Genomic DNA, 115,343 nt, shown 5'->3' on the forward strand with positions numbered 1-115,343 from the left:
CGCCCCAGGCGATCGACAGTCCCGCAAGGCCGCGGTCCCGACGCCGCTGGATCCACGCGTCCAGGAAAGCGTTCGCCGCAGCGTAGTTACCCTGCCCCGCACTCCCCAACGAACCCGCGATCGACGAGAACACCACGAACAAGTCCAGATCCAGACCCGCGGTCAACTCATCCAGCACCACCAGACCACCGGCCTTGCCCGCCAACACCCCCTCGAACCGCTCCGGCGACAAACCATCCAGCACACCGTCATCCACCACACCCGCCGTATGCACCACACCCCTCAACGGCACATCCGACGGAATCCCCCCCAACACCCCCGCGAGCGCGTCCCGATCCGCCACATCACACGCCACCACCGTCACCCGCGCACCCAACGCGGACAACTCCCCCACCAACTCCTCAACACCCGGCGTATCCCAGCCGCGACGACCCGTCAACACCAGATGCGGCACCCCACGACCCGCCAACCACCGAGCCACCTCACCACCCAACGCACCCAGACCACCCGTCACCAGCACCGTCCCCGACGGCACCCACGACGACCCACCCCCCACAACCCCCGACCCACGCACCAACCTGCGCCCGAACACCCCCGACGAACGCACCGCAACCTGATCCTCACCACCAGCGCCGGCCAAAACCCCTACCAGACGCCGCCCCACACGCTCATCCACCACCAACGGCACATCAACCAAACCACCCCACACATCGGGCAACTCCAACGCCGCAACCCGACCCAAACCCCACACCTGCGCCTGCACCGGACTCACCAAACGATCCGCACGACCCACCGACACCGCACCAACCGTCACCGACCACACCCGAGCCCGAACACCCACATCACCCAACGCCTGCAACAACACCAACGACCCAGCCACACCACCCGAAACAACCGAACCCGAGACATACGGCCCCTCGGCCAGCGCCAACAGCGACACCACACCGACGACCGGCCCCACCTCCGCCAGCCGCGCCGCCCACACCTCCCGATCAGCACCATCGAGGACACAACGCACCACGTCCCCACCCGCCGAACGGATAGCCGCCTCCACCTGACCGACCACCGCCACCGACCCGACAACCGCCGGAACCACCACCAACCACCGACCCGACAACCGGGCCTCCGGCAGACCCGACAACGGCTTCCACGTCACCCGATAACGCCACGACCCGATCACCGACTCGCGGCGCCGCAACTGTCGCCACGACGACAGCACCGGCAGGATCGACCTCAGTGCCCCGTCCTCCGTCAGGTCGAGGGCTTGCGTCAGTTCGGCGAGGTCCTCACGCTCGACGGCATCCCAGAACCGCGCCTCCACCGGATCACCACCGGCCGCCACCGACACCGGCTCCAACCAGTACCGCTCCCGCTGGAACGCATACGTCGGCAGACCAACCCGCCGGCCCCCGGCCACGACCGGGGTGAAGTCGACCTCCACACCCGCCGTCCACGCCTCCGCCAGCACCGCGAGCACCTGGTCCAGGCCACCCCGGCCACGCCGCAACGTGCCCACCACGGCAGCGTCGGCCCCGGCATCCTCGGCGGTCTCCTGCACACCCACCGTCAGCACCGGGTGGGGGCTGCACTCCACGAACACCGACCGGCCCGCACCCAGCAGGGCCCGCGTCGCCTCCTCGAACCGCACCGTCGAGCGCAGACTCTCGAACCAGTACCCCGCGTCCATCCCCGCCGTATCGATCGGCGCACCCGTCACCGTCGAATACAACGGAACATCAGAAGTCCTCGGCACAACCCCGGCGAGATCCTCAAGAATCCGCTCCCGGAGCCGATCCACCTGCGCCGAATGCGACGCGTAGTCCACCGGAATACGCCGCGCCCGAACCTCCCGCACCTCACACAACGCCACCAGCGCGTCCAGCGCCTCCGGCTCACCCGACACCACCGTCGACGACGGACCGTTCACCGCCGCCACCGACAACCGGCCCCCGAACGAACCGATCAACTCCCCGACCACGGCACTCCCCGCCGCGACCGACACCATCCCGCCCGTGCCCGCCAGCTCCACCAGAGCCCGACTGCGCAGCGCCACCACACGCGCACCGTCCTCGACCGACAGCCCGCCCGCCACCACCGCGGCGGCGATCTCACCCTGCGAGTGACCCACCACCGCCGACGGCTCCACACCATGCGCCCGCCACACCGCAGCAAGCGACACCATCACCGCCCACAACACCGGCTGAACCACATCCACCCGGTCCAGATCCCCGGCCCCACGCAGCACATCGCCCAACGACCACGACACGAACGGAGCCAGCGCCGCCTCACACTCCGCCAGTCGGTCGGCGAACACCGGCGACGACTCCGCCAGTTCACGCGCCATCCCGACCCACTGCGAACCCTGCCCCGGGAACACGAACGCCACATCACCGGGAACGACCCGGCCCCGCACCACACCCTCACCACCGAGCACACCCAAGCCGTCCAACATCACGGCCCGGTCCCCACCCAGCACCACCGCACGATGCTCCAGACCCGCCCGCGACAACAGCGACCGAGCCACATCGGTCGCCGAAAGGTCCGGCTCGGCCGCCACGTGATCGCGCAGTCGGCGGCCCTGTGCCACCAATGCCTCGGGCGTGTGGCCCGACACCAACCACGGGACGGGGCCGGCGGGAGCAGCCTGGGGCTCGGGTCGTTCGGCCGGGCTCGGAACGCTCTCGAGGATCACGTGCGCGTTGGTGCCGCTGATGCCGAAGGAGGACACACCCGCCCGGCGCGGTCGGTCCGTCTCCGGCCAGACACGCTCCTCGGCCAACAGCTCCACCGCACCCGCCGACCAGTCCACCTGCGGAGTCGGCTCGTCCACATGCAACGTCGCGGGAAGCACTCCATGACGCATCGCAAGGACCATCTTGATCACACCGGCCACACCCGCCGCGGCCTGCGTGTGCCCGATGTTCGACTTCACCGAACCCAGCCACAACGGCCGGCCCTCAGACCGATCTTGACCGTACGTGGCAAGGAGCGCCTGCGCCTCGATCGGGTCACCAAGCCTCGTACCCGTACCGTGCGCCTCCACCGCGTCCACATCAGAAGACGACAGCTCTGCACTCGCCAACGCCTGCCGGATCACCCGCTCCTGCGAAGGACCGTTCGGCGCCGTCAGACCGTTCGACGCACCGTCCTGGTTGACCGCGCTGCCCCGGACCACCGCCAGGATCTCGTGACCGTTGCGGCGCGCGTCCGACAACCGCTCCAGGACCAGCATGCCGATGCCCTCGGACCAGCCGCTGCCGTCGGCCGCGGCCGAGAACGCCTTGCACCGGCCGTCCGACGCCAGACCGCCCTGCCGGCTGAACTCGGTGAAGACGGAGGGCGTGGCGAGTACGGTGACGCCGCCCGCCAGCGCCAGATCGCAGTCGCCCGAACGCAGCGCCTGCGCCGCCCAGTGCATGGCCACGAGCGATGACGAGCACGCCGTGTCCACCGTGACCGCGGGACCCTCCAGGCCGAACGTGTACGCGACACGGCCGGAGGCGACACTGCCGGCGTTGCCCGTGCCCAGGAAGCCCTGGACCTCGTCGGGGACGACTCCGCCGCCGGTCGCGTAGTCGTGGTACATGAGGCCCGCGTAGACGCCGGTCCGGCTGCCGCGCAGCGCGGTCGGGTTCATGCCCGCGCTCTCGAAGGCCTCCCAGGACGCCTCAAGGAGCAGCCGCTGCTGCGGGTCCATGGCGAGGGCCTCGCGCGGAGAGATCCCGAACAGGGTCGCGTCGAACTCGGTGGCGTCGTGCAGGAACCCGCCCTCGAAGACGGCCGCGCTGCCCGCGTCGCCGCCGGTGTACACCGTGCTGACGTCCCAGCCGCGGTCGGCCGGGAAGGACGTGATGCCGTCCCCGCCGGAGGCGAGCAGGGCCCAGAGCTGCGCCGGATCGTTGACGCCTCCGGGGTAGCGGCAGCTCATGCCCACGATCGCGATCGGTTCGTCCAGGCCGACGGGACTCGTCGCGGCGACCGCCGGGCCGGTGGGTCGGCGGCCGACCAGTTCGTCCCGGATGAACTGGGCGAGGGCGGCCGGCGTGGGGTGGTCGAACACCAGGGTCGCGGGCAGTCGCAGCTGCGTGACCTCCTGCAGCCGGTTGCGTAGCCGGACCGCGAGCAGCGAGTCGAACCCGAGGTCCTTGAAGGCCCGTCCTGGTTCGATCGCGGCCACACCAGAATGGCCCAGGGCCGCGGCGACTTCGGTGGCGAGCAGCTCCGACACCGTCCGGACCTGTTCGGCGGCCGTGAGTCCGGCGAGCCGGTGCGCGAGTGCGTCGGGGGCGGCCTCGGCGGCCGCGTGCCGCAGGGCCGGGCGGACCAGGGCGCGCAGCAGGGGCGGCAAGTCCCCGTCCGGGCCGGCGGCCGGCCGCAGCCGGATCGGCAGCAGGTGCGAGCGCTCCGAGCCCACGGCCGCGTCGAACAGGGCGAGTGCGTCGGCGTCACTCAGCGATTGCGACGTACGGGCGACGCGGGCGACCTCGTCCGTGGACAGGTGCCCGGTCATCCCGCTGGCGCTCGACCACAGCCCCCATCCGAGCGATACGGCCGGCAGGCCGGCGGCGGTGCGCCGGGCGGCAAGCGCGTCCAGTACCGCGTTCGCCGCAGCGTAGGCGGCCTGGCCCTCGGGGCCGAACGTTCCCGCCGCGGAGGAGAACATCACGAAGGTGGTCAGGTCGCGGTCGGCTGTCAGCTCGTGCAGGTGCAGTGCGGCGTCGACCTTCGGCCGCAGGACCCCCGCCAACCGGTCGGGGTCGTAGGCGGCGACGGTGCCGTCGTCGATCACGCCGGCGGCGTGGATGACGCCGGAGATCGCGTGCTCGTCCAGGACTGCCGCCAGCGCGTCCCGGTCGGCCGCGTCGCATGCGACGACGGTCGCTTCCGCGCCCAAAGTCCGCAGATCTTCCACCAGTTCGGCGGCTCCGGGGCTGTCGGCGCCCCGGCGGCTCAGCAGCACCAGGCGGCGTACGTCGTGGCGGGAGGCCAGGTGTCGGGCGACGATGCCGCCCAGTGTTCCCGTGCCGCCGGTGATCAGAACGGATTCCGCCATGCGGGGCGGGGCCGTCGCGGGTGTACGGACCAGGCGGGGGGCCAGGATCCCGCCGTCGCGTACCGCCGTGCGTGGCTCCGCGTCGACGGCGAGGGGCCAGGTTCGGTCCGTGGACGTTTCGCGTTCGACCAGGACGAAGCGGCCCGGGTGCTCCACCTGCGCGGAGCTCACGAGGCCCCACACGGCTGCTCCTGCCAGGTCGGCGGCGCTGCCCACGGCCCCGTGGGTAAGGACCACGAGCCGGGATGCGTCGAGCCGGTCCTCGGCGAGCCATGCCCGCAGCAGGCCGAGGGCGTCGGACGAGATACGCAGAACGGCCTCGGCCTCCGTCGAGGACCCGGTGTCGGTGTCGGTGTCGGTCCGCAGCGGCAGTACCACCACAGCGGGGGCGGGTTCGCCCGCGTCGAGGGCCGCCGTCAGCGCGGCGAGGTCCTCGTACCGGAGTGCGTTCGGCAGTCCGGCGTCATCGGGGCCGAGCACCGTCCAGCCGGAGGTGTCGGGCGTGGTGCCCGTGGTCGTCACGGGCAGCCAGTCCAGGCCGAACAGGGCGTCGCGGACTCCGTGGCCCGCGTCCCCTTCGAGGGCGTCGGGTGTGATCTCGCGCGACACCAGCGCGTCGATGCTGAGCACCGGTGCGCCGGTGGGGTCGGCGGCCCGCAGCGTGATGCCGCCGGGGGCCGGGGTGAGGGCCACCCGCAGTGCCGTGGCCCCGACGGCCCGCAGGGATACGCCGGTCCACGCGAACGGCAGCCGGGTCCCGGCCTCGGCGCCGATGGTGGCGGCGTGGAGCGCGGCGTCCAGGAGGGCGGGGTGCACGCCGTAGGAGCCGGCGTCCGACTCGGTGCCTTCGGGCAGCGCGACGTCGGCGTAGACGGTGTCGCCGTCGCACCAGGCGGCCCGGAGTCCCTGGAAGGCGGGGCCGTAGCCGTATCCGGCCTCGGCGAGCCCGGTGTAGAAGTGGGCGAGGTCGATGCGCTGGGCGCCGCTCGGCGGCCACTGCGTATGGTCGAAGTCGGCGGCGGGGGCGTCGGCGCCGAGGACGCCGGTCGCGTGGCACACCCACGGCGCGTCCTCGCCGGTGCGGGAGGACACCTCGACGGTGCGGTCGCCGGAGTCATCGGCGGCGCCGACGGCGACCTGCACGGCCACGTCGTCCTGCGCGGGCAGGACCAGCGGCGACTGCAGTACCAGTTCCCGCAGCAGGCCGCAGCCGGCCTGTTCTCCGGCCCGGAGCGCCATCTCCACGAACGCGGTCCCCGGCACCAGGGTCCGGTCGAGGACGGCGTGGTCGGCCAGCCACGGTTGGCTCGCCGGCGACAGCCGTCCGGTCAGCACGACGTCGTCGTGCGTCAGCGGGATCGCCGCGCCGAGCAGCGGGTGCCCCACCGTGATCTGGCCGACGGCGGCGGCGTCGTGTGCGGCGACGGGCTTCGGCCAGTAGCGGTCGCGCTGGAAGGCGTACGTCGGCAGGGGTACGCGTCGACCGTCGGGCAGGGCGCCGGTGGCGTCGACGGGTACGCCGGCCGTCCAGAGTTCGCCCAGGACCGTCAGGAACCGGTGTGCGCCGCCGTCGTCGCGGCGGAGCGTGCCCACAACGGTGATGGCGGTGTCGGCGTCCTCGGCGGTCTCCTGGAGGGCCACCGACACGACGGGGTGCGGGCTGCATTCGATGAACACCGCCCGGCCGTCGGCCAGCAGGGCCCGGGTGGCCTCTTCGAACCGCACGCTCGAGCGCAGATTCTCGTACCAGTACGCGGCATCCATCCCCGCCGTATCGAGGGGCGCACCCGTCAGCGTCGAGTACAGCGGTACGCGTGATGTCACCGGCCTGATCGCGGCGAGATCCTCAAGGACCCGCCCACGCACCCGCTCCACCTGCGCCGAATGCGACGCGTAGTCCACCGGAATACGCCGCGCCCGAACCTCCCGCACCTCACACAACGCCACCAGCGCGTCCAGCGCCTCCGGCTCACCCGACACCACCGTCGACGACGGACCGTTCACCGCCGCCACCGACAACCGGCCCCCGAACGAACCGATCAACTCCCCGACCACGGCACTCCCCGCCGCGACCGACACCATCCCGCCCGTGCCCGCCAGCTCCACCAGAGCCCGACTGCGCAGCGCCACCACACGCGCACCGTCCGACACCGACAGCCCGCCCGCCACCACCGCGGCGGCGATCTCACCCTGCGAGTGACCCACCACCGCCGACGGCTCCACACCATGCGCCCGCCACACCGCAGCAAGCGACACCATCACCGCCCACAACACCGGCTGAACCACATCCACCCGGTCCAGATCCCCGGCCCCACGCAGCACATCGCCCAACGACCACGACACGAACGGAGCCAGCGCCGCCTCACACTCCGCCAGTCGGTCGGCGAACACCGGCGACGACTCCGCCAGTTCACGCGCCATCCCGACCCACTGCGAACCCTGCCCCGGGAACACGAACGCCACCGAGCGGCTGTCGCGGTCCTCCGCGACGCCGGTGACGACTCCGGAGCGGGCAACTCCCGCGGCGAGCGCGTCCAGGCCGTCCCGGAGTTCGGCCCGGTCCGCTCCGAGGACCACCGCGCGGTGCTCCAGTGTGGCGCGCGACAGCAATGCCCGGCCGACCTCCGTCGGGGTGGGCTCGGGCCGCTCGGCCAGGAAGTCGCGCAGCCGCTCGGCCTGCGCCGCAAGCCCGGCCCGCGTCCTGGCCGACAGGAACCACGGGACGACGCCGGGGGCGCCGGTCTCGGAGGAGGGGGCGGCGGGGGCGGCAGCGGACCCGGCGGCGGCCGGTGCGGCCTCCAGGATCACGTGGGCGTTGGTGCCGCTCATGCCGAACGAGGACACACCCGCGCGTCGCGGCCTGTCGACGGAGGGCCACGGCCGGGCGTCGCGCAGCAGCTCGACGGCGCCGGACTCCCAGTCCACGTGCGAGGTCGGGGCGTCCACGTGCAGCGTCGGCGGAAGGACGCCGTGCTGCATGGCCATGACCATCTTGATGACACCGGCGACGCCGGCGGCGGCCTGGGTGTGTCCGATGTTCGACTTGATCGACCCCAGCCACAGCGGTTCGCCGCCACGGTCCCGGCCGTACGTGGCGAGCAGCGCCTGCGCCTCGATCGGGTCGCCCAGCCTGGTGCCGGTGCCGTGCGCCTCCACCGCGTCCACGTCGGAGGTCTCCAGGCGGGCGTTGGCAAGGGCCTGTCGGATCACCCGTTCCTGGGAGGGACCGTTGGGGGCGGTCAGCCCGTTCGACGCGCCGTCCTGGTTGATCGCGCTGCCGCGGACCACGGCCTGCACCGTGTGGCCGAGACGCCGTGCGTCCGACATCCTCTCAAGGACCAGGACGCCGACGCCCTCGGCCCATCCGGTTCCGTCCGCTGCTCCGGCGAACGGCTTGCACCGGCCGTCCGCGGCGATGCCGCCCTGGCGGCTGAACTCCGCGTAGATCCCGGGGCCGGCGAGCACCGTGACACCACCGGCCAGCGCCATCGCGCACTCGCCGTTGCGCAGGGCCTGCGCGGCCAGGTGCAGTGCCACAAGGGACGACGAGCAGGCCGTGTCGACGGTGAGGGCGGGGCCTTCGAGGCCGAACGAGTACGCGACGCGTCCGGAGATCACGCTGTTCGAGGTACCGGCGAGGACGTGTCCCTCCGCGGTCGTGGAGAGGTCGGTGCCGATCCCGTAGAACGAGGTTCCCGCCCCGAGGAACACACCCACCTGGGCACCGCGCACCGACGTCGGGTCGACGCCCGCTGCTTCGAAGGCCTCCCAGGCGGCTTCCAGCGACAGCCGCTGCTGCGGGTCCATGGCGAGGGCCTCGCGCGGCGAGATGCCGAACAGGTTCGCGTCGAACTCCGTGGCGTCGGCGAGGAATCCACCGCGCAAGGCGTACGGGGCGTCCGCGATCTCGGCCTCCCAGCCGCGGTCGGCGGGGAAGTCCGTCATCCCGTCGCCGCCGTCGGCGACCAGCCTCCACAGCCGTTCCGGGCTGTCGGCGCCGCCCGGCATGCGGCAGCTCATCCCGACGATCACGATCGGGTCGTCGTCCGTGGCGACCGGGGCGGTGCGGACCGGCGCCGGGACGTCCCGGTCGCCGAGCAGTTCGCCCAGCAGGTAGGCGGCGAGTGCGGCCGGGTTGGGGTGGTCGAACGCCAGGGTCGCGGGCAGCCGCAGACCGGTGGCGGCCTGCGTGCGGTTGCGCAGTTCCACCGAGGTCAGTGAGTCGAAACCGGCTTCCTTGAACGCGCGTCCGGCCGCGACGGCGTCCGGGGACGCGTGGCCGAGCACGAGGGCCGTCTGCTCGCGGACCAGGTCGACGAGCAGCGGAAGCCGGGCGTCCGGCTGAAGTCCGGCGAGCCGCTGGGGGAGGGTGGCCGCGGTCGGCGCGTCGCTGGCCCGGCGCAGCGCCCCGCCCGCGAGTCCGCGCAGCATGGGCGGCGGCCCCGACGGATCGGTAAGCAGCGCGTTCACGTCGAGGTTGGCCGTGACGAGGTGCGCGTGCGGCACGGTCCGGGAGATGTCGAAGAGGGCCGTGCCCTGCGTAGTGGACAGCGGTGCGCCGACACGGGTCGCCCGCGCCAGGTCGGCGCCGGTCAGGTGGCCGGTGATGCCGCTGGACTCGGCCCACAGGCCCCAGGCAAGCGAGGTCGCCGCAAGGCCGCGGGCCCGCCGGTGCGCGGCCAGCGCGTCCAGGAAGCCGTTCGCCGCGGCGTAGTTGCCCTGTCCGGACGGGCCGAGTACGGCCGCCACCGACGAGAACAGCGTGAACATCGCGAGATCGCGGTCGGCCGTCAGCTCGTGGAGGTGGAGGGCTGCGTCCACCTTGGGGCGCAGGACCGTGGCGAGGTGTTCGCCGGTGAGCGCGGTGACCACGCCGTCGTCGACGACGCCGGCGGTGTGCACGACGCCGGTCAGCGGGTGCGCGGCCGGAATCGCGGCCAGTACGTCGGCCAGCGCGTCCCGGTCGGCGGCGTCGCAGGCCGTGACCGTGACCGACGCTCCCGACTCCTCCAGTTCCAGGACGAGCCGCGCGGCTTCGGGGGCCGCCGGGCCGCTGCGGCTGATCAGCAGCAGGTGCCGGACGCCGTGCTCGGCCACCAGGTGGCGGGCGATCAGGCCGCCCAGGGTGCCGGTTCCGCCGGTGATCAGGACCGTTCCGGCCGGATCGAGGGTGGCGGGCACGGTCAGGACGTTCTTGCCGACGTGCTTGGCCTGGCTGATGTGCTGGAAGGCCGCTGCCGCGTCGCGGACGTCCCAGGCGGTGATAGGCAGCAGCCGCAACGCCCCGGACTCGCAGAGCCCGAGCACCTCGGTCAGGATCTCGCCCATCCGTCGGGCACCGGCCTCGGACGGGTCGAAGGCCCGGTACCGCACGCCCGGATGGGCGTCCGCGACCTGTGCGCTGTCGCGCAGGTCGGCCTTGCCCATGTCGGCGAAGCGGCCGCCGCCGGCCAGCAGCCGCAGCGAGGCGTCGACGAACTCGCCGGCCAGCGAGTTCAGCACCACGTCGACGCCGCGTCCGCCGGTCGCCGCGCGGAACGATTCCTCGAAGGAGAGATCGCGCGAGGAGGCGATGTGCGCGTCGTCCAGGCCGAGTGAGCGCAGTACGTCCCACTTGCGGGGGCTCGCGGTGCCGAACACCTCCAGTCCCAGGTGCCGCGCCAGTTGCACGGCGGCCATGCCGACGCCGCCGGCGGCCGCGTGCACCACGACCGCTTCCCCGGGCCGGGCCGCCGCCACGTCGACGAGGCCGTAGTACGCGGTCACGAAGGCGACCGGCATCGAGGCGGCCTCGGTGAACGACCAGCCGGCGGGGATCCGCGCGAGCCTCGGCCGGTCGGCGACGGCGATCGGGCCGAACCCGCCGGGGAACAGGCCGAAGACCCGCTCACCGGGGGCGAGGTCGGTCACGTCGGCGCCGACCTCCAGGACGACGCCCGCGCCTTCGGAGCCCATCTCGGCGCGCTCCGGGTACATGCCGAGCGCGAGGAGCACGTCCCGGAAGTTCACTCCGGCCGCGCGGCCCCCCACGCGTACCTCGTCGGGGCCCAGCGGGCGGTCGGCCGTGTCGGACGGCAGCAGCCTCAGGCTCGTCAGAGTGCCGGCTTCGGTGACGTCCAGCCGCCAGGCGGCCGTGTCGTCGGGGACGGCAAGGGCGGCCGAGGGGCGCACCCGTACGAGCCGGGGCGCGTGCAGTTCGCCGCCGCGGGCCGCGAGCTGGGTCTCCCCCCGCTCCACCGCGTGCCGGACCTGGTCCCAGGAGGCCGAACCGTCGTCGTCGAGCAGGACGAACCGGTCCGGGTGCTCTGCCTGCGCCGATCGCAGCAGGCCCCACACGGCGGCGCCCGCCGGATCGGTCAGGTCGGCGCCCGGGTACGCGGCCACCGCGCCCCGGGTGACGATGACGAGCCGGGACGCCTCGTGCCGTTCGGCGGCGAGCCACCGCTGTACGACACCGAGGACGTCGGCCGTCGTCGTACGGACATGGGCGGCGAGGTCGGGACCGGGCGCGGCGATCCGGTGCACCACGAGGGGGGCGGAACTCCCGCCGTCCTCCACGGCGGACGGCTCGGCGACGACGCGGTCCCCGGCAGCGGACGCGCCGGGCAGCGCGGTCCACTCGACCGCGAACAGCGCGTCGCCGGCCTCCGCGCGGCGCGCGTCCGACCGGACGTCGCTCACCGGCCGCAGGGTCAGCGACCGGACGTCGACCACCGGCGCACCGGTGGCGTCGGCGACCTGGATCGACACCGCGTCCTTGCCTGCGGAGGCGAGCCGGACCCGTGCGACGGACGCGCCCGTCGCGTGCAGGGACACGCCGGACCAGACGAACGGCAGCGGCGTCGCCCCGGTGCCGTCGAGGAATCCGCCGATGGTGACGGCGTGCATGGCGGCGTCGAGGAGTGCGGGGTGGACGCCGAACGCGCCCGCCTCCTCGGCGGCGGTCGGCGGCAGGACGATCTCGGCGTAGACGGCGTCATCGCCCCGCCATGCGGTGCGCAGCCCGCGGAACACCGGGCCGTAGCCGTAGCCGGCCTCGGTCAGGCGGTCGTAGTAGCCGTCCAGTTCGACCGGTTCCGTGCCGGGCGGCGGCCACGCGGAGAAGTCGTACGGTTCGGTTTCGTGCTGCGTGGTCAGGGCTCCGGCGGCGTGGCGCGTCCAGCCGACGGCCCCGTCGGGCTGTGCGTGGACCGTCACCGGTCGGTCGCCCGTGCCGTCCGTGTCGCCCACCCGCACCTGGACGCGCACGCCGCCGGTCGCGGGGACGACGAGCGGCGCTTCGAGCATCAGCTCGCGCAGCGCGGTGCAGCCGACTTCGCGGCCGGCGCGCAGTGCCAGCTCCACGAAGCCGGTGCCCGGCAGGATCGCCCGTCCCCGGACGGCGTGGTCGGCCAGCCAGGGTTGCGCCGCCAGGGAGAGGCGTCCGGTCAGGAGCGCGCCGACCCCGTCCGCGAGCGGTACTGCGGCGTGCAGGAGGGGGTGTTCGGTCTCCAGCAGACCGGCGCCGGCCACGTCGGCCGTGGCCGGGCCGGGGCGGAGCCAGTACCGCTGTCGCTGGAAGGCGTACGACGGCAGGCTGATCCGGCGGCCTCCGCGGTCCGCGAGCACCGCGGACCAGTCCACGTCGGCTCCGTGCGCCCAGGCGGTCGCGACCCCGCGCAGCAGTGCCTCCGCCTCCGGCCGGTCTCCCCGGGAGGTCGGCGCCACCATGGCGGTGTCCAGGGTGAGGCGTGCCATCGCGGTGAGCACCGAGTGCGGGCCGATCTCCAGGAACCGGTCGGCTCCCTGGCGGGCCAGCGAGGTCACGCCGTCGGCGAACCGGACGGCTTCCCGGACGTGCCGGACCCAGTACTCGGGTGCGCAGATCTCCTCGGTGTCGGCGAGGGTGCCGGTCAGGTTCGACACGACCGGGATCCGCGGCGGCTGGTACGTCAGCCCTTCGGCGACGGCCCGGAACTCCGCGAGCATCGGTTCCATCAGCGCCGAGTGGAAGGCGTGCGAGACCCGCAGCCGGTTCGTCCGGTGGCCCTCGGCCCGCCAGCGTTCTTCCAGTGCGGTGACGGCGTCCTCGGGTCCGGACACGACGACGGCCCGGGGGCCGTTCACGGCGGCGATGCCGACCCGGCCGTCGAACGTGGTGAGTGCCTCGGCGACCAGGGTCTCGTCGGCCTCGACGGCCAGCATCGCGCCGCCAACCGGCAGCGCCTGCATCAGCCTGCCGCGGGCGGCGACCAGGGTGGTCGCGTCGTCGAGGGACAACACACCGGCGGCGTGCGCGGCGGCCAGTTCGCCGATCGAGTGGCCGAGCAGGAAGTCCGGGCGCACCCCCCACAACTCCAGCAGCCGGTACTGCGCCACCTCGAAGGCGAACAGGGCGGCCTGGGTGAAGGCGGTCCGGTCCAGGAGGGACGCCTCCGGGGTGCCCGCCCCGGCGAACATCACGTCGCGCAGGGGGCGGTCCAAGGTCGTGTCGAGGCGGACGCAGACGGCGTCGAGGGCGTCCGCGAACGCGGGGAACGCGGCGTAGAGCTCACGCCCCATGCCGGGTCGCTGGGAGCCCTGGCCGGAGAACAGGAACGCCGACCGGCCGTCGGTCGCGTCGCCCCGGACGACGCCGGGTGCGTCGGCGCCGGTCGTCAGGGTCGCCAGGCCGCTCAGCAGGCCGGGGCGGTCCGGGGCCAGGACCACGGCCCGGTGCGCCAGACCGGTGCGGGCGGTGGCCAGCGACACCGCGATGTCGGCGATGTCGGCGATGTCGGCGATGTGCGCGTCGGCGGTGTCCGCGCCACCGGTGCCGCTGTCCGCGAAGGCGCGCAGCTGGTCGGCCTGTGCGGCGAGCGCCGTCGGGTCGGCGGCCGACAGCAGCCACGGGACCGGGACGTCCGCCGTGGGCCCCGCGGAGTCCAGCGCCGTGTCCCGCGTCGTGTCCTGCGTCGTCGGGGCGCTTTCGAGGATGACGTGGGCGTTCGTACCGCTGACGCCGAACGAGGAGACCGCGGCGCGCAGCGGCCGGCCGTTCTCGGGCCACGGCTGTGCGGAGGTCAGCAGTTCGATCGCGCCCGCCGACCAGTCCACGTGCGGCGAGGCGGCGTCCAGGTGGAGGGTGCCGGGCAGTTCGCCGTGGCGCATCGCCATGATCATCTTGATCACACCGGCGACGCCCGCGGCGGCCTGGGTGTGCCCGATGTTCGACTTGACCGATCCCAGCCACAGCGGCTGGTCTTCGGGCCGGTCCTGACCGTACGTCGCGAGGAGCGCCTGCGCCTCGATCGGGTCGCCGAGGCGGGTGCCCGTGCCGTGCGCCTCCACGGCGTCCACCTCGGACGCCTCCAGGCGGGCGTTGGCCAGCGCCTGGCGGATCACCCGCTGCTGGGCAGGACCGTTCGGCGCGGTCAGACCGTTGGACGCACCGTCCTGGTTGACGGCGCTACCGCGCAGGACGGCCAGCACCTCGTGCCCGTTGCGGCGGGCGTCGGAAAGCCGCTCGACGAGCAGCACGCCGACGCCTTCGGACCAGCTGGTGCCGTCGGCCGCCGCCGAGAACGGCTTGCAGCGGCCGTCGGCCGCGAGCCCGCGCTGCCGGCTGAACTCGATGAAGGAATCGGGCGTCACCATCACGGTCACGCCGCCCGCGAGCGCCATCGCGCACTCCCCGGAACGGAGCGCCGCAGCCGCCATGTGCAAGGCCACGAGCGACGACGAACACGCGGTGTCCACCGTGACCGCGGGCCCTTCCAGACCGAAGGTGTACGCCAGCCGGCCGGACGCCACGCTTGTCGTGGTGCCGGTCAGGACGTGTCCTTCCACGCCCTCCGGCAGTGCCACTCCCTGCCCGTAGCCCGAGGAGGTCATGCCGATGAAGACGCCGCCCTGGCTGCCGCGTACGGCGGCAGTGTCGATGCCGGCGTCCTCGAACGCCTCCCAGGCGGCCTCCAGGAGCAGCCGCTGCTGCGGATCCATGGCGAGGGCCTCGCGCGGTGAGATCCCGAACAGCCCGGCGTCGAAGTCGCCCGCCCCGGCGAGGAAGCCGCCCGACGTGACGTACGTACGGCCGTGCCGGTCGGGATCGGGGTCGTAGAGGGACTCGATGTCCCATCCGCGGTCGGCGGGGAAGCCGGTGATGGCGTCCCCTCCGGCGGCGACCAGCCGCCAGAGGTCCTCGGGGCCCTCGATGCCGCCGGGGAAGCGGCAGCTCATGCCGATGATCGCGATCGGTTCGTCGGTGGCGGCCGTCGCCGTCGCGGCCGGGCCGGAGTCGAGCCCGCCGACGAGGTACCGCGTCATCTCGCCGATCGTCGGGTGGTCGAAGACGGCCGTGGCCGGTACGGGGGTGCCGGTGCCGGCCGCCAGGCGCTTGCCCAGCTCCACCGCGGTCAGCGAGTCGAAACCGAAGTCCTTGAACGTCCGGCCGGTCTCGAGACCGCTCGGGTCGGCGTGCCCGAGCACCGCCGCGACCTCCGCCCGGACGATGGCCAGCGTCTCCCGCTCGCGCTCGGCGGCGGACAGCGAGGCGATCCGTCCCGTCCACGCGGACCCGGTCCCGGCCTCGGCCTCGCGTGCCGCCACGGGCGTCCGCGAGCCGGGCAGGTCCGCGAGCAGCGGGCTGGGCCGGACCGAGGTGAAGGACGCCGCGAACGTCGGCCAGTCGACGTCGGCGACGACCACGGTCGCCTCGTCGTGGTCGACGGCCCTGTCCAGGGCCGCCCGGGCCAGTCGCGCGTCCATGGCCGTGAGGCCCCGGCGGCGCAGGAAGTCCGGGCCGCGGCCGTCCGGAACGACCCCCGCCCACGGTCCCCATGCGACGGAGGTCGCCGGGAGGCCCTGGGAGCGGCGGTGCTCGGCCAGGGCGTCCAGGAAGCTGTTGCCCGCCGCGTAGGCGGCCTGGCCGCCGCTGCCCCAGACCCCGGCGATCGAGGAGAACAGGACGAACGCGTCCAGCGGGGCGTCCGCCAGTGCGGCGTGTAGGTGGGCGGCTCCGCTGGTCTTCGCGGCGAGCACGTCCGCGAATTCGGCGGGACCGGTCCGGTCGAGCACGTCGGTGGGACCGACCTCGGCCGTGTGGACCACGGCCGTGACGGGGTGCTCCGCCAGCATCGCGGCCAGCGCGGAGGGGTCCGCGATGTCACACGAGACGGCTGTCGTCGGGGTGCCCGCTCCGGTGAGCTCCGCCGCGAGCTCGACGAGCTCCGGAGCCGGACCGTCGGTACCGGCAAGGACCAGGCTCGGAGCACCGCGCCCGGCCGCCCACCGCGCGGCCTCCCGGCCGAGGGCGCCGTCGGCCCCGGTGACCAGGACGGTCCCGGACAGCGGCCGCGTCCCGGCGGGCGGGGCGGTCTCGGGGGCGCGAAGGAGGCGGGCCGCGAACGTCCCGGAGGGGCGCACCGCCGTCTGGTCCTCACCGGTGACGCCGGACAGGACCGCGGCGAGGCGCCGCCCCGCGCGCTCGTCGAGGACGGGCGGCAGGTCGATGAGGCCGCCGCAGCGGTCCGGGTGTTCCAGGGCCATCGTCCGGCCGAGGCCCCAGAGCTGGGCCTGGACCGGGTGGGCGAGGCGGTCGGCCCGGCCCGTCGACACCGCGCCGCGGGTCAGCGTCCACAGCGGGGCGGTGATCTCGGCATCGCCGAGTGCCTGTACCAGGGTCAGCGAGATGGCGACGCCCGAGGGCAGCGCCGTACCGGCGAGATGTTCCTCGGCCAGGCCCACGAGGGAGACCACGCCGGTGAGGGGGCCGACCGACAGGAGCGTGCCGCGGATCGCGTCGGCCATCGCCTCGCGGCCGACGGCCGGGTCGGGGACGACCAGGGTCACGGTCTCCGCGCCGACGGTGCGCATCGCCGCGATCACCTCGTCGGCGGCCACCACGTCGGCGGCCACCACGAGCCAGGTGCCCGGCAGTGAGACCGGGCCGCGGGGGCCGTCGATCGTCTTCCAGCCGATCCGGTAGCGCCAGGAGTCCACGGTCGTACGGTCCCGGCGGCGACGCCGCCAGTCGGCAAGCGCGGGCAGCACCGAACCGAGCGGTTCCGGCGTGTCGTCCAGGTCGAGGGCTTGCGTCAGTTCGGCGAGGTCCTCACGCTCGACGGCATCCCAGAACCGCGCCTCCACCGGATCACCACCGGCCGCCACCGACACCGGCTCCAACCAGTACCGCTCCCGCTGGAACGCATACGTCGGCAGACCAACCCGCCGGCCCCCGGCCACGACCGGGGTGAAGTCGACCTCCACACCCGCCGTCCACGCCTCCGCCAGCACCGCGAGCACCTGGTCCAGGCCACCCCGGCCACGCCGCAACGTGCCCACCACGGCAGCGTCGGCCCCGGCATCCTCGGCGGTCTCCTGCACACCCACCGTCAGCACCGGGTGGGGGCTGCACTCCACGAACACCGACCGGCCCGCACCCAGCAGGGCCCGCGTCGCCTCCTCGAACCGCACCGTCGAGCGCAGATTCTCGAACCAGTACCCCGCGTCCATCCCCGCCGTATCGATCGGCGCACCCGTCACCGTCGAATACAACGGAACATCAGAAGTCCTCGGCACAACCCCGGCGAGATCCTCAAGAATCCGCTCCCGGAGCCGATCCACCTGCGCCGAATGCGAGGCGTAGTCCACCGGAATACGCCGCGCGCGGACCTCCCGCACCTCACACAACGCCACCAGCGCGTCCAGCGCCTCCGGCTCACCCGACACCACCGTCGACGACGGACCGTTCACCGCCGCCACCGACAACCGGCCCCCGAACGAACCGATCAACTCCCCGACCACGGCACTCCCCGCCGCGACCGACACCATCCCGCCCGTGCCCGCCAGCTCCACCAGAGCCCGACTGCGCAGCGCCACCACACGCGCACCGTCCTCGACCGACAGCCCGCCCGCCACCACCGCGGCGGCGATCTCACCCTGCGAGTGACCCACCACCGCCGACGGCTCCACACCATGCGCCCGCCACACCGCAGCAAGCGACACCATCACCGCCCACAACACCGGCTGAACCACATCCACCCGGTCCAGATCCCCGGCCCCACGCAGCACATCGCCCAACGACCACGACACGAACGGAGCCAGCGCCGCCTCACACTCCGCCAGTCGGTCGGCGAACACCGGCGACGACTCCGCCAGTTCACGCGCCATCCCGACCCACTGCGAACCCTGCCCCGGGAACACGAACGCCACATCACCGGGAACGACCCGGCCCCGCACCACACCCTCACCACCGAGCACACCCAAGCCGTCCAACATCACGGCCCGGTCCCCACCCAGCACCACCGCACGATGCTCCAGACCCGCCCGCGACAACAGCGACCGAGCCACATCGGTCGCCGAAAGGTCCGGCTCGGCCGCCACGTGATCGCGCAGTCGGCGGCCCTGTGCCACCAATGCCTCGGGCGTGTGGCCCGACACCAACCACGGGACGGGGCCGGCGGGAGCAGCCTGGGGCTCGGGTCGTTCGGCCGGGCTCGGAACGCTCTCGAGGATCACGTGCGCGTTGGTGCCGCTGATGCCGAAGGAGGACACACCCGCCCGGCGCGGTCGGTCCGTCTCCGGCCAGACACGCTCCTCGGCCAACAGCTCCACCGCACCCGCCGACCAGTCCACCTGCGGAGTCGGCTCGTCCACATGCAACGTCGCGGGAAGCACTCCATGACGCATCGCAAGGACCATCTTGATCACACCGGCCACACCCGCCGCGGCCTGCGTGTGCCCGATGTTCGACTTCACCGAACCCAGCCACAACGGCCGGCCCTCAGACCGATCTTGACCGTACGTGGCAAGGAGCGCCTGCGCCTCGATCGGGTCACCAAGCCTCGTACCCGTACCGTGCGCCTCCACCGCGTCCACATCAGAAGACGACAGCTCTGCACTCGCCAACGCCTGCCGGATCACCCGCTCCTGCGAAGGACCGTTCGGCGCCGTCAGACCGTTCGACGCACCGTCCTGGTTGACCGCGCTGCCCCGGACCACCGCCAGGATCTCGTGACCGTTGCGGCGCGCGTCCGACAACCGCTCCAGCATGACCAGGCCGACGCCTTCGGCCAGGCCGAACCCGTCCGCGCCGGATCCGAAGGCGCGGCAACGGCCGTCGTCGGACAGACCGCGCAGGCGGCTGAACTCGATGAACAGGCCGGGGTGGGACATGACGGCGGCGCCGCCGGCCAGGGCCAGGTCGCAGTCGCCGTTGCGCAGGGCCTGCACGGCGAGGTGGAGCGCCACAAGGGACGAGGAGCACGCCGTGTCCACCGTGACCGCGGGACCCTCCAGGCCCAGCGCGTACGCCACGCGGCCGGAGGCGACGCTTCCCGCGTTGCCGGTGACCCGGTAGCCCTCGTAGCCCTCAAGGGCGTGGTCCATCCGGGGGCCGTACTCCGGGGAGGCGACACCTGTGAACACGCCGGTCGCGCTGTGGCGCAGTGCCGTCGGGTCGATGCCGGCCCGTTCGACGACCTCCCAGGCGGTCTCCAGGAGCAGTCGCTGCTGTGGGTCGGCGGCGGCGGCCTCGCGCGGCGAGATGCCGAAGAACTCGGCGTCGAACCGGTCCGCGTCGTGCAGGAAGCCGCCTTCGCGGGTGTACGAGCGGCCCAGCTCGTCGGGGTCGGCGTGGTAGAGCCGGTCGAGGTCCCAGCCGCGGTTGGTCGGCAGCAACGAGATGACGTCGCCCCGTTCGGCCACCACCTGCCACAGTTCTTCCGGGGAGCCGATGCCGCCCGGGTAGCGGCAGCCCATCGCGACGATCGCGATCGGCTCGGCCGGGTCGGCGGCCGGCGCCGTCGGCGCCGTGCCGGCGGGGGCGCTCGCCCCGGAGGTCAGCAGGGCGAGCAGGTGGTCGGCGAGGGCGCCCGGCGTGGGGTGGTCGAAGGCCACGGTGGTGGAAAGCCGCAGGCCAGAGGCCGCGTTGAGCCGGTTGCGGAACTCCACGGCGATCAGCGAGTCGAATCCGAGGGACTTGAACGCACCGTCCACCGCGATCCCGGCCGGATCGGAGTGTCCAAGGGCGCTCGCGGCGCTCGACCGGACGAGGTCAAGGAGGGTGCGGCGGCGGTCGGCCGCGGGCATCGTCGCCAGTCGGTCGGCGAGGCCGCTCGCGGCCGTGGCGGCCGCGGCCCGGCGCAGCGGGGTGCGGATCAGGCCGCGCAGTACGGCGGGCACCGGCTCGGCGCGGGTGGCCGCTTCGGCGACGCCGATGCGTGCGGGGGCGATCAGCGGGCGGCCGTCGGCCAGGGCCGCGTCGAAGAGGGCCAGTCCCTGTTCCGCGGTCATCGGGTCGAGGCCGCCGCGGATCAGGCGGGCCCGGTCGGCGTCGCCGAGCCGCCCGCCCATGCCGTGGTCCTGCGCCCAGAGCCCGGAGAGCAGTGCCTGTGCGGGCAGCCCGTGGGCGTGCCGGTGCTGGGCCAGGGCGTCGAGGAAGGCGTTGGCGGCGCCGTAGCTGCCCTGGCCCGCGGTGCCGACGGTGCTGGCAAGCGAGGAGAAGACCACGAACGCGGTCAGGTCGATGTCACGGGTGAGCCGGTGCAGGTTCCAGGCCGCGTCGGCCTTCGGGCGCAGCACGGCGTCGAGCTGTTCCGGGCGGAGCCGCTGGACGGAGGCGTCGTCGACGACACCGGCGGCGTGCACCACGGCGGTGAGCGGGTGCGCGGCGGGGATGCCGGCAAGCAGGGCGGCGAGGGCGTCCTCGTCGGAGACGTCGCAGGCGCCGGCGGTGACTTCGGCGTCCAGGCCGGCCGTCAGTTCGGCCAGGTCGTCGTCGGTCATGCCGCGGCGGCTGACGAGCAGCAGGTGCCGTACGCCGTGCGCGGTGACCAGGTGTCTGGCCAGCAGGCGGCCGATCGCGCCGGTGCCGCCGGTCAGCAGGACCGTGCCGTCGGGGTCGAACGGTGACCGGGCGGGCTGGGATGCGGTCCTGGCCAGGCGGGGTGCCAGGAGCCGGCCGTCGCGGACGGCGAGTTGCGGCTCGTCGACCGCCGCGAGGGCCGCGCGAAGGGTGTCGTCGGTGGTCCCGTGGCCGTCGTGGTCGACGAGGAGGATCCGGCCGGGGTGCTCGATCTGGGCGCTGCGGGCCAGGCCGAGGACGGCGGCCGCGGCGAGGTCGTGCACGTCCTCGTCCGGGCCGGCGGCGACGGCCTGCCGGGTGAGGAGGACGAGCCGGGAATCGGCCCGGGTCTCGTCGGCCAGGAAGGTCTGGATCAGCCCGAGGGCGGACCGGGTCAGGGCGTGCGCGCTCTCGGCGGGTGCGTCCGTGTCTCCGGAGACGGGGACGATGACGGCGGCGGGGACCGGGACGGCGCCGTCGGCGGGCGGCATGCCCTGCTCGATGTCGTCGAGGACCGTCCAGTCGCTCGTGGCGGCCGGGGCGGGCTCGGCCGGTGTGATCCAGTCGAGGCGGTAGAGCGGTTCGGCGGCGGCGGGGGCCGCGGCCATGTGCTCCGGATCGACCGGTCGCAGGACGAGGGTGTCGATGTCGAGGACGGCCGCGCCCGCCGGGTCGGTCAGCGCGACGGAGACGGAGCCGTCGGGTCCGGAAGGCGTGATGTGCACGCGGACCGTGGTCGCTCCGGAGGCGTGCAGGGATACGCCGGTGAAGGAGAAGGCGAGCCGGGTACGCGTCGGGTCTCCGTCGATCAACAGCACGTGCAGGGCGGCGTCAAGGAGCGCCGGGTGGATGCCGAACTCCTCGGTCGGGAGGGTCTCGGGGAGGGTGGCCTCGGCGAACAGTTCGTCACCGCGCCGCCAGGCGGCCGTCAAACCCTGGAAGGCGGGGCCATACGCGTATCCCTGGTCGGCGAGTGCGGGGTAGGCGTGCTCGATCGCGAGCGGTACGGCGTCCGCGGGCGGCCAGGCGCCCTGCCGTACGGGCGCGGCGGACGGCTCGGCGCTCAGGGCGCCGGTCGCGTGCCAGGTCCACGGGCGTTCGTCGGCGTCGGGCCGCGGCCGGGAGTGGACGGTAACCGGGCGGCGTCCCGTGTCGTCCGGCGGCAGCAGCACGACCTGTACGTGGATCGAGCCGTCCGCCGCCACGATCAGTGGGCTCTGCAGGGTGAGGTCCTCCAGGTGCGGGTATCCGCATCGCAGTCCCGCGTGCAGCGCGAGGTCGACGAGGGCGGAGCCGGGAAGGACGACCTCGCCCCGGACGACGTGGTCGGCGAGCCACGGATGGTCGGCCGCGGAGAGCCGGCCGGTGAGGACGAGGGTGTCGTCGCCCGCGAGGGTGACCGTGGCTCCGACCAGGGGGTGGTCGGCGGGTTCGAGGCCGAGGCCGGTCGCGTCGGTGGCGCCCGCGCCGGGCGCCAGCCAGTACCTCTCCCGCTGGAAGGGGTAGGTGGGCAGCGGCACGTGGCGGGCGGTGGCGGGGAAGGAGACCGGCCAGTCGACCTCGACGCCGTTCACGTACGCCTCTGCCAGCGCCGCGAGGAACCGGTCGCGGCCGCCGTGGTCGCGGCGGAGGGTGCCGAGGACGACACCGTCGTCGCCCTCGGCCTCCAGGGTTTCCTGGACTCCGAGGGTGAGCACGGGGTGCGGGCTCGACTCCACGAAGGTTCGGTGGCCGGCCGACAGCAGCGCTCGTACGGTGGGTTCGAACCGGACGACGTGGCGCAGGTTGCGGAACCAGTAGTCGGCGTCCAGTTCGGTGGTGGGCAGGCGGTCGCCGGTGACCGTGGAGTAGAACGCGATACGGCCCTCGCGCGGGACGATCCCGGCGAGCGCGGCGAGCAGTTCCTCCCGCAGCGGGTCGACGTCCGGCGAGTGCGAGGCGTAGTCCACGGGGACGCGCCGGGCGCGGACGCCCTGTGACCGGCATTCCTCGATGAGTTCGTCGAGGGCTTCACCCGCGCCGGAGACGACGGTGGTGGAGGGGCCGTTGTGGGCGGCGATGCTGACTCTGCCGTCGAACCGTTCGATGCGTTCCCGCACCTGTGCGGTCGGCAGCGGTATCGATGCCATCCCGCCGGTGCCCGCGAGGGCCCGCAGGTAGCGGCTGCGCAGTGCGACGATGCGGGCCGCGTCCTCCAGGGAGAGGCCGCCGGCGACGTGCGCCGCGGCGATCTCGCCCTGGGAGTGTCCGACGACGGCCGCGGGAACGACGCCCGCGTGCTGCCAGAGCTTCGCCAGCGACACCATCACCGCGAACAGTGCGGGCTGGACCACGTCGACGCGGTCCAGGGAGGGTGCGTCGGGCGCGCCGTGCAGGACGTCGATCAGCGACCAGTCCGTGTGCGGGGCGAGTGCTTCGGCGCACGCGGTGATCTCGTCGCGGAAGACATCGGAGGCCGCGTACAGTTCGGCGGCCATGCCCTCCCACTGCGAGCCCTGGCCGGGGAAGATGAACACGGGGCCGTCGGGGGCGCCCGCCGTGCCCTGGGTCAGGTGCGGCGCGGGGGTCGCGCCGGCCAAGGCGTCCAGGCCGGTGAGGAGTTCCGCGCGGTCGGCGGCGATCACCACGGCCCGGTGGTCGAAGTCGGCGCGGACGGCCAGGGAAAGGCCGATGTCCGCCAGGTCGGCCGTGGTACGGACGGCCTCGGCGAGGCGCGTGGCGTGGGCGCGCAACGCGGCGTCGCCACGGGCGGAGAGCGGGAACGCCAGGGGGCCGGCCGGTGTGGTCGAGCCCGTGGTGGCGGATTCCGGCACGCCCTCGATGATCATGTGGGCGTTCGTGCCGCTGATCCCGAACGACGACACCGCGGCCCGTCGTGGACGTCCGTGCTCGGGCCACGGCCGGGCCTCGGTCAGCAGACGGACGGCGCCGGCGCTCCAGTCCACCCGGCTGGAGGGCGTGTCGGCGTGCAGGGTGCGCGGCAGCTGTCCGTGCCGCATCGCCTGGACCATCTTGATGACGCCGGCCACGCCCGCGGCGGCCTGGGTGTGCCCGATGTTCGACTTCACCGAACCGAGCCAGAGCGGGTAGTCCGCGGGCCGGTCCTGTCCGTAGGTGGCCAGCAGTGCCTGTGCCTCGATCGGGTCGCCGAGCGCGGTCCCGGTGCCGTGCGCCTCGACGGCGTCCACATCGGCCGGGCCGAGTCCGCCGCCGGCGAGCGCCTGCTGGATCACGCGCTCCTGGGAGGGCCCGTTCGGCGCGGAGAGGCCGTTGGAGGCGCCGTCCTGGTTGATGGCGCTGCCCCGGATCACGGCGAGCACCGGGTGGCCAAGGCGTCGCGCGTCCGAGAGCCGTTCCAGGGCGAGCAGTCCGACGCCCTCGCCCCAGCCGGTGCCGTCGGCGCCCTCTGCGAACGCCTTGCAGCGCCCGTCGGCCGCGAGGCCCTGCTGCTTGCTGAACTCGACGAACATGCCGGGCGTCACCAGTACGGTGGCCCCGCCGGCCAGCGCGAGGGTGCACTCTCCGAGCCGCAGGGACTGGGCGGCCAGGTGCAGTGCCACCAGCGAGGACGAACAGGCCGTGTCCACGGTGACCGCCGGGCCCTCAAGGCCGAGTACGTAGGCGATGCGCCCGGAGGCGACGCTCGCGGTGTTGCCGGTCAGCAGGTGGCCTTCGAGGTCGGCGGGGGCCTCGTGCAGGCGGGGGCCGTAGTCCTGTGCCGTGGCGCCGACGAACACGCCGGTCCGGCTGCCGCGCAGCGACGCCGGGTCGACGCCGAGGCGCTCGACGGCCTCCCAGGCCGTCTCGAGCAGCAGCCGCTGCTGCGGGTCCATCGCCAGCGCCTCGCGCGGGGAGATGCCGAAGAACGCCGCGTCGAAACGGGTCGCGTCGGTGAGGAACGCGCCCGCGGGGGTGAGCGTGCCGTGCGGGTTGCGGGACTCGTCGGCGTAGATGCCCGCGATGTCCCACCCGCGGTCGTCGGGGAACCCGGAGACGAGGTCGTCGCCTTCGGAGACCACGTGCCAGAGGGCTTCGGGTGTGTCGATCCGTCCCGCGTACCGGCAGCTCATGGCGACGATCGCGATCGGTTCGTCGGTGGGGGCGCCGGGCGCCGGTGCGGTGGGCGTCACCTCGGCGGGTTCGCCGTGCAGCATCCCGGCGAGGTGCTCGGCCAGCCGCAGCGGGGTCGGGTGGTCGAAGAGCAGGGACTCCGGGAGCCGCAGCCGGGTGGCCTCGGCGAGCCGGTCGCGGAGTTCGACGGCCGTGAGCGAGTCGAACCCGAGGTCGCGGAAGGTGAGGCGGGTGTCGACGTCGCCGGGGTTCTCGTAGTCGAGTACGGCGGCGACCTGGGCGCGGATCTGGTGCAGGAGGGCCCGGTCGTCGCGCCGCTCGGCCGCGATCCCGTCCGTCGTCCCGGGCGTTGCGGGCGTCTCGGCCGTGTCCGGCGTCGCGGGCGTCTCCGGCGTCTCGGCCGGGTCCGCCGTCGGCGCGGGTCCGGCCGCCGGACGTACGGTGTCCAGCCAGAAGCGGCGGCGCTGGAAGGCGTAGGTGGGCAGGTCGACGGTGCGGGGGTCGTGGCCCGCGGACACTGCGGCCCAGTCGAGCGGCACGCCGGCGGTGTACAGCCGGGTCACGGCGGTCAGCAGGGTCTCGGCGTCGTCGCGGTCCCGGCGCAGGGCGGGCACGAGCGTTCCCTCGGCACCGGCCTGCCGTGCCATCCCGCACAGCACGCCGTCGGGGCCGAGTTCCAGGAAGCGGGTCACACCCCGGTCGGCCAGGCATGCGACCCCGTCGCCGAACCGGACCGCCTCGCGGACCTGCCGCACCCAGTAGTCCGGAGTGCGCATCAGATCGGGCTCGGCGACGGTCCCGGTCAGGTTCGACACCACCGGGATCCGAGGTGCGGCGAACGTCAGCGAGGCGAGGACGGTCCTGTACTCGGCGAGCATCGGCTCCATCAGGGCCGAGTGGAACGCGTGCGACACCGTCAGCCGGCTCGTCCTGCGGCCCTCGGCGGCCCATCGCGCCGCGAACTCGTCGACGACGTCGGCGGGACCGGAGACCACCACCGCGGTGGGACTGTTGACGGCGGCGACGTCCAGTCGGCCGCCGATCGCCTCCCGCGCCTCGGCCTCGGTGGCCTGCACGGCCAGCATCGCGCCGCCGTCCGGCAGTGCCTGCATCAGCCGGCCCCTCGCCGCCACCAGCGCGCAGGCGTCCTGGACGGACAGGATGCCGGCGCAGTGCGCGGCCGCGACCTCGCCGATCGAGTGCCCAAGGAGGTGGTCCGGGGTCACGCCCCAGGACGTGAGCAGCCGGAAGAGCGCCACCTCGACGACGAACAGGCTCGCCTGCGTCCACGTCGTACGGTCGAGGTCGGTGCCCTCGAACACCACGTCGCGGATCGACCGGCCCAGTCGGGGGTCAAGTTCGGCGCACAGCTCGTCGAACGCGGCCGCGAACACCGGGTGCCTCTCGTACAGGCCGCGGCCCATCCCGACCCGCTGCGCACCCTGACCGGTGAACAGGAACGCGGTCCCGCCCTCGTCGGTCTCGCCGAGGACCACTCCGCGTACGGGTTCGCCCGCGGCCAGCGCGCCGAGGCGGCGCAGCATGTCGTCCCGGCCGCGGCCCACGACGACGGCCCGGCGGTCGAAGGCCGCCCGGGTGGTCGCCAGGGAGAATCCGATGTCCGCCAGGTCGGCGTCGGGGGTCGCTTCGAGGTGGGCGCGCAGCTTCGCGGCCTGGCCGCGCAGGGCCTCGTCCGTGCGGCCGGAGAGCGGCCAGGCGACGGGTGCGTCGGGCCGCGCGGTCCGCTCGCGGGGGGCCTCGGCCCGGCCCGGCCATTCGGCGAGTACGACGTGGCAGTTGGTGCCGCCCATGCCGAAGGAGCTCACGCCCGCGATCCGCGGGCCCTGCGGCCAGGGTCCGAGTGCGGTCTGGACCCGCAGGCCGAGCTCGTCCAGCGGGATCCGGGGGTTGCGCCGGAAGTTGAGGCTCGGCGGGAGCTGTCGGTTCGACACGGCGAGTACGGCCTTCAGCAGGCCGGCCGCGCCCGCGGCGCCTTCGAGGTGGCCGATGTTCGTCTTGACGGACCCGACCCGCAGCGCCTCGTCGGGGGTGCGGCCCGCGCCGAGGACACGGCCGAGGGCGGCCGCCTCGACGGGGTCGCCGACGGCGGTTCCGGTGCCGTGCAGCTCGACGTACCGTACGGCGTCGGGCGCGACGCCGGCGTGCCGGTAGGCGGCGGTCAGGACGTCGGCCTGGGCGTCGCGGCTCGGCGTGGTCAGGCTGGCGCCGCCGCCGTCGTTGTTGACGGCGCTGCCGCGGATGACGCAGTAGACGCGGTCTCCGTCGGCGACGGCGCGGGCCAGGGTCTTGAGGGCGACGACCACGCCGCCCTCGCCACGGACGTACCCGTTGGCGCGTTCGTCGAAGGTGTAACAGCGGCCGTCCGGGGAGAGCGCGCCGAAGCGGGCCGCGCCGACGGTGCTCTCCGGGGCGGCGTTGAGGTGCACGCCGCCGGCCAGGGCGAGGGTGGCCTCGCCGCGCCGCAGGCTGTCGGCGGCGACGTGCACGGCGACCAGGGAGGACGACTGTCCGGCGTCGACGGTCATGCTGGGGCCGCGCAGCCCCACGGCGTAGGAGACGCGGTTGGCGATGATGCCGCGCTGCAGGCCGGTCAGGGTGTGCCCGCCGATCTCCGCCGGGCCCCCGCGCTGGGCGAGGGTGGCGTAGTCGGAGGCCATCACGCCGACGAACACGCCCGTGCGGCTGCCCCGCAGGCTGTCGGGGACGATGCGGGCGTCTTCGAGCGCCTCCCAGCTGAGCTCCAGCATGAGCCGCTGCTGCGGGTCCATCGCGGTGGCCTCGCGCGGCGAGATTCCGAAGAAGCCCGGGTCGAATCCGTCGATCCGGTCGAGGTATCCGCCGCGGCGCGGCACCTCCTCGCCGGGGAGGTCACCCCGGTCGAGGGGGATGTCGCCGATCGCGTCCAGGCCTTCGCACAGCATTTTCCAGAACGCTTGGGGTGTGGCGGCGCCCGGCAGACGGCAAGAAAGTCCTACGACGGCGATGGCAGCGTCATCGGCATGGACATCAGGCATGGACACCTCAACACTTAGTGCGCCGGAAATGGCCGGACGAAAATCGCAAGGGAAATCGCAGGGGAAATCGCGACAGCGTTCACTCGGCGGATGCGAGATTAGGTAGGGAGTCCATCGGCGCCAACCCCTAGGCAGCGTCGTCGACGACCCCGATCTCGGTCGCGCGGCTTAGGGGTCGGCCCGGGGCCTATCGGGAGGACACGGCGGGTTCACCGTTCCTTGCGCTGGAACGAGCGGACCGACAAGGGCACGAACACGACCAGCAGGGCCACGGACCACAGCACGGTCGCGGCGACCGGGTGGTCGAGCGGCCATGCCTGCGACCCCGTGGCGGTACCCGGGTTGCCGAACAGCTCACGGCACGCGGCGGTGAGCGCGCTGAGCGGGTTCCACTCGGCGATGAACCGCAGCCACCCGGGCATCCCGTCCGTCGGCACGAACGCGTTCGACAGCATCGTGACCGGCAGCACAAGCAGCGAGAGCTGCTGGGCGGCCTGCTCGTTCGGCACCTTCAGTCCGAAGTAGCAGCCGACCCAGCTCAGCGCGTACCGCATGAGGGCGAGCAGACCGAATCCGCCGAGGGCTGCCGCCAGGCCGTTGTCCGCGCGCCATCCGACGAGCAGGCCGGCGGTCGCCATGATGACGATGCCGAGGAGGCCGCCGACGATGTCGGACGCGGTGTGCCCGAAGGGGACCGCGACGCGCGACATCGGCATCGACCGGAACCGGCTCATCAGGCCGCGCGAGACGTCGGTGGCGACCCGTCCGATGACCGCCACGACCGAGCTGGCGGTCACCATCGCGAACAGTCCCGGCATCAGGTACGCGCGGTAGTCGCCGCCGCCCGGCACCTGGATCGCGCTGCCGAAGACATAGCCGAACAGCAGCACCATGATGGCGGGGAAGATCAGGGCGGTGATGAGCTCGCCCGGTTCCTGTCGGAGGCGGCTGAACTCGCGCCCGACCAGGACGAACCCGTCCGACAGGGCCCAGCGCAGCCGGGTGACCGGAGACTGGAGGGGGACGGAGGGGGTCTCGACGGTCATCAGGCGTTGTCCTTGACTCGTTCGTCGTCGTCGACGGGGGCCGGTCGGTCGGTGAGGCGCAGGAACACCTCGTCGAGGGTGGGGCGGCGCAGGCTGACGTCGGCGACGGCCACCCCCGCCCGGTCCAACTCCCGCACGACGTCGGCGACCCGCACCGTGCCGCCCGCGGACGGCACGCTGAGGCTGTCGGCACCGGTCGTCGTCGGCTCGGCCGCGGCCAGCCGGTGCATGACGGCGGCGGCGTCCGGCAGGACGGCCGGGTCCTCCACGACCACGTCGAACCGGTCGCCGATCATCGACTTGAGCCGGTCGGGGGTCCCGTCGGCGATGACGCGGCCGTGGTCGACGACCGCGATGTCGTCGGCGAGTCGGTCCGCCTCGTCCAGGTACTGCGTGGTGAGCAGGACGGTCGTGCCGTCGGCGACGAGTTCGCGGATGCAGTCCCAGATCTCGCCGCGGCTGCGCGGGTCGAGTCCGGTCGTCGGCTCGTCGAGGAACAGCACCTGGGGGCGCAGGATGAGGCTGGCGATGAGGTCGAGCCTGCGCCGCATGCCGCCGGAGTATCCGCTGACCTGCCGGTCGGCCGCCTCCACCAGGCCGAAGCGCTCCAGGAGTTCGTCGGCCCGCAGGTGCACCGCGCGGCGGGGCAGGTGGTAGAGGCGCCCGAACATGCGCAGGTTGCCGCGTCCGGTCAGCTTCTCGTCGACGGCGGCGTACTGGCCGGCCAGGCCGATGAGCGAGCGCACCCGGTCGGCGTCGCGGACGACGTCGAGCCCCGCGATCCGGGCGTGGCCGGAGTCGGGGTCCATCAGCGTCGCGAGGATCCGTACGGCGGTGGTCTTGCCGGCGCCGTTGGGGCCGAGCAGGCCGCAGACCTTCCCTGCGGGCACGCTGAGTTCGAGCCCTCTGAGTGCGTGTACGTCGCCGAAGCGTTTGTGCAGTCCTTCGGCGACGACGATCGATTCTGCCATGATCCCTCCACTGGGTAGGCCGTGGGTGGGCCGTGGGTAGGCCCTGCGCGGTCATGCTCCGGTCATGGCCAACCCTTGGCGGGGAGCCGGGCACTGTCTCGGGGTCAGCTCACCGACAACGGGAACTCCCGCATCCCGCGGATGATGAAGGAGCCGCGTCTGCGCACCGGTCCCGCCTGACGCAGCCGGGGCAACCGGCTGATCAGGGCCTGGTAGGCGACCTCCGCCTCGAACTTGGCCAGCGAGGCGCCGAGGCAGTAGTGGATGCCCGCCGAGAACGAGAGCGTGTCGTTGCGGTTGGCGCGGGTGATGTCGAACCGGGCGGGTTCGGTGAAGACCTTCGGGTCCCGGTTGGCCCCGGCGGCCACGATCGCCAGCTCGCCGTCGACCGGCAGGGACACTCCGGCCAGCTCGACCGGCTCGTGCGCGATCCGCCGGTAGGTCTGTACGGGCGGGTCGTGACGCAGGGTCTCGGCGACGACGCCCTCCGCCAGTTCCGGCCGCTCGGCCACCATCCGCCATTGCTCGGGGTGGCGCAGCAGCGCCAGAACGCCGTTGCCGATCAGGTTGACGGTCGTCTCCGTGCCCGCCAGCGGCAGGAACATGCACAGGGGGAGCAGCTCCCCCATGGTCAGTCTGCCCTCGTCGACGAGCGGCAGCATCCGGCTGATCATGTCCTCGCGCGGATCGGCCCGGCGCCGCGCGACGACGCGGGCGAACAGCTCCGTCATCCCGGCGATGGCGGCGTCGACGCCGCGCGCCTTCTCATAGGTGACCACGCCGTCAAGCAGCGGGACGATCTCGCGGCTGAGCAGGTGGAACCGGTCACGGTCCTCGTCCGGGATCCCGACGAGGTCACCGATCACCGCGGTCGGCAGGTGGTGGGCGAAGGCGGTCATCAGGTCGAACCGGTCGCCGGTGGCGAGGATGTCGTCGATCAGCCGGTGGCAGATCTTCTCCGCCCTGCCCCGCCAGCGGTCGGCGACGCGCGGGTTGAACGTCGGCATGGTCATCCTGCGCAACCGGGTGTGGTCGGGCGGGTCGAGGCCGAGCATGGAGTTGTCGAAGTTCATGAACTCCGGGACCTTCTCGCCGTTCGCCTTCCGCACACCGAACCGCTTTTCCCGCAGCACCTGGTTGGCGATCTCGTGGTCCGTGGTGACCCAGGTACCGAGAGGGCTGCGATAGAGCGCGCCGCGCTCCCGGATCTCCTCGTACGCCGGGTAGGGGTTGTCCGGCGCGGTCAGCACCTTCGCATAGGGATCGCCCTGTGCGGCGAGTTTCCGCACCAGGTCATGGAAGAAGCCCATCTGTGCACGAAGTTGCCGTTCGCTCGACTCCACCGACACGCGCTCCTTCGCCTCCCGTAGGTGGGGCCGAGCGTAGGCACGGCCGATCCGGGCCGATACCCCTAACCGCCGCCCCCGCGGCCGGAATAGGGGCCCGGTGTCAACCGTTCGATCGCGGGAAGTTCCACCGTTTGTCCATCGCCAGGTCGATCCGCGGGGCACCGTGCCCACCGGACACTGGTGGAACCCCAGCGAACGGAGACGAACACCGTGCCAGCGATCGTCGTATCGAACCTGCGCATGCAGTACGGCCAGAAGGTCGTCCTGGACGACATCTCGTTCGAGGTCCAGAAGGGCGAGATCTTCGGGATCCTCGGCCCCAACGGGGCCGGGAAGACCACGACCGTCGAGTGCATCGCCGGTCTGCGCAAGCCGAGTGGAGGCGGCATCTCGGTGCTCGGTCTCGACCCCCAGCACGACGCGGTCAAGCTGCGCCACATCCTGGGCATGCAGTTGCAGAAGAGTGAGATGCCGGACAAGCTGCGGGTCGCCGAGGCGATGGAGCTGTACGCCTCCTTCTACGACGACCACGCCGACTGGCGCGAGCTGCTCGCGGAACTGGGTCTTACGGACAAGGCCGACAGCCCGTTCGGCAGCCTTTCGGGCGGTCAGAAGCAGCGGCTTTCGATCGCGCTGGCGCTGGTCGGCAACCCGAAGGTCGCCGTACTGGACGAGCTGACCACCGGCCTCGACCCGGCGGCCCGCCGGGACACCTGGGATCTGATCGAGCAGGTCCGCGACCGTGGCATCACCGTCGTCCTGGTCACGCACTTCATGGAGGAGGCCGAGCGGCTCTGCGACCGGCTGGCCCTCATCGACGGCGGCAGGATCGTCGCGCTGGACTCCCCGGCCGGTCTGGTGGCCGGCGTGGCCGCCGAGCAGAAGGTGCGTTTCCGTCCCACCTCCAGGCTCGACGACGCCCTGCTGACCTCGCTCCCGGAGGTGGTCTCCGTGGAGCGGCACGGCTCGCAGGTGGTGGTCACCGGCACCGGCAACCTGGTGCACGCGGTGACGTCCGTACTGGCGCGCAACCAGATCGTCGCCGCAGACCTGCGGGCCGAACTGGCCAGCCTGGAGGACGCGTTCCTCGCACTGACCGGACGCCGGTTCGACCACCCCGCCTAGGGCCTGTCCGGCGATCAGGGCCGGACAGGCCCTAGCCCGCCCCCTCGAAGCAGAACCCGACCCCTCAGAAGGAGACAACAGTGCGGGCCATGAAGCGACTCACGGTCGTGGAGTTCAAACTCTTCCTGCGCGACCCCGCCGCGTACTTCTGGACGCTGCTCTTCCCGGTCGCCCTCGTGGTGATCATCGGCAGCATCCCGTCGTCCCGCGAGGTCAGCGCGGAGATCGGCCAGCGCGGCATCGACTACTTCACGCCCGTCCTGGTGGTGCTGTCCTTCGCGCTGACCGGCCTGTTCATCACGCCGACCTACCTGGTGAGCTACCGGGAGAAGGGCATCCTGCGCCGGCTCTCGACGACGCCGGTGGGCCCCGCCCGGGTGCTGATCGCCCAGCTCGTGGTCCAGGCCACCGTCGCCGTCGCCACCACCGTGCTTGTGCTCGGGACCGCGGCGCTGCTCTGGGACGTCAAGCTGCCGACCCACCCGGGCGGGTTCCTGCTCGCGTTCCTGCTCTCGGTCACGGCGGTCCTGGCCATCGGGCTCTTCCTGGCCTCGGTGATCAAGACCAGCAAGGCCGCCACCGGTGCGGGCAGCGTGCTCTTCTTCCCGCTGATGTTCTTCGCGGGGCTCTACGTGCCCCGCGAGCAGATGCCCGACGCGGTCAACCGGATCGGGGACTTCACGCCGCTGGGCGCGTCCGTCATGGCGTTCGGCGACGCGGCCAAGGGCGACTGGCCCAGCATGACCGCGGTCCTGGTCCTGGCCGCCTACACGGCGGTCTTCGGTGTCGCGGCCGCTCGTCTCTTCCGCTGGGAATAGGCCAGAAGGTCGTACTCCCGTACGATCGCACACCACGAGGGGGCTGAGATCACCATGAAGAGCGACGAGCCGATCGACCTCCGCCGTTTTCTGACCCCCCTGCCCCTGGCGCTGCTGGGTGTGTCCACCGTGCTCAGCCTCGTACAGCCCGAGGAGGGCACGGCGGACGCACGCGCCGTGGTGCTCCCCCTGGTCGCGGTGACCGCCGTCTGGACCCTCGCCATGTATACGCTGCGCTCCCGGGAGTGGACCGGCCGCACCGGACCGATGCTGACCTATGTGGCGGTCCAGCAGGTCCTGGCCGCGCTGCTGATGGCGCAGCATCCGATCTTCTTCGTGTTCGCCGTGATCGGGTTCGTCCAGGCGTACGACCTGCTCCCGCCGCAGTGGGCTTTCGTCAGCATCGGCGTCACCTCGCTGATGATCAACCTGATCCCCGGCGGAGTGCCGGACACCTCGGGCCGGATCGCGATCGCGGCCGTGTCCGTGTGCCTGCAGACCTTCCTGATCGGCTGGTTCGGCAACCTCTCGCACCGCTTCAACGAACGCAGCGAGCAACGCCGGGAGCTGGTCTCCCAGTTGAAGGCCGTGATCGCGGAGAACAACGGCCTGCACGCCCAGTTGCTCACCCAGGCCCGGGAGGCGGGCATCCAGGACGAGCGGCAGCGCCTGGCCCGGGAGATCCACGACACCATCGCCCAGGAGCTGGCCGGGATCGTGACCCAGCTCCAGGCCGCGGACAAGGCCCGGGAACAGCCCGGCCAGCGCGAGTGGCACCTCGAACAGGCGCGGCTGCTGGCCAAGGAGGGCCTTACGGCGGCCCGCCGGTCGGTGGCCGCGCTCCAGCCGGTGGAGCTGGACGAGGCGCACCTGCCGAGCGCGCTCCACGACCTCGCCCGGCGGTGGTCGTCCCGCCACGGCATCCCGGCGTTCGTCGAGGCGACGGGCGACCCGGTGCCGTTGCTGGCGGAGATCGAGGTGACCCTCTTCCGCGTCGCCCATGAGACGCTCGCCAACGTCGGGAAGCACGCCGGTGCCACTAAGGTCGGGCTGACTCTTTCCTACCTGGAGGACACGGTCATGCTGGACGTTCGCGACGACGGTGTCGGCTTCACCGTGCCCCCTCACGACGAGCCGCCACCGGGAGACGGCGAGGGCGGCTTCGGGCTCCACGGGCTGCGGCAGCGGCTCGACCGAGTGCTTGGGACCCTCGTCATCGAAAGCGCACCGGGCTCGGGCACCGCGATCAACGCGAGCGTGCCCGCGATCCGCCGGGGCGGCGGCGAATGAGCGGACAGCCGGCACCGATCCGGCTACTGATCGTGGACGACCATCCGATCGTCCGCGACGGCCTGCGCGGCGCGTTCACCGGCAGCCCCGAGTTCGAGGTGGTAGGCGAGGCGGGCAACGGCGCGGAGGCCCTCGAACTGGTCGCGGAGCTGGGGCCGGACCTGGTGCTGATGGATCTGCGCATGCCGGTGATGGACGGCGTCAGCGCGATCCAGCGGCTCAGCAAGAGCGCACCCGACGTACGGGTGCTGGTGCTGACCACCTTCGACACCGACAACGACGTGTTGCCGGCGATCGAGGCCGGCGCCACGAGCTACCTACTCAAGGACGCGCCCACGGAGGAACTCCTCCGCTCGGCCAGGGTGGCGGCACGCGGCGAGGCCGTGCTCTCCCCCTCATCACGAGGCGCCTGATGGACCGGGTGCGGCGGCCCAGCAACGGCATCCTGAGCGCACGGGAGCTCGAAGTGCTGCGCCTCGTCGCGCACGGGTCGTCCAACAAGGAAGTGGCGAGCGACCTCTTCATCACCGAGGCCAGTGTCAAGACGCACCTGCTGCGCATCTACGACAAGCTCGGGGTGCGCGACCGGGCGGGCGCGGTCGGCGAGGCGTTCCGGCGCGGTCTGGTGACCTGAGCCGGACGCCCGCCGACCGTACGCCGCACGGCGGCGGGTTCGGGAACCGGGAGGGCGTCAGCTCCCGAGCTCGTCGTCGAGCAGCGCGAAGATGTCGTCCGCCGTCGCGGACTCCAGATCGCTGTCGTCGTGTACGCCGGGCGATCCGTCGGTGTCGCGCAGGCGATCCAGCAGTGTCTCCAGCCTGGCGCGTATCCCGGCGCGTTCCGGGGCGGCCAGCGCGATCAGCTCGGTCTCCATCCGTGTCAGCCGGCCGAGCAGCTCTTCGGCGGGGTCGACGGCGGGCAGCATGCTCTCCCGCAGGTACCGGGCGAGAGCGACGGGGGTGGGGTGGTCGAAGACCAGGGTCGGTGGCAGGCGCAGGCCGGTGGCGGTGTTCAGCCGGTTGCGCAGTTCGACGGAGGTCAGCGAGTCGAATCCCAGGTCCTTGAAGGGCCGGTCGGCCGCTATCGCGTCGGGCGAGCCATGGCCGAGGACGGCCGCGGCGTTCCCGGTGACCAGGTCCAGCAGGGTCGCGTCGCGCTGTGCGTCGGCCATGACGGCCAGCCGTTCGGCCAGGGGCGGGCCGTCGGGACGCCGGTTGTCGGCGGCCCGTCGTGCCGTTCCCTGGACGAGCTCGCGCAGGAGCACGGGCACCGGATGGGCCCCGGACCTCAGGAGGCCGAGGTCGATGTCGACCGGTACGAGATGAGCGCGTCCCACGTCGCGCGAGCGGTCGAACAGGGCGAGCGCGCGAGGAGTGGACAGCGGTGAGCTGAGGTGGCCGGCCCGGGCGTGGTCGACACGTCCGAGGTGGCCGGTGAGGGCGCTGGCCTGTTCCCAGAGTCCCCATGACAAGGACTGACCCGGCAACCCCCGCGCCACGCGATCCACCGCGAACGCGTCCAGGAACGCGTTCGCCGCAGCGTAGTTGGCCTGCCCACCCGAACCGAACGTCCCCGCCACCGACGAGAACATCACGAACATCGACAGATCCAGACCCGCCGTCAACTCATCCAGGTAGACGGCCGCGTCCACCTTCGAACGCAACACCCCCGACAGACGATCCGACGTCAACCCACCGAACACCCCGTCATCCAACACACCCGCCGCATGCACCACACCCGTCAACGGACGCTCAAGACCACCCAACACCGCAGCCAGACCCGAACGATCCGCCGCATCACACGCCACCACCCGAACAACCGCACCCAACTCCTCAAGCCCGGCCACCAGATCGCGCGCGGCCGGGGTCTCCCCACCCCGACGGCTCAGCAACGTCAGATGCCGCACCCCATGCACGGACACCAGATGCCGGGCCACCAGACCACCCAACGTCCCCAGCCCACCCGTGATCAACACCGTGCCACCGGGATCCAACGACAACGGAACCGTCAGTACGTTCTTGCCGACGTGCCGGGCCTGGCTGACGTGCCGGAACGCACTGATCGCGTCACGTATGTCCCATGCGGTGATCGGCAGCATCCGCAGGGCACCCGAGTCGAACAGCGCGATGACCTCGTGGAGGATCCCGCCCATCCGCTCCGGACCAGCCTCGGCCAGGTCGAAGGCCCGGTATCCGGGGCCGGCGGACCGCCGGACGTCGGTCTTGCCCATCTCCAGGAAGCGGCCGCCGTCGGCCAGCAGCCGCAGCGACGCGTCCACGAACTCCCCGGCCAGCGAGTTCAGCACCACGTCCACACCGCGCCCGCCGGTCGCGGCCCGGAACCGGTCCTCGAAGTCGAGGTCACGCGTCGAGGCGATGTGCGCCTGGTCGAGGCCCATACCCCGCAGCGTCTCCCACTTGCCCGCACTGGCGGTGCCGAAGACCTCCAGGCCGAAGTGGCGGGCGAGTTGCACGGCTGCCATGCCGACACCGCCGGCGGCCGCGTGCACCAGTACGGATTCACCGGGGCGCGCGTCGGCCAGGTCGCGCAGTCCGTAGTAGGCGGTCGCGAAGACCAGCGGTACCGACGCCGCCTCCGCGAAGGACCATCCGTCCGGGATCCGGGCCAGCAGCCGTCGGTCGGTGACCGCACGTGCTCCCGCGCCACCGGCGAAGAAGCCGAAGACGCGTTCGCCCGCGACGAGGTCGGTCACCTCCGCGCCGACGTCGAGCACGATGCCCGCGGCCTCGGACCCCATCACGGCCGTCCGGTCCGGGTACATGCCGAGCCCTATCAGCACGTCACGGAAGTTCAGGCCCGCCGACCGGACCGCGACGCGCACCTCCCCGGCCCGCAGGGGCGCGTCGGCGTCCGGTGCGGGCACCAGCGCCACGTCCTCCAGGCCGGCGCCCTCCCCGGTGACGGCCAGCCGCCAGGCGCCCGCCGGTTCCGGCGGGGTCAGCCTGCTGACGGTGGCCTCCCGTACCAGTCGCGGCACCCATACGTCTCCGCCGCGGACCGCGATCTGGGGTTCCTCACCGCCCACAAGAGCGGGCCACCGGGCCCAGGTGTCCGACGCGTCGGCGGACTCGGCGTCCACAAGCACGATCCGGTCCGGGTTCTCCGTCTGCGCCGATCGGATCAGGCCCCATACGGCGGCCCCTGCCGGGGCCGTACCACCGGCCGTCAGGGACGTGCCGGGGGTCGCTCCGCACGTCAGCACCACCAGCCGGGAGTCGGCGAGCCGCTCCTCGGCCAGCCAGGCCCGCACCTCGTCGAGGACACGGCCCGTCACCTCGTGCACGCCTTCGGCGCCGTCGGCCGGGCGTCCCACGGACAGCACGGTCACCGGCGGCGCCGCCCCCTCGTCCAGCGCGGTGATCAGGCTCGCCATGTCGGGCAGCCGGCCCGCCGGGGTGTCGTCGGGGGCGTCGCCGATCACCATCCAGTCGGAGACGTCCCGCTCCTCCGGGCCGGGCGCCGGCGGCAGGGGCCTCCAGTCCACCGCGAAGAGCGCGTCCGACCCGGTGTCCCTCGTGGACCCCAGCGTCTCCGGGGACACCTCGCGCATCACCAGGGACCGGACCGCCGCCACCGGCTCACCCGTGCCGTCGGCCAGGTGCAGCGACACGCCGTCTGCGGTCCGCGTGATCCTCGCCCGCAACCTTGACGCTCCCACCGCCTCGACCCGTACGCCCGTCCATGCGAACGGCAGCGAGGTTCCTCGCCCGACCGCCGCGCCGGACAATCCCACCGCGTGCAACGCCGCGTCCAGGAGGGCCGGATGCAGCCCGAACCCGCCGGCGTCGGCGACGGCCTCGTCGGGCAGGGCGACGTCGGCGTACACGGCCTGGTCGTCCCTCCAGGCCGCCCGCAGGCCCCGGAACACGGGCCCGTAGCCGTATCCGCTGTCGGCCAGCGTGTCGTAGAACCCGTCCAGCGGCACCGGCTCGGCGGCCGGCGGCGGCCAGACCGTCAGGTCGAACCGCTCCGCCGCCGGCTCCTCGGTGAGCAGGCCGGTCGCGTGACACGTCCACGGCGCGTGGCGGCCCGTGCCGGGCCGGGAGTGGATCTCCACCCGGCACGCGCCGCCCTCGCCGGGCGCGGCCACCCGTACCTGCACCTGGACGTCGCCCCGCTCGGGGAGCACCAGCGGGATCCGCACCACGAGCTCGTCCAGGACCGTGCGGCCGACCTCCTCGCCGGCCCGCAGCGCCATCTCGACGAGCGCCGTCCCCGGTACGAGTGTCCGGCCCAGGACGACGTGGTCGGCCAGCCACGGATGCGTGGCGGAGGAGAGCCGCCCGGTCAGCAGCGTGCCGTCGTCCCCCGCCAGGGCCACCGCGGCGCCAAGGAGCGGATGACCCGCGACGGTCTGTCCGAGGGCCGCCGCGTCGCCCGTACCGGGAACCGGCCGCGGCCAGTACCGGTCGCGCTGGAAGGCGTACGTCGGCAGGTCCGCCCGCGGCCCGGCCGGCAGGGCGACCGCCCAGTCCACATCGGCTCCGGCCGCCCACAACCGGCCGAGGCCGTGCCACAGCGCGTCCACGGCGTCCCGGTCCGCCCGCTGGAGGGGGGCGAACACGGCGTCCGGGAGGGACTGTTGGGCCAGGCCGCACAGCACGCCGTCGGGGCCCAGCTCCAGGAACCGGGTCACCCCGTGGCCGGCCAGACAGGTAACGCCGTCGGCGAACCGGACCGCCGCCCTGACCTGGCACACCCAGTAGCCCGCGTCGGACACCAGTCCGGGCCCGGCGATCTCCCCGGTCACGTTGGACAGCAGCGGAATACGCGGCTCCGCGAAGGTCAGTTTCTCCAGGGCGGCCGCGAACTCCGCCAGCATCGGTTCCATCAGCGCCGAGTGGAACGCGTGCGACACCGTCAGCCGGCTCGTCCTGCGGCCCTCGGCCGACCACCGTGCGGCCAGTTCGTCGATGACGTCCATGGCGCCCGACACCACCACCGACGTCGGTCCGTTGACCGCCGCGACATCGGCCCGGCCCGCTGCCGCCTCGGCCGCCTCGGCCTCGGTGGCCTGGACCGCGAGCATCGCACCGCCCTCGGGCAGCGCCTCCATCAGCCGGCCCCGCGCCGCGACCAGGGCGCACGCGTCGGCCAGCGAGAACACGCCCGCCACATGGGCGGCGGCCACCTCGCCGATCGAGTGCCCCAGCAGGAAGTCCGGGGTCACGCCCCACGACTCCACCAGCCGGAACGAGGCCACCTCCAGGGCGAACAGGCCCGCCTGCGCCCAGAGCGTCCGGTCCAGACCGGGACCCTCGAACACCACGTCCCGCACCGGACGGTCGAGGACCAGATCCAGTTCCGCGCACACGGCGTCGAAGGCCCGCGCGAACACCGGGAACGACTCGTACAGTCCACGCCCCATACCGAGCCGCTGCGCGCCCTGGCCGGTGAAGAGGAACGCCGTCCGTCCCTCGGAGGACACGCCGGAGACCACGCCCGCGGCGGGCTCGCCCGCGGCCAGCGCCGCGAGGTCGCGCGCCTGTCCCGCCCGGTCCGCGGCGATGACCACCGCCCGGTGGGGCAGCGCCGTCCGGAGGGACAGCGCACGCGCCACATCGGCCGGCCCGTCGTCGTGCCTCTCCGTCAGATGGCCGCCCAGCCGGGCGGCCTGGGCCCGCAGCGCCGCCGGGGTCTGCCCGGACAGGGGCCACGGCACCGGACCGGGGAGGCTCTCGCCGTCCGGGACCGGCAGCGGATCGCCCTGCTCGATGATGACGTGCGCGTTCGTGCCGCTCATGCCGAACGAGGAGACACCGGTGCGGCGCGGCCGGTCGGTGTCCGGCCACGGCCGGGCGGCGTCCAGCAGCTCGACCGCCCCGGCGGACCAGTCGACGTGGGGGGTGGGCGCGTCCACGTGCAGGGTCGCCGGAAGCACGCCGTGCCGCATCGCCATGACCATCTTGATGATGCCGGCGATCCCGGCGGCCGCCTGGGTGTGCCCGATGTTGGACTTGATCGAACCCAGCCACAGCGGGTCCCCGGAACGCTCCTGCCCGTAGGTGGCAAGCAGCGCCCGCGCCTCGATGGGGTCGCCGAGCCTGGTGCCCGTGCCGTGCGCCTCCACGGCGTCGACGTCGGACGGCTCAAGCCGCGCGTTGGCCAGGGCCTGCCGGATCACCCGCTCCTGCGAGGGACCGTTCGGGGCCGTCAGACCGTTCGACGCGCCGTCCTGGTTGACCGCGCTTCCACGGACCACGCCGAGCACGTGATGTCCGTGCCGTACCGCGTCGGACAGCCGTTCAAGGAGCAGGATCCCGACGCCCTCGCCCCAGCCGGTACCGTCCGCGCCGGCGGCGAACGCCTTGCACCGCCCGTCGGCCGCGAGCCCCAGTTGGCGGCTGAACTCCACGAACGCCGAAGGAGTCGCCATCACGGTCGCGCCGCCGGCCAGGGCCAAAGCGCACTCGCCACGGCGCAGTGCCTCGGCCGCCGAGTGCAGGGCGACCAGGGACGACGAACACGCCGTGTCCACGGTCACGGCCGGGCCCTCAAGGTCGAACACGTAGGCGATCCGGCCGGAGAGCACGGACGCGGCCGTGCCGGTGCCGCGATGTCCCTCGCTGTCGGACGGGCCCGTGAGCAAAGCCGCGTAGTCCTGACCGCTGGTGCCGATGAACACCCCGGTGCTGCTGCCGCGCACCGAGCGCGCGTCCACACCCGCCCGCTCGAACGCCTCCCACACCGTCTCGAGGAGCAGCCGCTGCTGGGGGTCCATCGCCAGCGCCTCGCGCGGGGAGATGGCGAACAGACCGGGGTCGAAGTCCGCGACACCCGGCAGGAATCCGCCGGCCCACGTCGCCGCCCCCGCCGCCTCGCCCGGCGCCGGGCCGAGCGGCGGCCAGCCACGGTCGTCGGGCAGTGCCGAGACGGCGTCGACCTCGTCGGCGACCAGCCGCCACAGCTGTTCCGGTGACTGGACCCCTCCGGGGTAGCGGCAGCTCATCGCGACGATCGCGATCGGCTCGTCGACGGCGGCGGCCTGGATGGTGTCGGCCGCGGACCGGCCGCCGAACAGCTCGTGGCGCAGCTGAAGGGCCAGGGCGCCCGGGGTGGGGTGGTCGAAGACCAGTGTGGCGGACAGCCGCAGGCCGGTCTCGGCGGCCAGGCCGTCGCGCAGTTCCAGTGCGGTGAGCGAGTCGAAGCCGAGGCTCTTAAAGGGCACGTCGGAGGGGACGTCGCCCGCCTCACGATGGCCGAGGACGGCCGCCGCCTGACGCCGGACCAGATCGAGCAGCGTCCGTTCCTGCCTGGACCGCGGCATCCCGGCCAGCCTCCCGGCCAACGGGGACGTGGCGACCGAGGGCTCGGCCGCCGGTGTGGCGAGAGCCCGTACGACCTCGGGCAGGTCCTCGATGAGCGGTCGGCGGCGGGCGGCCGTGAAGGCCAGGGCGAAGCGGTCCCAGCGGACGTCCGCGACGGCCACGCATGTCTCGCCCGCGCCGACGGCCTGCGCGAGCGCCCGCACCGCGAGGGCCGGGTCGAGCAGGCCAAGGCCACGGCGGCGCAGGAAGTCCTCCGACTCGCCCTGGACGGCCATGCCGGCCTCCGCCCAGGGGCCCCACGCGAGGGCGAGCCCGGGCCGGCCCTCGGCCCGGCGCCGGTCGACCAATGCCTCCAGGTGGGCGTTGGCCGCGGCGTAGACGGCCTGGGCACCGCTGCCCCAGGTCGCCGCGATCGACGAGAACACCACGAACAGGTCCAGCGGCAGGTCGGCGGTCAGCGCGTCGAGGTGCGTCGCGCCGTCGGCCTTGCCGCCGAGCACGGAGGCGATCTCCTCGACGGTGGTGTCCACCAACGGCGTCGCCTGGCCGACTCCGGCCGCGTGCACGACCCCGGTCAGCGGGAGGTCGGCCGGGATCCCGTCGAGCACGCCCGCCAGGGCCGCCCGGTCAGCGGCGTCGCAGGCGGCGACCGTCACCCGGGCACCGAGGCCGCTCAACTCGGCCACCAGCGCGTCGACGCCCGGGGCCGCCTCGCCGCGTCGGCCCGTCAGTACGAGATGGGGGGTGCCCAGGCGCGCGAGCCAGCGGGACACCTCGGCGCCGAGCGCGCCCGTTCCGCCGGTCACGAGGACGGTTCCCGAGGGCTGCCAGGCCGTCTCCGGGCCGTCGGGGCGTGGCGCGCGCACCAGGCGACGGACGTACGTGCCCGCCTTCCGGACCGCGACCTGGTCCTCGGTGCCGGTCAGGACGGCCGCCAGCCGGGCGGGCGTCCTGGCGTCGTCGGACGGTGGCAGATCGACCAGTCCACCCCAGCGTTCGGGCACTTCGAGGGCGGCCACCCGGCCGAGCCCCCACAGCTGTGCCCGCACTGGATCGGCGGGCCCGTCGGAACGGCCGGTGGCGACGCCGCCCCGCGTGACCATCCACAACGGAGCCTCGATGCCCGCGTCGCCGAGCGCCTGGATCAGGGCGACCGCCGCCGTGACGGGCTCCGGGTGCCCGTCCAGGCAGGCGACGACGCCGGCTGGCGGGCCCGCGACCTCGCGGAGGCGGCCGGTCAGGGACGTGCGGGTGTCGTCGGCGAGGCTCTCGACGCCGACGACCTCGGCGCCGGCGGCTGTCAGCAGCCGTTCCACATCGCCGTGTTCGGGGGGTGCGACCACCAGCCAGGTGCCGCTGAGCCTCTCGGCGGCGGGCGGATCGGTGAGCGGCTTCCACCGGACCCGGTAGCGCCACGAGTCGATGACGGCCTCGTCGCGGCGGCGTCGCCGGAAGGACGACAGGGCGGGGAGCACGGCGCGGAGCTCCACCGGGTCCGCGTCCACACGCAGAGCCCCGGTCAGCTCGTCCACGTCCTCGCGCTCGACCGCCGCCCAGAACCCGGCCTCGGCCGTACCGTCCTCGCCTCCGGCGGCAGCGAGCGGAGCCGCGGGCCGAGCCCAGAAGGACTGGTGCTGGAAGGCGTACGTCGGCAGGGCGACACGTCCCGGGCTCCGTCCCGCGAACGCCGCGGACCAGTCGATGGCGGCACCGGCCGTCCAGAGCGTCCCGATCGCGGTGCGGAAGGCGCGTACGTCGTCGTGGTGGGCGCGCATCACAGGCGCGAAGGTGCCCTCGGCGTCGGCATGCCGCGCCATGCCGCACAGCACCCCGTCGGGACCCAGCTCGACGAACCGGGTCACGCCCTGTCCGCCCAGACAGGCGACGCCGTCGGCGAACCGGACCGCTTCGCGGACCTGCCGTACCCAGTAGTCCGGGGTGGACATCAGCCCCGGCTCCGCGACCGTGCCGGTCAGGTTCGACACCAGCGGAACCTGGGGCTCCTGGAACGTCAACCCCTCCAGTACGGCGGCGAACTCGGCGAGCATCGGCTCCATCAGCGCGGAGTGGAAGGCGTGCGAGACCGTCAGCCGGTGCGTCTTGCGGCCCTCGGCCGACCACCGGACCGCGAACTCCTCGATCACATCGGCAACACCCGACACCACGACGGACGTGGGGCCGTTGACCGCGGCGATGTCCAACCGGCCCGCGACCGCCCCGACCACCTCGGCCTCGGAAGCCTGCACCGCCAGCATCGCCCCACCGGACGGAAGCGCCTGCATCAGACGACCACGCGCCGCCACCAGCGCACAGGCATCCGCCAGGGACAAGACCCCGGCCACATGCGCCGCCGCGATCTCACCTATGGAATGACCCAGCAGGAAGTCCGGGACCACGTTCCAGGACTCCAGCAGCCGGTACGAAGCCACCTCGACCGCGAACAGGCCCGCCTGCGCCCACACCGTCCGATCGAGATCAGTGCTCTCGAACACCACATCCCTGACCGACCGGCCAAGCCTGACGTCCAACTCCGCGCACACCGCGTCGAACGCCTCCGCGAACACCGGGAACGCCTCATACAGACCCCGGCCCATCCCGACCCGCTGCGCACCCTGGCCCGTGAACAGGAACGCCGTACGGCCCTCCACCACCACACCGGAAACGACGTCCTGGGCGGCCTGTCCCTCGGACAGCGCCTTCAGCCCTTCGTCGAGGGCCGCCGCGGAAGCGCCGACGACGACCGCGCGGTGTTCCAGCGCGGCTCGGTGCACGGCGAGGGCATGTCCCACGGCGAGCAGGTCGGGCTCGTCCTGCAGGAAGGCGCGCAGGCGTTCCGCCTGTCCGCGCAACCCGGCCGCGTCCTTGGCGGACACAGGCCAGAGGACCGCGTCCGGGGTCGTCCCGCCCGCCGTCGGCGTGGGCGCGGTTTCGCCCTGCTCCAGGATCACGTGCGCGTTCGTCCCGCTGATACCGAACGACGACACACCCGCCCGGCGCGGCCGATCCACCTCCGGCCACGGACGCGCCTCGGTCAGCAACTCCACCGCGCCGAGCGCCCAGTTCACGTGCGGAGTCGGCTCGTCCGCGTGGAGGGTGGCGGGCAGCAGGCCGTGGCGCATCGCCATGACCATCTTGATGATGCCGGCGACGCCCGCCGCCGACTGGGTGTGGCCGATGTTCGACTTGATCGAGCCCAGCCAGAGCGGCCGGTCCGCCGGACGGTCCTGCCCGTAGGTCGCGAGCAGCGCCTGCGCCTCGATGGGATCGCCGAGCCTCGTCCCGGTGCCGTGCGCGTCCACGGCGTCCACGTCGCCCGCCGAGAGTCCGGCGGCCGTCAGCGCCTGCCGGATCACCCGCCGTTGGGACGGGCCGTTCGGCGCGGTCAGCCCGTTCGACGCGCCGTCCTGGTTGACCGCGCTCCCACGGACCACCGCGAGCACCTCGTGCCCGTTGCGGTGGGCGTCCGACAGACGTTCCAGCAGCAGCAGTCCGACACCCTCACCCCAGCCGGTGCCGTCCGCGTCGGCGCCGAACGACTTGCACCGCCCGTCCGAGGCGAGGCCCTGCTGCTCGCTGAAAGCGTGAAACACCTCCGCGTTGGTCAGGACCGTCACGCCGCCCGCCAGCGCCAGGGTGCATTCACCCGCGCGCAGTGCCTGTACGGCCAGGTGCAGCGCGACCAGGGACGACGAGCACGCCGTGTCCACCGTGACCGCGGGCCCCTCAAGGCCGAACACGTACGACACGCGGCCGGAGAGGACGCTGGTCGCTCCGCCGACCAGGGCGTACCCCTGGTCGGCGTCGCTCGCGCCGACGCCGTAGCCGGAGGAGGTCGCGCCGACGAACACACCGGTCCGGCTGCCGCGCAGGGTGTCCGGTGCGAGTCCGGCGCGTTCGAGCGTCTCCCAGGTGCCCTCCAGCAGAAGTCGCTGCTGGGGGTCCATCGCCAGAGCCTCGCGCGGCGAGATCCCGAAGAAAGCCGCGTCGAACCGCTCGGCCCCGTCCAGGAAGCCGCCCTGCGCGGCGAGGTCGCTGGCCGCGGGGTCCGCGCCGAGCCCGTCCGCGCTCCAGCCCCGTCCGTCGGGGAACGGCACGATACCGTCGCCGCCCCGTTCGACCAGGCGCCAGAGGTCGTCCGGTGAGGCCACGCCGCCGGGATAGCGGCACGCCATCGACACGATCGCGATGGGTTCGCCGACGGCGGCGATCAGTTCCCGGTTTCGGGCGCGAAGCTGCTCCGTCTCTTTAAGAGAAGCTCGCAGCGCTTCGACGTATTCCTGGGTAGAGGCCATCGCAAGCTCCGTACTGCGGTCATGAATCACGTTCGCCGAGGGCCAGCCTCAGCAGGCTTTCGCCGTCCATCTCGTCGATCGACTCGATGGCGGTCACGGGTACGGCTTCCTCGGCGGCGGGTGTGGACGGCTGTGAGGCGAGCCGCAGCAGCGGCTCCAGCAGGCCGGACTCGCGGAACCGGGACACGGGAATCGTCAGCAGGGCGCGGCGGAGTCGTTCCACCTCGTCGGTGCCGACGACGTCGTCACCGAACAGATCGGCCATGATCTGTTCGGCGAGCGCCCGCGGGGTCGGGTGGTCGAAGATCAGCGTGGCGGGCAGGGGCAGCCCTGTCACCGCGGTCAGCCGGTCGCGCAGTTCGACTGCGGTGAGGGAGTCGAATCCCAGGTCGCGGAAGGCGCGGTCGGCCGCGACCGCGCCGGGTGCGCTGTGGCCGAGGATCAGCGCGGCCTGCTTCCGCACGGTCTCCAGAAGCAGGGCGAGGCCTTCGTCGCCGGGCAGCTCCGCGAGGCGGTCGCGGAGTACGGCACCGTCGTCCGGGTCCGCGGCTCCGGCGCCGGTGAGGGCCTGTCGTACCTCGGGGATGTCCTCGATCAGCGGTTGCGGGTGGTAGGCGGTGAACCCGGGTACGAACGCCGCCCAGTCGACGTCCACCACCGTCACGCAGGTGTCGTCGGCCCGGATCGCGGTGCTCATCGCCTCCAGGGCGAGGTCGGGAGCCATCGCACGCAGGCCCCTGCGCCGGAGGAACTCCTCGGCGCCGGTGCCCTCGGCCATTCCGCCGCCCGCCCACGGGCCCCACGCGATGGAGGTGGCGGTGAGCCCGCGTGCCCGGCGGTCGACTGCGAGCGCGTCCAGGGCGGCGTTCGCCACCGCGTACGCCGACTGCCCGCCGCTGCCCCACACGCCGGCGATGGAGGAGAAGAGGACGAAGAAGTCGAGGGGCGTCTCGCCCAGCAACTCGTCCAGGCAGGCCGCGCCACCGGCCTTGCCGTCCACGACGGCCGCGAAGTCGGCGCGGTCGGTGGTGGCGAGCGGCGTCGGCTCCCCGACTCCGGCCGCGTGCACGACACCGGAAAGGGGGAACTCCACCGGCACGGCGGCGAGAACGCGGGCCATTCCCTCCCGGTCGGCCGCGTCGCAGGCGGCTACCGTCACCCGGGCTCCCAGCGCTTCCAGCTCCGCGACGAGCTCTCCGGTCCCGGGCGCCGACGTGCCCCGGCGGGACACCAGCACCAGGTGCGGCACGCCCTGCCCGGCCAGCCACCGCGCCACGGCCGCGCCCAGCGCGCCCGTGCCTCCGGTCACAAGCAACGAGCCGGTCACGGGGACGGAGGCCAGGCCGAGCGGTCCGGCGGCCGCCGGGACCAGCCGCCGTCCGAAGGTCCCGGTGGCGCGGACGGCGACCTGGGTCTCCCTGCCGGCCAGGGCCTCGGCCATCCGGTCGCCGAGCACGGGACCCGCCGGGCCGGAGACGTCGACGAGCCCGCCCCACAGACCCGGAAGCTCCAGGCCTACCGTTCGGGCCAGACCCCATGTCCGTGCCTGGTCGGGCCGGAGGGGCTCGTCGTCGCGGAGGGTCACGGCGCCGGAGGTGACCCACCAGATCGGCACCGGCCGGTCCAGGGCGGCGACCGCGTCGATCAGGTCCAGTACCGGTCCGTCGGAGAGGTTCTCGGAACGCGGTTCCGTACGCGGTTCCGTAGTGGGTTCCGTTGCCGGTTCCGTGCCCGGCTCCGTACCGAGGAAGGACAGCACCCCGGCCGGTTCGCCGAGCTCGGGCAGGACGTGGGCGAGCTGGTCGATCGTGGCCCGTACGACGGACGCTCCCGCACGCTCGACAGCCGCCAGGCAGGCCTCTGTCACGTCGGACGGTCGTGTGCCGGCGGGCAGCACCGCCAGCCAGGTGCCGGACAGGAGCGGTGGAGCGGCCGCGGGGGGCATCGGCTTCCACACGACTTTGTAGCGCCATGCGTCGGAGCGTCCCCACGCCTGGCTCGAAGGGTGGGAGATGAGGGGCTGCGACCAGTAGTGTTGCCGGTCGAACGCGTACGTGGGCAGGGCGACCCGGCGCCCACCCCAACCGGCGTATACGGCCGACCAGTCCACGTTCGTCCCGGCGGTCCAGAACGCACCGACGGCGGCCAGGGCCGTCCCGGCCTCCTCCCGGTCACGGCGCGTCAGCGGCGCGAACGTGCCCTGGGCACCGGCCTGTCGCGCCATTCCGGAGAGCACCCCGTCGGGCCCCACCTCGACGAACCGGGTCACTCCCTGGCCGATCAGACAGGCGACGCCGTCGGCGTATCGGACCGTCTCGCGGATCTGCCGTACCCAGTATTCCGGGGTCGACATCAGCCCCGGTCCGGCTACCTTCCCGGTCAGGTTCGACACGATCGGGATCCGCGGCTCACCGAACGTCAAGGTCTTCACGATGCTCGCGAACTCGGACAGCATCGGCTCCATCAGCGCCGAGTGGAACGCGTGCGAGACCCGCAGCCGCTGCGTCCTGCGCCCTTCCGAGGTCCAGTCGGCCGCCAGCTCGTCGAGTACGCCGGCGGTCCCCGACACCACGACCGACGTGGGGCCGTTGACCGCGGCGATGTCCAGCCTGCCCGCGACCGCCTCAATCACCTCGGCCTCGGAAGCCTGCACCGCCAGCATCGCCCCACCGGACGGAAGCGCCTGCATCAGACGACCACGCGCCGCCACCAGCGCACAGGCATCCGCCAGGGACAAGACCCCGGCCACATGCGCCGCCGCGATCTCACCTATGGAATGACCCAGCAGGAAGTCCGGGACCACGTTCCAGGACTCCACCAGCCGGTACGAAGCCACCTCGACCGCGAACAGGCCCGCCTGCGCCCACACCGTCCGATCGAGATCAGTGCTCTCGAACACCACATCCCTGACCGACCGGCCAAGCCTGACGTCCAACTCCGCGCACACCGCGTCGAACGCCTCCGCGAACACCGGGAACGCCTCATACAGACCCCGGCCCATCCCGACCCGCTGCGCACCCTGCCCCGTGAACAGGAACGCCGTCCCGCCCTCACCGACCGGATCGCCCGGAGCCAGCGCGTCGAGCGCGGCGATGAACGTTTCGCGGTCTCCGCCGAGCAGGACCGTCCGGTGCTCCATGGCCTGACGGGCGATCAGCCCGCGCCCGATGTCCACGAGGCCCGCGTCCGGCGTGTCGGCCACGAACGCCCGCAGCCTCCGTGCCTGGGCCCGCAGGCCCTCGGGCGTTCTCGCCGACAGCGGCCACGGCACGACGTCCGGAGCACCGGCGGGATCCCGTACGGGTGCGGGCTCGCCCTGCTCGATGATCACGTGCGCGTTGGTGCCGCTCACGCCGAACGACGACACGCCCGCCCGGTGGGGCCGACCGGACTCCGGCCAGGGGCGGGCCTCGGTCAGCAGCTCCACCGCACCCGCCGACCAGTCCACCTGCGGGGTCGGTTGGTCGACGTGCAGCGTGGCCGGAAGCATCCCGTGGCGCATCGCCTGAACCATCTTGATAACGCCGGCGACGCCCGCCGCCGCCTGTGTGTGACCGATGTTGGACTTGACCGACCCGAGCAGCAGCGGACGGTCCTCCGGGCGGCTCCGGGCGTAGGTCGCCATCAGCGCCTGCGCCTCGATGGGGTCGCCCAGCTTCGTGCCGGTGCCGTGCGCCTCCACCGCGTCCACGTCGGACGGCGACAGACCGGCGGCGGCCAGCGCCTCCCGGATCACCCGCTGTTGCGCGGGGCCGTTCGGCGCCGTCAGCCCGCTGGAGGCACCGTCCTGGTTGACCGCGCTCCCCCGCACCACCGCGAGGACCTCGTGCCCGTGCCGCCGTGCGTCCGAGAGGCGCTCCACGAGAAGGACGCCGGCCCCTTCGGCCCAGCCCATGCCGTCGGCGGCCGCGGCGAACGACTTGCACCGGCCGTCCGCGGCCACGACCTGTCGGGCCGACGGCGAGCCGAACACGTCCGGGGCGGCCATGACGGTCACACCACCGGCGAGCGCCAGGTCGCACTCACCGGACCGCAGTGCATGCGCGGCCAGGTGCAGCGCCACGAGCGACGAGGAGCAGGCCGTGTCCACCGTGACCGCGGGGCCTTCGAGGCCGAACACGTAGGACACCCGGCCGGACACGACGCTGCCCGCTGTGGCGGTGCCCATGTAGGCCTCGGCGCCCTCGTCGCCGCCGGGGACGTAGTCGTGGTACATGAGTCCGGCGAACACGCCGGTCCGGCTCCCGCGCAAGGAGTCCGGGTCCAGTCCTGCGTATTCGAAGGCCTCCCAGGAGGCTTCGAGGAACAGCCGCTGCTGCGGGTCCATCGCCACGGCCTCGCGCGGTGAGATGCCGAAGAACGCCGGGTCGAACCAGCCCGCCTCGTGCACGAAGCCGGCCTGTCGGGCGCCGTCGCCCAGTGCGGCGAGGTCCCAGCCCCGGTCGGTCGGGAAGCCCGACTGGCCCTCGCCTCCCGTGGCGACCAGCCGCCACAGCTCCTCCGGGGTGGCGACCCCGCCTGGCAGCCGACACGCCATGCCCACGATGGCGATCGGCTCCCTGGCCCGCTCGCGGGTGTCCCGCAGCTCCTGGCGCGCGTCCTGCAGCGCGGCCGTGGCCTGGCGCAGGTACCTGAGCAGCTCGTCTTCCTTCGTCATGCCGTCTCCCCCGGATCTCACTGCGGCTGGTCGAGGATCTGGAACAGCTCCTCCGCGGTCGCCGTCTCCAGGCCCGCCGCGGTGTCGGTCGTACCGGGGTCGTCGCTCCAGCGGGCAGCGAGTTCGCGCAGTCGCCGGCCGACCTCGGCCCGCCCCGCGTCGTCGGTGTCGACGGCTTTCAGGGCGTCCTCGAACCTGGCCAGCTCGTCCAGGACCCGTGCGGCAGGGGCCGCCGGTTCCGGGGCGAGCTCGCCGCGCAGGTACCGCGCCAGATCCAGCGGCGTGGGGTAGTCGAAGATCAGGGTCGCCGGCAGCCGCAGTCCGGTGGCCAGGGCCAGCCGGTTGCGCAGTTCGACCCCGGTGAGCGAGTCCATGCCCACTTCCAGGAAGCCCCGTTCGGCGCGGACGGAGGTGGCGGACGCATGGCCGAGCACCGTCGCGGCCTGGGTGCGCGCCAGGTCGAGCAGGATCTCCAGCCGCTCCTTGTCCGAGAGGTCGGCCAGCCGCTCGCGCAGCCGGGTATCGCGGGCCGGGAAGCCCCCCGTGCCGCCGGTGTCGCCGCTCGCCGGCCCCGTGGAGATCAGGCCGCGCAGCAGCGGGGACACCAGGCCTGCCGTGCGCAGCGCGGCGGTGTTCAGGTTGACCGGCACGACCACGGCCTCGCGCGTGGCCAGCCCCAGGTCGAACAGGGCCAGGCCCTCTTCCGTGAACATCGGCGTCATCCCGAGTCGGCGCACCCGGCGGACGTCCCGCTCGGTCAGCTCTCCGGTCATCCCCGTGGGCTGGGCCCACGGCCCCCACGCGAACGAGACCGTGTCGAGCCCGGCGGCCCGGCGGGCCTGGGCGAACGCGTCCAGGAAGGCGTTGGCCGCGGCGTAGTTCGCCTGGCCCGCGCCGCCGAACGTGGCCGCCGCCGAGGAGAAGAGGTGGAAGCCGGACAGCGACGATCCGCGGGTCAGCTCATCCAGGTGCAGGGCGCCCATGACCTTCGCGTGCAGGACGCGGTCGACGCGCTGGGGGTCGAGTGCGGCGAGGACGCCGTCGTCGAGTTCGCCGACCGCGTGTACGACCGTGCGGAGCGGGAACTCGGCCGGAATCCGGGCCAGGAGATCGGCGACCGCCACGCGGTCGCCGATGTCGCAGGCCGCGATGTCGACGTGGGCTCCGAGTCCGGCCAGTTCCGCCGTCAGCTCGGCCGCGCCCGGTGCGTCCGGCCCGCGGCGGCTGGTCAGCACCAGGTGCCGCACGCCGTGCGCGGTCACCAGGTGCCGGGCCAGCGCCATGCCCAGCGTGCCGGTTCCGCCGGTGAGGAGGACGGTGCCTTCCGGGTCGAACACGGGGGTGTCCGGCGGGTTCGGCGGTGTCAGGCGTGCCAGGCGCGGGACGCGGATGCCGCCGGCACGCAGCGCGACCTGTGCCTCGTCGGTGTTCAGGGCCGCGACGACGGCGGATGCCGTGTGGCCGTGCCCGGCACCGTCATCGGCGTCGTCATCGTCGAGCAGTACGAATCGGCCGGGGTGCTCGGACTGCGCGGATCGCAGCAGTCCCCACACGGCCGCGGCGGCCAGGTCGCCGACCCCCTCGCCCGGGTCGGCCGCTACCGCGCCCCGGGTGACCAGGACCAGGCGGGACGCGCCGAAGCGGTCATCGGCGACCCACTGCTGGGCCAGGCCCAGTGCCTCGTGCGTGGCCGTACGGACCGATTCGGCCGGATCGGCGTCGGTCGCGCCCGCCAGGGACACGAACACGGTGGCCGTCTCGGCTCCGGCGGCCAGGGAGGCCGCCGCCGCGTCGAGGTCGCCGTGGCGTTCGACGGACGTTCCGGTGTCCTCCAGCCGGCCGGCCAGGTCGAACGGGTCGTTGCCGACGAGCATCCAGCGGCCGTCGGGGGTGGCGGTGGCGGGTTCGGACTCGATCCATTCGACCCATTCGACATGGAACAGCGACTGGTCGGGAGCCTGCCAGGCGGTGCCGAGGTCCTCGGGCACCGGCCGGGAGACGAGGGCCTCCACCGCCGCGACGGCGACGCCCGTCCCGTCCGCGGCCTCGACGGTGATCCCGTCCGGCTCGGCGAACGACAGCCGGACCCGCAGCGAGGTCGCTCCTCGCTGGTAGCAGCGGACGCCGCGCCAGGAGAACGGCAGCTCGGCCCGGACCCGTTCGGTGCCCTCCGCGGGTTCGCGGAGGGCCCGCAGCAGACCGATGCCGTGCAGCGCCGCGTCCATCAGGGCGGGGTGCACCGCGAAACGCCCGTCCTCCTGCAGGGTGTCCGGGAGCGCCACCTCCGCGAAGATCTCCTGGTCGCGGCGCCAGGCGGCACGCATGCCCTGGAACGCGGGACCGTAGGCGTAGCCCCGGGCGGTGAGTTCCTCGTAGAACCCACCGAGGTCGATCGCGGCAGCGCCCTCCGGCGGCCACTGCTGGAGGGTGAACTCCGGGGCCGACGGCTCCGGCGCCAGCGAGGCGGTGGCGTGCCGGGTCCAGCCGCTCGCCGCGGAGTCGGCGGCGGTGCCGTCGTCCGGGCGTGAGTACACGCTCAGCACCCGTCGGCCGTCGGCGTCCGGGGCCTGTGCGATGGCCTGGAGGCGCATCGCTCCGCGCTCGGGGACGAGCAGCGGCGTCTCCAGCGTGAGTTCCTCGACGAACGCGCAGCCGACCTGGTCGCCGGCCTGCACCGCGATCTCGACGAACGCGGTCCCCGGCAGCAGGACCGTTCCCAGTACGGCGTGTTCGGCCAGCCAGGGGTGCGTCCGGAGGGACAGCCGCCCCGTCATCAGTACGGCGTCGAGACCGGCCAGGTCCGCGGCGGCGCCGAGCAGCGGGTGCCCGGTCGCGCCGAGCCCGGCCGCGGAGGCGTCGCCGGTGCCCCGGGGCGAGCCGGAGCCGCCGATCCAGTAGCGCTCGCTCTGGAAGGGGTACGTGGGCAGGTCGACGGTGCGGGCACCGAGGTGGCCGAGCGGCTTCGCCCAGTCGACGGCGAGGCCCCGCACGTGCGCCTCCGCCGCGGACCTCAGGAGCCGGTCCAGGCCGCCCTGGTCCCGTCGCAGCGAGCCGACGACGGCGCCGCCGTCCATGACGGCGTCCTCGATGTCGTCCAGCGTCTCCTGGATTCCCACCGTGTGCATGGGGTGCGGGCTGACCTCGACGAAGTGCCGGTAGCCCTCTGCCGCGACGGTGCGCACGGCCTGCTCGAACCCGACCGTGCACCGCAGGTTGCGGTACCAGTATCCGGCGTCCAGTTCGCCGGAGTCCGTCCAGCGGCCCAGCACGGTGGAGTAGAACGAGACCGCCGAGGCGCGCGGGGTGATCCCGGCGAGCGCCGAGGCCAGCCGGTCCTCGATCTCCTCGACCTGGGCCGAGTGCGACGCGTAGTCCACGGCGATCCTGCGGACCCGCACCCGGTCGGCCTCGCACACGGCGACGAACTCCCCGAGGGCGGCACTCTCGCCCGAGACGACGACGGAGGCGGGCCCGTTCACCGCGGCGACGGAGATCCGTCCGTCCCAGGCTCCGATCCGTTCCTGGACCCGTGCGGCGGGCAGCGCGACCGAGACCATGCCGCCCTTGCCCGACAGCGCCGTGATGGCTTGGCTGCGCAGGGCCACCACGCGGGCGGCGTCCTCGAGCGACAGCGCGCCGATCACGCACGCGGCGGCGATCTCGCCCTGCGAGTGGCCGATCACCGCGTCCGGTTCGACGCCCCACGAGCGCCAGACCGCGGCCAGCGAGACCATCATCGCCCACAGCGCCGGCTGCACCACGTCCACGCGGTCGAGCGACGCGGCGCCCTCGGCGCCGCGCACGACGTCGGCCAGGGACCAGTCGGTGTAGGGGGCCAGCGCCTCGTCGCAGGCGGCGACGGTCTCGGCGAACACGTCCGAGGATTCCATCAGTTCCGCGGCCATGCCGGCCCACTGGGCGCCCTGGCCGGCGAAGACGAACACGGTCCGGCCGTCGACGGCGGCGCCCGTCACCGCTCCCTCCGGTGTCCCTCCCGCGGCCAGCGCGGCGAGGCTGCCCCGGAGTTCCTCCCGGTCGGCAGCGAGCACCACGGTGCGCTCGTGGAACGAGGTCCGTGTGGTCGCCAGCGAGTGGGCAAGGTCGCCGAGGTCCACCGCCGGGTCGGCGACGAGCCGTTCCATGAGCCGTTCCGCCTGGGCGCGGAGGGCCTCGGGATCCCGCGCCGAGAGCACGAAGGGCAGCGTCGTGGCCTTCCGGGTGTCGCGCGGCTCCTCGTCGGGCTCGGGCGCCTGCTCCAGAACGGCGTGTGCGTTCGTCCCGGTTCCGCCGAACGACGAGACGCCGGCGCGCCGCGGTCCCTCGGTCGGGGGCCAGGGGCGGGTCTCGGTCAGCAGTTCCACGCTGCCCGCCGACCAGTCCACGTGCGGGGTCGGCTCGTCCACGTGGAGGGTGGCCGGCAGGATGCCGGAGCGCAGGGCCATGACGGCCTTGATCACACCGGCGACACCGGAGGCGGACTGGGTGTGCCCGATGTTCGACTTCACCGAACCGAGCCACACCGGCCTGTCGTCGGGGCGGTTCTGGCCGTAGGTGGCGATCAGTGCCTGGGCCTCGATGGGGTCGCCCAGGGAGGTGCCGGTGCCGTGCGCCTCGATGAGGTCGACGTCCGTCGGCCGGAGCCCGGCGCCTGCCAGGGCCTGGGTGATCACCCGCTGCTGCGAGGGACCGTTCGGGGCGGTCAGCCCGTTCGACGCGCCGTCCTGGTTGGTGGCGGATCCGGTGTACAGAGCCAGCACGGGATGCCCGTTGCGGCGGGCGTCCGAGAGCCGTTCCAGGACCACCACGCCGACGCCTTCGCCCCAGTTGGTGCCGTCCGCGGAGGCGGCGAACGGCTTGCACCGGCCGTCCGGCGCCAGTCCGCGCTGCCGGCTGAACTCGGTGAAGGAGACCGGGGTGGGCAGGACGGTCACGCCGCCCGCCAGGGCCAGCGTGCACTCGCCCTGCCTGAGCGCCTGCCAGGCGAGGTGCAGCGCCACCATCGACGAGGAGCAGGCCGTGTCGACGGTGACCGCCGGACCTTCGAGTCCCAGCGAGTACGCGAGCCGTCCGGAGACCGCAGCGGTACCCGTACCGGCGAGGAAGAAGCCCTCCGAGGCCCCGATGCCGTGGTCCGCGTCCACACCGTAGCCCTGGAAGGAGGTGCCGACGAACACACCGGACCGGGTGCCGGCCAGCGTCGCCGGGTTGATCCTCGCTCGCTCCAACGCCTCCCAGGACGCTTCGAGCAGCACCCGCTGCTGGGGGTCGAGGGTGATCGCCTCACGCGGGCTGATCCCGAAGAACTCGGCGTCGAAGTGGCCCGCGTCGTCGAGGAAGCCGCCCTCCCGCACGTACGAGGTGCCGGGCTTGTCGGGGTCGGGGTCGTAGAGCGCTTCGAGGTCCCAGCCGCGGTCGGTGGGGAACGGGGTGATGGCGTCGTGGCGGCCGAGGACCAGTTCCCACAGGTCCTCCGGCGATCGGACGCCGCCCGGGAACCGGCAGCCGATGCCGACGATCGCGATCGGGTCGTCGTCGGTGCGCGGGCCGTCCTGCGGCGCGGCGGCGGGTCCGGCGGACGGGGTGCCGAGCAGTCGGGTGGCCAGGTGGTCGGCGACCGCCGCCGGTGTCGGGTGGTCGAAGACGATCGTGGCCGGCAGCCGCAACCCGGTGGCCGTACGCAGCCGGTTGCGTACCTCGACCGCCATGATCGAGTCGAGGCCGACCTCGCGGAACGCCCGGCCGGGCTCGACGTCGCCGGGCCCGGCGTAGCCGAGGACCGCGGCGGTGTGGGTGCGGACGACGTCGAGGATCAACCGCCCGCGCTCGCCCTCCGGCAGCGCGGCGAGCCGCTGGGCGAACTCGCCGTCGTCCGAGGAGGCGGTGGTCTCGGGCTCGGAGTCGGCGAGGGCGTCCCGGGCCTCGGGGATCTCGCTGATCAGCTGCCGCTGCCGGGCCGCCGTGTAGGTCGGGGCGAAGGCGGCCCAGTCGATGTCGGCGACGGTCATCAGCGTCTCGTCGTCGGTGAGGGCCTGGTCGAGCGCGGTGACCGCGAGCTGCGGGTCCATCAGGCGCAGTCCGCGCCGTCCGAGTATGGCCGTGGCCTCGCCGGTGGCCATGCCGCCGCCCGCCCAGCCGCCCCAGGCCACCGAGGTGGCGCGTTGCCCTCGGGCACGCCGGTGCTGGGCCAGCGCGTCGAGGCGTGCGTTGGCGGCCGCGTAGGCCGCCTGTCCGCTGCCGCCCCAGACGGCGGCTCCGGAGGAGAACAGGACGAACGCCTCCAGGCCGTCCCCGGCGAGTTCGCTCAGGTGGAGCGCGCCCGCGACCTTCGCCTCCAGGTTCACGGCCAGTTCCGCCACGTCGGTGTGGAGGACAGGGGCGCTGAGGGAGACACCGGCCGTGTGCACGATCGCCGTCAGGTCCGGCAGCCGCTCAAGGAGCGCGACCACGGCGGCGCGGTCCGCGACGTCCACGGCCTCGACCTGGACCTCCGCTCCGAGCGCGGTCAACTCCGCGGCCAGGGCGTCGGCTCCGGGACCGGCCGGTCCCCGACGGCCGGCCAGCACCAGCCGTTCGGCGCCCGCCCCGGCCAGCCGGCGGGCCACGTGGGCGCCGAGCGCACCGGTCCCACCGGTGATCAGCACGGTGCCGCGGGGCCGCCACATGTCCGGGCGGGGTGCGCCCTCACGCGGCGCACGTACCATCCGGCGGCCGAAGACCCCGGCGGGACGCAGGGCCACCTGGTCCTCGTCCGTCAGGTCGGCGGCCACGTCGGCCAGCCGGGCCAGGGCACGTTCGTCCAGTTCGGCGGGGAGGTCGAGCAGGCCGATCCGGCGGCCGGTCAGTTCCAGTCCGGCGACGAGCCCGAGGCCCCAGACCGTCGCCTGCTCCGGGGCGGTCAGCGGGTCGGAGGTGCCCGTCGAGACCGCGCCGCGGGTGGCGAGCCAGAGCGGCGCCGCCGTTCCCGCCGCCTCGACGGCCTTGACCAGGGTCAGGGTGCGGGCCAGACCGCGGGGGAGCACCGGATGCGCCGGATGCGTCGCGTCGTCAAGGGCCAGCAGGGACAGGACGCCGGTCAGCTCGCCGGCCGGGATCTCGGCGATCCGCTCGGCGAGTTCGGTGTCCGGCACGTCGGCCGGGGCCGTCAGCGTCACCACCCGGGCTCCGCGCTCGGTGAGCGCGCGCGAGCAGCCCTCGGCGACGTCGTCGTGGTCGCCGCCCGGTGTGACGAGCAGCCAGGTGCCCGAAAGGGGCGCTCCGCAGGTACGGGCGATCCGCCGCCAGCGCACCTGGTAGCGCCACTGGTCGATGGTGGACCCGTCGCGCCGGCGCGCCCGCCACGAGGACAGCACCGGGAGCGCGGGCGCGGCGGCGGCCAGCGCGGCACGGCCCTCCGGGTCGTCCACGCCGAGTGCGTCGGCAAGGCCGGCAGGGTCGGCCTCGGACACCGCTTCCCAGAAGCGTGCCTCGGCCGGGTCACGGAGGGCCTCGCCGGCCACCTCGTCCTTCGTCGCCGGGAGTTCGAGCCAGTACCGCTGCCGCTGGAACGCGTAGGTGGGCAGTTCCACGCGGCTCGCTTGCGGGCCGCCGAGGACGATTGACCAGTCCGGGGCCGTGCCGTGGACGTGCGCCTCCGCGAGCGAGCGCAGGATCCGGGCGGGACCGCCCTCGTCACGGCGGAGCGTGCCGACCACGATCGTGTCGCCCGCGCCGGGGACCTCCTCGGCCGCCTCCTGCACGCCGGGGCCAAGGGCGGGGTGCGGGCTCGACTCGACGAACGTGCGGTAGCCGTCCTCAAGGAGGGCGGTGACCGCGTGGCCGAACCGGACCGGCTCCCGCATGTTGCGGTACCAGTAGTCGGTGCCCAGTTCGGTGGTGTCGAGCAGTCCGCCGGTCACCGTGGAGTAGAAGGCTATCCCGGAGCGTCGGGGCGTGATACCGGCGAGCGCGGCCAGCGTCCGGTCGCGCAGCGGCTCGACCTGCGGCGAGTGTCCGGCGCCGTTGACGCGGACCTTCCGTACCCGCACGTCCTCGGCGGCCAGCGCCTCGGCGAACGCGTCGACCGTCCCGGGGTCACCGGCGACGACGATCGAGCGGGGGCCGTTGACGGCCGCGATGTACAGCTCGCCGGGCCACGCCTCGATCCGTGCGGCCACGTCCGCCTCGGGAAGCCGCACCGCCGCCATCGCGCCCTGCCCGGCGAGCACGGTCAGGATCTTGCTGCGCAGGGCGACGATCTTCATCGCGTCGGCCAGTGTGAGCGCGCCCGCGACGTGTGCCGCCGCGATCTCGCCCTGGGAATGCCCCACCACGGCGGCGGGGGTGACGCCGTGGGAACGCCAGACCGCCGCGAGCGAGACCATCATGGTGAACAGCACGGGTTGGACGACGTCCATCCGGTCGATCGGCGGGGCGCCCTCGATCCCGCGCAGCACGTCCTCCACCGACCAGTCGGCATGCTCCGCCAGCGCCGCGTCGCAGGCGCGGACGGAGTCGCGGAAGACCTCGGAGGCGTCCAGGAGCTCCGTGGCCATGCCGGGCCATTGGGTGCCCTGGCCGGGGAAGACGAACGCGATACGGCCGCCGGGGGCGGCGACGCCCCGCACCAGCCCGTCGGCCGGGCGGTCCTCGGCGAGCGCCTCAAGCAGGCTCATGAAGGAGTCGCGGTCGTCGGCGAGCAGCACCGCGCGGTGGTCGAACGACGAGCGGCTGGTCGCCAGTGAGCGCGCCACATCCGCCACGGTCGGCGCGGGGCGGGATTCCAGGTGGTCGCGCAGGCGTGCGGCCTGGGCGCGCAGCGCAGCCGTACCGCGGGCTGACAGCAGCCACGGTGTGGGGGCAGCGGCGAGCGAGGGGGCGACTTCGGGCGACGGTGTGTCGACCGGGTCCGGTGCCTCTTCCAGGATCACGTGGACGTTCGTGCCGCTCATGCCGAACGAGGAGACGCCCGCCCTGCGGGGCTGTCCGTTCCTGGGCCACGGCACCGGCTCGGTGAGCAGGCGCAGCGCGCCCGACGACCAGTCCACGTGCGGGGTCGGCTCGTCCACGTGCAGGGTGGCGGGCAGCAGATCGTGCCGCATCGCCTGCACCATCTTGATGATGCCGGCGACGCCGCCCGCGGACTGGGTGTGCCCGATGTTGGACTTGAGTGAACCGAGCCAGACGGGACGGTCGGCGTCGCGTTCCCGGCCGTAGACCGCTTGCAGTGCCCGGGCCTCGATCGGGTCGCCGAGCTCCGTGCCGGTGCCGTGCGCCTCGATGGCGTCGACCTCGGCGGGGTCCAGCCGGGCGGCGCTCAGTGCCTGCCGGATGACCCGCTGCTGCGCCCTGCCGTTGGGCGCGGTGAGGCCGTTGCTGGCGCCGTCGTGGTTGACGGCCGTGCCACGGACCAGGGCCAGTACCCGGTGCCCGTGCCGACGGGCGTCGGAGAGCCGTTCGACAAGGAGCATGCCGGCGCCCTCGCCCCAGCCCGTACCGTCGGCGGCTGCGGCGAACGCCTTGCACCGGCCGCCGGCCGAGACCGCGCCGCCCTGGTTCCCCTCGACGAACATGGTCGGTACGACCATCAGCGTCACGCCGCCGACGAGCGCGAGCGAGCAGTCGCCGCGCCCGAGCGCCTCGCCCGCCATGTGCAGGGCCACCAGGGAGGAGGAACACGCGGTGTCCACGGAGAGGGCGGGCCCCTCCAGGCCGAGGGTGTAGGCGACCCTGCCGGAGGTCACGCTGGCGGCGGTGCCGAGCATCAGGAGCGGGCCGATGCCTTCGGGCACCTCGCCGGCGCCGACGCTGTACCCGGTGGTGGCGTTGCCGACGAAGACGCCGGTCGGGCTGCCGTGCAGCGAGGTCGGGTCGATCCCGGCGTTCTCGATGGCCTCCCACGCGGTCTCGAGGAGCAGCCGCTGCTGCGGGTCCATCGCCAGCGCCTCACGCGGGCTGATGCCGAAGAACGCGGGGTCGAAGTCGGCCATGCCGTCGATGAAGCCCCCGTCGAGGCCGTCGCCGAAGCCTTCGGGGAACGAGCTCGTCTCCCAGCCGCGGTCGGTGGGCAGCGGCGTCATCGCGTCCACGCCCTCGCTGACGATCCGCCACAGTTCCTCGGGCGTGTCGGCGCCGCCGGGCAGGCGGCAGCTCATGCCGATGATCGCGATCGGGTCGTCGGCCCCGGCCGCCCCGATCGGGTCGGCCGGTCGGGCCGGTGCGGCCGGTGCGGCTTCGGGCTCGCCCAGGATCTCGCGGCCGAGTTGTTCGGCGACGAGGGCCGGGGTCGGGTTGTCGAAGACGAGCGTCGCCGGGAGGCGGAGCCCGGTGAGGGCGGTCAGCCGGTTGCGGAGTTCGACCGCGGTCAGCGAGTCGACGCCCAGTTCCTTGAACGCGCGGTGCGGATCCACCGACTCGGGCCCGGCGAAGCCCAGTACCGCGGCTGCCTGGCCGCGTACCTGCTCAAGCAGCAGCCGCGCACGGTCGTCCGCACCGAGACCGGCCAGCCGCTGCGCGAACGTCGCGCCGGTGGCTGCCGCGTCGGCGCCCGAGACGCGTCGTGCGCCGCCGCGGACGAGGTCGCGCAGGAGCGGCGGCAGGGAGCCCGCCGCCGCGTTCAGGGCGGCCGTGTCGATCCCCGTCGGGACCAGCGACGCGTAGGGGAGGCCGAGGGCCGCGTCGAGTGCCGCGAGTCCCCGCTCGACGGTGAGCGGCGGGAAGACGGAGCGGCCGATCCGCTTCCGGTCGGCGTCGGTGAGCCTGCTGGTCATGCCCGCCGTGTCGTCCCACGCGCCCCACGCCAGGGACAGGGCGGGGAGCCCAGCGGCACGGCGGCGGTGTGCGAGGGCGTCGAGGTAGGCGTTGGCGGCGGCGTAGCCGCCCTGTCCGGAGCTGCCCAGCGTGCCGGCGGCGGAGGAGTAGAGGACGAACGCGGCGAGGTCCGCGTGCCGGGTCAGTTCGTCCAGGTGCGCGGCGGCGTCGGCCTTGGCTCGCAGCACCGCGGCGGCGCGGTCCGGGGTCAACCCCGTGACCACGGAGTCGTCGACCACGCCCGCGAGATGGAACACGCCGGTCAGCGGGCGGTCGAGCGCCGTAAGGACCTGGGCGAGCGCGTCCCGGTCGGCGACGTCGCAGGCGATCACGGTGGCGTGCGCTCCGTGCGCGGCCAGCGTCTCGGTGAGCGCGGTCGCGCCGTCGGCCGCCGGGCCTCCGCGGCTGAGCAGGGAGAGGTGGCGGACGCCGTGTGCCGTCACCAGGTGCTCGGCGAGCAGCGCGCCCAGGCCGCCGGTGCCACCGGTGATCAGTACCGTGCCCTCCGGGTCGAGCGGGCGCGGCGGCAGGGTGAGGACGACCTTGCCGATCTGGCGGGCCTGGCTGAGGTGGCGGAACGCCTCGGGAGCCGTCCGTATGTCCCATGCGCGCAGCGGCGGCAGCCGGAGCCGGCCGGCCCGGAACAGGTCGAGGAGCGTGGCGAGGATCTCGGCGATCCGCTCCGGTCCGGCCTCGGCCAGGTCGAAGGCCTGGTAGCGCACTCCGGGATGGCGCGCGGCGACCTCGTCGGCGTCGCGGATGTCGGTCTTGCCCATCTCGATGAAGCGCCCGCCGCGCGGCATCAGCGCGAGCGACGCGTCGACGAACTCGCCCGCCAGCGCGTCGAGGACCACATCCATGCCGCGTCCGTCGGTCACCTCGGTGAAGCGCCGCGCGAACTCGGTGTCGCGGGACGAGGCGATCCGGTCGTCGGCGACTCCCAGGGCACGGACCGCGTCGTGTTTGACCGGGCCGGCGGTGCCGAAGACGTCGGCGCCGAGGTGCCGGGCGACCTGTACGGCGGCGGTGCCGACGCCACCCGCGGCGGCGTGGATCAGCACCGATTCGCCGGCCCGCAGCCCGGCCAGGTCGACCAGGCCGTAGTAGGCGGTGGCGTAGGCGATCGGGACGGCCGCGGCTTCGGCGAAGGTCCATTCCGCGGGCATCGGCGCGAGCAGCCGGTGGTCGGTGATGCCCGTGGGCCCGAACGCGCCCGGGCAGAGCCCGAACACGCGGTCGCCGGGGGCGAGTCCCTCGACGTCCGGTGCCACTTCGAGCACCACGCCGGCGGCCTCGCCGCCGAGCACGACGTCGCCCGGGTACATGTCCAGCGCGCCAAGCACGTCGCGGAAGTTCAGGCCCGCCGCGCGGATGCCCACGCGCACCGCGCCGGCGGCGAGCGGCGCGGCCGGGTCGGCCGCCAGCAGTTCGAGGGTCTCCAGGGTGCCCGGTGCCCGGGTGTCGAGCCGCCAGCCGTCGGCGCCCGCGGGTACGGGCAGCCCGGCGGGCACCGCGGCGCGGACGAGGCGGGCGACGGACAGCGCGCCGTCGCGGAGCACCAGTTGCGGTTCTCCGGAGGCGACGGCGGCCGTCAGCACCTCGGGCGGTACGTCCCCGGCGGGCGCGTCGAGCAGGACGAAGCGGTCGGGCTCCTCGCTCTGCGCGGTGCGCACCAGCCCCCACGCGGCCGCGGCGGCCGGGTCCGCGACCGGGTCGCCGGGCGCGCCGGAGACCGCGTCGCGGGTGAGGACGACCAGGCGTCCGGCGGTGAACCGGTCGTCGGCCAGCCACTCCTGCAGCACGGTGAGGACCCGGGTGACGACCGTGTCCGGCGATCCCGTCGGGCAGGGCAGGACCACGATGCCGGGAACGCGGCCGTCGTCGTCGATCGCCGCCGCCTCGTCGGTGGCGTCGAGCACCGCGATGTCCGCCGGTACGGTGACCTTCGCACCGCCGTCGGTCAGCGGTCGCCAGTCCACCCGGCACAGTCCGGCCGGATCGACGGCCGTCTCCGCGGCCGTCGCTGGACGCAGGACCAGGCGGTCGACGGTGACGACCGGTTGCCCGTCGCCGTCCCAGGCCACCAGGGACAGGGCGTCGTCCCCGAGCGGGGTGAGCCGGGCCCGCAGCGCGGACGCGCCCGACGCCCGCAGTGCCACACCGCTCCACGTGAACGGCAGACCCGCGGTGATCCCGGTGGCAGCGGACTCACCGGCCTCACCAGTGTTCAGCGAGCGCGCGGCCGGCGCGTGCAGAAGGGCGTCAAGGAGCGCCGGGTGCAGGCCGAAGCCGCGGGCCTTGTCCTGCTCGGGCGCCCGCGCCTCGGCGAGGATCTCGTCCCCGTGCCGCCAGACGGCGGTCAGGCCGCGGAACGCCTCGCCGTACGACAGACCGGCCGACCCCAGCAGCTCGTACACCGCGCCGACGTCCGCCGCGACGGCCCCGGCCGGAGGCCATTCCTCCAGTGGTGCCGGCAGCGCCGCGGCCTCGTCGGTCGGGGCCAGCACACCGGTCGCGTGCCGGGTCCAGGGCCGGTCCGCCCAGCCGCCGTCGGCCCTGTCCTCCGGGCGCGCGTGCACCGTGACGGTGCGGCGGCCGTCCGGGCCGGCGCCGCCGACCGCCACCTGCACCTGCACTCCGCCGCGTTCGGGGAGGACGAGCGGAGCCTCCAGGACCAGCTCGTCCAGGTCGCCGCGGCCGACCTGGTCGCCCGCGTGGATGGCGAGCTCGACGAACGCCGTGCCCGGCACCACGATCCGGCCGTGCACCAAGTGGTCGGCCAGCCACGGGTGGGAGTCGGCGGAGAGCCGCGCGGTGAACAGCAGTTCGTCCCCGCCGGCGAGGCCGATGCCGGCGCCGATCAGGGGATGCCCGGTGGCGCTCAGGCCGGCCGCGGTCACGTCGCCGTGCCACGCCGCGGTGTTCGGCCAGTAGCGTGCGGTCTCGAAGGCGTACGTCGGCAGGTCCACCCGGCGTCCGCCGCCGAAGAACCCGGCCCAGTCGACCGTGCCCCCGTGCGCGTACAGACCGGCGACCGCGGTGGTGGTGCTCAGCGCTTCGGGTCGGTCCCGGCGCAGGAGCGGCGCCAGGAACACGGCGTCGGAGCGGTGCGCGAGGCACTCTCGTGCCATGCCGGTGAGGACGCCGTCGGGTCCGAGTTCGAGGTAGCGGGTGACGCCCTGCTCGTCCAGCCGGGCGACACCGTCGGCGAACCGCACGGTCTCGCGTACCTGCCGGGTCCAGTAGTCCGGATCGGCCAGCTCGTCGGCGCCGGCCACGGCCCCGGTGAGGTTGGAGACGATCGGGATCATCGGCGGGTGGAAGGTCAGCCCGGCGACGACCTGTCGGAAGTCCGCCAGCATGCCGTCCATGTGCGGCGAGTGGAACGCATGGGAGACGCGCAGCTCACGAGTCCGCAGACCGTGTTCGCGCCACCCGGCCGCGAGCGCCTCGACGACCGCCCGGTCGCCGGAGACGACCACCGAGGCCGGTCCGTTGACGGCGGCCACGCCGACCCTGTCCTCGAGCCCGGCCAGTGCGTCGCGGATCTCCGCCTCCGCGGCCTCGACGGCGACCATCGCGCCGCCCGCGGGCATCGCCTGCATCAGCCGGCCGCGCGCGGCGACCAGCGTGCAGGCGTCGTCGAGGGAGAGCACTCCCGCCGCGTGCGCGGCGGCCACCTCGCCCACCGAGTGGCCGAGCAGATGGTCGGGGGTGATACCGAAGGCGGTCAGCAGCCGGTACAGCGCCACCTCGACGGCGAACAGCGCCGCCTGGGTGTAGGCGGTCCTGTCGAGGAGCGCGGCGGTGTCACTGCCGGGCTCGGCGTGGAGGACGTCACGCAGCGGCGGGTCGAAATGCGGGTCGAGCCGGTCGCACACGTCGGTGAGGGCCTGGGCGAAGACGGGCTGGACGGCGGCCAGTTCGCTGCCCATGCGGGCGCGTTGCGCGCCCTGTCCGGTGAACAGGAACGCGAGCTTGCCGTTCTTGCGGACGGCGTCGCGGACGACCCGGCCGCTGTCGGCGCCGGATTCCACCGCGGCCAGTCCGGCGAGCAGTTCGGTACGGTCCTCCGCCACGACCACCGCGCGGTGGCCCAGGCCGGCGCGGGTGACCGCCAGCGAGAACCCGAGGTCCGCCGTGGGCACGTCGGGGTCGGCCTCCAGGAGGGCGCGCAGCCGCGCCGCCTGGCCGCCCAGTGCGGAGGCGGTCTTCGCGCCGAGGACGAAGGGGAGCGGTCCGGTGGCGGGGCTCGACGCCGGTTCCGGATCCGCGGCGGCGTCCGCGTACTGCTCCTGCTCGACGGACTCCTCGAGGATGATGTGCGCGTTGGTGCCGCTGATGCCAAACGACGACACGCCTGCCCGGCGCGGCTCGCCGGACCGCGTCCACGGTCGCGCCTCGGTGAGCAGGTGTACGGCGCCGGCGGACCAGTCCACGTGCGGGGTCGGCTCGTCCACGTGCAGGGTCGCGGGCAGTACTTGGTGCCGCAGGGCCATGACGGTCTTGATCACGCCGGCCACTCCGGCGGCGGCCTGGGTGTGCCCGATGTTCGACTTGACCGAGCCGAGCCACAGCGGCCGGTCGGCCGGGCGGCCCTGCCCGTAGGTCGCGAGCAGCGCCTGGGCCTCGATCGGGTCGCCGAGTTCCGTGCCGGTGCCGTGCGCTTCGACGAGGTCGATGTCGCCGGTGGACAGCTTGGCGCCGGCCAGGGCCTGCATGATGACGCGCTGCTGGGACGGGCCGTTCGGCGCGGTCAGCCCGTTGGAGGCGCCGTCCTGGTTGGCCGCCGAGCCCCGGACGACCGCGAGCACCGGGTGCCGGAGCCGGCGGGCGTCAGAGAGCCGCTCCACCAGGAGTACGCCGACGCCCTCGGACCAGCCGGTGCCGTCGGCCGCGGCCGCGAACGACTTGCACCGGCCGTCGTCCGCGAGCCCGCGCTGCTTGCTGAACTCGGTGAAGACGCCCGGGGTGGCCATGATCGTGACGCCGCCCACCAGGGCCATCGTGCATTCGCCCTGCCGGACCGAGCGGGCGGCGAGGTGGAGGGCCACCAGGGACGAGGAGCACGCCGTGTCGACGCTGATCGCCGGGCCCTCCAGGCCCATCGTGTACGACACGCGGCCCGAGGTGACGGCGGTGGCCCCGCCGGTGAGCAGGTAGCCCTCGCCGTTGTCGTGCGGCGCGCCGGCGACCAGGGAGGTGTACTTCTGGTCGTTGGCGCCGATGAACACCCCGGTGTCGCTGCCGCGCAGGGACGTCGGGTCGAGGCCCGCGCGCTCGACCGCCTCCCAGCACACCTGGAGCAGCAGCCGCTGCTGCGGGTCCATCGCGAGGGCCTCGCGCGGCGAGATGTCGAAGAACCCGGGGTCGAACTCCGGTGCGTCGGTGACGAAGCCGCCCTCGCGCACGTAACTGGTCGCGGGCCGCTCGGGGTCGTCGTCGAAGAGATGGTCGAGGTCCCAGCCGCGGTCCTCGGGGAAGGGACCGATGGCGTCGTCGCCGCCGGCCACCAGGCGCCACAGGTCCTCCGGTGAACGGACGCCGCCGGGGAGCCGACAGCCCATGCCGATGATCGCCAGCGGCTCGGTGTCCGCCGCCTCGACGTCCGCCAGACGCTGCCTGGTCCTGTGCAGATCGGCGGTGACCCGCTTCAGATAATCGCGAAGCGTATCCTTATCAACCATCTGGTGAAACCCTCTTCCACGGATGGCGCGACAAATGGACAGAGGTGCCCGGCCGGCCCACCACGGAAATGTGGACTTTCGCCGCCACCGCATGTACCAGCCGCCCAATTTGCCGGTCTGCCCGACGCAGGCTAACGACGACTCCGCACCCCCACTACCCCTACGCTCCCAGGCGTCTCCCGCTTCCCCCTTAACAGGGCGGCGCGGAGGAGGGTAGGGGTTGACCCCTCATCTCGGCGCGGCAGAACCTGATCGGAATCGGAGTATCCACGCGATGATTGGCCGGGTCATGGTTGAGCGACTTAGGACCAGGGTTCTCTTCGACCTCAACGATCCGCAGCTCCATCGGAACAGATACGCCTATTACCGGCGGCTGCGCGAGACGGAGCCCATTCACCATTCGCCGTACGGATTCTGGACGCTCACCCGGTACGACGATGTCGACGCGTTCCTGCGGGCCCCGCAGACGTCGTCGAGCCTGACCGACGACGGGACGTTCGCCGAGCAGCGGGGCGGGCCGGACAGCCCCGCGATGCGCAGCCTGAGCCGGTGGATGCTGGTCAAACAGGGCGAGGAGCACCGAAGGCTGCGTCGGCTCATCGCCCGTGCGGTGACGCCGCGTGCGGTGCAGCGCCTCGAACCGGAGATCCTGCGCATCGTCAACCGGCTCATCGACGACATGGGCGAGGGCGAGGTCGATCTGATCGAACAGCTCGCCGCACCGGTACCGATCGCCGTGATCTGCGGTCTGCTCGGCATTCCGGTCGAGGACGCGGACAAGTGCCTGAAGTGGACGAACGCGATCGCCAATATCATCGACCCGCTGATCACCCCGCAGATGCGGGACGCGATGAACACGGCCGAGCCGGAGTTCAGCGCCTATATCCGCGGGCAGATGGAGCTGCGCCGGACCGAGCCCCGCGACGACGTGCTGACCATGCTGATGCAGAAGGACGAGGACGGCGAGGGGCTCAGCGACGAGGACGTGATCGCGCAGGTGCTCCTGCTGTTCAACGCGGGGCACGAGACCACGCTCAACGTCATCGGCAACAGCATGCACGCGCTGCTCACCCACCCCGAGGAGCTCGAACTGCTGCGGGCGCGCCCAGAGATGATCGGCGACTGCTTCGAGGAACTGGCCCGCTACAACTCCACGGTCCAGATCATCCTCCGGCACCTCACCGAGGACCTGCCCCTCTCCGGGCGCCTTATCCCGGCCGGGGACGCCGTCTTGGCGATCCTCGGCGCGGCCCACCGCGATCCGGCGAAGTTCCCCGACCCCGACCGCCTCGACCTGCGCCGCGAGGGCGTGAAGTCACTCGCGTTCGGCTCCGGGCCGCACCACTGCATCGCGGCGATGCTCGGCAAAACCGAGGTGTGCATGACCATCACGGAACTGCTGCGCCGCTACGAGAAGATCGAGCCGGCCACCACGGACGTGGAGTGGCACACCCGCTTCAATTTCGTGCTCGGCCTCAAGCGCCTGCCGCTCAAGGTGGCCTACCGCCGCTGAACCGCGGGCTGTGATCCGGCCCGACTGCCCGGGACCGTCCGAAGACGGGTCCCGGGCAGTTCGCTGTCGTCACCCGGCCGCGGCCTCGGCCCCCTCGCCGGGTCCGGCGACGGATCCGAGCCACGCCCGGACGGCGGCGGCGGTCGTGGCGCCGTGCTCCATCATCACCGTGAAGTGGTTGCCGGGAACGTCCACCGTCCGGTGCGGCCGGTCCCAGGTGGCCCGCCAGTCGTCCTCCCGGTTCCACTCGCCGATGGGGTCGGAGGCGCGGACGACGAGGGTGGGCGCAGAGATCTCCTCGGCCCGGAAACCGAGGTACATCCGGCCGTACCACGCCTGGGCGGTCAACCGGGTGTCGGTCATCGGCACGGCCAGTTCCTCACGGCCGAAGGTGCCCTCGGTCAGCTCCGACAGCCACTCCTGGTGCATCGGACGGTCCATCGGATACGTGTCCACCAGCACCACCCCGGCCGCGGGCGCGCCCATCGCCTCCAGGCGGTGCGCAAGGGCGTGCGCGAGCAGCCCGCCGCCGGAGTGCCCGAGGAGGACGAACGGCGCGTCGCCCGCGACCTGGATGAGCGTCCTGGCCTGCCAGTCGAGCGAGGCCTCCACGGTGGTGGGCAGTTCCTCCCCGTCCCGGTAGCCGGGCAGCGGCAGGGCGATCACATCGTGGGTGCCGTGGAACGGAGCGGCGAAGCGGGCGAACTCGTGCACGCCGCCGAGCGCCGACATCCCCGTGTGGCAGACGATCCTCGGCCTCCCCGGTCCCCGCGACAGGAACACCGGGGCGGGCGGGTCGGCGATCTCGTCGGGCGAGGCGAACATCGGCCGGTACGCGGCCGCCTCGGACAGGAACTCCATGAACTTCGGCAGGTTGCCCTGGCGCGTCGACTCGCCGTACAGGGTGCGCAGGAGCCCGGTCTGCTCCTGGGGTTCGGCGGACGGGCCGGTCCCGCCGAGGGCTTCCTGTACGCGCTGGGCGAGCGCCGACGGAGTACGGCTGTCGAAGACCACGGTGCTCTCCAGGGCCACACCGGCGGCCGCCTGGAGCCGGTCCCGCAACTCGATCGCGGTGAGCGAGTTGACGCCCAGCTCCAGGAACTCCCGGTCCGGCGCGATCGCGTCGGATCCGTCGTGCCCGAGGACGGTGGCGGCGTGGGCGCGGACCAGGTCGAGCACGACCCGGTGCCGTTCCTCGCCCGGCAGTCCCGTCAACCGCTCGCGCAGCACGGCCGCGTCCGCCCGGCCCCGCGGGCCGTCCGCGTCGCGCAGCCGCCGGACCTCGGGGATCTCGTCGAGGAGTCGGCGCGGACGGGTGAGCGTGTAGGCGGCGGCGAAACGCTCCCAGTCGACGTCCGCGACGGTGAGGCAGGCCTCGTCAGGCAGTCGGGCGAGCAAGTCGAGTGCCGCGCCCGGCGGCAGCGCCCGCAGTCCGGTGCGGGCGAGCCGTGCGGCGGAGTCGCCCGTGAGCCCGCTCTCGTCGTCCCACGGTCCCCATGCGATCGAGGTGGCCGGCAGGCCCCCTGCCCGCCGGGCCTCGGCCAGGGCGTCCAGGTACGCGTTCGCCGCCGACCGGGCGGGCTGGGCCGCGCCCCACACCCCGGAGACCGAGGAGAACAGGACGAACGCGGAGAGGTCCAGGCCCTCGGTCAACTCGTGCAGATGGCGGGCGCCGTCCGCGGTGGGTCGCAGTACGTCGGCGAACCGTCCCGGGGTGAGTTCGGTCAGCGGGGTGTCGTCGGCGACCCCGGCCGCGTGCACGACGGCGGTGAGCGGGTGCTCCGCGGGGACCGTCGCCAGGAGCGCGGAGAGCGCGTCCCGGTCGGCGACGTCGCAGGCCGCCACCGTCACCTCGGTGCCGGTCGCGGCCAGTTCGGCCGCCCACTCGGCGATGCCGGGCGTGTCCGGGCCGCGACGCCCTGCCAGCAGCAGACGCGGCACGCCCCGGTCGGCCAGCCATCGGGCGATCCGCCGGCCGAGGGCGCCGGTGCCCCCGGTGATGAGGACGGTGCCGGTGGTCGGCCAGGCGGGGCGGTCCGCCGTCGCGGTGGCGGGCGCCGGCACCAGCCAGCGGGCGAAGACTCGTCCGTCGCGGATCGCCGCTTCCCGCTCCTCCGTACCGCCGAGCACGTTCACGAACCGGTCCCAGGACGCGGGCTCGGGCCGTACCGGAAGGTCGACGACCCCGCCCCAGCGGTCCGGCGCGGCCAGGTCGACGGCGCGGCCGAGGCCCCAGGCGGTCGCTTGGCCGGGTGCGGTCAGCGGGTCCGACGCGCCCGTCGACACCGCACCCCGGGTGACGGTCCACAGCGGGGCGTCCACGTCGATGTCGTCGAGCGCCTGAGCGAGCGCCGCGATGTCGGCGACCCGGTCGCCGAGCACAGAGAGGACACCCGTGACGTCACCGAGCTGACCGAGCTCACCGAGCGTCGTCCTGAGCCGCGCGCCCAGGGCCGCGCGATCGGTCCCGCCGTCGTCCACGGGCAGCAGAACCGTCTTGGCCCCGGCGGCGATCAGCCTCGTCTGCGTCTCGGCCGCCAGTTCCTCGGCGTCGGGGGCGACGATCAGCCAGGTCCCGTCGAGCTGGGCGCGACCTGCGGGAACGGTCACCGGCCGCCACACGACGCGGTAGCACCAGGAGTCGGTGCGCGCGTCCTGACGCCGGCGACGGCGCCAGGACGACAGCGCGGGAAGCATCGTCTGCACGGCCTTCGGCTGTGCCTCCAGCGTCTGGGCCACTTCGTGGAGGTCGTCGCGTTCGACCGCTTCCCAGAACCGTTCCTCCGCCGGGTCGGCGGGTTCCCGTGACGCGCTCGGAGTCGGCCAGTAGCGGTCGCGCTGGAAGGCGTACGTCGGCAGGCTCACCCGTCGGCCACCGGGCAGGATGGCCGCCCAGTCCACCGGAACGCCGGCCGTCCACAAGCGCCCGAGGGCAGGCTGCACGTGGTCGAGCCCGCCGCGGAGCAGCGGCGCGCCGACGGCGTCCGGGACGATCCGGGCCACCAGCGCGGTCAGCACACCATCGGGGCCGAGCTCGACGAACCGGGTCACGCCGTGGTGGTGCAGGGCGTCGACGCCATCGGCGAAGCGGACCGCCTCACGGACCTGTCGTACCCAGTAGTCCGGGGTGGACATCAGCCCCGGCTCGGCGACAAGCCCGGTGAGGTTCGACACGACCGGAATCCGCGGCTCGTGGAACGTCAACCCCTCCAGTATGGAGGCGAACTCGGCGAGCATCGGCTCCATGAGCGCGGAGTGGAAGGCGTGCGAGACCGTCAGCCGGTGCGTCTTGCGGCCCTCGGCCGACCACCGGACCGCGAACTCCTCGATCACATCGGCAGGACCGGACACGACCACCGAAGCCGGGCCGTTGACGGCCGCGATGTCCAGCCGGCCCGCGACCGACTCGACCACCTCGGCCTCGGAGGCCTGCACCGCCAGCATCGCCCCACCGGCCGGAAGCGCCTGCATCAGACGACCACGCGCCGCCACCAACGCACAGGCGTCGGACAGGGACAGGACGCCCGCGACGTGCGCCGCCGCGATCTCACCTATGGAATGGCCGAGGAGGAAGTCGGGAATCACGCTCCAGGACTCCAGGAGCCGGAAGAGCGCCACCTCGACCGCGAACAGGCCCGCCTGCGCCCATACCGTCCGATCGAGATCGAGGCCCTGGAACACCGCGTCCCTGACCGGCCGGTCGAGGAGCAGGTCGAACTGCGCGCAGACCGCGTCGAACGCCTCCGCGAACACCGGGAACCGCGTGTGGAGATCACTCCCCATACCGGCCAGCTGCGACCCCTGACCGGTGAAGAGGAACGCCACCCGTCCGTCGCCCGCGACCCCCGAGACCGCGGCCGCGCTGGGCGCTCCATCGGCGACAGCGGCCAGCCCTCGTACCAGGTCCTCGTGGTCGGCGCCGACCACGACCGCCCGATGCTTTAGCGCGGCGCGTGTGGTGGCCAGTGACCGGCCGACATCGCGGATGTCCGCCGTCAGACCGCCGTCCATGGCGAAGCGGCGCAGCCGGTCGGCCTGACCGCGCAGCCCCTCGGCCGTGCGGGCCGACAGCAACCACGGGACGGGGCCGAACCCCTCCGCCGTGTCCTCCGTCGCAGGTTCGGGTCGGGGTTCCACCTGCTCGATGATCACGTGGGCGTTGGTGCCGCTGATCCCGAAGGACGACACACCGGCCCGGCGCGGACGGTCCGCCTCGGGCCACGGCCGGGCCTCGGTCAGCAGCTCCACCGCACCCGCCGACCAGTCCACCTGACCGGACGGCTCATCGACGTGCAGCGTGGCCGGAAGCACCCCGTGGCGCATCGCCTGCACCATCTTGATCACGCCGGCCACACCCGCGGCCGCCTGCGTGTGCCCGATGTTCGACTTGACCGAGCCCAGCCACAGCGGCCGGTCCTCGGGCCGGTCCTGGCCGTACGTCGCAAGGAGCGCCTGCGCCTCGATCGGGTCACCCAGCCTGGTACCCGTACCGTGCGCCTCCACCGCGTCCACATCAGAAGACGACAGCCCGGCGTTCGCCAAGGCCTGCCGGATCACCCGCTCCTGCGACGGCCCGTTCGGCGCGGTCAGACCGTTCGACGCACCGTCCTGGTTGACCGCGCTGCCCCGCACGACAGCCAGGATCTCGTGGCCGTTGCGGCGCGCGTCGGAGAGCCGCTCCACCACCAGCACACCGACACCCTCAGCCCAACCCGTCCCGTCCGCCCCGGCCGCGAACGACTTGCACCGCCCGTCCGACGCGAGACCACCCTGACGGTCGAACTCCCCGAACGCGGCGGGCGACACCATCACCGTCACCCCGCCCGCCAACGCCAGCTCGCAGTCACCCGCACGCAACGCCTGCACGGCCCAGTGCAAGGCCACCAACGACGACGAACACGCCGTGTCCACCGTCACCGCCGGCCCCTCCAGACCGAAGGCGTACGCCACCCGGCCCGAGATCACACTGTTCGCCGTCCCCGCCAGCAGATGACCCTCCGCATCCTCCAATCCCCCACCGACGCCATAACCCGACGACGACGCCCCCACGAACACACCCACCGAACTTCCGCGCACCGACCGCGGATCGATCCCAGCCCCTTCGAACGCCTCCCACGACGCCTCCAGCAACACCCGCTGCTGCGGATCCATGGCGAGGGCCTCGCGCGGAGAGATCCCGAACAACGCCGCGTCGAACTCCGTCATCCCTTCGACGAACCCACCACGCGCCGCCTCCACACCCAACCCGCCGGCGGACCACCCACGATCCGCCGGGAACCCCGTCACACCGTCCACACCCGCGGCCACCAGATCCCACAACTCACCCGCCGACCGCACACCGCCCGGGTACCGGGCGCTCATCCCCACGATCACCACCGGATCGTCCACGACATCCACCACCCGGCCAGACACGACACCCGGGGCGGAATCCGCCGGCGCCGCCGTGTCCTGCGACAACTCTCCGGCCAGGAAGCCCGCCAGCACCACCGGCGTCGGATAGTCGAAAGCCAGAGTCGCGGGCAGCGACAGCCCCGTGTCCCTGTTCAGCAGATTCCGCAGCGCAACCGCCGTCAGCGAATCGAAACCGAGATCACGGAACGCCTGACCCCCATCAACCGACTCGACCGACACATGACCCAACGCCGCCGCCGCACGCGACCGCACCAGATCCAGCAGCAACCGCTCACGGCGCCCCTCGGGCGTCGCCGCCCACTCCACCCGGAACGCCGACGCCTCCTCAGCCGCCGCCACCGGAGCCACAGCCGCCCGCGCCTCCGGCAGATCCCCCAGGAACGCACTCATACGCCCCGACACGAAACCCGGCGCGAACCGCTCCCAATCCACATCCGCGACCGTCAGACACGTCTCATCACCATCCACGGCACCCGCCAACGCCTGAACCGCCAACCGCGGGTCCATCGCGGTCAGCCCACGGCGACGCAGCACCTCACCCGTCTCCCCCACAGCGGCCATGCCCGCACCCGCCCACGGCCCCCACGCCACAGACGTCCCCCGCAGACCCCGCCCCCGGCGACACTCCGCCCACGCGTCCAGATAGGCGTTCGCGGCTGCATACGCCCCCTGACCACCACTCCCCCACGTGGCCGCGATCGACGAGAACACCACGAACAAGTCCAGATCCAGACCCGCGGTCAACTCATCCAGCACCACCAGACCACCGGCCTTGCCCGCCAACACCCCCTCGAACCGCTCCGGCGACAAACCATCCAGCACACCGTCATCCACCACACCCGCCGTATGCACCACACCCCTCAACGGCACATCCGACGGAATCCCCCCAACACCCCCGCGAGCGCGTCCCGATCCGCCACATCACACGCCACCACCGTCACCCGCGCACCCAACGCGGACAACTCCCCCACCAACTCCTCAACACCCGGCGTATCCCAGCCGCGACGACCCGTCAACACCAGATGCGGCACCCCACGACCCGCCAACCACCGAGCCACCTCACCACCCAACGCACCCAGACCACCCGTCACCAGCACCGTCCCCGACGGCACCCACGACGACCCACCCCCCACAACCCCCGACCCACGCACCAACCTGCGCCCGAACACCCCCGACGAACGCACCGCAACCTGATCCTCACCACCAGCGCCGGCCAAAACCCCTACCAGACGCCGCCCCACACGCTCATCCACCACCAACGGCACATCAACCAAACCACCCCACACATCGGGCAACTCCAACGCCGCAACCCGACCCAAACCCCACACCTGCGCCTGCACCGGACTCACCAAACGATCCGCACGACCCACCGACACCGCACCAACCGTCACCGACCACACCCGAGCCCGAACACCCACATCACCCAACGCCTGCAACAACACCAACGACCCAGCCACACCACCCGAAACAACCGAACCCGAGACATACGGCCCCTCATCGGCAGCGACGAGCGAGACCACGCCCGCCACCTCACCGCCGGAAACCACCTCGGCGATCCGCCCGGCCAACTCCGCCCGGCCCGCACCACCGACAACAACCATCACCTCGGCACCAGCAGCACGCAACGCCGCCTCAACCCCCGAAGCAGCACCCCCCGCCACAGCCCCCGAAGCGACGACCACCAGCCAACTACCCGACAGACGAGCCTCCGGCAGACCCGACAACGGCTTCCACGTCACCCGATAGCGCCAGGAATCCACTACCGAATCGACCCGACGGCGCTGCCGCCACGACGACAGCACCGGCAGGACGGAACCGAGCGCGTCCGGGGCCTCGGCGATGTCGAGCGTGTCGGCGAGCCCCGCCAGGTCCTCACGCTCGACCGCCTGCCAGAACCGCGCCTCCACCGGATCGGCCGAGACACTCCCCAGGTCGATCGACTCGGGCCAGTACCGCTCCCGCTGGAAGGCGTACGTCGGCAGCGACACACGCCGCCGCCCCGCCGGCAGCACCACGGACCAGTCGATCTCGGCGCCACTGGTCCACAGGGCGGCCAGTGCGGCCAGTACGGTGCCGGCCTCGTCACGATCACGGCGCATCACCGGCGCGAACACGGCATCCGACACCGACTGCCCGGCCATTCCGCACAACACCGCGTCCGGTCCGACTTCCACGAACCGGGTCACACCATGCTGGTGCAGGGCGTCGACACCATCGGCGAAACGAACCGCCTCGCGGACCTGCCGTACCCAGTAGTCCGCGCTCGACATCAGCCCCGGCTCCGCGACCAGCCCGGTCAGGTTCGACACGAGCGGAATCTCGGGCTCCTGGAACGTCAACCCCTCCAGTACGGCGGCGAACTCGGCGAGCATCGGCTCCATGAGCACCGAATGGAAGGCGTGCGACACCGTCAACGGGTGCGTCTTGCGGCCCTCGGCCGACCACCGGGTCGCGAACTCCTCGATCACATCGGCAGCACCGGACACGACCACCGAAGCCGGACCGTTGACGGCAGCGATGTCCAACCGGCCCGCGACCGCCTCGTCTACCTCAGCCTCAGAGGCCTGCACCGCCAGCATCGCCCCACCGGCCGGAAGCGCCTGCATCAGACGACCACGCGCCGCCACCAGCACGCAGGCGTCCGCCAGAGACAGCACTCCCGCGCAATGTGCCGCCGCGATCTCGCCTACGGAATGGCCCAGCAGGAAGTCCGGGACCACGTTCCAGGACTCCAACAGCCGGTACGAAGCCACCTCGACCGCGAACAACCCCGCCTGCGCCCACACCGTCCGATCGAGATCAGTGCTCTCGAACACGACGTCCCTGACCGGCCGGTCAAGAAGGAGGTCGAACTCCGCGCACACCGCGTCGAACGCCTCCGCGAACACGGGGAACGCCTCGTACAGCCCAGCACCCATCCCAGCCCGCTGCGCACCCTGGCCCGTGAACAGGAACGCCGTACGTCCCTCACCCACTACACCGGACACCACATGGGCCGAAGGCTCACCCGCGGCCAGCGCTGCGACACCCGAACGCAGCGCGTCCCGGTCGCCTCCGAGCACGACCGCGCGGTGGGCAAGCCCGGCCCGCCCCGTCGCCAGCGACCACGCCACATCGCCCGGGCGGTCATCCGACCCCGACCGGTCGGCCAACCGCGCCGCCTGGGCCCGCAACGCCCCCGCACTCCGGCCCGACACCACCCACGGCACCGGCACCGACCCCATACCCGTACCCGTGCCCGGTTCGGACGCCTCCACCGGCGCCTCGGGAACAGCCGGACCCTCCTCAAGGACCACGTGCGCGTTCGTCCCGCTGATCCCGAATGCGGAGACGCCGATGCGCCGAGGCCGTTCCTCCTTCGGCCACGGCCGGGCCTCGGTCAGCAGCTCCACCGCACCCGCCGACCAGTCCACCTGCGGAGTCGGCTCATCGACGTGCAGCGTGGCCGGCAGGACGCCGTGGCGCAGCGCCTGCACCATCTTGATCACGCCGGCCACACCCGCCGCGGCCTGCGTGTGCCCGATGTTCGACTTGATCGATCCCAGCCACAACGGGCGATCAACGTCACGGTCCTGGCCGTACGCCGCAAGGAGCGCCTGCGCCTCGATCGGGTCACCCAGCCTGGTACCCGTACCGTGTCCCTCCACCGCGTCCACATCAGAAGACGACAGCCCGGCGTTCGCCAAGGCCTGCCGGATCACCCGCTCCTGCGAAGGACCGTTCGGCGCCGTCAGACCGTTCGACGCACCGTCCTGGTTGACCGCGCTGCCCCGGACCACCGCCAGAACCTCATGGCCCAGCCGTTGCGCGTCCGACAACCGCTCAAGCACCAGGACACCGACGCCCTCACCCCAACCGGTGCCATCCGCACCGGCCGAGAACGCCTTGCACCGGCCGTCGGACGCCAGACCGCCCTGCCGGTTGAACTCGCCGAAGGCGCCCGGGTTCACCATCATGGCGACACCGCCGGCCAACGCCATGCCGCACTCGCCCACGCGCAGCGCCTGGACCGCCAGGTGCAGTGCCACAAGGGAGGACGAGCACGCCGTGTCCACCGTGACCGCGGGGCCCTCCAGGCCGAACACGTACGAGACGCGGCCCGAGATCACGCTGTTCGCCGTGCCGGACAGCAGATGCCCTTCGACTCCTTCGAGTACCTGACCGTGCCCGTATCCCGACGACGAGGCGCCGGCGAACACGCCCGTGAGGCTGCCCCGCATGGCGTGCGGATCGATTCCGGCGCTTTCGAACGCCTCCCAGGCCGTCTCAAGGAGCAGTCGCTGCTGCGGGTCCATGGCCATGGCCTCGCGCGGCGAGATCCCGAACAGGGCGGCGTCGAACTCGGTCGCGTCGTTCACGAAGCCGCCCATGGCCGTGTCCACGCCCGGCATCCTGTCCGGCCAGCCACGGTCGGTGGGGAACGGTGCGAGCGCGTCGGCTCCGTCGGCGACCAGGTTCCACAGGTCCTCGGGTGACCGGACGCCGCCGGGGAAGCGGCAGCCCATGCCGACGATCGCGATCGGCTCGTCCAGGCCGAAGGGCGTGACGGCGGCCCCGGCCTCGACGTCGGACCCCGATGACGCGGCCGGGGCGCCGAGGTCCAGCTCGCGTTCGATGTAGGAGACGAGGGTGGCCGGTGTCGGGTGGTCGAAGACCATGGTCGCGGGCAGTCGCAGACCGGTCTCCCGGTTGAGCCGGTTCCGCAGCTCGACGGCGGTGAGCGACTCGAACCCCAGGTCCTTGAAGGTCCGCGCCGCCTCGACGGCCCGTACGTCCGGGTGCTTGAGCACGGCGGCGACCTCGTTGCGGACCAGGTCCAGCAGGATCTGCCGCCGCTGGGCGTCGGGGAGCGGGGCGAGACGGCGGCCGAGGTCCGGGCGCTGCTCACCGCCGGTCGGCGCCGCCTGGGCCTGTCGTGCTTCGGGGAGGTCGGACAGCAGGGCGCTGACGCGGGTGGCGGTGAAGGTGTCGACGAAGCGCGCCCAGTCGATGTCGGCGACGGTCAGGCACTCCTCGCCCGCGTCGACGGCCTGCGCGAGCGCCTCGATCGCGAGGTCGGGGTCCATCGGCAGCATGCCGCGGTCGCGCAGGTGGTCGCGGGCGTCCTCGTTCGACGCCATGCCGAGCCCGCCCCAGGCTCCCCACGCGACCGAGGTCCCGGGCAGTCCCTGGGCGCGCCGTCGGATGACGAGCGCGTCGAGGAAGGCGTTGGCCGCGGCGTATGCGGCCTGGCCTCCGCTTCCCCAGATCCCGGCGCCGGAGGCGAACGTGACGAACATCCGCAGGTCGAGTCCCCGGGTCAGCTCGTCCAGGTGGACCGCACCCGCGACCTTGCCGCCGAGCACGTCGGCCAACTCCGCCGGGCCGGTGCGGTCCAGCATCATGGCCTGGCCGACGCCTGCCGCGTGCACCACGCCGACCAGCGGGAATTCGGCCGGGATGCGCGCCAGGACGCCCGCGAGGGAGTCCCGGTCGGTGACGTCGCACGCCGCCACGGTGACATGGGTGCCCGCGGCGGTCAGCTCCGCGACGAGGTCCTCCACTCCGGGTGTCGCGGCGCCGCGGCGTCCGACCAAGGTCAGGTGGGGTACGCCGCGGCTGGCGAGCCATCGGGCGACGACCGCGCCCAGCGCACCCGTACCGCCGGTGACGAGGACGGAGCCGGGGAGTTCCCGTCGGGTCCCCGTGGCTCGCGCCGCGCGCGCGAGGCGGCGGGCGTACACCCCGGAACCACGGACGGCGAGCTGGTCCTCGTCTCCGGCGGCGCCGCTGAGGAGTGCCACGAGGCGGGCGCCGACGCGCGCGTCCAGCGTGGCCGGAAGGTCGATCAGGCCGGCCCAGCGCCGTGGATACTCCAGTGCCGCGACGCGGCCGAGGCCCCACGTCAGTGCCTGTGTGACGCTGCGCAGCGGATCGGACCGGCCGATGGAGACGGCGCCGGCGGTGAGGGCCCACAGCGGTGCGTCGATGTCGGCGTCGCCGAGGGCCTGGATCAGGGTCACGGTCGAGGCGGGTCCGGCCGGGACCGGCCGCTCGCTCTCCTCGGTCGCGTGGAGGGAGAGCACGCCCTCGACGGGGCCGGCCGCCAGCAGCAGCGCGGCCACCGTCGCCCGGTCGGCGTCGTCGGCCGTGGTCAGGGGGACCACGTCGGCTCCGGCGGAGCGCAGCACCTCGGCCAGCTCGGCCGCCGTGCCGGTGTCCTCGCCCTCGGGGACGGCGAGGAGCCACCGGCCGTGCAGCCGGGCGTGCGACGGCAGGTCCGGTACGGGGGTCCAGGTGACCCGGTAGCGCCACGCGTCGATCGTCGCGCCTCGGCGGCGGCCGCGGTGCCAGGTGGAGAGCGCGGGCAGCACCTCGTCGAGGAGTCCGCGTGCCTCGTCGAGCCGCAGGGTGCCGGCCAGTTCGTCGATGTCGTGGCGCTCGACGGCGTCCCAGAACCGGGTCTCGCCGGGATCGGCGGCGCCTGCCGTGTGCGCCTGCGCGGGCAGCGGGTCCGGCCAGAAACGGCGGCGCTGGAAGGCGTACGTCGGCAGCGCGATCCGTCGTCCACCGGTGAAGGCCGGCGACCAGTCCACGCCGACACCGGCGGTCCACAGTTCGGCGGCGCCGGCGAGGAAGCGGTCAGGTCCGCCGTCGTCGCGGCGGAGGGTTCCCGTGACGGTGGCGTTCGCCCGCGCGTCGTCGGCGGTCTCCTGGATGCCGATCGTGAGCACCGGGTGCGGGCTGCTCTCCACGAACACCGAGCGGCCGTCGGCAAGGAGCGCCCGCGTCGCCTGTTCGAACCGCACCGGCGAGCGCAGGTTCTCGTACCAGTAGGCGGCGTCAAGCGTGGAGGTGTCCAGGGGCGCACCGGTGACCGTCGAGTAGAAGGCGATGTCCGAGGGGCCCGGCGTGATCGGCGCGAGGTCGGCGAGGATCCGGTCGCGGATCTCCTCGACCTGCGGGGAGTGCGAGGCGTAGTCCACGGGGATACGGCGGGCTCGCAGCCCTCGGCGTTCGCATGCGGCGAGGAGCTCTTCGACGGGCCCGGCCTCGCCGGAGACCACGGTGGAGCCGGGGCCGTTCTCCGCCGCCACGGTGAGGCCCTGTGCCCACGGAGCGATCAGTTCGGTCACCGGCTCGCGGCCCGCGGCGATCGAGACCATGCCGCCGCGGCCCGCGAGGGCCGCGAGGGCCTGGCTGCGCAGGGCCACGATCCGGGCACCGTCGTCGAGGGAGAGCCCGCCCGCGATGCACGCCGCCGCGATCTCGCCCTGGGAGTGGCCGACGACCGCTGCCGGGTGGACGCCGAGGGACCGCCATGTCTCGGCGAGCGAGACCATGACCGCCCACAGCACGGGCTGGACGACGTCGACGCGGCTCAGGTCGGGGGCTCCGGGCGCGTCGCGCAGGACGTCCGGCAGCGACCAGGTGACGAACGGTGCCAGGGCCTTCGCGCATTCCTCCAGGCGTCGCCGGAACGCGGGTGAGGTGTCGTGGAGTTCCCGCGCCATGCCGGCCCACTGGCTTCCCTGGCCGGGGAAGACGAAGACGACCCCGCCGCCGGAGGCGTCGCCGCGCACGAGGTTCGCGGCGGACCCGTCGTCGGCCAGCGCGTCCAGACCGGCCATCAGCTCGGCGCGGTCGGTGCCGAGGACCACGGCCCGGCAGGGCAGGGCGGCGCGGCCGAGCAGGGACCGGGCCACGTCCGCGGTGCGCGGGGCGTCGTCCGCCTTCATGAAGTCCCGCAGCCGGACGGCCTGTCCCCGCAGTCCGTCCGTCGTCTTCGCCGCGAGGAGCCACGGGAGCGGGCCCGCGGAGAGCGCGGGCGCGGTGTCCGCGGCGTTCCCGGTGTTCCCGGTGTTCCCGGTGTTCCCAGCGTTCCCGGCGTTCCCGCCGGACTCCGGAGCGGCGTCGGGCTCGGGCGCCTGTTCCAGGATGACGTGGGCGTTCGTACCGCTCATGCCGAACGAGGACACCGCGGAACGGCGGGGTCGGTCCGCATCGGGCCAGGCCCTCGGTTCGTTCAGCAGCCGGACGGTTCCGGGCGACCAGTCCACGCGCGAGGAGGGCCGGTCGGCGTGGAGCGTGGGCGGCAGTGTGCCGTCGCGCATGGCCATGACCATCTTGATGACACCGGCGACACCGGCGGCGGACTGGGTGTGGCCGATGTTCGATTTGATCGAGCCGAGCCACAGAGGGCGTTCCGGGGAGCGGCCGTGGCCGTACGTCGCCAGCAGGGCTCCGGCCTCGATCGGGTCGCCGAGGCGGGTCCCGGTGCCGTGCGCCTCCACGGCGTCCACGTCCTCGACGGTGAGCCGCGCGTTGGCCAGCGCCCGGCGGATCACGCGTTCCTGCGCCGGTCCGTTGGGCGCGGTGAGCCCGTTGGACGCGCCGTCCTGGTTGACCGCGCTCCCACGGACCACCGCGAGCACCTCGTGGCCGCGCCGCCGCGCCTCGCTGAGCCGCTCGACCAGGAGCAGGCCGATGCCCTCGGACCAGCCCGCGCCGTCGGCCTCGTCCGAGAACGCCTTGCACCGGCCGTCCGAGGAGAGACCGCCCTGCCGGCCGAACTCGACGATCTGCATGGGAGTCGTCATGACCGTGACCCCGCCGACAAGCGCCAGGTCGCAGCCGCCCTCCCGCAGGGACTGGACCGCCAGGTGCAGGGCGACCAGGGACGACGAGCACGCGGTGTCCACCGTGAGCGCGGGGCCTTCGAGACCGAACGTGTACGACACCCGGCCGGACGCGATGCTGGACGCGGTGCCGGTCATCAGATGGCCGGCCACCTCCTCCGGCAGGTCCATGCCCGGGCCGTAGCTGACCGAGGTGACCCCGACGAAGACGCCGGTGTTCGATCCGCGCAGCGACAGCGGGTCGAGGCCGGCCTCCTCGAAGGCCTTCCAGGACGTCTCGAGCAGGAGCCGCTGCTGCGGGTCCATGGCGAGCGCCTCGCGCGGTGAGATGCCGAAGAGGTCCGCGTCGAACTCGCCGGCGTCGTCGACGAATCCGCCCGCCCAGGAGGGTTCGTCGGCCGCGGACAGGTCCCAGCCGCGGTTGGCGGGCAGCGGGCCGATGGGGTCCTGGCCGGTGCTGACCAGCCGCCACAGGTCGGCCGGTGACCGTACGTCGCCCGGGTACCGGCAGCTCATCCCGACGATGGCGATCGGCTCGTCCGCCGCGGACTCCATCTCACGGATCCGCCGACGGGTCTGGTGCAGTTCGGCGACGACCCGGGTCAGGTAGTCGCGAAGCCTCTGCTCATCATCTGCCATGGGAAAAGTCGCCCTCCAGGATTGTCCTCGGCCACCGCGCACCCCGGCTCACGAGAGGCCGAGATCTCGATCGATCACGTCGAAAAGCTCTTCGTTGCTGGCCCTGCTGAGCTGGTCCCGCAGATCGCCCCAGGCGGCGTCGCCGTCCCCGACGCGGTGCCGGGCGAGCATCGCCTCCAGTCGCAGCACGACGCGGACGCGGTCGATGTCGTCCTCCGCGCGGGCCAGCAGCGCCTCTTCGAGCAGGTCCAGCTCCTCCGTGGAGGGCAGGGCCGCCGACGGGTCGCCCGGGAGCGCCTCCGCCAGCACGTGGTCGGCGAGCGCCGCGGGCGTCGGGTGGTCGAAGACCGCGGTGGCGGGCAGGGAAAGGCCGGTAGCCCGGCCGAGTCGGTTACGCAGTTCCACGGCGGCCAGCGAGTCGAATCCGAACTCCCGGAACGACCTGCCGACATCGATGGCGTCCACGCTGTCGTGCCCCAGTACCACCGCCGCGTGCGAGCGCACCAGGTCGAGTACGACGAGTTCCCGGTCGCCGGTGGGCAGTCCGGTCAGGCGTTCCCTGAGGGCGGCGAGCCGGGCGAGGTCCCCGCCCTCGGCGGGCGTGCCCGCCAGAAGCTCCCGGACCTCGGGAAGTTCGTCGAAGAACCGGTTGGGCCGCAGGGCGGTGAACGTGGGCACGAACTGTTCCCACGCGATGTCGGCGACGGTCACCGATCCGCTGTCCTGGTCCATCGCCTGCTGCAGCGCGCGCATCGCCGGTTCGGGCGGCAGCAGCGAGATGCCACGCCGCCGCATGGGCTCCTTGATCGCCTGGTCGACCATGCCGCCGCCGTCCCACGGCCCCCAGGCGATCGAGATCGCGCGGACGCCTTCGGCGTCGCGCCGTTGCGCCAGGGCGTCGAGGTAGGCGTTGGCGGCCGCGTAGCCGGCCTGGTCGCCGACTCCCCACACGCCCGCGATGGAGGAGAAGTACACGACCGCGTCCAGGGCGCGCGGGTCGAGCAGCTCGTCCAAGTGCCGGGCGCCCGCGACCTTGCCCGCCGCCGTCCGGTCGAGCTCGTCGAGCGTGGTCCCGGCGAGCGGCGCCGAGGCGCTGACGCCCGAGGCGTGCACGACGGCGCGCAGCCGCGGCTCCATGGCGTCAAGTTCCCCGACGAGCCGGGTGACGTCGGCGTGGTCGGACAGGTCGCAGGCGGCCACGGTGACCCGGGCGCCGAGCTCCACCAGGTCGGCTTCCAGTTCCGCCAGGCCGGGTGCCGTACGGCCGCCCCTGCTGACCAGCACGAGGTGTTCGGCGCCGCACCGGGCGAGCCGGCGGGCGACGTGGCCGCCGAGCGCGCCCGTGCCGCCGGTCACCAGGACCGTGCCGCGAGGCCGCCATTCGGGGGCTTCCGGGTCGGCGCCGGGTGCCCGCCGGAGTCTGCGTACGAAGGTCCCTTCCGGACGGATCGCGATCTGGTCCTCGCCGTCGGAGGCGCCCAGCAGGCCGCTCAGGGTGTCGGTCGCGGCGGCGTCGACCTCGGCGGGGAGATCGACGAGTCCGCCCCACAGCTTCGGGTGCTCCAGGGCGGCGACCCGGCCCAGGCCCCAGACCGGCGCCTGGTCGGGGTCGGCCGCCCGCTCGGAATCGGCGGGCGACACCGCTCCCCGCGTCACGCACCACAGAGGGACGGTGAGCGCGACGTCCAGCATGGCCTGGACGAGCAGCAGCGTCGTGGCCGTCCCACCGGGCAGGGAGGGAACGGCGGGATGCGGGTCCTCCTCCAGCGCCAGCAGGGAGAGCACTCCGGCGGGCGGCGGCCCGTCGCCGGACGCCTTCAGCAGGCGGGCGGCCAGGTTGGTACGGTTCGCGGCGTCCGCGGCGACCGGCACCGTCCGCACTCCGGCACCGTTGCGGGTCAGGCCGTCCCGGCAGGCGCGGACGACGTCGCTGTCGGCGAGCGCCGCGGGCACGGCGAGCAGCCAGTCGCCCGTGAGGGCGGGGACGGGCGTGGACGTCAGGGGCTCCCAGCCCACGTGGTAGCGCCAGCGCGCGACCTCGGCGTTCTCCCTGCCCTGCTGGTGCCATGCGAAGAGCAGGGGCAGCACGGTCCGCAGCGATGCCCGGACGCCGGGGTCGGTCACGTCGAGTTCGTCGGCGAGGGCCTCGGGGTCCTCGCGGGCGAGCGCGTCCCAGAAGCCGGCGTCGTCGGGGTCGGCCGCCGGCGTCTCCGCCGGGTACAGCCAGAACCGCTCGTGCTGGAACGGGTAGACGGGCAGTTCCAGTCGTTGGCCGTGCCCCTCGAAGAGCACGTGCCAGTCGACCGCGGTGCCCCTGGTCCACAGTTCGGCGAGCGCCGTGACGAACACCCCGGTGTCGTGCCAGCTGGCGCGGAGCGCCGTGGTGGTGAGCGTCGCGTCGGGCAGGCTCTCGCGTGCCATGCCGGTGAGCACTCCGTCGGGGCCGATCTCCACGAACCGGTTCACGCCCTGGTCCTTGAGGTACTCGACCCCGTCGGCGAACCGGACGGTCTCGCGGACCTGCCGTACCCAGTAGTCGGGGGTGGAGATGAGCACGTCGTCCTCCGCCCCGGTCAGGGTGGAGACGATCGGGATGCGGGGCTCGCTGAACGACAGCTTCGCGAGGACGGTCCTGAAGTCGGCCAGCATCGGTTCCAGCAGCGCCGAGTGGAACGCGTGGGACACCGTCAGCCGGCTGGTCCTGCGGCCTTCGGCCGTCCACCGTGCCGCCAGTTCGTCGATGATGTCCGCCGGGCCCGACACCACGCCCGAGGTGGGGCCGTTGAGCGCGGCCACGTCGGCGCGTCCGGCGACCGCCTCGACCACCTCGGCCTCGGTCGCCCGCACCGCCAGCATGGCCCCGCCGGAGGGCAGCGCCTGCATCAGCCGGCCCCGGGCGGCCACCAGGGCGCACGCGTCGGCCAGCGACAGGACGCCCGCGCAGTGCGCGGCCGCCACCTCGCCTATCGAGTGTCCCAGGAGGAAGTCCGGCACCACGCCGAAGGACTCGAACAACCGGAACAGCGCCACTTCCACGGCGAAGAGACCCGCCTGGGCCCACACGGTCTCGTGGAGGTCCTGACCGCCGAACACCACGTCCTTGACCGAGCGGTCCAACCGGGGGTCCAGTTCGGCGCACACGGCGTCGAACGCCCGCGCGTACACCGGGAACGACTCGTGAAGACCCATGCCCATCGCGGCGCGCTGCGCGCCCTGTCCGGTGAACAGGAACGCGGACCGTCCGTCACCGGTCACGCCGGTGACGACGGCCCTGTCGGGCAGGTCGCCGACCAGTGCGGTGAGCCCGTCGGCGAGCCGGTCCCGGTCGGCGCCGAGGACGACCGCGCGCTGCTCCAACGCCGTACGGTCCAGCAGGGACAGGCCGACGTCCAACGGGTCGGGGGACGTGTCGGCGACGAATTCGTGCAGGCGGCCGGCCTGGGCGCGCAGGGCTCCGGTGGTGCGGGCCGCAAGCAGCCACGGGACGACGCCGGGCACCGCGTGCTCGGTCGTGTCGCCGGCACCCGCGGTCGGCGCCTGTTCGAGGATGACGTGGGCATTGGTCCCGCTGATGCCGAACGAGGACACGCCGGCCCGGCGGGGCCGGTCGAGCCGGGGCCACGCCTCGGTCTCGGTCAGCAGCCGCACCGCGCCCGCGGACCAGTCGACCTGCGGGTTCGGTTCGTGCGCGTGCAGGGTGCGCGGCAGCACGCCGTGCCGCATCGCCTGCACCATCTTGATGACACCGGCGACACCCGAGGCGGCCTGTGTGTGCCCGATGTTCGACTTCACCGACCCCAGCCGCAGCGGGCGGTCTTCGGGCCGGTCCTGCCCGTAGGTGGCCAGGAGCGCCTGTATCTCGATGGGATCGCCCAGCCTGGTTCCGGTCCCGTGCCCTTCCACGACGTCCACGTCGAGCGCGGTCAGACGTGCGCTGGCCAGGGCGTCCTGGATGACCCGCTGCTGGGACGGGCCGTTCGGCGCGGTCAGGCCGCTGGAGGCGCCGTCCTGGTTGACGGCGCTGCCCCGGATCACCGCCAGGACCCGGTGTCCCAGCCGCTGCGCGTCCGAGAGCCGCTCCAGCAGGAGCATGCCCACTCCCTCGGCCCAGCCGGTGCCGTCGGCGTCGGCTCCGTAGGACTTGCACCGGCCGTCAGAGGACAGCCCGCCCTGTTGGGCGAAGCCCACGAACGTGTCCGGCGACGCCATCACGGTCGCACCGCCGGCGAAGGCCATCGTCGTCTCGCCGGACCGCAGCGACTGGCATGCCAGGTGTAAGGCCACCAACGAGGACGAGCAGGCCGTGTCCACCGTGACCGCGGGGCCCTCGAGACCGAACGTGTAGGAGATCCGGCCGGACGCGACGCTGCTCATGTTGCCGATGCCGAGGTAGGCGTCCACTCCCTCGGGAACGCTGATCACGCGGGCGGCGTAGTCCCGGTACATCAGTCCGGCGAAGACACCGGTTCGGCTGCCGCGCAGCGAGTACGGGTCGACACCACCGCGTTCGCACGCCTCCCAGCACGCTTCGAGGAGCAGCCGGTGCTGGGGGTCCATGGCTGTCGCCTCGCGTGGCGAGATGCCGAACAGCGTGGGGTCGAAGCCGTCCGCGTCGTGGAGGAATCCGCCGCTGCGGGCGAACGTGGCGTTCTCGTCGATGAGCCAGCCGCGTTCCTCGGGGAAGGGGGAGACGGCGTCGACGCCCTCGGACACCAGCCGCCACAGCGCGTCCGGGCCGTCCACGCCGCCGGGCAGCCGGCAGGCCATGCCGACGATGGCGATCGGCTGCCGGTCGGCCGACTCGGCGGTGTGCAGTCGTTGCCGGGTCTGGTGCAGCTCGGCCGTGACGCGCTTGAGGTAGTCGCGGAGCTTCTGCTCGTCCGCCATGTCAGGCCTCACAGGGTGTCGGGTGGGAGTCCGGAAGCAGGGTCACGACGCTCCCAGTTCCTTGTCGATGAAGTCGAAGATCTCGTCGTCGGTCGCGGTGTCGATGCCGGCCACGACGGACGGCGTCTCCGGCAGGGCCGTGCCGTCGTCGTAGCGGGCCAGCATCGCCTGCAGGCGCCGGACGATCGTGGCCCGTTCCGCCTCGCCTGCGGACTCCAGATCGGCTTCGATCCGCTCCACGCGCTCGGTGAGCGGCGCGGCCGCGCCGGGGGACGAGACGATCCGCCCGGCCAGGTATTCGGCGAGCCTTGCGGCCGACGGCTGGTCGAACACCAGGGTCGCCGGCAGTCGCAGCCCGGTACGGGCGGCGAGCCGGTTGCGCAGTTCGACCGCGGTCAGCGAGTCGAAGCCGAGATCGACCAAGCCGCGGTCGGGCCGGACGGCCTCCGCCGTCGCGTGCCCCAGGACCTGCGCGACGTCCGCCCGGACGGCGTCCAGGATGAGCCGGGCCTGTTCCGCGGGAGACCGGCCGGCGAGCAGCCGCGGCAACGACGGGCCATCCGCGGCGGCGTTCGCCCGGCGCGGACCGTCCGGCAGCAGGCCGCGCAGCATGGCCGGTACGGCGATGTCGGCGGGGCCGGAGCGGGCCGCCAGGTCGAGGCGCACCGGCACCAGGTGTGCGTACTCCGTGGTCATGGCCGCGTCGAAGAGCGCCAGTCCCTGTTCCGCGGTGAGGGCGCTGCCGAGCCGTCCCGCCCGGTCGCCGAGGTGTGCGGTCATCGCGCCGGCCTCTTCCCAGAGGCCCCACGCGAGCGACGTCCCCGGCAGTCCGCAGGTGCGACGGCGGGCCGCCAGTGCGTCCAGGAAGGTGTTGGCCGCCGCGTAGTTGGCCTGTCCCGGCGATCCGAACGTCCCGGCCGCGGAGGAGTACAGGACGAACATCTCCAGGTCCATCCCCTCGGTCAGCTCGTGCAGGTGCACGGCCGCGTCGGCCTTGGGGCGGAACACCGTCGCGATCCGCTCCCGGGTCAGCGACTCGACGACTCCGTCGTCCAGGACACCGGCGGTGTGCACGACACCGCACAGCGGACGGGCCGCCGGGATCGCGGCCAGTACGTCGGCCAGCGCGTCCCGGTCGGCGGCGTCACAGGCCACCACTTCGGCCCGCGCGCCGAGCTCCGCCAGCTCCGCCACGAGTTCGGCCGCGCCGGGCCCGTCCGCGCCGCGCCTGCTCAGCAGGGTCAGGTGGCGGACGCCGTACGCCGTGGCCAGGTGCCGGGCGAGCAGTCCGCCGAGCACGCCGGTGCCGCCGGTGATCAGGACCGTGCCCGGAAGCCGGCCCGAGGGTCCGCTGCCGGCACCTGCCCCGGCCCGGGCAAGGCGGGGTACCAGCACCTCTCCGTCCCGCACCGCCATCTGGGGCTCGGCGCCGGTCACGTACGGATGCCATGCGTCGGTCTCGGAGTCCGTGTCGACGAGGACGAACCGGTCCGGGTGCTCGGACTGGGCCGATCGCAGCAGACCCCAGACCGCCGCGCCCGGCAGGTCGTGCACGTCGCCGGCCGGGTCGACCGCACCGGAGGTCAGCACCACGAGCCTGGAGGACTCGAACCGCTCGTCCCCGAGCCAGGTCTGGACGACGTCCAGCATCGCGGAGGTCGCCGGCAGCGCCTCGTCGGCCGACAGGGGGAGGACCACCACCGGTGGCACCTCCTCCGCTTCGAGCAGCTTCTCCAGGGAGTCGGCCCGGGCGCCCTGGACGCCGGTCCCCGCGTCACCGACGACACACCAGGACGAGGTGTCGACCGGGGGCGCGAAAGGCGTCGGCGTCCACTCGACCGTGAACAGCCAGTCGCGGGCGGGCTGGTGGTCGGTGACCGCCGGCTGGTCGACGGCGGCCTCGCGGAGCACCAGGGACTCGACGGACGCGACGGGTGCGCCGATCCCGTCGGCCGTGCGGATCAGGACGCCGTCGTCGGTCGGCGTCACCGCGACCCGCAGCATCGAGGCGCCGGTGGCGTGCAGGCGCACACCCGTCCACGCGAACGGCATCCGGGTCGCCGGGCCGCCGTCGTCGGCGAGCCCGATGACGTGCAGTGCCGCGTCAAGCAGGGCCGGATGCAGCCCGAATCCCGGCGCGTCCGTCACCGTGTCCTCGGGCAGCGCCACCTCGGCGTAGACGGTGTCCTGCCCGCGCCATGCCGCCCGCACGCCCCGGAAGACCGGCCCGTAGCCGTATCCGCTCCCGGCGAGGGCGTCGTAGAAGCCGTCCAGCGGCACCGGCTCGACACCCGGCGGCGGCCAGGCCGCCAGGTCGTAGTCCTCGTGCACGGCCTCGGCGCCCAGTACGCCCGTCACGTGGCACACCCACGGCGCGTCGCCGCCCCGGTCCGGCCGCGAGTGGATCTCCAGGCGGCGGTCGCCGTCGTCGCCGGGGGCGGTCACCCGCACCTGGATGTGTACCCCGTCGGTCGGCGGGAGCGGCAGCGCGGCCCGCACGATCAGTTCCCGCAGAGTCCGGCAGCCGACCTGCCGTCCGGCCCGCAGCGCCATCTCCACGAACGCGGTACCGGGCACCAGCACCCGGCCCAGGACCGCGTGGTCCGCCAGCCACGGCTGCGTGGACAGCGACAACCGCCCGGTGAGCAGTACCTGGTCGTCACCGGCGAGCGCGACCGTCGCGCCGAGCAGCGGGTGGTCCGCCGCGGCCTGGCCGACAGCCCCCACATCGCCCGCGGCGCCGACATCCGCGGCGGGCTCCAGCCAGAACCTCGACCTCTGGAAGGCGTAGGTGGGCAGCGGTACGCGTCGACCGGTCCGCAGGACCGCCGACCAGTCGACGTCGACGCCGGCCGCCCACATCCGGCCGAGCGCGTGCAGCGCCGTCTCGGCCTCGTCGCGGTCGCGGCGCAGCACCGGCGCGAACACGGCGTCCACGGCGGACTGCTGCGCCATCGCGCAGAGCACGCCGTCCGGCCCCAGTTCCAGGAATCGGGTCACCCCCTGTTCGGCCAGGTACGTGACACCGTCGGCGAAGCGGACCGCCTCACGCACGTGGCGGGCCCAGTACTCCGGCGAGCAGATCGTCTCGGCGTCGACGACCGCTCCGGTCAGGTCGGACACGATCGGGATGCGCGGCGGCTCGAAGGCCAGGGTCCTGAGTACGGTCGTGAACTCCGCGAGCATCGGCTCCATCAGGGCCGAGTGGAAGGCGTGCGAGACGGTCAGCCGGGTCGTCCTGCGGCCCTCGGCCGTCCAGCGGGCGGCGAGTTCGTCGATCACGTCCGCGGCACCCGACACCACCACCGACGCCGGACCGTTGACCGCCGCGATGTCGACCCGGCCGGCGGTCTCGGCGACCACTTCGGCCTCGGTCGCCCGCACCGCCAGCATCGCCCCGCCGGCGGGCAGCGCCTCCATCAACCGGCCGCGCGCCGCCACGAGGGCGCAGGCGTCCGGCAGGGACAGCACCCCGGCCACATGGGCGGCCGCGATCTCGCCGATCGAGTGCCCCAGCAGGAAGTCCGGGGTCAGGCCGCACGATTCCGCCCACCGAAACATCGCGACCTCGACCGCGAACAGACCCGCCTGGGCCCACATCGTACGGTCGAGATCACGGCCCTCGAAGACCGCTTGCCCGACCGGCCGGTCCAGCCGCGGGTCCAGTTCGGCGCAGACGGCGTCGAACGCCTCGGCGAACACCGGGAAGGCCGCGTACAGCTCGCGGCCCATCCCGGACCGTTGCGAGCCCTGGCCGGTGAACAGGAACGCGAGGCGGGACCTGCCCATGGGGGCGATGTCCGCTTCCGCTTCCCCTTCCCCGGCCGCGATCCGGCCGAGCCGCTCGATGAGCTCTTCGCCGTCCCGTCCGACGACGACGGCGCGGTGCTCCAGTGCGGCGCGGGTGGTGGCCAGCGACCAGCCGACGTCCGCCGGATCCAGGTCGGTCGCCCGCGCGAGGTGGTCACGCAAGGAATGTGCCTGCTCGCGCAGGGCGGCCGGCGTCCTGCCGGAGATCGGCCACACCACCGGGCCTTCGCCCGCGGCGGCCGGCTCCACCGGGTGGGCGGCGGGCGGGGCTTCGAGGATCACATGCGCGTTGGTGCCGCTGATCCCGAACGACGACACACCGGCCCGGCGCGGCCGGTCGGCCTCGGGCCAGGGACGTGCCTCGGTCAGCAGTTCCACCGCTCCGGCGGACCAGTCCACGTGGTGGGTCGGCTCGTCCACGTGCAGCGTCGCCGGGAGTACGCCGTGCCGCATCGCCATGACCATCTTGATCACACCGGCGACGCCCGCGGCGGCCTGGGTGTGCCCGATGTTCGACTTGATCGATCCCAGCCACAGGGGCTGTTCCCCGGGCCGGTCCTGACCGTACGTCGCAAGCAGCGCCTGCGCCTCGATGGGGTCACCGAGGCTGGTACCGGTGCCGTGCGCCTCGACCACATCCACCTCGGACGCGGCGAGCCGGGAATCGGCCAGTGCCTGCCGGATGACGCGCTGCTGGGAGGGCCCGTTGGGGGCGGTGAGGCCGTTGGACGCGCCGTCCTGATTGACCGCGCTGCCCCGGATCACCGCGTGGATCTCGCGGCCGTGCCGGCGGGCGTCCGACAGGCGCTCAAGGACCAGGACGCCGACGCCTTCGGACCAGGTGGTGCCGTCCGCCGCCGAGGCGAAGGCCTTGCACCGGCCGTCCGATGCCAGCCCGCCCTGCCGGTCGAACTCGGCGAAGATGCCCGGGCTGGCCAGGACGGCGACGCCGCCGGCAAGCGCCAGATCGCATTCACCGCGCCGCAACGCCTGCGCGGCCAGGTGCAGCGCCACGAGCGAGGAGGAGCACGCGGTGTCGATCGTGACCGCGGGGCCTTCGAGGCCGAAGGTGTACGCCACGCGGCCCGAGACCACGCTCATCGACGTACCGGTAAGCAGGTGCCCTTCCGCACCGGGCGGGAGCTGGGCGCCCACGCCGTAGTTCGACGCGTACGCTCCGACGAACACGCCCGTCGGCGTCCCGCGCAGGTCGGGAGCGACCAGGCCCGCGGATTCGAAGGCCTCCCAGGACGCCTCAAGCAGCAAGCGCTGCTGCGGGTCCATCACCAGCGCCTCGCGGGGCGAGATCCCGAACAGCTCCGCGTCGAAGCCCGCGACGTCCTTCAGGAAGCCGCCGCGCGGGGCGTACGACGGATCTCCGACCTGCCAGCCGCGGTCGGCCGGGAAACCCGTCACCCCGTCGAACCCGTCGGCAAGCAGCCGCCACAGCTCCTCGGGGCCGTTCGCTCCGCCGGGGTACCGGCAGCTGATGCCCACGATCGCGATGGGCTCGTCGACGCCGACGGCGACGGCGGCCCCGGTCGCCACGGGCACCGGTACGGCCCGGTCGGACAACGCGTCGGCAAGGTGGTCGGCCAGTGCGTCCGGGGTCGGGTAGTCGAAGACCAGCGTCGCGGGGAGCCGCAGCCCGGTCGCGGTGTTGAGCGCGTTGCGCAGTTCCACCGCGGTCAGGGAGTCCAGTCCGAGGTCCTTGAACGCCTGCTTCGCGCCGACCGCGTCGGCGCCCGCATGTCCGAGCACGGCCGCGACGTGGGCGCGCACCAGGTCAAGGAGGTGGGCCCGGCGCTCGTCGGCGTCCAGCGCCCCCAAGTGCTCCAGGGCGGCGGCCCTGCCGCCGGCGCCCCGCTCGGCCGCCCGGACCGGCCGGGACCGTACCAGCGCGCGGAACAACGGCGGGATCGCGCCCGTGGGGCGGGCTCCGAGGTCGAGCCTGACCGGCAGGAGGTGGGGGGTGGGCAGGGCGGTGGCCCGGTCGAACAGAGCCAACGCCTGTGCCGTGGGCAACGCGCTTCCGGTACGAGCCGGGGACAGGTGACCGGTCAGCTCACTCGCCTGTTCCCACAGCCCCCAGGCCAACGACTGACCCGGCAACCCCCGCGCCACACGATCCACCGCGAACGCGTCCAGGAACGCGTTCGCCGCAGCGTAGTTGGCCTGCCCACCCGAACCGAACGTCCCCGCCACCGACGAGAACATCACGAACATCGACAGATCCAGACCCGCCGTCAACTCATCCAGGTAGACGGCCGCGTCCACCTTCGAACGCAACACCCCCGACAGACGATCCGACGTCAACCCACCGAACACCCCGTCATCCAACACACCCGCCGCATGCACCACACCCGTCAACGGACGCTCAAGACCACCCAACACCGCAGCCAGACCCGAACGATCCGCCGCATCACACGCCACCACCCGAACAACCGCACCCAACTCCTCAAGCCCGGCCACCAGATCGCGCGCGGCCGGGGTCTCCCCACCCCGACGGCTCAGCAACGTCAGATGCCGCACCCCATGCACGGACACCAGATGCCGGGCCACCAGACCACCCAACGTCCCCAGCCCACCCGTGATCAACACCGTGCCACCGGGATCCAACGACAACGGGCCACGGGGCACATCCGAAGCACCCGGCGAAGGCGCACGCACCAAACGAGGCACCCACACCACACCACCCCGAACCGCGAACTGCGGCTCATCACTGCCCACGACGGCCGGCCAGCCGACCGAAGACCCACCCTCACCCTCACCCTCACCCTCAAGGTCAGGATCGAGGTCAACCAGAACAATCCGGTCCGGATTCTCCGTCTGCGCCGAACGCAACAAACCCCACACCGCCGCCTGGACCGAATCCGCCCCGCCCCCGGCAACCGCCATCGCACCACACGTCAACACCACCAGCCGAGAAGCAGCCAACCGCTCCTCCGCCAACCACCCCTGCACCACACCCAAAACCCAAGCCGTCACCTCATGCACACCACCACCAACCGGCACCGGCAACACCACCACCGCCGGCGCGGCCACACCACCGTCCAACCCCGACACCAAAGAACCCAGACCGTCCTCCAACCGCACCGCCCCCAACGACGGCCCACCCGCACCCAGAACCACCCAACCCGAGGAATCCACCAACCCCTCAACCGCCGGCAACGCCAACCAGTCCACCGCGAACAACGCGTCCGACCCCGCGTCCGCCGCTGCCTGGACCGCCTCGGCGGAGACCTCTCGCAGCACCAGGGATCCGACCGACGCGACGGGAGCACCGATCTCGTCCGCGGCCCGGATCGTCACACCGTCGCCGACCGGAGTCATGGCAACGCGCAGCGCCGAGGCGCCGACCGCGTGCAGTCGGACACCGGTCCAGGCGAACGGCAACCGGGTCGTCCCGCTGTGGGCGTCGACGAGGCCGCTCACGTGCAGGGCCGCGTCAAGGAGCGCCGGGTGCACGCCGAATCCCGCCGCGTCGGCCGCCGCGTCATCGGGCAGCTCGACCTCGGCATAGACCGTCTCGCCGGCACGCCAGGCCTTCCGCAGGCCCTGGAAGACCGGACCGTAGCCGTAGCCGCCGTCGGTCAGGGCCTCGTAGAAGCCGTCCAGGGCCACCGGCGTCGACCCCGGCGGCGGCCAGTTCACCAGGTCGAAGTCGGGCGAGTCCACTGATGCGGTCAACGTGCCGACCGCGTGGCAGACCCATGGTGCGGCGTCGCCGTTCTCCTGTCGGGCGTGGATCTCCACCCGGCATTCGCCGCCGTCGCCCGGAGCCGCCACCCGCACCTGGACCTGCACACCGCCGCCGCTGTCGGGAAGCGGCAACGGGGCCTGCAGCACCAGCTCTTCCAGCACCGGGCGGTCGATCTCGGCGCCCGCCCGCAGCACCATGTCCACGAACGCCGTCCCCGGCACCAGCGCCTGGCCCTGGATCGCGTGATCCGCCAGCCACGGATGCGTGAAGAGGGACAGGCGCCCGGTCAGCAGCAGGCCGTCGTCGCCCGCCAGTTGCACCGTGGCGCCGAGCAGCGGATGGTCGGCCGGCACCTGTCCGACCGAAACGACGTCACCCGTCCTGGCGGCCGGTCGCGGCCAGTACCGGTCGCGCTGGAAGGCGTACGTCGGCAGGGCCACCCGCTGCCCGCCCGGCAGGATCATTGGCCAGTCCACGTCGACACCGACCGTCCACAGGCGGGCCAGCGCGTGCAGCGCCGTCTCGGCCTCGTCCCGGTCGCGGCGCATCACCGGCGCGAACAGTGCGTCCGACGCCGACTGCCCGGCCAACCCGCACAGCACTCCATCGGGACCCAGTTCGACGAACCGGGTCACGCCCCGGCCCTCCAGACAGGCGACACCGTCGGCGAACCGGACGGCCTCGCGGACCTGCCGTACCCAGTAGTCCGGGGTGGACATCAGCCCCGGCTCCGCGACCGTCCCGGTCAGGTTCGACACGACCGGGATCCGCGGCTCCTGGAACGTCAGCCCCTCCAGTACGGCCCCGAATTCGGCCAGCATCGGCTCCATAAGCACCGAGTGGAACGCGTGCGAGACCGCGAGACGGCTGGTTCGACGGCCTGCCCCCGACCAGCGCTCGGCCAGCTCGTCAATGACATCCGCAGCGCCCGAGACCACGACAGAGGTAGGGCCGTTCACCGCCGCGATGTCCGCCCGGCCCGCCACGGCCTCAGTGGCCTCGGCCTCAGTGGCCTCGACGGCCAGCATCGCCCCACCAGACGGAAGCGCCTGCATCAGACGGCCACGCGCCGCCACCAGCGCACAGGCATCGGACAGGGACAGGACCCCGGCCACATGCGCCGCCGCGATCTCACCTATCGAGTGCCCGAGCAGGAAGTCCGGAACGACACCCCACGACTCCAACAGCCAGTACGAAGCCACCTCGACGGCAAACAACCCCGCCTGCGCCCACACCGTACGGTCGAGATCAGTGCTCTCGACCACGACCTCCCTGACCGACCGGTCAAGCCTGACGTCCAACTCCGCGCACACCCCGTCGAACGCCTCCGCGAACACCGGGAACGCCTCGTACAGACCAGCACCCATCCCGACCCGCTGCGCACCCTGGCCCGTGAACAGGAACGCCGTCCCGCCCTCACGTACCGCACCCGAGACCACGCTCTCCCCGGGCCTGCCCTCGGCCAGCGCGGTGAGACCCGCCTCGATCGCGACGGCCGAGTCGCCGATGGCCACCGCCCGATGGTCCAGTGCGGAACGGCTGACGGCCAGGGCGTGCCCCGAGGCCGGCAGATCGGGCCCGGTCGTGAGGAAGTCGCGCAGCCGCTCCGCCTGGCCCCGCAGGGCGGCCGGGGTCTTGGCGGACACCGGCCACAGCAGCGTCCCCGGTCCCTCCGCCGGTTCCGGCGCGGGCGACGGGTCGCCCTGTTCGAGGATCACGTGCGCGTTGGTGCCGCTGATGCCGAACGAGGACACACCGGCGCGGCGCGGCCGATCGAGCTCGGGCCACGCTCTGGCCTCGCTCAGCAGTTCCACCGCACCGGCCGACCAGTCCACGTGCGGGGACGGCTCGTCGACATGCAGGGTGGCGGGCAGCAGGCCGTGGCGCATCGCCATGACCATCTTGATCACACCGGCGACGCCCGCCGCCGACTGGGTGTGCCCGATGTTCGACTTGATCGACCCCAGCCACAGCGGCCGGTCTGCGGAACGGTGTCGACCGTATGTCGCCATCAGGGCCTGTGCCTCGATGGGATCGCCCAGCGGGGTCCCGGTGCCGTGCGCCTCGACCGCGTCGACATCGGCAGGGGACAGCCGCGCGGTCGCCAACGCCTGTCGGATCACCCGCTCCTGCGACGGACCGTTCGGCGCGGTCAGGCCGTTCGACGCGCCGTCCTGGTTCACCGCGCTGCCGCGGATGACCGCGAGGACCTCATGGCCGTCGCGGCGGGCATCGGACAGCCGCTGGAGCACGAGCACGCCCACGCCCTCGGACCAGACGGTGCCGTCGGCCTCCGCGGAGAACGCCTTGCAGCGCCCGTCCGACGCCAGTCCGTCCTGCCTGTCGAACTCGGCGAACACGCCCGGTGTCGACATCACGGTCACACCGCCGGTCAGCGCCATCGCGCACTCGCCGCGCTGCAGGGCCTGGATCGCCCAGTGCATGGCCACGAGGGACGACGAACAGGCCGTGTCGACCGTGACGGCGGGTCCCTCAAGGCCGAACACGTACGACACGCGGCCGGAGAGAACGCTGGTGGCGGCACCCGTCATCAGGTGCCCTTCCGCCTCCGGCAGGTCCATGCCGGCGCCGTAGCCGAACGCCGAGGCGCCGACCAGGACCCCCGTGGCCGACCGGTGCACGGACAGCGGATCGATGCCGGCGGATTCGAAGGCCTCCCATGACGCCTCAAGAAGCAGCCGCTGCTGCGGGTCCATCGCCAGAGCCTCACGCGGCGAGATCCCGAACAGGCCGGCGTCGAAATCGGCCGCGTCGTGCAGGAAGCCGCCACGTGGCGTGTACGAGGCGTCGGCGACCTCGATCTCCCAGCCGCGGTCGGCCGGGAACGCCGTCACGCCGTCGAAGCCGTCGGCAAGCAGCCGCCACAGCTCCTCGGGGCCGTTCGCTCCGCCGGGGAACCGGCAGCTCATCCCGATGATCGCGATGGGCTCGCCGGTGTCCACGGCCGCCGGGGCGAACGCCACGGTCGGCGCGGCCCCCTCGAACAGCGCCTCGGCGAGGTGCTCGGCCAGGGCCGTCGGCGTCGGGTGGTCGAAGACCAGCGTGACCGGCAGCCGCAGTCCGGTGACGGCGTTCAGGCCGTTGCGCAGTTCCACCGAGGTGAGCGAGTCGAAGCCGAGGTCCCGGAACGCCTGCCTGGCTCCTACGGCGTCCACGGCGGCGTGGCCGAGGACCGTGGCCGCGGTGCCGCGCACGAGGTCCAGCAGGTGCGCGCGGCGTTCCTCGGTCGGCAGGGGCCACAGGCGGGCCACCAGTCCGGAGTCCGCGCCCGTCCCGCGGTCGGCGGCGCGTCGGGCCGACGGACGTATGAGGGCCCGCAGCAGTGGGGGTACTCCGTGGGCGGAGAGCATCTGCCCGGCCGTCAGGTCCAAGTTCATCGGCAGGAGGTGGGGGGTGGGCAGGGCGGTGGCCCGGTCGAACAGAGCCAACGCCTGTGCCGTGGGCAACGCGCTTCCGGTACGAGCCGGGGACAGGTGACCGGTCAGCTCACTCGCCTGTTCCCACAGCCCCCAGGCCAACGACTGACCCGGCAACCCCCGCGCCACGCGATCCACCGCGAACGCGTCCAGGAACGCGTTCGCCGCAGCGTAGTTGGCCTGCCCACCCGAACCGAACGTCCCCGCCACCGACGAGAACATCACGAACATCGACAGATCCAGACCCGCCGTCAACTCATCCAGGTAGACGGCCGCGTCCACCTTCGAACGCAACACCCCCGACAGACGATCCGACGTCAACCCACCGAACACCCCGTCATCCAACACACCCGCCGCATGCACCACACCCGTCAACGGACGCTCAAGACCACCCAACACCGCAGCCAGACCCGAACGATCCGCCGCATCACACGCCACCACCCGAACAACCGCACCCAACTCCTCAAGCCCGGCCACCAGATCGCGCGCGGCCGGGGTCTCCCCACCCCGACGGCTCAGCAACGTCAGATGCCGCACCCCATGCACGGACACCAGATGCCGGGCCACCAGACCACCCAACGTCCCCAGCCCACCCGTGATCAACACCGTGCCACCGGGATCCAACGACAACGGGCCACGGGGCACATCCGAAGCACCCGGCGAAGGCGCACGCACCAAACGAGGCACCCACACCACACCACCCCGAACCGCGAACTGCGGCTCATCACTGCCCACGACGGCCGGCCAGCCGACCGAAGACCCACCCTCACCCTCACCCTCACCCTCACCCTCACCCTCAAGGTCAGGATCGAGGTCAACCAGAACAATCCGGTCCGGATTCTCCGTCTGCGCCGAACGCAACAAACCCCACACCGCCGCCTGGACCGAATCCGCCCCGCCCCCGGCAACCGCCATCGCACCACACGTCAACACCACCAGCCGAGAAGCAGCCAACCGCTCCTCCGCCAACCACCCCTGCACCACACCCAAAACCCAAGCCGTCACCTCATGCACACCACCACCAACCGGCACCGGCAACACCACCACCGCCGGCGCGGCCACACCACCGTCCAACCCCGACACCAAAGAACCCAGACCGTCCTCCAACCGCACCGCCCCCAACGACGGCCCACCCGCACCCAGAACCACCCAACCCGAGGAATCCACCAACCCCTCAACCGCCGGCAACGCCAACCAGTCCACCGCGAACAACGCGTCGGGACCGTCCTCCCCGGCCGGCCGCAGGGCTTCGGCCGCGATCTCCCGCATCACCAGGGATTCCAGGGTGGCGACGGGCTCGCCCACACCGTCGGCCAGGAGCAGCGACACACCCTCCGCGGTGCCCTCGACCCGTACGCGGAGCACCGAGGCGCCGACCGCGTCCAGCCGCGCCCCGGTCCACGCGAACGGCAGCCGCGTACCGCCGGCCTGCGCGACGGGGGACAGCCCCACCGCGTGGAGAGCCGCGTCAAGGAGTGCCGGATGCACACCGAACCCGCTCGCTTCGGCGACCGCGTCCTCGGGGAGTGCGACCTCGGCGTAGACGGTGTCGCCGTCGCGCCACGCCGCCCGCATACCGCGGAACACCGGCCCGTAGCCGTAGCCGTTCTCGGCGAGCGCTGTATAGAAGCCCTCCAGTGGCACCGCCGTGGCGCCGGCCGGCGGCCATGCCGTGAGGTCGCGTCCTTCGCCGGTGGTCACCGCCTCGGCCAGGACGCCGGCCGCGTGGCTGACCCAGAGCGCCTCGCCGGAGCCCTCGGGCCGTGAGTACACCTCGACCGTACGCTCGCCGCCTTCGCCGACGGCGCTCACGCTCACCTGGATCCGCACGCCGCCGTGCTCGGGCAGGACCAGCGGCGTCCGCAGGACCATCTCGCGTATCTCCGAGCAGCCGACCCGCCCGCCCGCGGCCCACGCCATCTCGACGAGCGCGGTGCCCGGGACCACGACCCGCCCCAGGATGACGTGGTCGGCCAGCCAGGGGTGCGTCGCCTCCGACAACCGCCCGGTCATCAGCAGTCCGCTGCCGTCGGCCACCGTCACGGCGGCGCTGAGCAGCGGGTGTCCGGTCGGTTCCATTCCGGCGCTGCCCGGATCGCCGGCCACCGGACCGGGTTGCGGCCAGAACCGTTCACGCTGGAAGGCGTACGTCGGGAGTTCGACCCGGCGTCCGACCGGCAGCACCGAACGCCAGTCGACGTCGGCCCCGGCGGTCCACATGCGGGCGAGCGCGCGCAGCGCCGTGTCCACGTCATCCCGGTCGCGGCGTGCAAGGGGTGCGAATACGCCCTCAGGGGCGGACTGTTGCGCCAGACCGCAGAGCACGCCGTCCGATCCCAGTTCCATGAAGCGGATGACGCCCTGCTCGACGAGGTGGGTGACGCCGGCCGCGAACCGGACCGCTTCGCGGACCTGCCGTACCCAGTAGTCCGGGGTGGACATCAGCCCCGGCTCCGCGACCGTCCCGGTCAGGTTCGACACGACCGGGATCCGCGGCTCCTGGAACGTCAGCCCCTCCAGTACGGCCCCGAATTCGGCCAGCATCGGCTCCATAAGCGCCGAGTGGAACGCGTGCGAGACCGCGAGACGGCTGGTTCGACGGCCTGCCCCGACCAGCGCTCGGCCAGCTCGTCAATGACATCCGCAGCGCCCGAGACCACGACAGAGGTAGGGCCGTTCACCGCCGCGATGTCCGCCCGGCCCGCCACGGCCTCAGTGGCCTCGGCCTCAGTGGCCTCGACGGCCAGCATCGCCCCACCAGACGGAAGCGCCTGCATCAGACGGCCACGCGCCGCCACCAGCGCACAGGCATCGGACAGGGACAGCACGCCCGCGCAGTGCGCCGCCGCCACCTCGCCGATCGAGTGCCCGAGCAGGTAGTCCGGGGTCACGCCGTACGACTCGAGGAGGCGGAAGGAGGCGACCTCGACCGCGAAGAGCCCGGCTTGGGCCCAGACCGTACGGTCGAGGTCCCCGCCGTCGAACACCACGTCGCTGACCGGCCGGTCGAGCCACAGGTCCAGTTCCGCGCAGGCGGCGTCGAAGGCGTCCGCGAACGCCGGGAAGGCGTCGTACAGCCCGCGTCCCATGGCGGCCCGCTGCGCTCCCTGTCCGGTGAACAGGAACGCCGTACGCCCCTCGCTCACCGCGCCGGCGACGACGTTCCCGGAAGGAGTGCCCGCGGCCAGGGTGCCGAGCGCGTCGGCGAGGCCCGCGCCGTCGGGGGCGAGTACGACGGCGCGGTGCGGGAGGGCGGCCCTGCTGAGCAGTGCGTGCCCGATGTCGGCCGCGGCCCGTTCCGGCCGTTCGGCCGCGAAGCCCGCGAAATCGGTCGCGAAACCTGCGAAATCCGCGAGCCGTTCGGCCTGTGCGCGCAAGCCGGGCTCGGTCCTGGCCGAGAGGAGCCAGGGGATCACGGGCGGCGGCGGCACCGGTCCGGCGGCGTCGACCGGTGCGGGACTCGGGGGTGCCTCGATGATGACGTGGGCGTTGGTGCCGCTGATCCCGAACGACGACACAGCCGCGCGGTGCGGGCGGTCCGCGGTGGGCCAGGGCCTGGGCTCGGTCAGCAGTTCCACCGCACCGGCCGACCAGTTCACGTGCGGGGACGGCTCGTCCACGTGCAGGGTGGCCGGGAGTACGCCGTGGCGCATGGCCATGACCATCTTGATCACACCGGCGACGCCGGCCGCCGCCTGGGTGTGTCCGATGTTCGACTTGATGGAGCCCAGCCAGAGCGGCCGGTCCTCGGGCCGGTCCTGACCGTACGTCGCAAGGAGCGCCTGCGCCTCGATCGGGTCGCCCAGGGTCGTCCCGGTCCCGTGCGCCTCCACGGCGTCCACGTCGGCGGTGGTCAGGCCCGCGGTCGCCAGCGCCTGCCGGATCACCCGCTCCTGCGACGGACCGTTCGGGGCCGTCAGGCCGTTGGACGCGCCGTCCTGGTTGACCGCGCTGCCCCGTACCGTCGCCAGGATCCGGTGCCCGAGCCGTTGCGCGTCCGACAGGCGTTCGACCAGGAGGACGCCGACGCCCTCGCCCCAGCCGGTACCGTCCGCCGCTGCCGCGAAGGCCTTGCACCGGCCGTCCGAGGCGAGCCCGCCCTGACGGTCGAACTCGCGGAACGTCGCCGGCGACACCATCACCGTGACACCGGCGGCGAGCGCCATCCCGCACTCGCCGCGCCGCACCGCCTGCGCCGCAAGGTGCAGCGCCACCAACGACGAGGAGCAGGCCGTGTCGACGGTGACCGCCGGGCCTTCGAGGCCGAACGAGTAGGCCACCCGGCCCGAGATCACGCTGTTGGCGGTGCCCGAGAGGAGGTGGCCCTCGGCGCCCTCGAAGCCGTGCGCGCCGCCCCCTCCGTAGCCGGAGGACGAAGCACCGACGAACACGCCGATCTGCTCGCCGCGCACCGAACGCGGGTCCACCTCGGCGGACTCGAACGCCTCCCATGCCGCTTCGAGGAGCAGCCGCTGCTGCGGGTCCATGGCCAGGGCCTCGCGCGGCGAGATCCCGAACAGTCCCGCGTCGAACCGCGTCGCCTCGTGGACGAAGCCGCCCTGCCGGGCGTAGGACCCCGCGGCGTCCGCGAATTCCCAGCCGCGGTCGGTGGGGAAGGCGGATATGCCGTCGCGGCCGGTGGCGACCAGCTCCCACAGCTCGTTCGGCGAGGTGATGCCGCCGGGATAGCGGCAGCTCATGCCGACGATCACGATCGGCTCGGCGGTGGTGGTGACGACCGGTGCGGCGGACACCGCCGCCGACGTCGTCTCCATGTCGTCGAGGAGTTCACCGGCCAGGTGGGCGGCCAGTTCGCCGGGGGTCGGGTGGTCGAAGACCAGGGTGGCCGGGAGGGCGAGGCCTGTTTCGGCGCCGAGCGCGTTTCGCAGTTCCACGGCGCTCAGGGACGTGAAGCCCAGATCGCGGAAGGCCCGGTCGGGTTCGATGACGTCGGCGGTGCTGTGCCCGAGCACCGTGGCGACGCGCTCTCGCACCAGGTCCAGCAGGATCCGGCCTCGCTGCGCGGCCGGGGCCGCCGTGAGTCGCCGTACGAGAGCGGAGCCCGTATCGGCGGCGGGCTCGTTCCCGGTCAGCGCCCGCGTCGCTTCGGGCAGATCGGCGAGCAGCGGGCTGGGGCGGCTGGACGTGAAGGCCGGAGCGAACCGCTCCCAGTCGACGTCCGCGACCGTGACGCAGGATTCGCCGCGGTCCACGGCCTGGGCCAGGGCGGCGATGGCCAACTCCGGTGCCAGGGCGGCCAGTCCGCGACGGCGCAGGAACTCCTCGGCCTCGCCGCGCGTCGCCATGCCGGCTTCGGCCCACGGACCCCACGCCACCGAGAGCCCGGCCAGGCCGCGGGAACGGCGTTGCTGCACCAGCGCGTCCAGATAGGCGTTCGCCGCGGCGTAGAGGCCTTGCCCGCCGCTGCCCCAGACACCGGCGATGGACGAGAACGTCACGAACAGGTCCAGGTCCCCGGCCAGTTCGTCGAGGTGTGCCGCGCCCCGCACCTTGCCGCCGGTGGACGACAGCACGTCGGCGGGAACGGTCAGGTCGAGCGGGGCCGTCTCGGCGACTCCGGCCGCGTGCACGACGCCGGTCAGCGGGAGTTCGGCCGGGATCTCCGCCAGCACGGCGGCCAGCGCCTCCCGGTCTCCGGCGTCGCAGGCCGCGACCGTCACCCGCGTGCCCGTTCCGGACAGCTCGGCCACCAGCTCGTCCACTCCCGGCGCGGCCGCTCCGCGCCGGCCGGTCAGCACCAGATGCGGCGCGCCGCGCTCGGCGAGCCACCGCGCGACGGCCGCGCCCAGCGCGCCCGTGCCACCGGTGACCAGGACCGTGCCCGTCGGAGTCCACGGCTCGACCGCGGTGTTCTCGGCTGCCGCCCGCACCAGCCGACGGGAGTAGACCCCGGCGCCGCGTACGGCGACCTGGTCCAGGCCCGCCCCGCCGGACAGCACCGCCGCCAGCCGGGCGCCGACTCGTCCGTCCACGGTGGGAGGAAGGTCGATCAGACCGCCCCAGCGGTCGGGGTGTTCCAGTGCGGCGACCCGGCCGGCCCCCCACACCTGTGCCTGGAGCGGATCACGCAGCGGATCGGAGCCTCCGACCGACACCGCGCCGCTGGTGAGCACCCACAGCGGGGCACCGATCCCGGCGTCGCCGAGCGCCTGCAGCAGGGTCAGCGTCGCGGTCAGCCCGTCCGGGGCGAGCGCCGTCAGCGCCACCACTCCCGCGACGTCGGCCGGAACGTCCGCCAGCCGCCCGGCCAGCGCCGCCCGGCCTTCGGCCACCGGATCGCAGACGACCTCGACGACGTCGGCCCCGGACGTCCGCAGCGCCGCGCCCAGGTCCGCCGCCGGGTCGGCGGCGCCGACGGGTACGACGAGCAGCCAGGTCCCGGAGAGGGTGGCCGGGCCGAGCCCATCGGTGAGGGGCCTCCATGTGACGTGGTAGCGCCAGGAGTTGATGACCGAGTCCGTACGGCGGCGCTTGCGCCAGGAGGACAACACGGGCAGCAGCGTCGCAAGGTCTCCCGGGGCCTCGACGGAGAGCGTGCCCGCAAGGTCGCCCAGGTCCTCGCGTTCGACCGCGTCCCAGAACCGGGCGTCCATGGCGTCGGCGCCGTCCGCCGGGGTGCCGACGGTTCCCGCCTCCGGCCAGTACCGCTCGCGCTGGAACGCGTAGGTCGGCAGGCCAACGCGCCGGCCCCCGCCCAGGACGGCCTGCCAGTCCAGGGGGACACCGACCTTCCACAGCTCGGCGACCGCGGCCGTGATCGCCTCCACGCCGTCCCGGTCCCTGCGCTGCATCGGTACGAAAGCCCCGTCGGTGACGGTCAGCTGGGCCATCCCGCAGAGCACGCCGTCCGGCCCGAGCTCGACGAACTTCCGTACGCCCTGATCGCGCAGGCATGCGATGCCGTCGGCGAACCGGACGGCCTCCCGGACGTGGCGGACCCAGTAGTCCGGTGTGCACAGCGTCCCGGCGTCGGCGAGGGCGCCCGTCAGGTTGGAGACGATCGCGATCCGCGGCGCCTCGAACGTGATCCTCTCGAGTGCCGCCGCGAAGTCCGCCAACATCGGTTCCATACGGGCCGAGTGGAAGGCGTGCGACACCGTCAGCCGGGCGGTCCTGCGCCCCTCGGCGCGCCAACGCGCCGCGAGTTCGTCGATCACGGCCTCGTCGCCGGAGACGACCACGTCGGCGGGACCGTTGACGGCGGCGATGTCGGCCCGTCCGTCCAGGGCCTCCCGTACGGCCTCTTCGGTGGCCTGGACCGCGAGCATGGCCCCGCCTGGCGGCAGCGCCTGCATCAGGCGGGCGCGCGCCGCCACCAGGGCACACGCGTCCGTCAAGGAGAAGACGCCCGCGCAGTGGGCCGCCGCGACCTCGCCGATCGAGTGGCCGAGCAGCAGGCTCGGGGTCACGCCCCACGATTCGAGCAGCCGGAAGAGCGCGACCTCGACGGCGAAGAGACTCGTCTGTGCGTAGACCGTCCGGTCCAGGCCTTCGCCGTCGGACACCACGTCCTTGACCGGCCGGTCAAGGGTTGGGTCCAGTTCGGCGCAGACCGCGTCGAAGGCGTCCGCGAACACGGGGAAACGCGCGTACAGCTCCTGGCCCATGCCGACGCGCTGCGCGCCCTGGCCGGTGAAGAGGAACGCCGTTCCGCCGGGGATCACCGTGGCCGCCGTACCGTCGAGCGCGGCCGCCCCGTCGAGGAGTTCGGCACGGTCCTCACCGACGAGCACGGCGCGGTGGTCCAGGGCGGCGCGGGTGGTGGCAAGCGAGTAGCCGATGTCGCGCACGTCGGCGTCCGACTCCGCCGCGAACGTACGCAAGCGCTCCGCCTGGGCCCGCAGACCGTCCCGGGTGTGCGCGGAGAGCGGCCACAGCGCGAGCGCGGGCGACGGAGCCGCCTCGTCGGCGGCCGGTGCGGGGGTCGGGGGTGCCTCGATGATGACGTGCGCGTTGGTGCCGCTGATCCCGAAGGACGACACGCCCGCGCGACGCGGACGGTCGAGCTCGGGCCACGGCCGGGCCTCGGTCAGGAGTTCCACCGCACCGCGCGACCAGTCCACCTGAGGGTGGGGCTCGTCCACGTGCAGGGTCGCGGGCATGATCCCGTGCCGCAGCGCCTCCACCATCTTGATCACGCCGGCGGCGCCCGCGGCGGCCTGCGTGTGCCCGATGTTCGACTTGACCGACCCCAGCCGGAGCGGCCGGTCCTCGGGCCGGTCCTGACCGTACGTCGCAAGGAGCGCCTGCGCCTCGATCGGGTCGCCGAGCACCGTGCCGGTGCCGTGCCCCTCGACGATGTCGACGTCCGACGAGGACAGCCCGGCGTTGGCCAGCGCCTGCCGGATCACCCGCTGCTGCGAGGGGCCGTTCGGCGCGGTGAGGCCGTTGGAGGCGCCGTCCTGGTTGACCGCGCTGCCGCGGATCACCGCGAGGACGCGGTGACCGAGCCGCCCGGCGTCGGAGAGGCGTTCGACCAGGAGCAGGCCCGCGCCCTCTCCCCAGCCGGTCCCGTCGGCGGCGCCCGCGTACGACCGGCAGCGCCCGTCCGACGACAGTCCGCCCTGACGGTCGAACTCGCCGAACGTCGCCGGCGACACCATCACCGTGACGCCGCCGGCGAGCGCCATCCCGCACTCGCCGCGCTGCACCGCCTGCGCCGCAAGGTGCAGCGCCACCAACGACGAGGAGCAGGCCGTGTCGACGGTGACCGCCGGGCCTTCGAGTCCGAAGGTGTACGCGACCCGGCCCGAGATCACGCTGTTGGCCGTGCCGGAGAGCAGGTGGCCCTCGGCGCCTTCAAGGCCGTGACCGCCGGTGCCGTAGCCGGAGGACGAGGCTCCCGCGAACACCCCGATCTGCGCGCCCTGCACGGACCGGGGGTTGATCCCGGCGGATTCGAAGGCCTCCCACGCAGTCTCGAGGAGCAGGCGTTGCTGGGGGTCCATCGCCAGGGCCTCACGCGGCGAGATCCCGAACAGTCCCGCGTCGAACCGCGTCGCCTCGTCGACGAAGCCGCCCTGCCGCCCTGCCGAGCCGGCCAGGCTGTCGAGGTGCTCCCAGCCCCGGTCGGCCGGGAATCCTGAGATGGCGTCGTCACCGCCGGCCACCAGGCGCCACAGGTCGTTCGCCGACGCCACTCCCCCGGGATAGCGGCAGCCCATGCCGACGATCACGACCGGGTCGTCGTCGGCCGCGACCGTGGCGCGGGTGTGCGCCGGGAGCGCTTCCGGATCGTGGAACATCTCGCCGAGCAGGTACGCGGCGAGGGCGGTCGGCGTGGGGTGGTCGAAGACGAGGGTGGCCGGCAGGCGCAGCCCGGTCTCCGCGTTGAGGAGGTTGCGCAGCTCCACGGCGGTCAGCGAATCGAAGCCGAGGTCCCGGAAGACCTGGTCGGGATCGACCGCCTCGGCCGTACGGTGTCCCAGGACGGCTGCCGCGCGTTCCTGTACGAGGTCAAGCAGCACGTGGTGGCGTCGTCCGACGGCGGCGGAGGTGATCCGCTGCCGCAGCGCGGCGCCCAGCTCGAAGTCGGTCGTGTCCCCCTCGGTCGACTGCGCCACCTCGGGAAGTCCGGCCAGCAGGGGGCTGGGGCGGACGGAGGTGAATGCCGGGGCGAACAGTGCCCAGTCGACGTCGGCGACGGTCACGCACCCTTCCCCGTGATCCACGGCCCGGGCCAGGGCGGCGATGGCCGATTCCGGGGCCAGCGCGTTCAGTCCGCGGCGGCGCAGGAAGTCGGCGGCCTCGCCCTGGACGGCCATCCCGGCCTCTGCCCAGGGGCCCCAGGCGATCGAGGTGCCGGTCAGTCCCCGGCCGCGACGGTTCTCGACGAGCGCGTCCAGGTAGGCGTTGCCCGCCGCGTAGGCGCCCTGGCCGCCGCTGCCCCAGGTCGCCGCGATCGAGGAGAACGTGACGAACAGGTCCAGGGCCAGGCCTTCGGTCAGCGCGTCGAGGTGTGCCGCGCCGGCCGCCTTGCCGCCGATGACGGTGGCCAGGTCCGCGAGGTCCATGCCGTCGATCGGGCCGTTCGCCGCGACCCCGGCGGCGTGCACCACTCCGGTCAGGGGCAGGTCGGCCGGGATCCGCGCCAGCACCTCGGCCAGCGCCTCCCGGTCGGCGACGTCACAGGCCGCTACGGTCACGGCGGTACCGGACGCGGTCAGCTCGGCGACCAGGTCGTCGGCCCCCGGCGCGGCGGCGCCCCGCCGGCCGAGCAGCACCAGGTGCGGCGCTCCGCGCCCGGCGAGCCATCGTGCGACGGCCGTGCCCAGCGCGCCCGTTCCACCCGTGACCAGTACGGTGCCCGACGGCGTCCACGGCGCGTCGGTGGGCCGCGTCGGCTCCGCCCGGGTCAGCCGGCGTCCGTAGACCGCTGCGCCGCGGACAGCGACCTGGTCCTCGCCCGTCGCCCCGGACAGAACCGCGGCGAGCCGGGCGCCGGCGCGTCCGTCCATGGCCGCGGGGAGGTCCACGAGACCGCCCCAGCGGTCCGGGTGCTCCAGCGCGGCGACCCGACCGAGCCCCCACACCTGCGCCGGCACCGGGTCGCACGGCGGATCGAACGTGCCCACCGTGACGGCGCCGGAGGTGAGCAGCCACAGCGGCGCGTCGATCTCCGCCTCGACGAGGCTCTGGAGCGTCGTCACCGTGTCGGCGACCGGGTCGGGTCCGGTGGCCATCGCGACGACCCCGGCCACGTCGGCCGCGTCGCTCGGCCACTGTCCGGGGCTCTCACACCGGATCACCGTGGCGCCCGCGGTCCGCAGGGCTTCTTCGACGGCGTCGGTCCGGTCGTCGTCGCGGGCGCCGGTCAGCACCCAGGTGCCCGTGAGCGGGGTGGTGCCGCCAGGAGCCGTGAGCGGCTTCCACTCCACGCGGTAGCGCCACGAGTCGACGGCCGACTCCTGCCGCTGTGAGCGCCGCCACGCGGACAGGGCGGGGACGACGTCGTCGAGGACGCCGGGGGCCTCCTCCAGTTTCAGGGTGACGGCCAGTTCGGCGAGGTCCTCGCGGTCCACCGCCGCCCAGAACCGGACGTCCTCGTCCGAGACGGACGCGGGCCGGTCGGCGGGAGCCGCCGGAGGGGTCATGCTGTCCGGCCAGTAGCGCTCCCGCTGGAACGTGTACGTCGGCAGGTCCACCCGCCGCCCTTCGGGCAGCACGGCCCGCCAGTCGATGTCGACGCCCGCCGTCCACATCCGGGCCAGCGCGGTCAGGGCCGTATCGGCGTCGTCCCGGCCGCGGCGCTGCACCGGGGCGAACACCCCTTCGACACCGGCCTGCTGGGCCATCCCGCAGAGCACGCCGTCGGGGCCGACCTCCAGGAACCGGGTCACGCCCTGAGCGGCCAGGCAGGTCACGCCGTCGGCGAACCGGACGGTCCGGCGGACCTGGCGCACCCAGTAGTCGGGGGAGGTGATCAGGTCGGGTTCGGCGACGTCACCGGTCAGGTTCGAGACGATCGCGATGCGTGGCCGTTCGAACGCGACCGTCTCAAGCGCCGCGCGAAACTCGTCCAGCATCGGTTCCATCAGTGCCGAGTGGAAGGCGTGCGACACCGTCAGACGGCTCGTCCTGCGGCCTTCGGCGGACCACCGCTCCGCCAGTTCGCCGATCACGGCCGCCTCGCCCGAGACCACGACCGAACCGGGGGCGTTGACCGCCGCCAGGTCCGCCCGCCCGGCGATCGCCTCGGTCACCTCGGCCTCGGTCGCCTGCACGGCCAACATCGCGCCGCCGGCCGGAAGCGCCTGCATCAGCCGGCCGCGCGCGGCGACGACCGCGCATGCGTCGGCGAGGGAGAAGACGCCCGCGCAGTGCGCTGCCGCGATCTCGCCGATGGAATGGCCCAGCAGGAAATCGGGGGTCACGCCCCACGATTCGAGCAGCCTGAACGTGGCGATCTCGACGGCGAAGAGACCGGCCTGTGCCCACATGGTCCGGTCGAGGTCACGGCCCTCGAACACCACGTCCCTGACCGACGCGTCGAGCCGTGGATCCAGCTCGGCGCATACGGCGTCGAAGGCCTCGGCGAACGCGGGGAACGCCTCGTACAGCCCACGTCCCATCGCCGCGCGCTGCGATCCCTGGCCGGTGAAGAGGAACGCGCACCGGCCTTCACCCGTCACGCCCGACACCGTCGCGGAGCTCTCGCCCGCGGCGAGCGCGTCAAGGCCCGGGAGCAGATCGCCGAGCACCACCGCGCGGTGGTCGAGTCCCGCACGGGTGGTGGCGAGCGACCAGGCGACATCGGTCGGGTCGAGGTCGTCCGCGGCGGTGAGATGTGCCCGCAGGGTACGGGCCTGGGCCCGCAGCCCTGCCGAGCCCTTCCCGGACAGCGGCCACAGCAGCGGCCGTTCGGTGTCGGCACGCGGTGCTGCCGCTTCGGTCCCGGGTGCCGGTTCCGTCGCGGGTGCCGGTTCGACCGCGGGTGCCGATTCCAGGATCACGTGCGCGTTGGTGCCGCTGATCCCGAACGACGAGACGCCGGCCCGGCGGGGACGGTCGTCCTCCGGCCACGGCCGGGCTTCGGTGAGCAGTTCGACGGCGCCCTCGGTCCAGTCCACGTGCGGGGTGGGTTCGTCCACGTGCAGCGTCGGGGGAGAACGCCGTGGCGCATGGCCTGCACCATCTTGATCACACCGGCGACGCCCGCGGCGGCCTGCGTGTGCCCGATGTTCGACTTGACCGAGCCCAGCCACAGCGGGCGGCGCTCGGCGCGGTCCCGGCCGTAGGTGGCGAGCAGTGCCTGTGCCTCGATCGGGTCGCCCAACCGGGTGCCGGTGCCGTGCGCTTCGACGACGTCCACCTCGGCCGGTGACAGCCCGGCGCTCGTCAGCGCCTGCCGGATCACGCGTTGCTGCGACGGACCGTTGGGGGCCGTCAGGCCGTTGGAGGCGCCGTCCTGGTTGACCGCACTGCCGCGCACGACCGCGAGGACGGGATGACCGAGCCGTTGCGCGTCCGACAACCGTTCCACAAGGAGCAGGCCGACGCCCTCGCCCCAGCCCGTACCGTCGGCCGCCGCGGCGAAGGCCTTGCACCGGCCGTCCGCGGCCAGCCCGTCGAGGCGGCTGAACTCGGCGAACACACTGGGCGACGACATGACCGTGACGCCGCCGGCCAGCGCCAGTTCGCAGTCACCCGCCCGCAGGGCGTGGACGGCGAGGTGCAGCGCGACGAGCGAGGAGGAGCAGGCCGTGTCCACGGTGACGGCCGGGCCCTCCAGGCCCAAGGCGTAGGAGACGCGCCCTGATACGACGCTGGCCGCGTTGCCGATGGCCAGGTGCGTGGCGGCGCCCTCGGGGAGCGAGTGCGCGCCTTCGGCGTACCCCGAGGCGGAGGCGCCGACGAACACCCCGGCCCGGCTGCCGGCCAGCGCGCGCGGGTCGATCCCGGCCCGCTCGACGACCTCCCACGCGGTTTCCAGGAGCAGGCGCTGCTGCGGATCCATGGCGAGGGCCTCGCGGGGGGAGATCCCGAACAGCCCGGCGTCGAAGTCGGCGACGCGGTCGACGAACCCGCCCTCGTTGGCGTAGCCGGACTCCTCCGGCCAGCCCCGGTCGTCGGGGAAGCCGGTGATTCCGTCGCCGTTGCCGGCCACGAGCTGCCACAGGTCGGCCGGCGAGCTCACTCCGCCCGGGTAGCGGCAGGCCATCGCGACGATCGCGATGGGTTCCCGCTCACGCAGCTCGGCCACCTGGAGTTGACGCCGTGCGCGCCGGAGATCCGCCGTCACCCGCTTCAGGTATTCGAGATACCTTTGCTCATCTCCCACGCAGATCAACCCCTACTCCCGGCCGGCAATTGACCGCAGCCGGTACCGATAACCCGTGAGACCGCAGCGTTTCGCATCCTAGAGAGAGGATCCGTACGCGATACCCCTAGCCGACCCCAGAAAATGGGCATCACGGGGAACAGGCCGCATTACATGGAACTGAAATGGAATTCGGGAGCCGCCTGGGAAAACAGGTGGCTCCAGCACGGCGCTCAGTGCGTCGGGAGCGTCGTCATCCCCGGAGCCTCGGCATTCACGAGTACCGCCAGGTTGCCCACTCCCTGCTGGTTGGCGTAGAGCATCTGGTGGGCCTCGCCGATCTGGCGGAACGAGCCGCACCAGGTGATGCAGGGGTCGAGGCGGCCGTCGGCCATCAGCCCGATGACCGCGCGGTTCTCCCTCGTGTTCGAGCCGTGTGAGCCCTGCAGCCGCTTGCTGCGCATCCACAGGTAGCGCAGGTCCACGTCGCCGTTGTACCCGCTGGTTCCGCCGCACAGCGCGACCATTCCGGCGTTGTCGCAGACGAACAGCGAGGTCGGCAGGGTGTCCTCGCCCGGGTGCTCAATGACGATCCGCGGGTTGCGGCGCTCCCCGAGGATCTCCCAGATCTTGGCGCCGAACCGGCGTGCCTCGGCAGTCCAGGCCTTGCTGGCGACCGGGTCGTCGAGGTCGGGCAGCCGGCCCCAGTGGTGGAACTCCCGGCGGTCGATCACGCCCTTGGCCCCGAGGTCCAGGCAGTACTGGAAGCGGTCGGGGTGGGAGACCACGGCGATGGGGACGCCGCCGAGCAGTTTCACGATCTGGATCGCCGCCGAGCCGACTCCACCGGAGCCGCCCCAGACCAGCACGGGATCGCCGGGCCGGACGTCGTGCGGCGTCCAGAAGGTCAACTGCCGATAGGCCGTGGCGCCGGTGATCAGGAATCCGCCGGCCGCCTCCCACGACAGGTTCGCGGGCTTGGGGTGGCACTGGTGGTCCCGGACGAGGGCGTACTGGGCGAACGAGCCGAAGTTCGTCTCGTAGCCCCAGGCGGCGAGGGACTTGGAGGCCAGCGGGTCGATGCCCTCGCGGACGTCCTCCGCTGTCTCGTCCCAGGTCGCCCCGGACATGATGACCTCGTCGCCGACCTTGAACTGCTTGACGCCTTCGCCGACGGCCCAGACGATTCCGGATCCGTCGCTTCCGCCGATATGGAAGTCCTCACGCGCGCCGTGCAGTTTCTGTCTCATCGCGATGACGTCGATGGGCTCACCGAGGGATGCCCAGACATTGTTGTAATTAATTCCCGCGGCCATGACGTACACGAGTACTTCACCGCGGCCGGGCTTCGGTACGGGAACGACCTCGGTCTGCATCGCCTTGAGCGGCTCTCCGAACCGGTCCTGCCGGATGACCGCCGCATACATGTTGTCCGGCACCACTCCGAGCGGCGGAACCTCACCGAGTTCGTACAGCGACTTGGACATGAACGACTCCTTTTCTTACCGCGTCGAGCATGGTCGAAGGGTCATCCGAGATGAGTGGCGATCCGGTCGACGACCGTGCTCGCGTGGGCGTTGAGGTAGAAGTGACCGCCGCGGAACACCTCGAGTTCGAAGGGGCCGGAGGTGTGGTCGCGCCACATCCGGGCCTCTTCGAGGGTGACCTTCGGGTCGTCGTCGCCGACGAACGCGACCACCGGCGTGGTGAGTCGCGGGCCCCCGTCGTGGCGATAGGTCTCGGCGGCCCGATAGTCGCTCCGGACCACCGGGAGGATCACTCGCAGCATCTCCTCGTCGTCGAGCAGGTCCGAGGCGGTTCCGTCGAGACGCTTGATCTCTTCGAGAAGGCCCTGGTCGTCGCGCTCGTGCACCCGCTCGTCGCGATGGGCGCCGGGAGCGCGCCGCCCGGAGGCGAACAGCATGTGCGGCACGATGCCGAGGTCCTCCAGGCGCAGCGCCAGCTCGAAGGCCACGGAGGCCCCCATGCTGTGGCCGAACAGCGACAGCGGCCGGTCCGCCCATGGCTTGACGACATCGACCAGGAGATCGGCGAGTGCCTCAACCGACTCGACGCAGGGTTCGTGCCGGCGGTCCTGACGCCCGGGATACTGGACCGCGAGGACGTCGACCCGAGGTGACAGCGCGCGCGACACCGGGAAGAAGTAGCTCGCGGACCCACCGGCGTACGGCAGGCAGAGAAGTCGGTGCGGGGCATCAGGTGCGGGGTGGTACCGGCGTACCCACAGATCGTCGGTTACTGCCATGGTGGACT

At 73.2% G+C, this 115,343-nt stretch carries 19 protein-coding genes and 1 pseudogene (1 of these 20 cut by a window edge); 5 read left to right on the plus strand and 15 right to left on the minus strand.

Annotated features, from left to right (window positions below):
- From WBG99_RS00190 to WBG99_RS00205, 4 genes are all read right to left on the minus strand, one after another.
- Window positions 1–27,961, minus strand: the 5' portion of a protein-coding gene (locus WBG99_RS00190; protein WP_338894320.1) for an SDR family NAD(P)-dependent oxidoreductase. Its footprint begins 9,833 nt before the window's first position; the window shows 27,961 of its 37,794 coding nt (coding positions 1–27,961); its start codon is at window positions 27,959–27,961; its stop codon lies beyond the left edge, outside the window.
- A 209-nt stretch (window positions 27,962–28,170) separates the two neighbouring features.
- Window positions 28,171–29,007, minus strand: a complete 837-nt coding sequence (locus WBG99_RS00195) for an ABC transporter permease (protein WP_338894321.1) — start codon at window positions 29,005–29,007, stop codon at window positions 28,171–28,173.
- Window positions 29,007–29,978, minus strand: coding sequence for an ATP-binding cassette domain-containing protein (locus WBG99_RS00200; RefSeq protein WP_338894322.1), 972 nt, complete (start codon window positions 29,976–29,978; stop codon window positions 29,007–29,009). Before WBG99_RS00200 ends, WBG99_RS00195 begins: the two co-directional genes overlap by 1 nt.
- 104 nt (window positions 29,979–30,082) lie before the next feature.
- Window positions 30,083–31,321 carry a cytochrome P450 gene (locus tag WBG99_RS00205; RefSeq protein ID WP_338894323.1) on the minus strand — a complete coding sequence of 413 codons (1,239 nt, stop codon included), beginning with the start codon at window positions 31,319–31,321 and terminating at the stop codon, window positions 30,083–30,085.
- 216 nt (window positions 31,322–31,537) lie between these two features.
- Between WBG99_RS00205 and WBG99_RS00210 the strand changes: the two genes are divergently transcribed.
- The 4 genes and pseudogenes from WBG99_RS00210 to WBG99_RS00225 all read left to right on the plus strand — a co-directional run bounded on the left by WBG99_RS00210 (window position 31,538) and on the right by WBG99_RS00225 (window position 35,194).
- Complete coding sequence (locus tag WBG99_RS00210) at window positions 31,538–32,452, plus strand: ABC transporter ATP-binding protein (RefSeq protein WP_338894324.1); 915 nt, start codon at window positions 31,538–31,540, stop codon at window positions 32,450–32,452.
- Window positions 32,453–32,541: 89 nt separating this feature from the next.
- The gene (locus WBG99_RS00215; RefSeq protein WP_338894325.1) at window positions 32,542–33,270 is read left to right on the plus strand and encodes an ABC transporter permease; all 729 of its coding nucleotides are present in this window, start codon (window positions 32,542–32,544) and stop codon (window positions 33,268–33,270) included.
- Between the two features lie 54 nt (window positions 33,271–33,324).
- Window positions 33,325–34,560, plus strand: a complete 1,236-nt coding sequence (locus tag WBG99_RS00220) for a sensor histidine kinase (protein ID WP_338894326.1) — start codon at window positions 33,325–33,327, stop codon at window positions 34,558–34,560.
- Window positions 34,557–35,194: pseudogene (locus WBG99_RS00225) on the plus strand (response regulator transcription factor). Before WBG99_RS00220 ends, WBG99_RS00225 begins: the two are co-directional and overlap by 4 nt.
- A 57-nt stretch (window positions 35,195–35,251) precedes the next feature.
- Here the strand turns inward: WBG99_RS00225 and WBG99_RS00230 are convergent.
- Genes WBG99_RS00230 through WBG99_RS00240 form a run of 3 tightly spaced genes read right to left on the minus strand, consistent with a single transcriptional unit; the run spans window position 35,252 to window position 67,270 of the window.
- On the minus strand, window positions 35,252–46,141 hold the full coding sequence (locus WBG99_RS00230) for an SDR family NAD(P)-dependent oxidoreductase (RefSeq protein ID WP_338894327.1): 10,890 nt from the start codon (window positions 46,139–46,141) through the stop codon (window positions 35,252–35,254).
- 19 nt (window positions 46,142–46,160) lie between these two features.
- Window positions 46,161–50,798, minus strand: a complete 4,638-nt coding sequence (locus WBG99_RS00235; RefSeq protein ID WP_338894328.1) for a type I polyketide synthase — start codon at window positions 50,796–50,798, stop codon at window positions 46,161–46,163.
- A 17-nt stretch (window positions 50,799–50,815) separates the two neighbouring features.
- The gene (locus tag WBG99_RS00240; protein ID WP_338894329.1) at window positions 50,816–67,270 is read right to left on the minus strand and encodes an SDR family NAD(P)-dependent oxidoreductase; all 16,455 of its coding nucleotides are present in this window, start codon (window positions 67,268–67,270) and stop codon (window positions 50,816–50,818) included.
- Window positions 67,271–67,559: 289 nt separating this feature from the next.
- Here WBG99_RS00240 and WBG99_RS00245 point away from each other — a divergent pair, with 289 nt between their 5' ends.
- A complete protein-coding gene (locus tag WBG99_RS00245) occupies window positions 67,560–68,783 on the plus strand; it encodes a cytochrome P450 (RefSeq protein ID WP_338894330.1) in 1,224 nt (407 codons plus the stop codon).
- Between the two features lie 69 nt (window positions 68,784–68,852).
- On the opposite strand, the gene WBG99_RS00250 is transcribed toward WBG99_RS00245, so the two are convergent.
- From WBG99_RS00250 to WBG99_RS00285, 8 genes are all read right to left on the minus strand, one after another.
- The gene (locus WBG99_RS00250; RefSeq protein ID WP_338894331.1) at window positions 68,853–75,029 is read right to left on the minus strand and encodes an SDR family NAD(P)-dependent oxidoreductase; all 6,177 of its coding nucleotides are present in this window, start codon (window positions 75,027–75,029) and stop codon (window positions 68,853–68,855) included.
- A gap of 26 nt (window positions 75,030–75,055) precedes the next feature.
- Entirely contained in the window at window positions 75,056–83,452 is an 8,397-nt protein-coding gene (locus tag WBG99_RS00255) for an SDR family NAD(P)-dependent oxidoreductase (protein ID WP_338894332.1), read from the minus strand.
- 48 nt (window positions 83,453–83,500) lie between these two features.
- Window positions 83,501–88,339, minus strand: a complete 4,839-nt coding sequence (locus WBG99_RS00260) for an SDR family NAD(P)-dependent oxidoreductase (protein WP_338894333.1) — start codon at window positions 88,337–88,339, stop codon at window positions 83,501–83,503.
- Window positions 88,340–88,381: 42 nt separating this feature from the next.
- Window positions 88,382–101,833 (minus strand): SDR family NAD(P)-dependent oxidoreductase, encoded by a 13,452-nt coding sequence (locus WBG99_RS00265; RefSeq protein WP_338894334.1) that lies wholly within the window; start codon window positions 101,831–101,833, stop codon window positions 88,382–88,384.
- Complete coding sequence (locus WBG99_RS00270; RefSeq protein ID WP_338900155.1) at window positions 101,797–111,852, minus strand: SDR family NAD(P)-dependent oxidoreductase; 10,056 nt, start codon at window positions 111,850–111,852, stop codon at window positions 101,797–101,799. Before WBG99_RS00270 ends, WBG99_RS00265 begins: the two co-directional genes overlap by 37 nt.
- Window positions 111,759–113,090, minus strand: coding sequence for a beta-ketoacyl synthase N-terminal-like domain-containing protein (locus WBG99_RS00275; protein ID WP_338894335.1), 1,332 nt, complete (start codon window positions 113,088–113,090; stop codon window positions 111,759–111,761). Before WBG99_RS00275 ends, WBG99_RS00270 begins: the two co-directional genes overlap by 94 nt.
- Window positions 113,091–113,302: 212 nt before the next feature.
- A complete protein-coding gene (ccrA, locus tag WBG99_RS00280) occupies window positions 113,303–114,556 on the minus strand; it encodes a crotonyl-CoA carboxylase/reductase (RefSeq protein WP_338894336.1) in 1,254 nt (417 codons plus the stop codon).
- Between the two features lie 41 nt (window positions 114,557–114,597).
- Window positions 114,598–115,335, minus strand: coding sequence for an alpha/beta fold hydrolase (locus WBG99_RS00285; protein ID WP_338894337.1), 738 nt, complete (start codon window positions 115,333–115,335; stop codon window positions 114,598–114,600).
- Window positions 115,336–115,343 lie beyond the last annotated feature (8 nt).

The organism is Streptomyces sp. TG1A-60 (assembly GCF_037201975.1).
Taxonomy (GTDB): Bacteria; Actinomycetota; Actinomycetes; order Streptomycetales; family Streptomycetaceae; genus Streptomyces.

Bases quoted from the DNA above. Each gene is read 5' to 3' on its own strand.
- WBG99_RS00240 (WP_338894329.1), bottom strand. From the start codon at position 67,270: ATGGTTGATAAGGATACGCTTCGCGATTATCTGAAGCGGGTCACCGCC.
- WBG99_RS00220 (WP_338894326.1), top strand. From the start codon at position 33,325: ATGAAGAGCGACGAGCCGATCGACCTCCGCCGTTTTCTGACCCCCCTG.
- WBG99_RS00245 (WP_338894330.1), top strand. From the start codon at position 67,560: ATGGTTGAGCGACTTAGGACCAGGGTTCTCTTCGACCTCAACGATCCG.
- WBG99_RS00215 (WP_338894325.1), top strand. From the start codon at position 32,542: ATGAAGCGACTCACGGTCGTGGAGTTCAAACTCTTCCTGCGCGACCCC.
- WBG99_RS00195 (WP_338894321.1), bottom strand. From the start codon at position 29,007: ATGACCGTCGAGACCCCCTCCGTCCCCCTCCAGTCTCCGGTCACCCGG.
- WBG99_RS00200 (WP_338894322.1), bottom strand. From the start codon at position 29,978: ATGGCAGAATCGATCGTCGTCGCCGAAGGACTGCACAAACGCTTCGGC.
- WBG99_RS00260 (WP_338894333.1), bottom strand. From the start codon at position 88,339: ATGGCGGACGAGCAGAAGCTCCGCGACTACCTCAAGCGCGTCACGGCC.
- ccrA (WP_338894336.1), bottom strand. From the start codon at position 114,556: ATGTCCAAGTCGCTGTACGAACTCGGTGAGGTTCCGCCGCTCGGAGTG.
- WBG99_RS00265 (WP_338894334.1), bottom strand. From the start codon at position 101,833: ATGCTGGCCGAATTCGGGGCCGTACTGGAGGGGCTGACGTTCCAGGAG.
- WBG99_RS00230 (WP_338894327.1), bottom strand. From the start codon at position 46,141: ATGGCCTCTACCCAGGAATACGTCGAAGCGCTGCGAGCTTCTCTTAAA.
- WBG99_RS00255 (WP_338894332.1), bottom strand. From the start codon at position 83,452: ATGGCAGATGATGAGCAGAGGCTTCGCGACTACCTGACCCGGGTCGTC.
- WBG99_RS00285 (WP_338894337.1), bottom strand. From the start codon at position 115,335: ATGGCAGTAACCGACGATCTGTGGGTACGCCGGTACCACCCCGCACCT.
- WBG99_RS00235 (WP_338894328.1), bottom strand. From the start codon at position 50,798: ATGACGAAGGAAGACGAGCTGCTCAGGTACCTGCGCCAGGCCACGGCC.